We start from the raw sequence: 111,245 nt of genomic DNA on the forward strand, positions 1-111,245 counted from the left end.
AAACGAATTGGCGACGATGGGCGAGGGCACCAAGCGGCTCAAGCATCCCATCCTGGGCGATATCGAGCTGGAATATTCCGGATTTGCAGTGGATGGCAGGCCGGATCTCAACATGGTCGTCTACAATCCCGTTGACGAGGCCGTGGCGAACCGTATCCGCGAACTCGTGCGGGAAAAATCCGCCTGACCTCCATTCGGCCTCTTCCGCAACCTGTCAGGCGGCGCCTTGCAGCATCACGGCTGCAGCAGCATCGCCGCTATCCTCGTCCCCGAGCTGCGAGCCGACGCGTCTCGCATCGCGCTTCGGTGCCTCGCCGAACATCCGTGAATATTCCCGGCTGAACTGCGACGGGCTTTCATACCCGACCTGAAAGGCCGCCGCCTCGACATTCAGCCCCTGCGACGCCAACAGTCGGCGGGCTTCGAGAAGCCGCAGCTGCTTCTGGTACTGCAGCGGCGAAAGCAATGTCAGCGCCTTGAAATGCCGGTGGAAGGCGGACGGGCTGAGCTGGGCAACCGCCGCCAGTTCATCGACCCGGATCGGTTCGGCAAACCGTTCACGCAGCACCCGCACAGCCTCAAGCACCCGCTGCGGCTGGTTGTTGACCAGCGCCATGCGGGCAATATCGGCGCCATGAGGCCCGGTCAGCAGCCAGTAGCAGATCTCCCGCATGATCACCGGATAGAGCGTCGGAATGGCGTTCGGCATGTCGAACAGCCGCACCAGCCGCAAGGCGCAATCGGCGATCGGACCTTGGAAATTGGTGACGAAAACGCCGCGGCACGGTTCGCTCCTTGGCTTCGGCGGATCAGCAAGTTCCGCCGCCACGCTGCGCATGATGGCAAGGTCGAGCTCGAACATGAGAACAAGGCAGGGATGATCCGGGCTTGCCTCGACCACCCGGCCGACAGACGGCGCTTCGACACCGATGACGAGAGCCTCGCCCGCCTTGTACTCGAAGCGATTGCCGCCGAAATTCGCCCATTTCGCGCCCTGCACCACGATGCACATGGATGGCTGGGACATCCGGTGCGCCGGCGGTTTCGGATAGTCCGACCGGAGGATCGCCACGGTGTTGATCGGCGTGAAATAGATGTTTTCGCCCGGCTTGCGATCCGTGTAACGCCGGATTTCCGCGATCAGTTCGTCCATCATCGGCAGCACTCCGAGCCTGTCTTGCTGGCGAGGACATTACATTGGAAAGCAGGAATAGGCAAGAATTGACCGCCTTTCGGCATTCAGCACAAGGGTCTGCGGCCCCTATACTGAGCCGAACTCGATCACAGGAGCCCAGCCATGACAGCCGAACGACAAGATAAATCAACGGGAAAGATCGCGATCATCACCGGCGGCAGCCGCGGCATCGGCAGGAACACCGTCCTCTGCCTGGCCAGGCGCGGTGTTCGCTCGATCTTCACCTACAACTCAAATCAGGCAGAAGCCGACAAGGTCATCGCCCTCGCCGCCGAGGCAGGCGCCGGAGCCATCGCCCTCAAGCTCGACACCGGCAAATCGGCCTCCTTTCCCGCCTTCGTCGACGCCGTGCGATCGGCTCTTGAAAGCATGGGCGCCGACCATTTCGATTATCTGGTCAACAATGCCGGCACATCCTCGACCGCAACCCTCGCCAATGGCACGGAGGAGGAACTCGACGCCCAGTTCAGCGTCCATTTCAAGGGCGTCTTCCTGCTCACACAGGCGCTGCTGCCGCTAATCAACGACGGTGGCCGGATCGTCAATATCTCGTCGGGGCTTGCACGTGTGGCCATGAACGGCCGCGCCATCTATGGCCCGATGAAGGCGGCGGTCGAAACGCTCAGCCGCTACATGGCGCTGGAGCTTGGACCGCGGCGCATTGCCGTCAATGTCGTCGCCCCCGGCGCCATCGCCACCGATTTCTCCGGCGGCGTGGTGCGCGACAACCCGGCCGTCAACAAGATGGTCGCCGACCATACAGCCCTCGGCCGCGCCGGCACACCGGACGATGTCGGCCCGGTCATCGCCGGCCTTCTGTCGGACGAATTCGGCTGGGTCAACGCCCAGCGCATCGAGGTCGCCGGCGGCATGCAGATCTGAGCATTGGTGCAGATTATACCGGCTGCGGAATGCCGGTGAAATCACCGATACCGTCCGGGCAACACCTGCCCGGACGCCTGTCATCTCAACCCGTCACCGTGGCAGGGCATAGGCGATCACATAGTCGCCCGGCCTGGTGCCGACCGAGCCGTGACCGCCGGCAACGATGACGACGAACTGCCGCCCGTCATCGACCGCATAGGTCATCGGCGTCGCCTGCCCGCCGGCCGGAAGCCGCGCCTCCCAAAGCTGCCTGCCATTGGTGAGGTTATAGGCGCGCAGATAGTCATCGACCGCGGCGCCCAGGAAGGCGACGCCGCCCTTGGTGATCATCGGTCCACCAATGCCGGGAACCCCGACCTTGAACGGCAGCGGCAATGGCGTCATGTCATGCACGGTGCCGTTGCGGTGCTTGTAGACGGTCTTCCCGGTTCTGAGATCAACGCCCGCGACATAGCCCCATGGCGGCGCCTGGCAGGGGATTTTCAACGGCCCGAGGAACGGCCCCATATAGACGCCGTAGGGCGCACCGTCATTGCGGTTCAATCCCTGTTCGGACCCCTTCTCGTCCTGCCCCTTCGGCGGCACGTCGGCGCGCGGCACGAGTTGGGAGGTGAAGGCGAGATAGGTCGGCATGCCGAACATCACCATCCGCTCCGGATCGACCGCAACCGAGCCCCAGTTGAACGTGCCGAAATTGCCCGGATAGACGATCGTCCCTTTCAGCGACGGCGGCGTGTACTGGCCCTGGTAATCCATCGTCTTCAGCCAGATGCGGCACACCATCTGGTCGAACATGGTGACACCCCACATGTCGCGGCCCTCGAACGGACGCGGCCTGAAATTCAAGGCCGAGATCGGCTGCGTCGGCGAGGCGTGATCCTCCGGGATCGTGCCGCCCGGCGCCGGCTGTTCGGTGACCGGAATGATCGGCTCACCGGTGCGCCGGTCGAGCACGTAGATATCGCCCTGCTTGGTCGGGCCGACCAGCGCCGGCACCACCTGCCCGTCCGACTTTGTCAGGTCGATGAGGACCGGCTGAGCCGGCACGTCCATGTCCCACAGATCGTGATGCACGGTCTGGCGCACCCAGCGGTCGGCGCCGGTATTGATGTCGAGCGCCACGATCGATGACGAGTATTTCTCGACATTGGCCGACCGGCCCATGCCGAGCTGGTCCGGCACCTGGTTGCCGAGCGGCACATAGATGAGGCCGAGCCCCTCGTCGACCGACATCACCGACCAGCTGTTGGGCGAATTGGTCGTATAGGTCTGCCCTTCCGGCAGCGGCTGGGTCTGGGTCGGGTTGCCCGAATCCCAGTTCCAGATCAGTTGGCCGGAATTGACGTCGAAGGCGCGGATGACGCCCGACTGCTCCTCGGTCGAATAATTGTCGTTCACCGCCCCGCCGATGATGATCTTGTTGCCGACGATCGCCGGCGGAGAGGTGGAGTAATAGTAGCCGGCGGGATTGTATTTCATCCCCTTTTCCAGATGCAGCGTGCCGCCCTCGGCAAAGGACGGGCAGACCTCGCCATTCTTGGCATCGAGCGCGATCAGCCTTGCGTCGGATGTCGGCACATAGACGCGCTCGGCGCAGGGCGTGCCGGCAGCGGCCGCCTGATCCTTGTAATAGGAAACGCCGCGGCAGGTCTGGTGCTGGCGATCCGGGTTCATGCCGGAATTGGCATCGAAGCGCCAGATCTGCTTGCCCGTCGTGGCATCGAGCGCGATCGCCAGATTATGCGGCGTGCACAGATAGAGATCGTTGCCGACCTTCAGCGGCGTCACCTGATAGGTGGTCTCGCCCACATCGTCCGGTCGCTTCACGTCGCCGGTCTGATAGCGCCACACCTCCTTGAGATTGGCGACGTTGTCGACATTGATCTGGTCGAGCGGCGAATAGCGCTGGCCATAGGGCGTGCGGCCATATTGATGCCATTCGCCATCCGGCACGTCGCCGCCAAGTGCCGGTGCGGCGGCAACCTTGTCCACCGGCAGGTCGCCGCTCTGGTCGAGCGGATCGAGGAACATCGAGACGATCGCAATCACAACCGACAGCGCGACGGCGGCTGCAAGCGGCCTCGACGTGGCGCTGTAGCGTTCTCCGGTCGGGCTGACGAAGCCGAGCGGCCGTCTTATCCACGGGGTGAGAAGCCACATGCCGAGAAGAATGATGACGCCGCCGCGTGGGCCGAGCTGCCACCAGTCGAGCCCGACTTCCCAGATGGCCCAGGCGAGCGAGGCGACGACGATGATCGCATAAAGCCCGAGCGCTGCCGGTCTGCGCAGTGCCAGAAGCAAAGCGGTCACGAGGAAGCCGAGGCCGCAGAGAACATAATAGGCGCTGCCGCCGAGCGACAGCAGATATGCCCCGCCGCCGGCAAGCGCCAGTCCCATGATTGCGATGATGGTAGCGGTGATGCGGATAGCCATGCACGACCTCGTCTCGACCAGGAGGATGCGGGGGACGGGTGTGCCCGGCACCTGTTCTGCCGCAGCGCCGGCGCGCCGAAGCGGTTCAACTGCAGGGTGGCATTCGCCCTGCCCAATCTTCAATTAGGCGAGGCGCATGGAAAGGACAGAGGCATTGACCTGGAAAAATCGCGAGCCTCGCGGGTGGCACCCAAAACCATTGCCGGAGCCGGGCTTGAAACCTCGCAATCGCACCTATCTCTCCATCGAGAGCGAGGAGTGTGAGAGCGGCATGCCATACGAGCTTTATTACTGGGACGGCATTCAGGGGCGCGGCGAATTCGTGCGGCTGGCGCTGGAGGAAGCCGGTGCCAAATATATCGACAAGGCCCGCAGTTCGTCAGGCGCCCAGACGATGATGGAATTCCTCAAAGGCAGCCACGGGCACGAGCAGACGCCTTTTGCGCCGCCCTTCCTGAAAGACGGCAATGTCGTCGTCTCCCATGTCGCCAATATCCTTCTCTATCTCGGATCGAGGTTGGCGCTCGTCCCCGATGACGAGCAAGCCCGGTATCTCGCAAACGGCTTGCAGCTGACCGTGACCGACTTCGTCGCCGAGGTGCACGACACCCATCATCCGATCAGCACCGGCGACTATTACGAGGATCAGAAACCGGAGGCGAAAGCCCGAGCCACCGCCTTCATCCGCGATCGCATTCCCAAATTCCTCGGCTATTTCGAACGCATTCTCTCCGGCAACCCGGCCCAGAGCGACTTTGCCATCGGCGACCGCCTGTCCTATGTGGATTTGTCGCTGTTCCAGGTGATGGAAGGCCTCGGCTACGCTTTTCCAAGGGCAATGGCAGCGGCTTCAGGAGATTATCCGAAGCTTCGCAAGCTTGCCCGAACGGTCGCGGAAAGGCCCAACATCGCTGCCTATCTCAAATCCGACCGCAGGCTCCCCTTCAACCAATCCGGCATATTCCGTCATTACCCGGAGCTCGACCTGGCATGAACGGCCAAGCGGCCTCTACTCGGCTTCACGCGCTGAGGCCTGCCTCGCTGTTCAGCCCACCTCTTCGCCAAGCTCCTGCAGGATCTGGTGGCGCGCCCGGTTGAGGCGGCTCTTGACGGTGCCGACGGCGCAATCGCAGATCACCGCCGTCGCCTCGTAGCTTTCGCCCAGAATGGCGACCAGCGTCAACACCTCGCGGTAATGCGGCGGCAGCTTCTGCAGCGCGCGCTGCACCTCTCTTGCCCGCGCCACACTCTCCTGCGACGCCTCGATCGGCATGTCACCGGACACGTTCTCTTCCGCACCCGGCGCCTCGCGGCCGAGAATTCTCGAGCGCGTATAGAACGTGTTGCGCATGATCGTGAACAGCCAGGATTTGAGCTTTGTGCCACGCTCGAACTTGTCGAGATTGGCGAGAGCCTTCATCAGCGTTTCCTGCACGAGATCGTCTGCATCCGCTGGGTTGCGGCAGAATGTGCGGGCAAATGCGCGAAGAGCCGGGATCAGCTTGACTATGTCTTGACGAGCAGGATCACCGTTCAACTGTGAGTCAGACACCGTTGCCTACCTCTCCTCACTCTGATGGGCTGAAATGACGGTGGCAAACGCATGCCTCGCCGATTTGGTTCCGAAAACCGGGAGGCGTTTTTACCAGGCGGAACAAAGCCGCCGACGTGGCCGTTTTATCGGCAGGCACATGAACCATGAGGAGACACGAAAATGGGCATGAACGGCCATTCGGACACGACCCGCAAGCTGCAGACAAAACCGCAGACCAAGGACAGCGCCCGCACCGCGCGCAGCAAGGCAGACCTCGACGAGCAGCTCGATGAGGGGCTTGAGGACACCTTCCCCGCCAGCGACCCGGTCGCCGCAAGCACGACATCGATCCCCGCCGGCACGCCGAAACCGCCGAAGCACTGAGCGGCGCAATGACCATGATGGGCGGACTGGTATCGCGCCGCCCATCCGGTTTTGCCCGTCATTCGCCTGTTTCGGCCATCCGGTTTTGCCGAACCGTCTCCAAAGGTATTCATCTGTGACATTTTCGGGATATCCGAAACGGCAGGTCTTGCTGTAAGGAAATCTAATGTAGGGTTCGTGGCTGGACGCGTTTGCCGGATGTTTTTCCGGCGCTTCTTACGTCAGGGGTCGGGATGGCGAAGGACATTGCTCAGGTCGATGAGCGGGAGGCTAGGATGGGACGCCGCGTCAATGGCAAGGTCTCGGTTCTGCTGACGGAGATCGAAAAGGAAGAAATTCCCGATCGCCTGCTCGAACTGGCCCGCAAGCTCCAGAGCGCCCTTAGCGAAAAGCAGCAGGGCTGATTTAAGGCCAATCCACTTCTTCCAACAGGATGACGGCAGCCGCGTCGGCGCGCCGCTTTTTATTCTCGCCTTTTCCGATGGCGAGGAACTTTCGCCACCCCTCCCGGTTAGACGGCCGCAACCGTTATCAGACAACCATCAGGGAGAAACTCAATGGCGACCACCAAGACGCTCAATGATCTTTTCTATGAAACGCTGAAGGACATCTATTACGCCGAACGGCAGATCGTGAAGGCCTTGCCGAAAATGGCCCGCGGCGCCCAAGACCCGAAGCTCAAGGCCGCCTTCGAAAATCACAAGGAAGAAACCGAGGGCCAGATCGAGCGCCTGAAACAGGTCTTCGAGATCATCGGCAAGCGCGCCCAGGGCAAGACCTGCGATGCGATCGAAGGCATTCTGTCCGAGGGTGAGGAAGTGATGGAGGAGTTCAAGGGCACGCCCGCCCTCGATGCCGGCCTTCTCGCCGCAGCCCAGGCCGTCGAACATTACGAAATCAGCCGTTACGGCACGCTGCGCGCCTGGGCCGAGCAACTCGGTCTCAACAAGGTCGTGCCACTGCTCGACGAAACGCTGCAGCAGGAATCCAAGGCAGATGATCTGTTGACCGACATTGCCGAAACCGCCGTCAACACGGCAGCGAAAAAGGCGGCCTGATCAACACCCTGAAATGCGGAAAGCCCGGATCGCTCCGGGCTTTCATCCTTTGGTCGCATTAGGCTTTTTCAGCTCAGCGAGATCGGCCCAACGCTCGGCGGCAGCACGGCAACGGGCGGCTGGATCGGCAGCATGCTGCCGTTCAACCCCTGTGAGCGGAAGATGCGGGTCTCGTACCCTCCGCGCGTCGCGAGATGCGTACGGGCCGCGTCAAGAGCCAATTCGTAACTGTGATAGTATGACGCGGACTGAATCCCGTCGATGACGTAGACCCATCCGGTCGCATGAGGCATTATATCGCAGTAGTTGTGCATAGTGAGTGTCTCCTTCCCGAAGGACGGAACAAAGCCGACGCGCAAAAGTTCCTGTTGGTCGGGAAGAATCCTGCTGATAATCTGCGATGTCATCACACGACATTGCAGCCTTTTACATTTCCTCGGAACTTTTCTGCAGCGCACGCGTTTGGCGGTTTGGGCGAATGGAGACGATGATGGCAGCTTCTCAGGAAGATTGGATCAAGCATAGAGCCTACCAACTTTGGGAGCAGGAGGGTTATCCCGCCGGCAAGGACATGGAGCATTGGGAAAGGGCGAAGCTCGAATATGCGACGCTGAAGCCCACCGCTTCGGTACCGGCGGCCAAGAAGGCGAGCACCAAGGCCGAAAAGCCTGCTGCAGCCAAGTCAACCAAGACGGCATCCCAAAAGACGGCAACCAAGGCGCCCGCAAAGGCCGCCGCGAAAAAGACGGACAAGCCGGCCGCCAAGGCCGAGCCAAAGACTGAAAAAGTGCCGGCCGTGGCTGCAGCAGTGACGGCGGACCAGACGAAGAAGCGGTCAAAGAAACTGGCTGCCGAATAGACCCGATCATCTGCGGGTCGATTTATTAAAAGCGTTGATAGCGCATATGGCCGGCGATCATCTCGCCGGGCATGTGTCTTTGCGCGACCAGACTTTGCGTAACGAAATCCTGGCGTAACGAAATCTTGGATTGAGACAATGACAAAACCGGCCGGCACCAGCGCATTTCCCCGAAAGCAGCATGATCGCGCGTCCCGGCTGAAACCCTGCAGCAAGGCTCTAGCTGAGCTGGCAACACCTTCCTTTTTGTCACGGCAGCCCTGCAATCATCCGATCTTGCGGGACGTGATCTAATGAGCGCTTATCTTTCCATCGATCCGCACAATAATCGCTATGACGGGCGGAGGAATCGCGTAGGCTTGAGGCCTGTCGTTGCTCGGGGGGAAAGCGTCACGATGAAGATATTGTCCGTTACGTCGGAGATCTATCCGCTGATCAAGACCGGCGGACTGGCGGACGTGACCGGATCTCTTCCCAAGGCGCTGTCGCCGCTCGGCATCGAGACCACCTCGCTCATCCCCGGCTATCCACGGGTGATGAGGCAGCTGCAGCAGACGACGCCGCTGCTCGAATTCGACGATCTTCTCGGCGAGCGTGCCACTCTTCTGCATGCCCAGGTCGAAGGGCTCGATCTCCTCGTCCTCGATGCGCCGGCGCTTTACGACCGCTCCGGCGGCCCCTATGTCGATGGCGACGGCAAGGATCATCCCGACAACTGGAAGCGCTTCGCCGTCCTGTCGCTTGCAGCAGCCGAAATTGCCGGCGGCGCCCTGCCCGGCTGGCTTCCCGACCTCGTCCATACCCATGACTGGCAGTCGGCCATGACCTCCGTCTATATGCGCGAGGCAGGCTGTATGACGCCGGTCGTCATCACCATCCACAACATCGCGTTCCAGGGCCAGTATCCGGCCGGCCTGCTGCGGCATCTCGGCCTGCCGCCGGAGGCCTATTCGATGGACCGGCTGGAATATTTCGGTGACATCAGCTTCCTGAAGGGCGGGCTGCAGACGGCAGACGTGATCACCACCGTCAGCCCCACCTATGCCCGCGAGATCCTCACTCCGCGCTTCGGCATGGGCCTGAACGGCGTTCTCAACGAGCGGGTGGAAGTGCTGCGCGGTATCGTCAACGGCATCGACATGGATGTCTGGGACCCGACGATCGACGATTTCCTACCGCAGACCTTCGACATCGCCAACCTGCGCCGCAAGCGGGAAAACCGCAAGCCGCTGCTCGAACGCTTCGGCCTCGACGAGGACGACGGCGGCCCGATCTTTTCCGCCGTCAGCCGCCTCACCTGGCAGAAGGGCATCGACATGCTGGCCGACACGGCCGACGAGGTGATCCACAATGGCGGCCGCATCATCATCGTCGGACAGGGCGACCACGCGATCGAACAGGCATTGCTGCAGACCGCGGCCCGCTATCCCGGACGCATGGCCGTCCATATCGGCTATGACGAGCCGACCGCCCATCTCGTCCAGGGCGGCTCGGATTCGATCGTTCAGCCCTCACGCTTCGAACCCTGCGGCCTGACCCAGCTTTATGCCCTGCGCTATGGCTGCGTGCCGGTCGTCTCGCGCACTGGCGGCCTGTCGGAAACCATCATCGACGCCAATGATGCGGCCATGTCCGCCCGTGTCGCCACCGGCTTTCAGTTCCACCCCGTCACCACCAACGGCCTCAGGCTTGCGCTCCGCCGCGCGCTGCATGCCTATGAACAGCCGAAGATGTGGGCGCGGCTGCAGAACCAGGGCATGAAGACGAAATTCTCCTGGGAGCGCAGCGCCCAGCAATATGCCGCCGTCTACCGCAGTCTGGCGCATAAGGCATCGAGCCCGCAGACAGGCCTGCGCCGGCTGAAATTCTGGTAAGCGCCCGGCCGGCCACTCGCGTGGGACCCCGGCCTGTCGCTCAGATCTTCACCACCTCGTCACGCCAGAAGACGATCACATATCCGCCCGAAGGCGCAGCCTCCGCCGCCCAGGCCTGAAGCTGCGGCAGATAGGGCTCATGCCGCCAGAGATCGGCAAAATCCGGATCGGCCAGCACGGTGACCTGCTTGCCCTGCCGGTAGATCATCACATGCGACCGGTTGGGCTCCCATTCCTCCCCAAGCCCGGTGTCAGTCATCCAAAGACAGAGAAACTCCCGGCAAACTGAGGGGCGATCCCCATAGATCGAACACCCCTGCCCCGCCACGCAATGCACGCACCACTCATCCGCCGGCTTGTCGAAATGATCGATATCCGGCAGGCGGCAACAGAGCGTGCAGGGCCCGCAAGTGCGGGCTGGAAGGGTGGAAGAGGCGTGATCCATGCCGGACGTCTAGCATGTTTTCAATGAAAGGCATCTCCATCCGCCTTATCACAACGCTGCCAATGGGCGAAACTTGCGAACTATACGGAAATTCCGTATAGATCGCCTCCATGGCGGAAGAGAGGTTCGATCCCGAAAAGGATGCACTCAACCAGGCGAAGCATGGCCTCTCGCTGGGCTTCGGCGACCGCATTTTCGATGATGGCAACCACCTCGTTATTCCCCCCATCCGCGCGATCGATGGGGAGGAGCGTTTCAAGGTCATCGGTCTGGTCGAGCAGAAATTATATATGGCCGTGTTCGTCTGACGCGGCGAACACGCCCGTTTCATTTCCGTCAGAAGGAGCAACGAGGGTGAAGAAAGAGCATATCATGCTGCCGGCTGATCCGACCGATCCGGAGGATTTCGACGTAGACGCCGAAGCCCTGCAGCGGGGCCAGCGCGCACGCCTGATCCGGACTACGAGAACCAAGCTCGGATTGTCGCAATCCGAATTTTCCGCCCGCTTTCAGGTGCCAGTCGGTACGCTTCGCGATTGGGAGCAGGCGCGCGTCACCCCGCCGGATTATGCTCTCGCCTATATCAAGGTCATCGCCCAGCATCCGGATATGGTTGCCAGCGCCATTGCCTGATCGGCGCCACTCATCCGCATTGCAGCGGACTGGGTGACGCCATGCCTCAGGCACAACAACGTCACCGGCCTCACGGCCGCCTGAACAGTGCCAGGCTTCGCCCTTCGAGCTCGAAATCCTTTTCCTTGGTGATGACGAGCCCGCGTTTTGCGGTATCGGATGTCGTCAGTTCCAGCACCCAGCCGCCCTCGCCGAATTGTGGGATGCGGAAGGGCACATTGCCTTCGAAGGGATTGAACAGCATCAGCACGTCATGCCAGATGCCCTCTTCCTCCTTCAGGTCGCCGCGGCCGATATAGACGCCGAGCGTCGTGCCGTCGTCCCACTGGTCAGGCTGCTGGAAGCCGCCGCCGGCATTGAACCACTTGATATCCATCCCGTCGCGCCAGTTCTCGCGGCGCAGAAGCGGCTGCTCGGCGCGAAGCTTGATCACGTGGCGGGTGAATTCGCGCAGCGCCTCGCAGGTTTCGGGCAGGTCGTCCCAATGCACCCACGAGATATCGCTGTCCTGCGCATAGCCATTGTTGTTGCCCATCTGGCTGCGGCCGAACTCGTCGCCGGCAAGCAGCATCGGCGTCCCATGCGAGAAGAACAGCGTGGCGAGGAAATTGCGCTTCTGCCGGTCGCGTACTTCATTGATGCCCTCGTCCTCGGTCGGGCCTTCCGCGCCGTAATTGTAGGACCGGTTGTCGTTATGGCCGTCCTTGTTGTCCTCGCCATTCGCCTCGTTATGCTTGTCGTTATAGGAAACGAGGTCGTTCAGCGTAAACCCGTCATGGGCGGTGATAAAGTTGACGCTCGCCCATGGCCGCCGGCCGCGCTGGTCGTAGAGATCGCCGGAGCCGAGCAGCCGGGCGGCAAAATCGGTCGAGACATTGTCGCTCTTCCAGTATTCGCGCACCGTATCGCGATACTTGTCGTTCCATTCGGCCCAGCCGGGTGGAAAACCACCGACCTGATAGCCGCCGGGACCGATATCCCAGGGCTCGCCGATCAGCTTCAATCTCGACAGGACCGGATCCTGCGTCATCGCATCGAAGAAACCGCCGCGCTGGTCGAACCCTTCCGGCTCGCGGCCCAAAATGGTGCCGAGATCGAAACGGAAGCCATCGATATGCATATGCTCCGCCCAGTAGCGGAGACTATCCATCACCATCTGCAGCACGCGCGGATGCGAGGTGTTGACCGTGTTTCCCGTGCCGGTGTCGTTGATGTAGTAGCGATGATTGTCCGGCAGGGTGCGGTAATAGGAGAAATTGTCGATGCCCTTGAACGACAGGGTCGGCCCGAGCTCGTTGCCTTCCGCCGTGTGGTTATAGACCACATCGAGAATGACCTCGATCCCGGCATCGTGGAAGGCGCGCACCATGTCGCGGAACCCCTGAATGCCGTTCGGCCCGTAATAGCGCGGCGCCGGCGCGAAGAAGCCGAGCGAGTTATAACCCCAGAAATTCTTCAGGCCCTTGTCGAGCAGGTGCTGGTCGTCGGGGAACCAATGCACCGGCAGAAGCTCGACCGAGGTGATGCCGAGGCTCTTGATATAGTCGACGGAGGCCTTGTGGCCCATGCCTTCATAGGTGCCGCGAAGCTCCTTCGGCAGGGCGGAGTTCAGCTGCGTGAAGCCTTTCACATGGGTCTCGTAGATCACCGCCTTCGGCCATGGCACGACGGGCCGGTTCTGGTCCTGCCAGTCGAAGGCATAGGGGTCGATCACCTTGGCCTTCGGCGTGAACGGCGCGCTGTCGCGGCTGTCGACCGTGAGGTCCTTGTCCTTGGCCAGCAGGTCATAGGCGAAATGCGCCTCGTTCCATTCGATATCGCCGACCAGTTCGCGCGCATAGGGGTCGATCAGCAGCTTGGCAGGATTGAAGCGGTGGCCGGCTTCCGGCTCGAACGGACCATGGACGCGAAAACCATAGAGCGCGCCGGGCTTCAGGCCGGGCACATAGCCATGCCAGATCTCGTGCGTATATTCTGGCAGATCGAGCTTGGCGATCTCTATCTTGCCGCTCGGATCATAGAGGCAAAGTTCGACGCGCGTCGCATAGGCGGAAAAGATCGCGAAATTGACGCCCTCGCCATCGAAATTGGCCCCGAGCCGCGTCCAGTCGCCAGCCTCGATCGAAAACTGGTTGGTCTTCATGTCCATGCAGCGCCCCTTTGCCGGAAGATCAAGGTTTAAGGAAAATCTGCCCTACAATGGTGCAGCGCGGCATTTGGTTCCCTTGGCTTTGCTAGAGTATCCGTTTTGATCAAGCCGGTTTTGGTGTCCATATTTGCTGTTTGCGCAGGAGTGCGTTTGCAAGGACGACCAGCTTTCGCATGATAGCGGTGATTGCGACTTTGGGCGGCTTTCCTGCTGTCCTGAGTGCGTCGTATTTGGCCTTAAGATCCGGGTTGAAACGGATAGCGACAAGAGCCGGCATGTAAAGGGCTTGCCTGACGATGGCTCTTCCACCAGCGATGAAGGCGCGTCCGGTCCACCCTCCGGACTGCCTGTCGTTTGGGGCAAGACCCGATAGCTTGCCGGCTGCCTTTTCATCGATTTCGCCCAGCTCGGGCATTTCGATGAGAAGTGTAAAGGCTGTGATCCTCGACAGGCCAGGTATGGAAACAAGGATATCGAAGCGCACCTTGAGGCTTTCGTCCGTTGCGATGTGGTCGGTCATGACCTGCTCGACCTGGACGAGTTGCGCTTCGATCTGCTTCAGCCGGGCGAGGTTCTGCCTTTTGAGGAGCGGCTGAGTGATATTCTTGGCCCGGTTCTTCGCAGCCGTTCTGTCCTTCACCAACGCCAGACGTGCAGCATGCAATTCCTTGAGTTCAGCGAAAGAAACGGCATACGGGGATAAGAGACGCGGGTTCAGTACCATGCCGAATTGGGCCAGCATCGCGGCATCCGCGCGATCCGTCTTGGCCAGCTTCCCAGTTGCCTCGGCAAACCGTCGCGCCTGACGCGGATTGACCTTGGAAAGTGGCAGGCCACGGGTGAGCATGAAGCGTTCGAAAGGCTTGTGGTAGGCACCGGTCGGCTCATAGACCACACGCGCGACAGGCGTGTCGCCGATCCAGCCAAGGATCGCGGCAAATCCCTTGCGGTCGTTGGTGACGCGCATCCTGTCACCATCTGGCAACCGATGGAGATCGATATGGTCTTTCGAGATATCGGCCCCGATGGTAATCTCACTCATCTTTTCCGTCTCCCATGCTTGTCATCCGAGCCCAAAGCTCGGGTATCCGTTCAGGACGATTGGAAAAGATGGAGGCGATCACACTCTAGCTCGGCCCCAAAACGGCCAGGCATTTCTCGATCCATCCTCCATCGCCGGAAGAGGATGGCCCTCCTCTCCGGCGCTTCTTTTTCTCACAAGAAGCGCAGATAGTCATAAGACAAGCCTTTCCTGGTTAAATTGAAGCGCTCTGCCGGAGCAGGTTTTCGACAGGGCAAAGGCGATTGGCGACGGGCATACCCTATGGTACGTCCGAGCCGATCGCCTTTGATCCTGGCGGAAAGATGCCCGGCCCTTCGGGTTGGCTGAAGCGGGCCGCCTGATCGACCGGCCGGCTTGGCCGTAAGCTTTGGCTACGACACGCGCCGGCCGGTCGACCATGCGACTCCGCTTGAGCCAACAGAGCGTTTCAATTTAACCAGGAAAGGCTCTAAGGGAACGACATGGCGGGCAGCGCCGTTCCCCGATCTGCCGCAGCGAGATTTTTCGCCTGCGGCACGAGGAGGGAAAATCGATGACATCCGTGACCATGGAAGAAGTGGAAGGCCGCCTCAGCGCACACCGTGAACTGATGATCGAAATGCTGTCGGCCATGATCGGCGGTGAAGTCACCATCACCGCCTTTCTGAGAAAGCTGCGCGACGACGCCACGTTCAAGAACAGCGAGGAAGATCCGGGCGTCATCCCGGAGCAAGCCTTCGCCATCGAAAACGCCGCCGCACGCGAAATCAGGGCCATCCTGGAGGCAGCGCGCGCAAGGGCGGAGGCAGGCTAGGGATCCGCCATGTTAAAACCTGTGCCCATTTGTGACCGGACTGTCATCTCCATGGCATTTTAGCGGAACTATAATGGCAGCCGACGCGTTCTTGGGTCCAGACGACAATGGAGGCTATCATGGTCAGGGATTGGGTAGAGGTGGCGGGTTTCGCGCTGGTCATTGCCGCCTGCTACATGTTTGTCATTCCCGCCTGATTTGGCCCGCCTGATTTGGCCCGCTCGATCAGCTCTGCCTGATTGAGCCTGCCTGCTCTGGATTTCCCGAGGAGGGGAGTGGCCTCGATCACGAGGCCCGGCTCTCGTGGCCCGGTGTGCCTGCGAGAGCAAAGCTCTGCCTCCCGCTGTGTCGCTTTCGCAGACATATCTTCCCCTCATCACGTTCCATTAGATCATGTAAATAATCGGGAACGTTTCTCTCCCCCTCTTGTTAGCCCACCGTGACAGGTCGCAAGCCGGCCGCCACGTTTCCCCGCTCGGTATGAAGCCGATCGGCAATTCTGTGGGAGATTGCCATGCAACACATTCTCGCAATGCTCAGGAACCGCTTTTTCTCTCGCCGCCGCAAGCCGGTCTTCGAGACGGCATATCCTGAGAACGTGCAGGTCATCATACCGGATGCTGTCGTGCTGCCGCTCCCGAAGGCACCACGCGAGGAAATCAGCGTCCCGGCCTCGATCAACGGTCGCGACCTGTCCACGGGCCGCCTTTGAGACGAACAAGGGCGGCCGTCCATCAAGCCACGAAAAACAATCCATAAAGGAGCCAATCATGGCAAAGATCGATTCTGCCAAAATTCTCATTCTCGCCACCGACGGCTACGAGCGGTCGGAACTGCGTGTTCCGCTGGAGGAGTTGACGCAGCGCGGCGCCGAGGTGAAGATCGCCTCGCTCAAGCCCGGCGAAATCAGGAGTTGGGACGAAAAGGATTGGGGCGATAGCGTGAAGGTCGACATTGAGGCAACGCGGGTCGACCCGCGCGACTTCGACGCACTGGTTCTTCCAGGCGGCCAGATCAACCCGGATGTCTTGCGCAAGGATCAGGCGGCCGTCGATCTCGTCCGCCAGTTCGTCGCCAGCGGCAAGCCTGTCGCGGCCATCTGCCACGGTCCATGGTTGCTGGTCGAGGCCGACGCCCTGCGTGGCCGCCAGGCGACCTCCTATCCGTCGATCCGCACCGACCTTCGCAATGCAGGCGCCAGCTGGAAGGACGAGGCCGTCGTCGTCGACAATGGCATCATTACATCGCGCTCTCCAAAGGATCTTGCTCAGTTCGTCGGCAAGATCGTCGAGGAGGTCGAAGAGGGCCGTCATCAGCGACGGGCGGCTTAACACATCAGGCCGTCGATGAGGCCAGCCCCTCATCCACCTGCCGGCACCTTCTCCCCGTGGTCACGGGGAGAAGGACGCAAGCGGTGAAGCATCCATCTTCAAAAATTCCACCAGCCGTGCCTCATTCAACCGCAACCCGCGCGGCGGCTTCACCAAGGTCGCATCGTTCATCATCGCCTCCAGCGGCGCCACGTTCTCGGAGAGGTCGAGAATGGCCGGATGCACATAGCTCGACCGGCACACTGCCGGCGTGTTCTGCAACACCTCCGACGCCGCCTTGGTCAGTGCCTTGATCTTCGGCCGCTTGCCCTCCTGTTCCACGATCGTCCAGGCCGTGACGAAGGCGGCAAGGCTACCGCCCCAGGTGCGGAACGTCTTGGCCGAGATCGGAAACCCGGCAGCCTTGGCGAGATAGGCATTGAGCCGACCGGAATCGACCGGCCGCGGCGTGCCGTGTTCGTCGGGAAACGAAAAGAGCTGCCGGCCGGGAAGATCGGCGATCTCTTCCAGAATGCGCTGCAGCCGCGGATGTTTGAGCGTGTGCTGCACGCGCTTGCCGCCCTTGGCGGTGAATTTCAACAGCACGCCATCGCCGGAGAGGACCATGTGCCGCTTGAGAAGCGTCGTCGCCCCATAGGTGCGGTTCTCCTTGGCATAGGCGCGGTTGCCGACCCTCAGATAGGTGGCATCCATCAGCGCCACGAGAGCGGCAAGCACGCAATCCGACTGGTCGAGCCCGAGCGACAGATCGTGCTTCACCTTACGGCGGATCTTCGGCAAAGCCGCGCCGAAACGCGCCAGCTGGTCGAATTTCTGCTCGCTGCGAAAGCTCTGCCAATCGGCATGGTAGCGATATTGCTTGCGCCCGCGCGCATCATAGCCCGTCGCCTGCAGATGCCCGCGCGGATCGAGGCAGATCCAGACATTCTCATAGGCCGGCGGCAGGCCGAGTGCGGCAATCCGCATCCTGTCCCTGTCATCGGAGAGAACGAGCCCGTCCGGTAATTTGTAGGAGAACCCCTTCCCTCGCCGCAGGCGCCGGATGCCCGGCTCCGTATCGCTGACATAGGTAAGCCCGATCGCCTCAAGCGAGGCGACATCGATCTCGATCGTTTTGAGAGAAAGGTCCATGCGCGCTAGAACGGCGCCAGCGCGCCTTCGTTCCTGCGGCCGTCGCTCAAATCAGCGCGACGGCTGGCATGAAGCCTCATGACCCGAAGCTGCGCCGTTCCTCTCCGGCCTCGTCGCGCTCCAGATTGGCTCTTGGAGCCACAAGCCGCCAGACCAGCCCCTCAGGCCGGAACTCGACATCCACCTGCCCGCCGAAAGCGGCCATCGCATGGCGCTGGATGATCGTGCTGCCGAACCCCTTGCGGGTCGGTTCCCTCACCAGCGGCCCACTGCTTTCTTCCCACACAAGGCTGATCCCCGCCAGACCGTCCTCGCCCGGCGCGACATCGTTCCAGATGATCCTGACCCGCCCCTGCGGCACCGACAATGCACCGTATTTGACCGAGTTGGTGGCAAGCTCATGAAGCACGAGGCCGAGATTCTGCACCGCCTCGGCCCGCAGCATGAAATCCTCGCCCTGCACCAGCAGCCGGTCGCCGGCCTCGAAGGTCGACAGGTGAAGCTCGATGACCCGCTTCAGCCGCACGCCGGCCCATTGTTCCTTGGCCAGCGCCTCGATCGACTTGCTCAGTCCCTGCAGGCGGGTACTGACCGCCTTCTGGAATTCCGGCATGGTCGTATCCTGGCGGCCGAGCTGGCGCATCATCGCCTGCACCAGCGTCAGGATATTCTTCGTCCGGTGCACCAGTTCGTGCAGGATGAGATGGATGCGGTCTTCCGCCTGGCTGCGGTCGAAGGAGGCATTGGAAAGCGCCACCGATACCTGGTTGGCCTCGGTAATGCGGGTATCCACCGGCGCGACGATCTCGCCCTGCCCCATCCGCTCCGCCATGTTGGCGATCTGCCGGATCGGTGTCCTAAGTTGCCGTGCGATCGTATAGGCAAGCAGCACCGCCAGCGTGAGAAAGATCACGCCGCCGGCCACCAGCTGCTTGAAGGTGGTGATGATGCTTTCCTGTGCCGATGCGATCGGCCCCCAGACGACGGCCTTCCAGGTCCAGCCGGTGATCTGGGCATAGCCATACATCTGCTTGCCCTCGCCATCGACATCCTCGATCGTGCCCTTGAAACCGGTCATCAGCCGCAGCGTATCGGGATCGAAGGCCTTGCCGGCGGCGATCTTCTCGGCACCGGCCGACGCCACCACCTGGCCCTGGCCATCGACCACCGCCGCCGACCAGCCGGCCGGCAGGCCCTCGACGGAAATCAGTTTCTCCATCTCCTCGGCATTCTGCGTCATGATGATCGCCGAGCCGGATCGGGCCATGTCGTCCGGCAGCGGCATGGCGACATTGAACACCCACTTGCCCGCGGTCTTGCCGAAGAAGACCGAGGAAACCTCGGTAATCCCGGATTTCAGCACCGATTGCAGCGACGGGACGTTGCCCATCGTGCTCAGCGCCTCGCCGAAGGGCGAACGGGTATTGACCCGCTGCTGGCCATCCTTGTCGACGACGATGACATAGAGCGAGTTTGAGCGCAGGCTGCGCTGGGTGCGGTCATGAAAGGCTTTCAGATCGCCGCTCTCAAGCTCCGGCGAGGTGATCAGCAGGCGCAGCGTCGTCGCCATGTCCTGCAGCTCGCGGTCGACCGAGCGGGCGATCAGCTGCGCATCCTCAGCCGTATCATTGGCGAGCGCTTCGCGCTGCTGGCTTTCCAGCTGCAGCACGAGGAAACCGACAAAGGCAAGCAGCGGAAGCGCGACGACGACCACCAGCGCCATCAAATAGGCACTGATCGAAGCGGTTGGGAAAAGACGCGAAAACCTCAGCATCCGGTCATCTTAAGCCAACAATGGTACTGCAGGCAGAAGCTGCCCGCCAAAACTGGTCATCAGTCTGTCCCGCCCTCGCTAAATGCATCTTAGCAGGATGGTTCTAGCGGCTTTTGCGGGTAACGCCAAGATTTGTTTGGCACAATCCGAACCACAGCCGTCAGGCAAGCTTGCGGAAACGTGTCCGACATGTGCCATTACGGCACAACTCGCAACCCGTTCAGCTGATCCTGCTGCCTGTTTCCGGATCGAACACCACCGCCTTGTCGAGGTTGAAGACGAAGCGGAAAGGCTGGCCCGGCTCCGCCGCCGTATCGGCCCGCGCACGCCCGGTAAACGTCGTCCCGTCGAGCCTGCCGGTGACGAACGTATCCGAGCCGGTCGGCTCGACAATCGTCACCTCGGCGTCCACATGCGAGAGCGCGCTGGCGCCCGCATCGGCAGAACCCTGGTCGGAAATCGCTTCCGGACGAAGGCCGAGGATGACGTCCTTGCCCTCGGCAAGCGCGGTCGTCACCGAAGGCGGAACCCTGACCGTCACGCCCTGCCCTGCCACGCCCTGCCCTGCCACGCCCTGCCCCGCCGCACCCTGCATTGCCGAACCGAACAGCTGGATGCCGCCGGAGACCACCCGGCCCTTCAGCATGTTCATCGCCGGCGAACCCATGAAGTCGGCAACGAACAGATTGGCCGGACGATTGTAGATTTCCGCCGGCGTGCCGACCTGCTGCACCATGCCTTCCTTCAGCACGACGATCTTGGTCGCGAGCGTCATCGCCTCGATCTGGTCATGCGTCACATAGACGATCGTCGCGTGGGTATTCTGGTGTAGCGCCTTGATCTCTGCCCTCACTTCGACACGCAGTTTTGCGTCGAGATTGGAGAGCGGCTCGTCGAACAGGAAGACGCGCGGCTGGCGCACCAGCGCCCGGCCCATCGCGACACGCTGGCGCTGGCCGCCCGAAAGCTGGCTCGGCCGACGCTTAAGAAGATGCTCGATCTGCAGCGTTTTCGCCACCTGGGCGACGGCCGCGGAACGCTTGTCCTTGTCGATGCCGCGCATCTCCAGCGCAAAGGCGATGTTCTCCTCCACCGTCATGTTCGGATAGAGCGCATAGGACTGGAACACCATGGCGATATCGCGCTTCGACGGATGCAGGTCCGTCACCACCTGCCCGTCGATGACGATATCGCCCGATGACGGCGGCAGAAGGCCGGCGATCGCGTTGAGAAGCGTGGACTTGCCGCAGCCGGACGGCCCGACCAGTACGAGGAACCCGCCCTTTTCCAGCTCGATATCGATGCCCTTGAGGATCTCGACGCTGCCGATTTTCTTGCGGATGTTCTTGATCTGGAGAAAGCTCATTGCGGTTATCCCTTGACTGCGCCGGCCATCAGGCCGCGCACGAAATAGCGTCCGGCGACGACATAGACGAACAAGGTCGGCAGCGCGGCAAAGACGGCCGCCGCCATGTCGACATTGTATTCCTTCACGCCGGTGGAGGATGAAACGAGGTTGTTGAGCGCCACCGTCATCGGCGAGGCTTCGCCGGATGAAAACGAGACGCCGAACAAGAAATCGTTCCAGATATTGGTGAACTGGTAGATGACCGTCACGACGATGATCGGCCCCGAGCTTGGCAGAAGAATGCGCCAGAAGATGCGGAAGAACCCGGCCCCGTCGATCATCGCGGCCTTCACCAATTCATCCGGAAAGGCTTCATAATAGTTGCGGAAGAACAACGTGGTGAAGCCCAGGCCGTAGATCACATGGACCATGACGAGCCCGGTCGTAGAATTCGACAGGCCCATCAGGCCCAAGAGCCGCGCCATCGGGATCAGCACCGCCTGGAACGGGATGAAGCAGGCAAACAGCATCATGCCGAAAACGATCTTGTGGCCCGGAAACCGCCATTTGGTCAGCACATAGCCATTCAGCGCACCCAAGAGCGTCGAGATAATGACGGCAGGCACCACCATCTTGATCGAGTTCCAGAAATAGCCCTTGATGCCGACGCAGGAGACCCCGATGCAGGCCTCGCCCCAGGCCTTGGCCCAGGCGGAAGCGGAGGGGTCGGAGGGCAGCGCCAGCATGTCGCCGCCGCGGATCTCGTCCAGCGATTTGAGCGAGGTCGAGATCATCACATAGAGCGGCAGCAGATAGACCACTGCAAGGATGATCAGCGCGGCATAGATGAATATGCGGGCAAACCGCGCCGAGCCGGCGCTCACGGTTTCGGGAGAAGCGCTCATTGTTTCTTCTCCCGCAGTTCGGAATAGAGATAGGGCACGATGATCGCGGTAATGCCCATCAGCATCATTACGGCACTGGCCGAACCGACATTCATCTGGTTGCGGTTGAACGTGTAGGAATACATGAAGGTCGAGGGCAGCTCGGTCGCATTGCCTGGCCCCCCGCCGGTTAGCGCGATGACGAGGTCGTAGGACTTGATCGCCATATGGGCGAGCACGATGAAGGCCGAGAGGAACACCGGCCGCAGCATCGGGATGATGATGCGCCGGTAGATCGAGACGGTCGAAGCGCCATCGATCTGCGCCGCCTTGATGATCTCGCCGTCTATGCCGCGAAGGCCGGCCAGAAACATCGCCATGATGAAGCCCGATGCCTGCCACACACCGGCAATCACGACGGTGTAGATCGCCATGTCCGGGTTCACCAGCCAATCGAACTTGAAGCTCGTCCAGCCGAGATTGTGCATGGTGTTCTCAAGTCCGAGACCCGGATTGAGGAACCATTTCCACGCCGTCCCCGTCACCACGAAGGACAGCGCCATCGGATAGAGGAAGATCGGCCGAAGCACCCCTTCCGCCCGGATGCGCTGATCCATCAGGATGGCGATGAACAGCCCGATCACCGTACAGATGAGGATGTAGAGCACCCCGAAAATCGCCAGATTCTGCATCGCCACATACCAGTTGGGCTGCGACCAGAGCCGGTAATAGGCATCGAACCCGCCCCATTTGTAGACGGGCAGGATGCGCGACGTGGTGAACGACAGCGTGATCGTCCACAGGATGAAGCCATAGACGAAGACGAGGATGACGGCGAAGGATGGCGCGAGCACGAGTTTCGGCAGGCCGTTGCGGAGGCTATCTGCGAAGGATTTTCGCGGCCGTTCCGGCGAAATCACCGGCATCGGTTCGATTGTCGTCATGAGGGTCTCCAATGGGGAGAGAAACATGGAAGGCATCCGACGGGATGCCCCCTCTGGCCTGCCGGCCATCTCCCCCACAAGGGGGGGAGAAGACCTGCGGCCCGCTCATCGGCCCAATCAGGCCTTGAGAGAGCAGCCGGGTTAAGCCCCTCCCCCTTGTGGGGAGGGGTTTGGGGCGGGGTCTTGTCTGCTACTTCGCCGCAGCCACTGCTTCCGGCAGGCGCTTCAGCGCTGCCTCGGTCGTCAGCTGGCCGTTCAGATGCTGGGTGATGACGTCGAGCATGGCTTCCTTGATCGCCGCCGGCTGGGCATAACCGTGAGCCAGAGAGCCCATCAGCGTGCCCTTGGACGAGGCTTCCGCCAGGTCCTTCATGCCCTTCTTGGCGCAATCATCGAATTCCGTATCCGCAATGTCGGTACGGGCCGGAACCGATCCCTTCACCTTGTTGAAGGCAATCTGGAAGGATGGGTTTTCGACGGCGGATGCCATCTTCAGCTGCGCGTCCTGCGCATCCTTGCCGACGTCGAACATCATGAACTGGTCGGCATTGAATAGCACCGAGCCCTGCGTGCCGGGGAAGCGGATGCAGACGAAATCCTTGCCCGGTTCCTTCTTCGCGCGCAGCCATTCACCCTTGGACCAGTCGCCCATTTCCTGAGCGCCCGCCTTGCCTTCGATCACCAGCGCCGTAGAGAGATTCCACTCGCGGCCCGAAAAATTCGGGTCGAAATAGGTGCGAAGCTTCGACATGTCGTCGAACACCTTTTTCATCGTGTCACTGGAAAGCGCCGTCGGGTCTGCCTCCAGCACCGCCTTCTTGTAGAAATCCGGGCCGCCGACGGAAAGAACCACGGCTTCCCACATCGTGCCGTCCTGCCACGGAACGCCACCATGGGCGAGCGGGATGATGCCGTCCGCCTTGAACTTGTCGAGCAGCGCAAACAGTTCATCCATATTGGTCGGCACCTTGCCGCCGGCCTTGTCGAGTGCTGCCTTGTTGATCCACAGCCAGTTGGTCGAGTGGATGTTTACCGGTGCCGCAACCCAGTGCCCGTCATACTTGGAAAATGCCTGCAGCGCCGGCGGAATGACCTTGTCCCAGCCTTCCTTGGCGGCAAGCTCGTCGAGATTTGCGGCAACGCCCATTTCCGACCAGTCGCGCAGGTCGAAGCCGAGCAACTGCACTGCAGTCGGCGGATCGCCAGCCGTCACGCGGGCGCGCAGTGCCGTCATCGCGGCGGAACCGGCGCCACCGGCGACCGGCATGTCCTTCCACGACACGCCCTCTTTCTGCAGGTTTTCCTTCAGCACGTTGAGTGCGGCAGCCTCGCCGCCCGATGTCCACCAATGCAGGACTTCAACCTGTTCGGCGGCACGCGCCGCACCAGCCGTCATGGCAATCAACGCCACGCCCGCAGCCAGCTTTGTAATGGCTCGAATATTCATCGATGATCTCCTCCAAATCCGGGCTCCTCTCCGGATGGAGAATTTATAACGATATAAACCGACAGGGTGTCAACCCATGCGGGAAGCTTTTCGAATTGCTATCGATCAATTTTTTATATCATTGATTTGATAGGATATTTTTCGTTGTTTCTAGAAAAATGCGGTGATTCCCGAGAAAATTATGGAATTTTCCGTGAAATTTGTAACGATACATATCGAGGTTCCGCCGCGCTTTGCGACGGAAGGGAGGAAATACCATGTCGCTGGATGACCCCGACGACCGGCGCGGGACAAATGCGCCTGCCGCCACCAATGCAGATCGCAGCTCCGCCAATCTTAGCCCCGCAAATCTTAGTCCCCATGTGAAGCCGACTCTGAGGACGATCGCCGAGCTGACGGGCCTCGCGGTCACCACGGTCTCGCGTGCGCTCGGCGACGATCCGTTGATTGCCCGCGACACACGGCAGAGGGTGCAGGCCGCCGCAGCCGAGGTAGGCTACCTGCCCGACCGCGCCGCCCAGCGCCTGAGAACCGGCCGCACCAATGTCATCAGCCTCGTTCTCGATCCGCATGAGGAAATTCTCGGCTACGGCACCTCGATGATCCGCGGCATGACGGCAACGCTGCGCGGCACATCCTATCACCTCGTCATCACGCCGCATTTTTCCGATACGCCGCAGATCGATCCGGTCCGCCATATCGTCCGCAACCGCATGGCCGACGGCATATTGTTCAGCCGCACCGAGCCATCCGACGAGCGGGTGAAATTCCTCATGGAGACGGGCTTCCCCTTCGTCTGCCATGGCCGCACCGAACTCGCCACGCCACACCCTTATGTCGATTACGACAATTACGCCTTCACCTATCAGGCCGCGAAAAAGCTGATCGCCGCAGGCTGTCGGCGGCTGTTTCTCATCTTGCCACCCGAGCGTTTCACCTTCCATCACCACATGCGCCACGGCTTCATGACGGCGGTGCGCGAGGAAGGCGTCGGCTTCGAAATCGCCGATGGCATCACACTGGACAGCAAGGCCGACGCGGTGCGCGACCATGTCGCCACCCGCCTCGCAAAGGCCGCCCCGCCGGACGGGTTCATCTGTGGCGGCGAGGTCTCCGCCATGGCCGTGATGTCGGCCACCCACGACCTCGGGCTTTCGATCGGCAAAGACCTGCGCCTCGTCGCCAAACAGACCTCCGGCCTCTTCGACCAGGTGAGGCCAAGGATCGAAACGATCTACGAGGACCTGTCGGAGGCCGGAAGGTTGATGGCCGAACTATTGCTGAAGCGTATGGCCGGCAAGACGCCGGTGGATGAGTTGCAGGCCGTGTTGGGGGTTTAACCGGGTCCGTCTTTGGGGGCGGCAACACCCCCTCTGGCCTGCCGGCCATCTCCCCCACAAGGGGGGAGAAAATCCACGTTTGCCGACTGCCTCAATCAGAACTCGGTAGCGCGGCCGGGTTAAGCCCTCCCCCTTGTGGGGAGGGTTTGGGAGGGGTGTGGGGACGATATTGTCTCAATCCTCCTCGACGAACACCTCGTCGCGCTTCTTCCTCACACTTGGCAGGAAGACGATGACCAGCACCACCACGGCGATCGCCAGCAGCCCGGCGCTGATCGGCCGCGTGACGAAAGTCGACGGATCGCCGCGTGACAAGATCATCGCTCGCCTGAGGTTTTCTTCCAGCAGCGGTCCGAGCACGAAGCCGAGCAGAAGCGGCGCCGGCTCGCAGCGCAGTTTCAACAGCAGGTAGCCGAGAAGACCGAAGAAGGCGACGGCATAGAGGTCGTAGACGTTGGAATTGACGCTGTAGACCCCGATCGAGCAGAAGGCCATGATGATCGGGAAGAGCAGGTAATAGGGGATGGTCAGAAGCTTCACCCACAGTCCGATCAACGGCAGATTGAGGATGACCAGCATCAGGTTGCCGATCCACATGGACGCAATAATGCCCCAGAACAGCGCCGGCTGTTCGGCCGCCACATTCGGCCCCGGAACGATGCCCTGGATGATCATCGCGCCGACCATCAGCGCCATGACAGGATTGGCCGGAATGCCGAGCGTCAGAAGCGGAATGAACGAGGTCTGGGCACCGGCATTGTTGGCCGATTCCGGACCTGCCACGCCGGCAATCGCACCATGGCCGAATTCCTCGGGCGTTTTCGACACCTTCTTTTCCACCGTGTAGGAGGCAAAAGACGCAAGGATCGCGCCGCCGCCCGGCAGAATGCCGAGCACCGAGCCGATCGCCGTGCCGCGCAGCACTGGTGCGATCATCGCCCGAAAATCCTCGCGGCTCGGCATCAGGCCGGAAACCGTGGCCATCAACACTTCCCGCGTCCTCTCGTTTTCGAGATTGCGCAGGATCTCGGCAATGCCGAACACACCCACCGCAACCGCCACGAAATTCAGCCCGTCGGCATATTCGCGGATGCCGAGCGTGAAGCGCGGCGCGCCGGTATAGATATCGGTGCCGACAAGGCCCAAGAGCAGCCCGAGCGCCACCATCGCCAGCGCCTTGATGACGGACCCATGCGCCAAAGCGATCGACGAGACGAGGCCGACGACCATCAATGAGAAATACTCGGCCGCACCGAACTGCAACGCGATCTCGGTCAGCGGCGGGGCGAAGATCGCCACGAGAAAGGTCGATACCGTGCCGGCAAAGAACGAGCCGATCGCGGCGATCGCGAGCGCTGCCCCGGCCTTGCCCTTGCGCGCCATCTGGTAGCCGTCGATGGCGGTGACGGCGGAAGAGGATTCACCCGGCATGTTGATCAGGATCGCCGTGGTCGAGCCGCCATATTGGGCGCCGTAATAGATCCCGGCGAGCATGATCAGCGACGAGACGGGCTCGAGCTGGAAGGTGATCGGCAGAAGCATGGCGATCGTGGCCGTGGCGCCGATGCCGGGCAGCACGCCGATCAGCGTGCCGAGCAGAACCCCGATCAGGCAGAAGAACAGGTTCTCGATCGAACCCGCCGTCTGGAAGCCGAGCAGAAGATTATTGAACAGATCCATCAGTCACATCCCGAAAATCGATCAGAACCGGACCCAGGGTCCGAAACGCTGGAACGGCAGGCCGAGCCCGTAGGAAAACACCAGCACGGAAAACACGGTGAGCAGCACCGCCAGAACCACGGCGGTCAGAGGCGTCATCTTGTGCGAGGCAAAGGCGGCGATCAGCCCGGTAAAGAACAAGGACGGCACGAAGCCGAGGCCGCGCACGGTGATGCCGAAGAAGATCGGCGCCGCCAGAATGAAGACGATACCGCGCCACGCGATCGGCCCGATCGCCTCTCCCGCCGCGCGAAACGCCTGGACAAGGATGATCGCCCCGAACAGGATCAGTGCCAGCGCCAGGATGAACGGGAAATATCCCGGCCCCATGCGAAATGCCGTACCAAGCTCGAGTTCGATCGACTGGTAGGCAAAGAAGATGCCGGTTGCGACCAAGAGGAGGCCACAGATCAGGTTGGCCTTGTCGATTGATTGGGAATTCATGATGTCTCCTTGGAGCGGAATACTCCCCTCGGCCCGCAATTTCCCCACAAGGAAAGACGTTTTGCGTATGACGAAGACCCCTCCCAACCCTCCCCACAAGGGGGAGGGCTTAACCCGGCGGAACCGCCGTGCACCAATCGGGGCAGGCGTCTGCGGCAAGTCTTCTCCCCCCTTGTGGGGGAGATGGCCAGCAGGCCAGAGGGGGACTTTTCCAAGCAATAACCCTAGCCTTGAGGAAGGGCGTGAAGGGGTGAAATTCTATCAATCCGCATATTGCCCGGCAGCCTCGATGATCGGCTTCCAGCGGGCGATTTCGGTCTCCAGCTTCGCCTTCAGCGCCGCCGGCGTCGCATCGGCTTCCGGCGACGGCGCGGTGCCGAGTTCGGCGAAGCGCGCGACGACATTCTTGTCCTTCAGCGCCAGCTGCAGCGATTTCGACAGCCGTTCGTTGATCTCGGGGGCAGTGCCCTTCGGCGTGTAGATGCCGTGCCAGATACCGACCGTCATGCTCTCAAGCCCCTCCTCCTTCACCGTCGGCAGGTCCTTGAAGATTGCGAGACGCTCCGGCGAGGTGACCGCATAGGCCTTGATCGTACCGCCCTGGATCTGCTTCGTCGTATTGGTCGTCTGGTCGCACATGATATCGACCTGGCCGCCGAGAAGATCGGTCATCGCCGGGCCGGTTCCCTTGTAGGGCACGGTGACAAGCGGCGTCTGGATGGCGCTCATGAACAGCATGCCGCAGAGATGGGAGGCAGCCCCGATGCCGGCATTGGCGACCGTCACCTTGTCGGAATTCGCCTTGGCATAGGCGACAAGCCCCTTGAGATCGGTCGCCGCCATGTCCTTGCGCGCGACGATCGTCATCGGGACGTCGGTGACGAGACCGACATAGTCGAAGGCGTTCAAGGTGTCATAGGCGAGCTTGCGATAAAGCGTGGCGCTGGTTGCCATGCCGATATGATGCAGAAGCACGGTATAGCCATCCGCCTCGGCCGCTGCCACGCGGCCGGCACCAAGCGTGCCGCCGGCGCCGCCGACATTTTCGACGACGATCTGCTGGCCAAGATCCTTCGACATGGATTCGGCGACAAGTCGCGCCACCGTATCGGTCGGCCCGCCTGCGGCAAACGGCACGACCATGGTGATCTGCCGCTCCGGATAACCGGCGGCATTGGCTCCCACAGCAAACAGCGAGATGGCGGCAAGCGCCGTTGCGCCGAATACGGCGTTCATAATTTTCATGATGTCCTCCTCCCGGTCCGATAACGGACGCAATACCCGCCGGCGCATCTCCTCCCGCACCGGCTTGTGAGACATTTGCGGATGCGCGCGAGCCGCTGACAATTGCCGAAAGGCAAGCCCGAACGGGATATTTTGCCCCTCGCGCTGCAGCATGGGTGGATATGGGAACAAGCGGCGAAGGACGTGGGTGGATTTCCACCCATCGGCATTCAGCGGCATGGTATACGGGTGGCACTGGCGGGAGAGTGGGGCATGCGAGCGAAACCTCACCCACCCTCATTCCTGTGCCTGTCACAGGAATGAGGAAAAAGATGCGGCAGCGGCAGGACAACCAAAGCCCCCCTACTCCGCCCCCTCAGCCCCCAGCATCCGCTTGTCCAACCCGTATTTCTGCATCTTCTCGTAAAGTGTCTTGCGGGAAATGCCGAGCGCCTCGTAGACCGGCCGTAAAGCCCCGCCATGGGCGGCGATCTCGCCGGCAATCAGGTTGCGCTCGAACGCTGCGACCTTCTCGGCGAGACGGCCACCAGCCTCCTTGGCCACCGCCAGCTCGCCGGTCCCCTCGCCACCGACAGTGTCGAGCCCAAGCACCAGCCGGTCGGCGGCATTGCGCAATTCGCGCACATTGCCAGGCCAGTCGCGCTGGGCGATCAGCGACACGATATCCGGCGCCACATCCATGTCTTCGCGGCCATAGCGGGCCGCCGCCTCACGTACCAACTGGAGAAACAGCAGCGGAATATCCGCCCGCCGCTGGGAGAGTGACGGCACATGTACGGTCGCGACATTCAGCCGGTAGAGAAGATCGGCCCGGAACCGACCCGCCGCCACTTCCGCCGCAAGGTCGACCTTGCTGGTGGCGATGAAGCGCACGTCGAGGGGCACGGTTTCATTCGAGCCAAGCCGGGTGATCACCCGCTCCTGCAGCACCCGAAGGAATTTCGCCTGCAGGTCGAAAGGCATCGAGCCGATCTCGTCGAGGAGAATGGTCCCGCCCCGCGCATGTTCGAATTTTCCGTAACGCGGCCGGATCGCACCGGGAAAGGCGCCGGCCTCATGGCCGAAAAGCTCGCTCTCGATCAGCGTTTCGGGAAGGGCTGCACAGTTGATGGCGATCAGCGGCCGGTTGGCGCGCGGGCTGATATCGTGAAGCGCCCGCGCCACAACTTCCTTGCCCACCCCCGTATCGCCGATCACCAGCGTATCGGCGTCGGTCGCCCCGATCGCCCTTATGCGGTAGCGCAGGTCGACCATCACCTGGGTGCGGCCCGGCATGCGCGCCTCGACATCGTCCCGCTTTCCGGCAACCGCGCGAAGCAGCCGGTTTTCAAGGATCAGCGAGCGCCGCTCCAAGGCACGGCGGATGACGCCGGCCAGATGCTGCGGCGTGAACGGCTTTTCGAGAAAATCATAGGCGCCCTCGCGCATCGCCTTCACCGCAAGCTGCACATCGCCGTGGCCGGTGACGAGAATGACCGGTATTTCCGCATCGAGTTCGCGGATGCGATGAAGCAATGTCATCCCGTCCAGCCCCGGCATGCGGATATCGCTGACGATCACCCCGTCGAAGCCGAAGCCGGAAAGCTCCAGCACGTTTTCTGCATTCTGGAACGTATCGACCGACAGGTCGAACAGTTCCAGCGCCTGCGCCGTCGAGCGGCGAAGTTCCTCCTCGTCATCGACCAGAAGCACCCGTTGCGGCAGCGTCATTCGGCCGCCTCCATAAGGCTCGCATCGGCAATCGTAAGTTCGATCGCAAACACCGCCCCGCCTTGCGGGTGATCGCTGACGGAAAGACTGCCGCCGAAATCCTTGACGATATTGTAGGAGATCGACAGCCCGAGCCCGAGCCCCTTGCCGACACCCTTGGTGGTGAAGAACGGATCGAAGATGCGCTCGCGGATCGCCGCCGGCACGCCCGGCCCGCGGTCGCGCACGCTCAACACCACTCTCTCGCCGATCACGGCGGCCGCAAGATCGATGCGGCGATCCTCAAGCTCCTCCACCATGTCGGCGGCATTGGTGACGATATTGACCAGCACCTGCTGCAGCCTGACCGCGCCGGCCATGACCCGCGGCAGCGACGGCGCGATATCGATGCAAAGCTCGGCTTGCGCCGTCTTCAACCGCGCCGAGACGATTTCCATCGTGTCGCGGATCACCTCCTCGACGCTGACGGCACCGAGCTTCTCGTTAGGCTTGCGGGCGAAATTGCGCAAATGCCGGCTGATCGAGGCCATCCGGTCGATCAGCCCCGAAATCCGCCGCAGATTGTCCGCCGCCTCCTCCACCCGGCCGCGGTCGATCAACAACCCGGTCGTCTCCGCATAGGTTTTCGCCGCCGCGAGCGGCTGGTTGAGTTCATGTGAAAGTGCTGCCGACATCTGCCCGAGCCCGGCAAGCTTGCCCGCCTGCACCAGATCCGCCTGGGTCTGGCGAAGCCGCCGCTCCGTCAGCCGCCGCTCGGCGACCTCCTGGCGGATGCGGCTGTTGACGCGGGCGAGATCGGCCGTGCGTTCGGCCACCCGCCGCTCCAGCTCGTTCTGCGCCTCAGCCTGCAACTGCATCCGCTCGGCAAGCCGCGCCCGCCTTTGCAGCACGATGGCAAGCCCGAAGCCGAGCAGGCAGAACGCCAGAAACACCGCCGCCATCATCGTCTGCGCCTGCCAGCGCACCGAGGTGGTGTCCATCAGCACATTGACCGTCCAGCCGGCACCGGGCATGGACTGCGAGACATAGAGATATTCCCGTGCCGCACCGCCACCCGCCCCGGCAATCAGCATCGTACGGTGTCCGGCAAAGGCGCCATAGGTGAGCGGCAACTCTCTCAGCTTGGCATCCGCATAGCGCCTTGAGGCCTGTGTACGCGCGATCCGGTCGGGCGTCAGAGGCAAGATCGCCGCATAGCGCCATTCGTCACTGCCGGTCATGAAGATGATGCCTTCCGGATCGGAGACGAAAATCCGGTCGTCGCCGCCGGCCCAGGAGGCTTCGATCAGGTCGAGATCGACCTTGAAGACGATCACGCCGAGGATCTTTCCCGCCATCACGATCGGCGAGCTGAAATAATAGCCGCGCTTGGCCGATGTCGTGCCGACCGCGAAGAAGCGTGAATGCTCCCCGCGCGCCGCCTCCTGGAAATAGGGCCGATAGCTGAAATTCTCGCCGACGAAACTGACGGCCGTATCGTAATTGCTGGCGGCGATCGTCAGCCCGTCCAGCGTCATGATGTAGATGTCGGAGGATTTCAAAAGCGTATTGACCGCCTTGAGATAGCGGTTGGCCTCCAGCCTGAGCGCCTCGTTGCCCGGATCGCGGATCAGCACCTCGATGATCTCGTCATCGGCGGTCAGCGCCGGCAGCGCCTCGTAGCGCTTCAGATGCCCGTCGAGCGCCGAGACGGCGAGCCGAAGCGTCGTCGCCGCCTGCAGCTCCGCTTCTCTCATATAGCTGCGCGCAACGAGATCATGCACCTTGAAGGTGACGATGAGACCCGCAACCACGCACAGCACCACCACTGCCGCGATACGATGCTTCACGCTTAAAGGGCTCCTCCTCCCTCAACCAAAGCTGGCGTATATTACGAAGTGCAAAGCAATTTACCATCCACTTTTCGCGGCATGGCTGCAGCGATGGCATTGTGCGAAGAGATCGGCCGGTTGATATTCCCCGTCAGACACCACGGAGAAACCGCCATGCCAGATGATCAATCCAGGCTGCAGGCTGTAACGCCGGGAGGCGGCCCGGAGGAAACCCCGATGGAGACCGCGGGCCGCCTGCGCGAAAAGTATGGGATCGAGCTCACCGACAAGATCCGCACACCCTTGCCCCGCGAGGCAAACGATGCGCTGTGGGACGACAGGGACGAATCGCGATAAGCCAATCTCGACCGCGCCGTGAAAGCCGCATTCTCCAAGCCGCTTGACTGAAGATAGATTGACTTGCGATGGAATATCGCCTCGATGCACAATCAATGAGGGAAGTCCGCGTCTTTCGCGGCAGAAGGGGGTTCTGATGGTTTCCTTGCTTGCGCTTTTCATGGGTATCGTCGCCGGCCTGAGGGCCATGATGGCGCCGGCGCTGGTCAGCTGGGCGGCGTCGCTCGGCTGGCTCGATCTGTCCCATACCTGGTTGTCCTTCATGGGCTCCGGCTGGGCGGTGCTGATCCTCACCATTCTCGCCATACTCGAACTGGTGACCGACCAGTTGCCCAACACGCCGAGCCGCAAGGTACCGCAGCAATTCGTCACAAGGCTCCTGACCGGAGGGCTTTCCGGTGCAGCGATCTGCATTCCGCATGACCTCTGGCTTGCCGGCCTTGTCTCCGGCGTGCTCGGCGCCGTCGTCGGCACCTATGGCGGGGCCTGGGCGCGGGCGAAACTCGCCGCAAGCTTCGGCAAGGATCCGCCGGCCGCCTTCATCGAGGATGGCGTCGCCTTCGTCGTCGCCTTCATCATCATCCTGTCCCTGCCGGGGGCGGCGGCGATATGAGGACATTCGACGCGATCATCATCGGCGCCGGACAGGCGGGACCATCGCTTGCCGGCCGCTTCAACGATGCCGGCAAGAAGGTCGCGATCATCGAGCGCAAGCATGTTGGTGGCACCTGCGTCAACACCGGCTGCAAGCCGACCAAGACGCTGGTCGCCAGCGCCTATGCCGCCCATCTCGCCCGCCGCGCCGCAGATTACGGCGTCGGCATTAGCGGCGACATTTCGATCGACATGCCGGCCGTCATGCGCCGCTCCCACAAGGTGACGCTCGACAGCCGCCACAGCAATGAGAACTGGCTGGAGGGCATGCAAAATTGCGAGCTGATCCGCGGCCATGCGCGGTTCGAAAGCCGCAACACCATCCGCGTCGGCGACGAACTGATCACCGCCCCGCAGATCTTTTTGAATGTCGGCGCCCGCGCCACCATTCCCGATTTCGCCGGCGTCGGCGACATCCCCTACATGACCAATAGCGATATCGTCATGCTCGACCGGCTGCCGAAACATCTGGTCATCGTCGGCGGCAGCTATATCGGTCTCGAATATGCGCAGATCTACCGCCGCTTCGGCGCAGAGGTGACGGTGGTCGAGAAAGGCCCGCGCATCGTCAGCCGCGAGGATGAGGATATTTCCGCCGCCGTGCGCGACATCCTTGAGGCGGAAGGCATAAATATCCGCACCAATGCCGAATGCATCCGCTTCCGTAAGGAACGCGACGGCATCGCCGTTGGCGTGAACTGCAAGGAAGGCGAGCCGGAAGTCTTGGGCTCCGATGTCCTTCTCGCCGTCGGCCGCCGCCCGAATACCGACGATCTCGGCCTCGACAAGGCCGGTATCGAACTGGATGCCCGTGGCTTCATCAAGGTCGACGACAGGCTGGCCACCAATGTCGAGGGCATTTGGGCGATGGGCGACTGCAACGGCCGCGGCGCCTTCACCCACACAGCCTATAACGACTTCGAGATTGTCGCCGCCAATCTCTTCGATGGCGAGGATCGCCGCCTCTCGCAAAGGCTGCTCGGCTATGCGCTGTTCATCGACCCACCGCTCGGCCGGGTCGGCATGGGCGAGGAAGAGGCGCGCCGCGCCGGCCACGACATCCTCGTCGGCACCCGCCAGATGAAGAATGTCGGCCGCGCGGTGGAAAAGGGTGAGACCAAGGGCTTCATGAAGATCGTCGCCGATGCGAAGACGAGAAAGATTTTGGGCGCAGCCCTGCTCGGCACCGGCGGCGACGAGGCGATCCACGGCGTGCTCGACCTGATGAATGTCGGCGCAAGCTATGACGACCTGCGCTGGGCCGTCCCCGTCCACCCGACCGTCTCCGAACTCTGGCCGACCGTCGTCCTGTCGATGAAGCCTGCATAGGCAGGGAGGAGACGGAAGGCTGGACTGTCGGCTCGCGTTGATCTGTGACGGAATGCCAGTGTCTGTAAGTGCGCCAGAGGCAACTCGGCGGCTTTGCATCAGAAGCGGTCATAGAAAGGCGGCGCTACTCTCTGCCGTCGATAGCTCAAAGGAGTGTAACGTGGCTTCGTCCATCTCGATCTCTGCCCCGAATTCATTGATCTTGATCTCAGGTGGAAATGGCTCCGTTCCCAATCGATTTGAAGAGGGCAAAGCTGTCGCAGCGACGCCTACCATGATTGCGGTAGGCACTCTCAGTGAATTCGATGGACCTACTCGCATCACGCTTGTTCGAGGACGAGCAGCTATCGGGGAACTACGAGAGCTTTTTGATGGGAATCTCCAAGAGTTGAAGGGTAAGTTAGTAGTTCAAACTTGCGAGGGAGCGGTGATACTTTCAGGTCAATTCGATTACCCTCAAGCGAGAATTCAGGTGTTTTCGAACGATCAATCGGAGCCAGATGATATAGTGATCATCTATTCGTGACACAGGCGCTAGCGGGTTTCCGTTAATGTCTGCGTCGGGCCATTTGCCGCCGTCATCTCTGCGCCAATTGCAGTCGTGGTCGTTTAAAGCCTTTGTTATTTGAGTAAGCACCGGGCAGTCGAAAAAATGAGGGATGTGATGACCAGCGACACCGTTGAGTTGCTGAAGGTTTATCGGACGAATGCCGTCCTGCATCGTGAAGCCACTGAAGCGGGCAACTCGCGAAAGGCAAACCGAGCGTACGAGAAGATCATTTCCGCATACAAGCTCCTCGATCAGTCCGAGCAAGGAAAGACAGCCTTGAAGTCACTCCTCGCCGATGCTGATGATGGTGTTTGCGTTTGGGCCGCGACCCACACTCTGAAGCATGCTGATGGCGGCGCTCTCGCACGTCTCGATGCTATTGCCCAAGGAAACGGGTTAATTAGCTTCAACGCACAGATGGTGGCAAAGCTATGGAGGGCGGGAGAGCTCGAACTCCCATAGCATTTGGCCACGTTCAGCAAGGAGCTCGGTTCGCTTCGGGCCGAGAGCCCGGCTTCCGCGTCGCACCAGTAGCGGTCACGCGGGCTGAAGTTGCCAACATTCTCCTTTTAGGACAAAAAACGCATCAAGGTCGGGTGGTGAAGAATGCTAAAATTTCACAATGCAAGACGGCTCGCGGAAACTTGGGTCCAATGCGTCTGCGGGAAAGGTGTCGAACTCGTCCAAAGCTCCACCATTGCAAAGCCATATGGCTGGGTTTTCTTCTATCAGGCTACTGCCTACCTGCAAAATCCAAACGACGTTTCTCAGGCGCTTGGTGGAAACGCCCCTTTTATCATCGACCGGGAGAGCGGCCAGATAACGGTATTAGGTACGACTTTACTAATCGAAGAGTATCTGGAGCGCTTCGAAGCGACATTGCCTCAAGCTCGATTGCACTTTAAGCCTGAACAACCTGCTTGGTTATGACCGTCTGGTGCCGAAGGCACCTATTCAGCTCGGCTGTGAAATTATCCGCAACTCATATTCTTCACAATGTCCGGTTTGGACGGACACCGGTAAAAACTCGACTACTCATCCGTGCGCCAATAGGCCTCGTAAAGCGCGTGATCCGAGAAGACTGTTTCATATTCAGGATATGCCATACCGAGAACCGTTACATTTATCTCGTGGAGGGTTTCATTGAAATCTTCGATAGCGACGCCCGCACACGTGAGCATGCCATAAGCGTATGACCGTGCTGAAAGTTCAGGACCATCCACAATCTTATTATCATCTCCATCGATTACGAAGGCATGGAGACGCGGGACATATTCTGGAGCAGGGACGAACCGTCCTCCAGCTACGCCCATCGGCGGATCAATTGGATCAAGGTCAGAGTGCCCAATCACTTTACCCCTGTACAGGATATCGACCTTCATGGCTTCCTCCAAAGTTGTCAGAAGCGTTTATATCTCGTCTAGAGATCAAATTTGAGCGGATGGCCAGTAAGTCCTGCGAGTTTTCAACGGTATCCGCCAATTACGTTCATCCGTTGCGCGTATTCTGCAACGGTGCAGAAGTCAGAAGAACGGCTTCAGGATTTTCGCGACGGATGGCAATAAGGTGAAGAGAGAGCATGACCGACTTCAAAATCATCGATGTGCCGGGAATGCTGGGCGTACAGGTCATGTCACTTGACAGGACCGGCAACGAAATTCCCGATGATGGCCAGTGGCGTCGTCATGCCGCTGCTGCACAATACGTTCTTGCCGAGTTTCTCGTCGGAAAGAGTTTGGTGAAAAGTGTTTCCTCCATTGACCGTCAACCAAACCTCATCATCATGTGGTCCCAGCTAACTCCCACGGGACAAGCTTTCATCAGAGCAGCATATGATAAATGGCTGCGGTCCGTTGATCGGACAGACACGACGGAAGCCACGATGGTTGAGAAACTGGAACACCGCTGGCGCTCATTCTCGATGGAATGACATGTTCTTGTCGCACAAAGTCGATGTTTCACGACCGTTCTCTGCGACTCGCCAATGTCCAGATTGCACCCAACCTACCCCCCCGCATAAGCAGATCGGCAAGCTTTTCCGCTTATGAACGGGATCTGATAATCCTGTTCGAGGCTGAAATATGTGCGGATTTGCAGGCTATGTGGGAGAAGCATTCGGGCCGGACCGCGCACCCTCTCTGCTGTCTGCCATGGGACACGCGATCGCCCATCGCGGTCCCGATGGCAGCGGCATCTGGACTTCCGCCGGCATCGGTCTCTCCCATGTCCGCCTGTCGATCGTCGGCCTGTCGGATGGCACCCAGCCGATGACGAGCGCCGACGGGCGCTACACGATCGCCTTCAACGGCGAGATCTTCAACTATGTCGAACTGCGCGACGCGCTGAAATCGCGCGGCGCCATCTTCCGCACCGGTTCCGATACCGAAGTCCTGCTGCAGCTCTATGCCCTTGAGGGAGAAGCCTGCCTTGCAAGGCTGAACGGCGATTTCGCCTTCGCCATCTGGGACGCGACAGAGCACCGGCTGGTGCTTGCCCGCGATCGCATGGGCGTGCGCCCGCTCTTCTACACCGAACACCAGGGCACGCTCTATTTCGCCTCCGAGGTCAAGGCGCTGCTGACCGTGCCGGGCATCGAGGCGGAAATCGATCCGATAGCGCTCGACCAGATTTTCACCCTCTGGGCGCCGATCGCGCCGCGCACCGCCTTCCGCAACATCTTCGAGTTGGAACCCGGCCAGATCCTCGTCCGCGAGAATGGTGAAAACCGGCTTTCCGCCTACTGGACCCTCGATTTCCCCGATGCCGGCGAACACGACGAGACGAGCGAGACCGATCGCGCAGAAGAACTGCTGGCCCTGCTCACCGATGCGATACGCTTGAGAATGCGCGCCGACGTGCCGGTTGGTTCCTATCTGTCGGGCGGTCTCGATTCCTCGCTGATATCGGCCCTTGCCGCACCGATGGCACCGAACGGGCTGAACACCTTCTCCCTCACCTTCGAGAGCGCCGAACATGACGAAAGCGGCTTCCAGCGCCAGGTCGCCGCAGCACTCGGCACCCGCCATCATTCGGTCGCCTCCTCGCCGGAAGCCATTGCCGCGGCCTTTCCGCAGATCATCGGCTTCACCGAACGCCCGATCCTCAGAACAGCGCCCGCGCCCCTCCACAGACTCGCCGGCCTTGTCCGTGAAAACGGCATGAAGGTCGTGCTGACCGGCGAAGGCGCCGATGAGGTGTTTGCCGGCTACGACATCTTTCGCGAGGCAAAGCTCCGCCGCTTCTGCGCCCGCCAGCCGGGATCGAAGGTAAGGCCGCATCTCTTCCGCCGGCTCTATCCCTATCTGCCGGGCCTTCAGCAGCAGTCTTCGGATTATCTCGCCGCTTTCTTCGGTGTCGCGGGCATCAATCCGTCCGATCCGCTCTTCTCCCACCGCCCGCGGATCAAGACCACGGCTGCCACCAGGATCTTCTATTCCGACGACCAGAAGCAGACACTCGGCGCCTATGATGCGGCGCAAGAGCTTGCCGCCCGCCTGCCGCAACGTTTTGCCCGCTGGCACCCGCTGCATCAGGCGCAATATCTGGAAACCAGCCATCTGCTGCCGGGCTATATTCTCTCCAGCCAGGGCGACCGCATGGCCATGGCCCATGGCATCGAAGGCCGTTTCCCCTTCCTCGATCACCGGCTGGTGGAATTCGCAGCAAGGCTTTCGCCCGATGCTAAACTCAAGGGATTGAACGAGAAGCACATTCTAAGAAAGGCCGCGAAGGGGCTTTTGCCGGAAAACGTCGTAGAGCGGCAGAAACAGCCCTACCGCGCGCCGGACAGCAGTTCCTTCACCGGACCGGGAATAACCGAACAGGCCTATGTCTCCGACCTGTTGTCGCAGGCATCGCTGGCACAAAGCGGCCTGTTCAATGCCTCCGCCGTCTCGAAACTGCATGGCAAGTGCCGCCGCCAGGACGTCGCCGGCTTCCGCGACAATGCTGCCTTCGTCGGCATCCTCTCCACCCAGATATGGATCGACAGGTTCTCTTCGAACCGGAGTGAAAAATCGGAGATTTCCACCCGATTGCCGGTCAATGCCTCGACATCGCTAAAATTTTAGTATTGTCTTTATGACGATCGGAAGGTGCAGCCCTTAAGGCTTGGAGCAGTCGCACAGGGATCGGGTCTTGAAGGCCGGATCGACAGGGCAGCCGTCGTGACCAAGTCAGGGAGTAGCAGACCATGACCGTATCGATCATCATCAAGACCTTGAATGACGAAAAGCGCATCGGCCGCGCCATCGAATGCGCGCTGGCTGCACTTCCCGAGGGTCAGGGCGAGGTGATCGTCACCGATCTCGGCTCCCGCGACGAGACGATCCGCATCGCCTCCAGCTATCCCGTCCGTGTGGTCCAGATCGCCCGCCCCGCCCGCTTCCGCAGCGGCGCCGGCTCGCAACTCGGCTATCAATATGCCCGCCACGAATTCGTCTGCGTCATCGAAGGCGACATGGATCTCGATCCCGATTTCCTGGTGGAAGGCATCGCCTTCCTTGAACGCCATCGCCACACCGGCGGCGTGACGGGCCGCATCGAGACCGCCACCACATCCGGCGCCGGCTTCACCCCCGATACCCGTATCGGCTCTGTCGAGCGTCTGGCCGGCGGCGGCCTCTATCGCCGCAGGGCGATCGACGCGATCGACTACATGGCCGACCGCAACCTGCATGGTTACGAGGAACTCAACCTCGGCATCCGGTTGCGTTCGAGCGGCTGGAAGCTGCACCGCCTCGATCGCCGCTTTGCCCGCCACCAGGGAGAAGGCGCTCGCTCGCGTGACCTGCTTCTGGAGCAGATGCGCACCAAGGAACCGTTCGGCATGGGCGAACTGCTGCGCGCCGCCAGCGGAAAGCCCTATTTCACCCGCCTTCTGCGCGATCTGCCGGAACTGAAGATGCTCGCCCTCGCCTGGGCCTTCATTCTCATCTCTGCAGCACTCATCGCCTTCCTGCCGAGCCTGGCATTTTCCAGCGCCGTCGTTGCAGCCGGCCTCGCTCTCATCGCGGTTGCCAGCATTCATCACGCCGGCGGCGTGAAGACCGGCATCTACGCCATGCTGATCCGTTTCCTGCAGGCCGTGGCCCTTCCGGTCGGCTATCTCACGCCGCGCCGCAACCCGCGTTCCTGGATCGAAAGCCGGATCGTTGGAGAGCCGGATGCCGAAGTCAGCCGCGATGCCGATGAAAAGATGCAGGCCTATCGTCCGGAGATCGTAAAGTCCGCACGCTGAGCGCAGGGATCGGCGGGCCGAGGGCTTTGCCGTGCCGATGTAAATATCATCGAAACCTTACCTTCATTTAATCTCCGGCCGCTTGCAAAGGTCATGGAAGGGAGTAGGCTCCCTCCATCGTCGGCTATCGGGTAGGGCGCCGGCGACTGAAAGGCCGAGAGTGGGGACTCGCAGCGCTTTCGCCCCCATGACGGAGGCAAGACATGTATCCTGCAGCACTGACCAGTACATTCGAACCGGCCGAACTCGCATTTCTGAAACGCGTCTTCGATGATGTTTGCCTCGAACACGGGCTGACCGACGGCAGCAATGCGGCAAGCGATGTCGCCGCCCAGATGATCCAGCTCTATCAGGGTGGCATCAAGGACGAGGGCAGCCTTCACCGCCATTTCGACGGCCACGATTTCTTCGGCTGACGCCGCACCGCCCTATCGCCTGGCCATCATCTTTTGGCCTGCAGGTCGCGCTCGTCGCGCATCAGGAACACACGCGTAATTGGGTCGAGATTGTCTTCGAGCCACGCGGCCATCGCCATTTCCTCGGCGAGAATGCGTTCGAGCACGGCTTGTGCCTCGCGCTCGCCCAGTTCGTCGGCGGCGGTGATCAGCACCCTATAGGTAGCGATCTCCTGATGCTCGAACCCGTAGGCGGCCGAGACGAACTTGACGACCTCGTCATTGACGAGCAGCCCCGGAATGCCCTGCACCGTCGCTGCAATCCGCCCGGCAATGTCTTTCAAGGTCGAAGGCGTGCCTGAAAGCCGGGTGAGCAGCAGTTGCAGGTCTTCCGCCTGCCGGCGCGTCTCGTCGAGATGCGCGAGCATGCGGGCCTTCAGGTCGGGATAGTTTTCGAGCCGCTTGGTCTGTGCAGCCAGCATGGTGGCGGCCTGTTCCTCCATCGCATGGGCGCTCTTCAGCCAGGCGATGAAATTGTCTTTCGCATGGGTCATCTCGCGGGTCCCTCCTTGATGGAAAAGATAGTACACGGATCCGTGATCGCCATAGGCAACCCCGAAAGCGGGCAGGAGGTTCCAAGGCAATGCGACGCGAAGTCGCGCGACAATACCCTCCAGAGATGCATGCACAGCATATCAGACCATCGTAGAAAGAGCGGAACCTTCACTTGCATAAATGGTTGTCGATGGAATAATGGAGGCGCCGATGAGCCCAGATCCTCGAGAACCGACCGACGAGCCGCCTATGCCGGCACCGGGATGGATCCCGGATCCGCCGATCGATGAACCGGATCCGGACCGGCTGCCTGACGAGGCGCCAGTCCCAAATCCGGATGAGACAAACAGTCCGCCTATCTACATGCCGCCGGGAAACGCGGTATAGAAGGGCGGCGCTAACGAGAACGCTATGACAGTTACCAGTAAGAGTGCGCCGGGCCACGATTTGTCCCGGCCCCAACAGGCAGCCGAGTTCAAACCCTGTTTGTGGAAGCTGCTCGTCGTCACCGCCGGCATCCTTATTGCCGTCTTTGCTGCGATGAAACTTGTCGACGATACTCATTCGGGATCGTTCGAGACCACCGTTTCCGCACCACAGACCCATAAGGCAGGCTGACCTGAAGACGGGATAAGGCTGGAACAAACACCCCGACCGTCGCGTTCCTTTGTTGCAATGCAGAGGTGATGACGGTGGACGTGAGCAAGTTTTCCAGTTCGGGCTCGATTGAGCAGGCTTTCAATCGCGACCGGATCATCCGGCCGGGCAGGAATGTCTGGCGATCGGCGATTGCGGCGCGAGTTGCGTTTCTCATCGACGGCGAAGACTATTTCAGCCGCCTCGACGAGATGCTGCGCCTAGCGGAAAAATCCATCTTCATCGTCGGCTGGGATTTCAATCCCGATATCCGCCTGCGTCCCCGCGAGGAGGGCTCCGAGACGATCGGTGCGCTGCTGCGCCGCCTTGTCGAGGAAAAGCCTGAGCTTCAGGTACGCATCCTCGTCTGGGGCATGGGCCCGGTCTATTCCGGCAAGAGCCTCAGAATGTTCGGCAGGATGGACTGGTCCGATCATGAGCGTATCGACCTGCGCTTCGATTTCCGCCATCCCTTGAGGGCAAGCCATCACCAGAAAATCGTCGCCATCGATGACAGGACGGCCTTTCTCGGCGGCATAGACCTGACCGCCCGCCGCTGGGATGACCGGCAGCACAGGTCCGTCAATCCCGATCGCGTGTCGCCGGACGGCACGCCCTACGGCCCCGTCCATGACATGCAGACGATCGTCACCGGCGAAACGGCCCGGCTGATCGGCGATATTGCCAGGCGGCGCTGGCGCAAGACCCATGGCGAGACGCTCTCGCCCGTGGATGTGCCCGGCCCCGCCCCCTGGCCATCGGACCTCGAACCGGCACTTCGAAATTGCCAAACCGGCATCGCGCTGACCGAGCCATGGAAATGGAAAGGTCGCCGCGGCCACCGCGAGGCGATCCGCCTCACCCACGACGCGCTGAAGGCCGCCGAACACCATCTCTACGTCGAGACCCAGTATCTCGCCTCCTTCGGCGTCGCCCGCACGCTTGCCAGAAGGCTTCGCCGCCAGAACGGCCCGGAAATCGTCGTCATCGTCACCCGCGAATCCCACGGCTTTCTTGAAAAGCTGATGATGGGCCATAACCGCACGCGGCTGATCCGCCGGCTGAAGCGCGCCGACCGCTATGACCGCCTGCGCGTCTATTATTCGGTGACGAAGGACGATGAGGGCAGCGAGCAGGAAATCATCGTCCATTCCAAGCTGATCATCGCCGACGACCGTTTTGTCCGCGTCGGTTCCTCAAACCTCAATAACCGATCCGAGGGACTGGATACCGAAAGCGATCTGGCCATGGAGCCGCAGGACGAGGCCGGCCGCGCCGCAATTATCGATCTGCGGACCGACCTGATTGCCGAACACCTCGCTGCCGATCCGGCTTTGGTGCGGCGCCATTTCGAGGAAACCGGCTCGCTGATCCGCACCATCGAGATGCTGAACGTCAACGACCGGCACCTGAAGCCCTTCGACGTGGATGTCGAAAAGGGCGAGACGGAAAGCCTGCCCGGCACCGCGATCGTCGACCCGAAACAGCCCTTCTGGCCGGTGCCGCAGTTCCAGGCCGGCCTGCGCCGCTTCGTCGCCCGCCTTTGCGCGCGGCGCGTCTTCCGCTGAGCCACACCGTCATCCGGGCGCGCTGACTTTTACGATCTCTCTGCAGCACGCCGCTCCAGTCGGCAGGACGGGCGATGCCGATAGTAGGCCTCGCTCAGAAGAAAGGTCGGCAGCCCGATGGCGAGCGGCACGAAGAAATAGAGAACCCGGAAGGCAACCAGCGCCCCGATGATCTCCTTGCCCGGCAGAATGCCGAGCATGGTCGCCTCCAGCACGCCGAGCCCGCCCGGAACATGGCTGATCAGCGACGCGATATTGGCCGTCACATAGGCGCCTGCGACCTCGAAATAGGAGATCGGTCCGAACACCGCGACGAGCTGGTGGATCGCAGCGGCCACGCAAGCGAAGTTCAGCGTGCCGATACCGACCTGCAGGGCGGCAAGCCCGATACCCGGTGGCTCTATGCGCCATTGGCGCAGTCGCACCGGCAGACGCAGTGCGCAAATCAGCAGATAGCCGGTCGGAACGGCAAGGCAGCCAAGCCCCGCCGCAATCCGCGTCCCGGCATCGATGCCGAACAGATCGGTATCCGGCCCGAGGTCGAGCAGCAACACGATGGCGGCGAGTGCCGCAAGCCCGAGCCCGACGGTAATGCCGCAAAAGCCGATCACTTTCGCAATCTCGCCACCCGAAAGCCCGAAGCGCGAATAGAAGCGATAGCGAACCGCGCCGCTGCTGAGCGCCGCCATGCCGACATTATGGCCGATCGACAGCGCGCAGAAGGAGGCAAGCCCCGCCTGCCGCCATGGAAGCGGCTTGCCCGCGTAACGGACCGCCAGCGTGTCGAACCCGGAAAGGCAGAGATAGGATGCCGCGACGAAGACGAGGGCGGAACCGAGCCTCGCCAACGGAATGGCCTGAACCGCCTCTGCGATCTCTGCCCACGAATAGCGACCGAGGCTGCGATAGACGAAGAAGGCGGCGATAGCGATGGCGGCAAGCACGGCCACATGTACGGCCCTATGTGCGATTTGCGTCCTGCCGTTCATTCCGCCTCCTGTCATTCCGCTACCTGCGATGCCGCTGGCCGCCATTCTGCGGCCCGTCATTCTGCTGCAAAGGGGGAACGAAAGCCGGTCAAAGGTGTTCCCTGCCCTATGCAGTCAGCTTGCCCGCCAGAAATAGAGCCAGAACCAGAGCCGCAATCCGAAATTGGCGCGGCACCCCGCCGCCTCAGGCTCCTGACCTATAACGTCCATAGCTGCATCGGCACCGACCGGCGGCTAGACCCCGCGCGGGTGGCCGACGTCATCGCATCACTTGCGCCGGATATTATCGGCCTGCAGGAACTCGATGTCGGCAGAAGGCGCACCGGCGGCATAGACCAGGCCCATGCGATCGCCGAAATCCTCAAGCTACAGTACCATTTCCATGCCGCGCTCGATGTCGAGGAAGAGCGCTATGGTGACGCCATCCTCACCGCCCTGCCGGCGACACTGGTCAAGGCCGGCCCCCTGCCGTCAGTTGGCGAACAGCGCGGCGCAATCTGGGTCGAGGTGGAACTCGGAGAAAAGCGCCTGCAGGTGATCAACACCCATCTCGGCCTGCGCCGCATCGACAGGATGAAGCAGGCCGACACGCTTCTCGGCCCTGACTGGCTGGGTCATGCGCGCTGCCGAGAAAACCCGGTCGTGCTGCTCGGCGACTTCAACTCGATCCCCGCAAGCCGCCCCTACGGCAAACTCGCTGCCACGCTCACCGACATCCGCCGACACCGGACCGCAAGCCTGCCCGCCACCTTCCCCTCGCGCTTTCCGCTGCTGCGGCTGGATCACATATTCACCACCGGCGCGGTCCAGACGATCAGCGCCGAAGTCGTCTCCACCCCGCTCGCAAGACAGGCATCGGACCACCTGCCGCTGATGGCAACGGTGGAGGTGTGATCACCGCAGGGTTCGAGGAGGCAGTCGGAGTTTCGGGACAAGATGAATGTAAGGGGCAGCAAGGGCGCCACGCATACGACCTAAAACCTCGCACCGTACTTCAGCGAGGCCAGCCCTCATCCGGCCAATCTCTGGCAGTGTGAATGACGCGCAATATGACAATCGTTTCGCGACCGGCCATCGCCCGGGTCTCATAGGCGATGATATAGGGAAGGCGGTCGAGCGACTTCTCATAGGTGCCTGCAACCCGCCCCGGCCGGCCCGTCAGAAATTCACCCAACCGGCGTCCTGCGGCCTCCAACGCGTCCACCACACGTTCGGCTGCGTCCGGATTATCCTCGGCGATGTGGCGCAGGATCTCCAGCATGTCGCGATGGGCATCGGCGGACCAGACGACGGCCCTCATTCCGGCTTGAGCTTCACGCGTCGCGCCTCTTCGACGACAGCCCTCATGTCAGCCATCGCCTGATCATGTGAGACGACGCGTCCGGCATCCGCATCCGCCCGACCGCGCTTTATCCCCTCGATGATCTCAAGCTCGCGACCGACATAGGCCTCCACAGCCTCTGCGGCCAGAAACGATTTGCTGCGCCTTGTATCGGCTGCAATCCTTTCGAGCTTTTCCTTCACCTCGGCGGGAACCCGAATGGTCATGGTCGTGCTGCCGGGCATTCGTTATCCTCTTGTGCTGTCTTGTACACAAGCTAGCACATCATCGTGTCGGACGCGAGACGCAGCCGTCAATGCAACAGTCGGTGCAGGCGCCGTGCTTCCTTCAGCATCTGCGCGACCGCCCTGTCGTCCGTCGCCTCACCAGCCGCCGATGGGATCGCAACGACACGAACGGTGCGGGCGCCGGCGTCCCCCATATGCCGGATGATCCGTTGCAGGATGGCGCCCTCCATGCCGTCGTCCAGTATGACGACATCCTTGCCGGCATGCCTGTGCGTGCCCGCCTCGTCGTCGTCGCCCAAATACATGAAGTGCTGCCGCGCCAGTTCGGCGGTCTGCCGCTGCCGCTCGCTGTTCAGGTAACCGGGCGGCAGATGGAAATTGCGGGCCAAGGCCTCGTCCACGGAAAGCTGCGGGCGGTCGAGATCGATGATCGACCCGACCGGCTGTTCGGGATGGCCCGGCGCGAAGATCCGCCCGACAAGCAGGAGATCGAGTTCGCAGCCGAGCCTTCGCGTCGCCTCGAAGGCGAGAGCGACCTGCGCGGGCGAAAGCGCGACCACCACGACATCGCCGAGCGACAATGCCGCCACCTCTTCCGCCAGCATGAGGCTCGCCTCGTCATGGTTGGTATAATGCGCTGGATCCCATCCCGGCTGCATGACAAATCCTCCTCCCGGCAGAATTGCCTGAAAGGATAAAGCGGCGGGTGGCCGATTAGTTCCGCTACCGGCGCGACAGGACCACGAGATAGCGCGCGGCCGTCGGGCCTGGATTGGCAAAGACGCATTCCGATGGATTGCCGAGCAGCAGGCAATCCCCGGATTTCAGCCGATGTTCGGCACTTCCCTCGAAAAAATCGAGTCGGCCTTCGAGAACCCAGATCTGCTGCTGCTGAAAGGCGAAGGCAGAGGCCGGATAGGGCACGCGCACACCGGCAGGCAGGCTGACCTCGATCAGTTCCGCGGCCGCCCCCGCGGGGGAAACGGCGCGGCGCACATAACCCGTTTCGGGATCGGTCCACACCGCCTGCGTCTCGGCAACGCTCAACCGCTCGGATGCCCCTTCCGCCGCAGCGATCAGCACCGAAAGCGGCAGGCCGAAGGCGCCGGACAGCCGGCCGAGAACCGTCGCGGTCGGGCTTGCCTCGCGGCGCTCGATCTTGCTGATCATCGCCTTGGAAACGCCGGAGCGCTCCGCAAGCTCGGAAAGCGACCATTTCCGCGCCTCCCGCTCATGCCTGAGCGTTGCGGCTATCGCCTCGGCAGGATCATGCTCCATCTCAACCGGCTCCCGTCAATCACCAGCTTGCAATCGTCAAGTCTCTTATAGTAGACAAAGAGACCATATAGGAGACGGATCAATTCCGCAACGAGGGGTGACAGCATGAGCAGCTCAATGGCGCGCGAAATCCGTTTCAACGCATTCGACATGAACTGCGTCGGCCACATCCAGCAAGGCCTGTGGACCCACCCGCGCGACCAGTCGCATCGCTACAGGGAACTCTCCTACTGGATCGATTATGCGCGGCGGCTTGAGGCCGGACTGTTCGACGGCATCTTTCTCGCCGATGTCGTCGGCGTCAACGACGTCTATGGCGGCAATGGCGATGCGGCGCTGAAGGGCGCCGTGCAGGTTCCGGTCAACGACCCGATGCTGCTTGTGCCGGCCATGGCGGCGGTTACGAAACACCTCTCCTTCGGCATCACCGCCAACCTCACCTACGAGCCGCCCTTCCTGTTTGCCCGCCGCATGTCGACGCTCGATCACCTGACCGGCGGGCGGATCGGCTGGAACATCGTCACCGGCTATCTCGACAGTGCGGCAAAGGCGATCGGCCTGTCCGGACAGGCCGCCCATGACGATCGCTACGATCTCGCCGACGAATACATGCAGGTCATCTACGGCCTCATGGAAGGAAGCTGGGCCGACGATGCCGTCGTCTTCGACCGACAAAACGGCATCTATGCCGAGCCGGCAAAGGTCCGCAAACTGCATCACCACGGCAAGCAATACACGATCGATGCCATGCATCTGTGCGAGCCCTCGCCGCAGCGCACCCCTGTTCTCTATCAGGCGGGCTCGTCGGCGCGCGGCCGCGAATTCGCCGCCACCCATGCCGAATGCGTCTTCGTCAATGGCCAGACAATGGAGGGCGTGCGTGCCATCGTCGACGATATCGGTGCCCGTGCCGTCTCGGCCGGCCGCTTCCCGGACGACATCAAGATCTTCATGGGCGCCACCATCATCACCGGCCGCACCGACAGCGAGGCTCGCGACAAGTTCGAGGACTATCGCCGCCATGCGAGTTCCGAAGGCGCACTCGTCCATGCCGCCGCCTCGCTCGGCATCGATTTTTCAAAATATGACCTCGACGAGCCGATAGAGACGGCCAGAAGCGCTGCCATTGTCTCCAATGTCGAGGCGATGACCCGCACGGCCGGGCCGAAATGGACGAAGCGCAAGTTGCTGGAACAGATGATCCTCGGCAGCCGCCAGCCGCCGATGGTAGGCTCGGCGGAAAAGATCGCCGATACGCTGGCAGACTGGGTGGATCAGGTGGGCATCGACGGGTTCAACCTGTCGCGCACCGTGGTTCCGGAATGCTTCGACGACATCATCGACCTCGTCATCCCGATCCTGCAGGACCGCGGCCTCTACAAGACGAGCTATCGGGAGGGAAGCTTGCGTGAGAAACTCTTCGGAGAGCCGATGCTGCCGGCGAGGCATGTGGGGGCTAAGGTACGATGGGTGGAATGACGTTGAGGGCAACAATACCCCCTCTACCCCGCCGGGCCTGAAATGTCGTGCTTATGAAGGCAAGACCCCTCCCAACCCTCCCCACAAGGGGGAGGGCTTAACCCAGCCGATCCGCCCAAGCCCAATCAAGGCAGGGGATTGCGGCACGTTTTCTCCCCCCTTGTGGGGGAGATGGCCGGCAGGCCAGAGAGGGAATTGCCGGGCGAAAAGACCGGGAAGAACAGGATGGCATCACAAACCGCACACAGACAAACCACCCGCTGGACCATGCTGGCGACGATCAGCCTGGCCGTCGTGCTCTCCTTCTCCACATGGTTCTCCGCCACCGCAATCGCGCCTGAGCTCAAATCCGCGTGGGCGCTCTCCGATGCCGAAGCCGGGTGGCTGACGAACGGCGTGCAGCTCGGTTTCGTCATCGGCGCGCTGGCGGCAAGCCTGTTCAACCTTCCCGATCTCATCCGCATGAACCGGCTGATGGCCGCTTCCGCAACGCTTGCCGCCGCAGCCAATGCCGCCCTGCTCCTCGATCCCGGTCCGCTCGGCGCCATCCTGTTGCGCATGGTGACCGGCATGGCGCTCGCCGGCGTCTATCCCCCGGCGCTGAAACTCGTCGCCACATGGTTTGTCAGGGGCCGCGGCATGGCGCTCGCCGCCGTCATCGGCGCGATTACCGCCGGTTCCTCGCTGCCGCATCTCGTGCGCGGCCTGACGTCGGGCGTCGACTGGCATGTCGTCATCATAGCCTCGAGCGCTGCAAGCCTCGTCGCCGCCATCCTCTTCCTCGCCGGCACGCGTGAAGGGCCGGATGCCTTCGGCAAGGCGGTCTTCGACCCGCGTCAGATCCCGACGGTACTCGCCGATCGCAACCTGCTGCTCGTCAATTTCGGCTATTTCGGCCATATGTGGGAACTCTATGCCATGTGGGCCTGGCTGCTCGCCTATCTGACGGCCGCCTATCAGGCTCACGATCTGGCGCTTTCCGCCAGTGCCTCGCTTCTCACTTTCGTGGCCGTGGCCTCCGGTGTGCTCGGTTGCTTCATCGGCGGCTTCTGCTCCGACCGCTATGGCCGAACCGCGACCACCGCCGGCATGATGATCGTCTCGGGAATCTGCGCGCTCCTCATCGGCTTCGCCTTCGACGGCCCGCTCTGGCTGCTTGTCGCGATCGTCATCCTCTGGGGCATCTCGATCATCGGCGATTCGGCGCAGTTTTCCGCCGCAGTGACCGAGCTTGCCGATCGCCGCTATGTCGGCACCGCCTTGTCCCTGCAGATGGGCATCGGCTTTGCCCTGACGATCCTGATCATCTGGCTGATGCCGAAACTGGCCCTGCTGTTCGGCGGCTGGCAATGGACCTTCTCGGTCCTCGCCATCGGCCCGGCAATCGGCGCCGCATCCATGCTGATCCTGCGCGGGCGCCCGGAAGCATTGCGGCTGGCCAACGGCCGGCGCTAGCGCAATTTCAGCAAGGGTGGGCACACCAAGACACCGCTTGCATCCGGCCGGCAATTATTCAATTGTACAATAAGCAGCGAACACCCATCATCACAGTAAAGAGGCAGCCCCCCGCATGACGCCAGCGCGCCGCAGCTATACCCGCGCCAGCGAGGCCGAACGCCGTGAGGACCTGATCCTCGCGACACTCGATTGCATCGCCGAGAGCGGCATCCAGGGCGCGACCGTGCGCCAGATCGCCACCCGCGCCGGCGTCACCGCCGGCCTGATCCGCCATTATTTTACCGGCAAGGATCAGATGCTGGAGGCGGCCTACAAGGCGGTGATGGACGGCATGACCGAGATCGCCATAAAGGCCTCGGAAGAGGCAGGCAGCGCGCGCGCCCGGCTGTCCCGCTTCATCGTCGCAAACGTCACGCCCCCGGTCACCGATCCCCGCACCCTGTCACTCTGGGCGGCCTTCATCAGCCATATCCAGACCGACCAGACTTTCGCCGCGATCCACCGGGAAAACTATCTCGCCTTTCTCGGTGCCTTGGAAAAGCTGCTCACCGCCTTTTTCGACGAACGGGGCACGGCGCTGTCCTCAAAGGACTGTCGCAGCTTCGCGATCTCGCTGAACGCGCTGATCGATGGTCTCTGGCTGGAAGGCACGTTGACCGCCGACCTGTTTGCCGAAAACGAACTCGCCGACAGTGCACTTGCCTCCGTCGAGGCACTGTTGAGACTGAAGCCGGGCGAACTTTCTGCCGCCCGCTGACAAACAACAAGAACAAGACGAACAAGAACAAAAGGACTGCCCCATGCGCTATGCCTCGATTACCGACCGTCTCGCCCATCTCGGCTCCGGCCGCTGGGCCCTGCATCACACCGCCCGCCGCATGAAGGCCGAGGGCGAGGATGTCATCGAGCTGACGATCGGCGAACCGGATGTCGCCCCCGACAAGGCGCTGCTGGATGAGGCATCGCGCGCCATGTATGCCGGCCGCACCCGCTATTCGAACGGCCGCGGCGAAGCGCCCGTGCTGAAGGCGCTGGTGGACAAATATTCAAAGCGCAGACCGGGCGTGACCGAAAAGAACTTTCTCTGCTTTCCCGGCACCCAGACCGCGCTCTACTGCGTCATGACCGGCCTGGTCGAGCCCGGCGACGGCGTGCTGGTCGGCGATCCGCTCTATGCGACCTATGAAGGCGTCATCGCCTCCACCGGCGCCCACATGATCCCCGTGCCGCTCCGGCCGGAAAAGAAGTTCCACCTTCAGGCAGAGGATCTCGCCCGCGCCATCACCCCGGAAGCCCGCGTCCTGCTGTTGAACACGCCGCACAATCCGACCGGCGCCGTGCTGACCAGGGCAGAAATCGCCGCCATCGGCGAAATCTGCCGCAAGCACGATCTCTGGATCATCTGCGACGAAGTCTATGAACAGCTAATCTTTGAAGGCACCGATTTCGCCTCCCCCTTCGATATGCCGGAACTGGCGGAGCGCACGATCGCGGTCTCGTCGATCTCGAAATCCCATGCCGCCCCCGGCTTCCGCTCCGGCTGGGCGGCAGGACCGGAAGAGTTCTGCGACCGGCTGCTTGCCGTCTCGGAGACGATGCTGTTCGGCGTCCAGCCCTTCATCGCCGACATGACCGCCAAGGCGCTATCGGAACATTTCGATACCGCCGACGTGATGCGCCAGAACTATGCGAGCCGTGCCGCAATCGTCGAAAAGGCCTTTGCCGGCAGCAATCTCGTCAAGCCGATGCCGCCCGAAGGCGGGATGTTCATCCTGCTCGACGTGGCGGCAACCGGCCTCAATGGCGAGGAATTCGCCTGGGAACTGCTGAAGCAGGAAAAGGTCGCCGTCATGCCCGGCACCTCCTTCGGCGATCAGGCGGCCAATTTCCTGCGCATTTCGCTGACCGTGCCCGAAGACGTCCTGGAAACCGCGATGCGCCGGGTCGGCGATCTGGCGGGCCGCGTCGTCTTGAAGGCCAAGGACGCACCGCCGCATATCAGGTAACAACTGAAGGGAACAGGATGAAGACCGTTGGCGAGACGCTGATCGATCTGCTGGAAGTGAATGACGTCGACGTGGTCTTCGGCATTCCCGGCGTCCACACGGTTGAACTCTATCGCGGGCTTTCGGGCTCGAAGATCCGCCACATCACCCCCCGCCACGAACAGGGCGCCGGCTTCATGGCCGATGGCTATGCCCGCGTCAGCGGCAAGCCGGGTGTCTGCCTCGTCATCACCGGGCCGGGCCTCACCAACATCATCACCCCGATGGCGCAGGCCTATCAGGACTCGGTGCCGATGCTAGTGATCTCCGGCGTCAATGCCCGCGCCACGCTTGGCCATGGTCGTGGGCGCCTGCACGAACTGCCCGACCAGCGCGGCATGATGGCGACGCTCGCGCTGATGAGCCACACGCTGCACAATCCGGATGATCTTGCCGACGTCATGGAGCGCGCCTTCGCCATCCTCCGCTCCGGCCGGCCGGGACCGGTGCATATCGAGATCCCGACCGACGTGATGGCGCTCCCCGTCGCCCCGCCTCGCCTGCAGATGGCGCGACCCGGACGTCCCCGCGCCGAAGCGCAGATGATCGCCGACGCCGCCTCGCTCTGTCTTGCCGCCAAAAAGCCGGCCATTCTTGTCGGCGGCGGCGCGGTGGCTGCGGCCAAGGACATTCTCGCGCTGGCAGAACGGCTGGATGCACCGCTGGTGACCACCACCAATGCCCGCGGCGCCTTTGCCCATCATCCGCTCTCGGTGCCGGCAAGCCCGAGCCTGAAATCGGTGCGTGAACTGGTCGCGGAAGCCGATCTCGTGCTCGCATTCGGCACCCAGATGGGCCAGACCGATTACGACATGTATGTCGATAACAACTTCCCGGCGCTCAAAAACCTCGTCCGCATCGACATCGATGCCGGCCAGCTTGCCCGCGGGCCGCTGGCGGCCCTCTCGCTTTTGTCCTCGGCGGAAAATGCGGCGGCCGACCTGCTGGCCGCCATCGGCACCGGCAACAGCCGGCAAGGCAATGGCGCCGGGCGAGCCGAAGCAGGCCGTGCTGCGGCTCTTGCCGAACTCACCCCGAAGATGCGCGCCGAGATCGCCGTGCTGGACACGATCCGCGACACGCTTGCCGGCACCATCATCGTCGGCGACAGCACCCAGGCTGTCTATGCAGGCAATCTCTATTACGAAGCCGGCCGGCCGCATGGCTGGTTCAATGCGGCAACCGGCTACGGCGCGCTGGGCTACGGCCCGCCGGCTGCGATCGGCGCGGCGATTGCCGATCCGAAGGCCCCGGTTATCTGCCTCACCGGCGATGGCGGTTTCCAGTTCACCCTCGCCGAAATCGGCGCGGCGAAGGATGCCGGCACGCGGGTGATCTTCCTCGTCTGGAACAATGACGGCTACCAGGAGATCGAAAGCTACATGGTCGAATGCGGCATCGCCCCGGAAGGCGTGAAGCCGACGCCACCCGATTTCCTCAAGATCGCCGAGGCCTTCGGCCTGCCGGCTCGGCGTCTTTCAGATGTCGCCGAATTGCCCGTAGCCTTGGAGGCATTTCGCGATCTCGCGGGTCCTTCACTGATCGAGATCCACCAGACGAAAACGGCTGGTGCAACGGCCTGACCAGCAATGGATTTTGTCACCTTCGTGTGATTGGCAACACCCCCTCCGCACTGATAATCAAAGACTTCCAGCACAGGCACAACATTCCAGCATCGGCCCGAAAGTCGGCCCCGATTTTCGGAAAGCACGATGCGTAGATCTAAAAAATTAGATCGTCCTTTGTGCATCCATTCGGATGCACGGCGATCTGGGGAGAGTGAGCATGAAACGTGATATGTTCCGCAAGGCCAGCTTTTCTCTGATGGCGGGCGCTGCTCTGCTGCTGATGGCGGCGCAGGCTGCCGACGCCGCCGACAAGGTCCGCATGAGCGGCATGGTCGAAAGCGTCGACGGCGACAACTTCAACCTCAAGACCACCGACGGCAAGGAAGTCATGGTGATGATGGCGCCGAGCCTCAGCCTGATGGGCATCAAGAAGGCCGGTGTCTCCGACATCAAGCCCGGCGATTTCATCGGCGTCGGATCGCAGCCAACCGCCAATGGCATCAACGGCGCCGTGCAGGTGGTGATCTTCCCGGCCTCGATGAAGGGCACGGGCGAAGGCGACCGCGCCTGGGGTGTAAGGCCGAACGGCCAGATGACCAATGCCACCGTCAAGGAAGCAAGCCAGGATGCCAACGGCCCACTGCTGACGCTCGCCTATAATGGCGGCGAGCGGAAGGTCAACATTCCGGCCGACACCACCATCCTGGCCATCGCCTCCGCCACCAAGGACGACCTTAAGGCCGGCACTGCCGTGACCGTTCAGGGAACCGATGCCGGCGGCGGCATGATCTCCGCCGACAATGTCCGCGTCGGGCTCGCAGGCGCAATTCCGCCCAAGTGACGCTCAAGCAATGAAACCGGCCGGCGCCTGCCTGCCCCGCAGATCGTCATGCGCGATCATATGGCGCGCGCACGGGCGACGGGCCAGGTTCACGTTTCGGATGGCCTCGTCTCAGGCAATGTCACCTGCATCCGCGACATGTTCGTCGCGTTCGACGTTGCTGCAGACACCTTGCGCCTTGCGGGCCCGGTTGATCTCGATGCTGGCAAGGCTGGGCTCCTTTCGAAATAGGGCCTCGCCCGTGCCGCAGCTGCTGGCGACATTCAGCTGGCGTCCTGTCGGACGGGACGCATCCGTGTATAGGCTATCGCGCGTCATTCTTTCCTCCTCCTTCGGTACCGACAATAGATGAACTACCGGCTCGGTTCCTCCCGAACCATGTCATGCGTCAATCGCCGGCATTTCTCCGCAACCTTCCTGTCGCTTTGAAGACGAGCCCGACAGCGACAAGGGACCTCCCCTTCCCGCTATACCTGCCGCACCGAGAACTAAAGCCCTTCGACGATCCGGATATCCCGCTCGACGCCACCCGCCAAAAGGGCCATCGCCTCTTGATAGGCAGGGCTGTCATGGGCAGCCTGGGCATGCTCGACGCTGTCGAACTCGATCAGCACCGTACGCTGCTCAAGCCCCGCTTCGTAGACGAGCGACGGCAGGCCCCGCGCCAGGATACGCCCGCCTGCGGCAGCGATCGCCGGACCGCTGAGCTTGGCATAGGCGGCCAGCGCATCCGGATTGCTGACCGATCGATATGTGGCAACCCAATAGGCCTTGGCCATTTGCTCTCTCTCCCTCGCGTCCAAGCATAACACCGCAAGTTGTGCGCCTGGTCAATCATAGAAGGACATGGCAGCAGGTGGAACCGCTTGCCTTGCCCGTCATCATGCCATCTGCAACTTTCACCGGTCTTCGCCGAGCCGCTGCAGGAATACCCGCTCATAGCTGCGAAACGGCGGGTTTTCACCATAACGCGCATTCGCCGCCATCGCGTCCGGATCCTTGGCCACTGCATCGCGATAACCGAGATAGGTCTGGTCGTCCGGAAAGCTGAACAGTGCGATGGCAATGTCGCCATCTCCCTCGCGTCCCAATCCCTCGAAGCTCATGCCGGCACCGCGTGGTGCCTCGCGCGGGAGATAGTAGCCATGATGCGTTCCGCCATGCCGTTCGATCAGCCTGACCCAGGTTTCCGCATAGAGCTTGAAATCCGCAAGCCTGTCCGGATCGATCCGGTAGCGAACCTCGCATGTTACAGGGGCGCCAGACATATCCATCTATCCGTTTTGCTTGCCGCTCTCGTCTTCCGGCGGCTCCCAGCCGAACACGCTGCGGCCTCCCCATTCATGCGAATGGCGATATTCGCCGGCGATGATCTCCTTGAAATCCGGACCGGTGACATAGCGTTCCAGCTGTCTTGCCTGATCATCCAGACGATGAAGCGCCTGCAGCTCCTCTTCGCGGCCGAGCCGCGCCTTGCTCACCGCCGATTTCATCACCTTGATCGTCTCGTCATAGACCTTGAGCGGCACCGGAAACGGATGCCGATCCTTGCCGCCATGGGCAAGCGAGAAACGCGCGGGATCGGAAAAACGGCACGGCGCGCCATGCACGACCTCGGCCACCATGGCGAGCGCCGAGACGGTGCGGGCGCCGACACCCGGCGTCATCAGCAGATCCTCGAAATCCTTCGGCCCCCGGTCGGCGGCCGCAGCCAGCGTGCCGTGCAGGCGGCGCATGTTGACGTCTTCCTCGCGCACATCGTGATGCTCCGGCATGATCAGATGCGGCAGCATCGGCTGCGCCGCCGGCTTTCGCATCCGCGAGGGATCGAGCGAGATCACCTCGCGGACGATTTTATCCGGCCCGAGCGAGGCGAGAAGATCGAGCTGGCCGGTTCGCGAGGCGAGCGCCCGGTGATCGGCGAGATTGAAGATCTGCCCCTGGCCGCGACCCTCGATTGCCGCATGCGGTGAATCGAGAAAGCTCTTCAACCCCTCCGAATGCCAGTGATAGCGCCGCGCCTGCCGCCGGGCATCGTTCATACCCTGCTGCACCACCACCCATTTGCCGTCGTCGGTAACGATGAAGCCATGCAGATAGAGATCGAACCCGTCCTGCACCGCCGCACTGTCCACCTTGGCGACGAGCTTGCTGGTCTGGGCAAGGGCCGAACCATTGATGCCGACCCGGTTGCCGACGGCGATCAGCTCCTCCGGCGTCTGCCGCGAGTTCTTGCCGCGCCCGCCGCAGACATGGATGCCGAGTTCGCCCGACATCGGCGTGAGCCCGCGTTTCAAGGCACCGATGACGCTGGTGGTAATGCCCGACGAATGCCAGTCCATTCCCATCACCGCACCGAAGGACTGGAACCAGAACGGATGCGCCAGCCGCGCAAGCAGCTCGTCGCGGCCATAATGGATGACGATTGCTTCGGTGATCACGGCACCGAGCCTTGTCATGCGCTCGCCAAGCCACCGGGGAACCCGGCCGCCATGGAGCGGAAGATCGGCACTGCCTGAACGTTGAGCCATGACCCTGTCTTATAAGGCCATGTCGCCCGTCAGGACAGGGAAAAGTTCTTCAAACGTTCCGTCAACCGGCCGATCGTCTCGACATCCGCATTGGCAAAGGCGAAGCGAAGATAATTCTGCTGCCCCTCGCCGAAATAGACGCCCGGAATGCAGGTAATGCCGGCGCGTTTGGCGAGCTTTTCGGCGACCTCCGCCGAACCGACGCCCGCAAACGGATGGCGCACGAAGGCGAAATAGGCGCCGATCGCATCGAGCTTCCAGTCCGGCAGTTCTGCCATCACCGCCTTCAACGCTTCGGCACGGCGGCCGATTTCCTGCCGGTTTTCCTCCCGCCATGCGGCAAGCACCGGCAATGCGGCGGCAACGGCGCCCTGGGCAGCACGCGGCGCGCAGATCTGCAGATTGTCCATGATCTTGGCGACCTGGCCGATCACGGCCTCGCCTGCCGCGATCGCGCCGAGCCGGTGGCCGGGAATGCAGAAGGATTTCGAAAAACTGTAGAGGCTGATCAGCGTCTCTTCCCAGCCCGCAAGGCTGAACAGGTCATGCGGCCGCTGCCCGGCTTCCGGCAGGAAGTCGCGATAGGTCTCGTCGAGGATCAGCCAGATGCCCTTGTCCTGACAGAGCCTGAAGATCTTCTCGATGAGCGCCGGCGGATAGATCGCACCGGTCGGATTGTTCGGCGAAACGAGCGCCAGCGCCTTGACGTCAGCGGTGATCGCCGCCTCGATCGCCGGAAGCTCGGGCAGGAACCCGTCTTCCGCCTTGCACGGCACGAAAGCGGTCCTGATGCCCATCATCGCGAGCGTCGTTTCGTGGTTGAAATAGAAGGGCTCGGTCATCAGCACCGTATCGCTCGGCCCGGCAACCGTCATCGCCGCGCAGACAAAGGCCTGGTTGCAGCCCGAAGTGATATGCGTGTTGGCGGCGGAAAGCCCTGCTCCGTAAACCTCCGCGATATGGGCGCCATAGGCCTCGCGCAGCGCATTGTCGCCCTCGATCGGACCATAGCCGGTATAGGCCGTCGACGATGCGGTCTCGCCGAGAAGCCGCAGCATCTCGGGATGCGCCGGATAGCCGGGCACGGCCTGCGACAGGTCGATCAGCGGCCCCTGGCTCTTGTCATAGGCACGCCCCCAGGCGGCAACGGAGGGAACGGGAGGAAGGGAAAGCTTGTCGACGAGCGGATTGAAGCGGGAATTGGAGGCGGACATGATGTTCCAGCAAGATTTTGAAAGGCGGGCGATTGATTTGCGTCTCTTCTTCATCAGATTATCCGATGACGCAAGCGGAACCGTATGGGAGACGCGCAGATGGCCGACGACACCCCGACATCTCAGTCAGTTACGAAGCTGACGCTGACCAAGCGCAAATGGGCCGACGAGGGAAAATTCCTCACCGGCCGCCATGCGCGGCCCGAGACCGACAGGCTGCCGCCCGGCCAGCATCTGGTGAAGAACTGGCCGGTCCTCGATCTCGGCCAGCAACCGAGTATCTCAAGTGCAGAATGGCGGCTCGACGTCCACGGGCTGATCGACAGCCCGAAAAGCTTCGACTGGGCGGCATTGAAGGCCCTGCCGCAGACGGATATGCGATCCGACATCCATTGCGTGACGACATGGTCGCGTTACGACAACAACTGGAAGGGCGTCTCGACCCGCGATTTCCTCGATGCCGTCAATCCGAGGGACGAAGCGACGGCGGTGATGCTGACCAGCTATGACGGCTACACCACCAACCTGCTTCTCTCCGATTTCGCCGCGCCCGACGCCATCATCGTCATGGATTGGGAAGGCCAGCCGCTGGCGGAGGAGCATGGCGGCCCGGTGCGCCTCGTCGTGCCCCATCTCTATTTCTGGAAAAGCGCCAAATGGCTGAAGCGCATCGACTTCCTGGCCATGGACCATGCCGGTTTCTGGGAAAAGAACGGCTACCACATGCGTGGCGATCCATGGGCCGAGGAACGGTATTCTGAGGATTAGCCGAACCTGACTAGATTGTGTGCCGGCAACGGACCGCCCGGAAACTGGGCAAGCTTCGCCCCGACAGCAAGCGAACCGAGATCGAGCCCGAAGAAGCCGAGGCGCTCGATCAACTGCCCGACCTCGACCTTAGCATCGGCATCATCGCCCGAATAAAACAGCACGCGCTTGCCGCCCTCCGATGAAGGATCGGCTTCCAGCAGCGCGGCAAACAGGTGGTTGAATGCCTTCACCACCCTGGCACCCGGAACCATGCCGACGAAAACTTCGCTTGATGTGCGACCGCCGAGATCGGCCGGCTTGAACAACGGAGATTCGACCGAGTTGTTGGTGTCGACGACGATGCGGCCACCCCAGTTCGGAAGGCCTGCAAGCGCTGCCGGAAGCTTGGACCATGGCACGGCGACGAACACCATGTCGGCCTGTGCCGCCTCAGCAATGGTCACCGCCGAAATCCAGGGCGAAAGTTCGGTCGTGAGGTCCGTCAGCGTTTCCGGCCCGCGGCTGTTGGCTATTGTGGCGTGAATACCTGCCCGAGCGAGGATGCGGGCGATTGCTGCACCGATTTTGCCGGCGCCGATAATTCCGATTGTCATGAGCTTTACTCCGTTGGTGTTGCGATGAACGGAATATCGCCCCTTTATTGGTCGCCGATTAGCGGGTAATGATGCGCATCATTTTCAAATAAAAATTGAAGATAGCGCGATGGAAAATCTGACCAATCTCGAATCCTTTCTGCGCTCGGCCGAACTCGGCGGATTTTCCGCCGCCGCCCGCAAGCTGGCGCTCACCCCCGCTGCCGTCAGCCGCAACGTGGCCACCCTGGAAAAGAACCTCGGCGTCAGGCTGTTCCAGAGAACGACCCGCAGGCTGGCACTCACCGAGGCCGGAGAACGGCTCTTTGCCCAGGTCGGCGGACATGTGGATGCGCTGCAGGCGGCGATCGCCGATGCGTCATCGGGAAGCGCCGAGCCCTCCGGCATCCTCAAGGTCAGCATGAGCCCGCATTTCGGCAAGGACTATATCCTGCCGCTGCTACCGGCCTTCATGCAGAAATATCCGAAGATCAGGCCGGAATGGACATTCGAGAACCGCCAGGTGGATCTGGTCGCCGAAGGCTATGACGCGGCCATCGGCGGTGGCCTTGACCTGACGCCGGGCCTCATCTCCCGGACACTGGCACCTGCCCATCTCATTGCCGTCGCCTCCCGCGACTATATGAAGGGTCGGGCCATGCCGACGAACCCTCAGCAATTGGGATCGCTTGCCGGCATCCAGATGCGATCCTCCAATACCGGCCGCATCCGCCATTGGACCATGCGCAATATCGCCGGTGAGGAAATGCCCGCCGCTCTGAATGGCTCCTTCATCATGAACGATCCCGCCGCGATTGCCGGCGCGGCAAGCCTCGGCCTCGGAGTCGCGTTGATCGCCGTCCCGGACGCGCTGATCCATTTCAGGCGGGGTGACCTGATCCGCCTTCTGCCGGATTGGTATGCCGATATCGGCACGATCTCGCTCTATTACGCGAACCGCAAGCTGTTGCCGGCCAAGACCCGCGTGTTCATCGATTTCGTTACCGAGCATTTTCGCAAGGAAAGGCTGGCGGAGAAACTGGCAGGAAGTCTTGGCGCATCGAACATGCCCTAAGCCCTTTAGGCGCACCCGGCGAAAGACCGGATGCGCCGGCTCGGTTCACATCAGCTTCTCTAGTGTAATCGGCAGGTCGCGCACTCGTTTGCCGGTGGCGTGGAAGACGGCATTGGCGATGGCCGGAGCCACCCCGACGATGCCGACCTCGCCCACTCCCTTGCCGCCGAGCGCCGACGCCTCGTAATCCGGCACGCCGACGGAGATCACCTCGATATCCGGAATGTCGGCATTGGTGGGCACCAGATAGTCCCCGACATTGTTGTTGATCGTGCGCGCATTGCGCGGATCGACAAGCCCTTCCTCGAGCAGCGCCTGGCCGATGCCCATGATGATGCCGCCGCGCCACTGGCTTTCCACCATTTTCGGGTTATAGAGCCGGCCGCAATCGAAGGCCGACACCATGCGTGAGACGCGTACCGTGCCGAAATCCTCGTCCACTTTCACCTCGACGAAATGCGCGCACCATGAATGCATGGAATAGTCGCCCATGGTCGGCCCCTGGACACGGCCCATGCTGGTCCAGGCATTGCTGCGGTCGGTGGCGCTCTGCGCATCGTCCGGCAGCGTGTTGCGCGTCACTTCCAGCTCATCGCGGCCAAGCGATGAAAGCAGCTCCGCAAGTGTCATCGACGGCCCGCCACCGCTTGCCACCGAGATCCTGCCCTCCTGGATGACGAGCGTATTGGCACCCGTCTCGCGGAACGGCGAATTCGGATCGTTGAGCGCCAGCCCGATCAGTTCCTCGCGCGCCGCGTTCGCCGTCTTGTGCACGGCACCGGTAATCGAGCCCGCCAGCATCGAGCCGCCGGCAATCGCCGAACCCGGCAGGCGGCTGTCGCCAAGCACGACATCGACCTGTTTGATCGAAATGCCGAGCGCCTCGGCCGCCGTCTGCGCAAGGATCGTATAGGTCCCCTGCCCCATGTCGATCGCCCCCGAGACGACTTCCACCCGGCCGCTCTTCAAGACCCGGATCATCGCCGAACTCGGCGCTCTCAGAACCGGAAACGTGCCGCAGCCGATGCCCCAGCCGATCAGGTTCCGGCCCTCACGCATCGACCGCGGCGCATGGCTGCGTCTGGACCAGCCGAAGGCCGCAGCGCCTTCCGTCAGCGCTTCGCGCAGCCGCCGCGTCGACCATGGCTTGCCGGACTGATAGTCGTGATCGGCATAGTTTTTGAGCCTCAGTTCCAGCGGGTCCATGCCGAGCCTGTAGGCCAGCTCCTCCATCGCGCTTTCGATACCGTAGGCGCTCGGGTTCTTGCCCGGTCCGCGAAGCGCGCCCGGCGTCACCGCATTGACCGGTACGACCCTGGTCTGCGAGGAAAAATTCTCGACCTTGTAGAGGATCGGCGTCGCCGCCCCCGTCTGCTCCGGATAGTCCATATAGGTCGAAGTCTCGCTTGCGCCGCGATGGATGATCGCCTGCAGCACGCCGTCTTCCGTCGCCCCGAGCGAAATCGTCTGGCGCGTCGCCGCCCGTCCGCCATAGCTGGTGAAGTTCTGCGGCCGGGTCACGGCAAGCCGGACCGGCCGGCCGAGTTTTCTCGCTGCAGCCACCGCCACCGCACCATAGGAGAGCGCCGCCCCCTTGGAACCGAAGCCGCCGCCGATGAAGGGCGAGACGAGCCGCACATGGTCGAGCGGAATGCCGAACCACTCGGCATAGGTCCGCTGCATGCCATGGGTCCACTGGCTGGGCTCCCACACCGTCAGCCGGTCGCCGTCCCATGCGGCCGTCAGGCCATGCGGCTCCATCGCCACGTGATATTCGCGCGGCGTCTCATAGGTGGCTTCCATCCGAACCGGCGAAGCGGCAAGCGCCTTCTGCGCATCGCCCCATTCGACACTCATGGCCTCGAGAAGCTTGCCCTCGCCCGCTCTCGGATCGTTCATATCGGCAATCGCCGGCGCTTCCTCATAGGTGATCCGGATCAGCTTCGCCGCCTCGTTCGCCTGCTCGCGGCTTTCCGCAATCACCGCGACAATGCTCTGGCCGTTATAGCTGATCACCTTCGGCAGCGGATGATAGGGCTGGTTTTCCGGGCGTTTCCCATACCAGTCCGATGCCGCCATCAGTCCCAGATCGTCTTCCGGCGTGAGGACGGCGACAACGCCCGCTGCGGCAAGCGCTTCTGCCGCATCCACTGACACGACCCGGCCTGCGGCAATCGTGCTCTGCACCAGCACCGCATGGGCGAGGTTTTCGAGCGGGTATTCCAGCGCGTAGGTGGCGTTGCCGGTGATCTTCAGCTCGCCTTCGAAACGCGACAGCCGCCCGCCGACGACGCCATCGGCCGAACTGCCGTGCTTTCTCGGTTCCCCGATGGGGTTCATGATGGTCATGCCAGACCTCCCAGGCTTTTCAGCGCACGGGCGACAACGCGCGGCGCAAGCTCGATCTTGTAGTGATTGCCACCCTGCGCCACGGCACCATCAATGGCATGGCCGACGGCAGCCGCGATCACGTCCTCCGTCAGCGCCTTACCGGTGAGCGCCGCCTCGACTGCGCGCACCCGCCACGGCCTGGTGGCAACGCCGCCGAGCGCCACGCGCACATCCTTCACCGTCCGCCCGTCGGCCTCGAAGTCCAGCCCGACGGCAGCACTCGCCGCCGCGAATTCATAGGACTGGCGGTCGCGGATCTTGAGATAGGTCGAATTCCTCGCCGCCGCAGAGGTCGGGATGGCAAGGCCGGTGATCATCTCCCCCGGCTGGATCACGGTTTCCCTGTCCGGCCGCTCGCCGGGCTCGACGAAGAAATCCTCGACCGGCATGCTGCGCGTGCCCTGGTCGGAACGGAGCTCGACTGCCGCATCGAAAGCGACAAGCGCCACGGCCAGATCGCCGGGATAGGTTGCGATACACTGCTCGCTCGCACCGAGAACCGCATGGTTGCGGGTCACCCCGCCGATGGCCGAACAGCCCGATCCGGGATTGCGCTTGTTGCAGGCGGCAAACGTTGCGGGATCCCGGAAATAGGGACATCGCGTCCGCTGCAGGAGATTGCCGCCGATCGTCGCCATGTTGCGCAACTGCTGGGAGGCGGCAAGCGATAGCGATTGGGCGATCGCCGGGAAGGCAGCGATGACGGCCGGATCGTCGGCAACCGCACTCATTTTCGCAAGCGCCCCGATCGTGGCGCCGCTCTCGTCGACCACGACCCTGTCGAGGTCGGAAAGATGGCTGATGTCGATGACCTGGTCCGGCTCGGCGACACCGCATTTGGCGAGATCGAGAAGCGTCGTCCCGCCGGCAAGCAGCATGGCGCCCGCCTGACGCGATGCCTGCCTTGCCTCATCGGCCGAGGCGGCACGCAGATAGGAAAAATCGCGCATCAGCCCACCTCCACCGTTTCCCGCACTTCGGCTCGCGCCGAGGCACCGCCGGCGAGCCTGCCGGCCGCCTCGCGCACCGCCGCAACGATGCTGTTATAGGCCCCGCACCGACAGAGATTGCCGGACATGTATTCGCGGATCTCCGCATCCGATCCCGCATGTCCTTCGCGGATGCAGGCGACCGCCGACATGATCTGCCCGGGCGTGCAGTAACCGCACTGGAAGGCGTCCTGTTCCAGGAAGGCGGCCTGCACCGCATGCAGTGTACCGTCTTGCGAAACCAGACCCTCGATCGTCGTCACCTGTCGCCCTTCCACCTGGGCGGCGAGCGTCAGACAGGAAAGCACGCGACGGCCATCCACATGGCAGGTACAGGCGCCGCACTGGCCCTGGTCACATCCTTTCTTGGTACCGGTCAGCCCGATCTCCTCGCGCAGCGCATCGAGAAGCGTGACGCGCGGCTCGAGATCGAGCTCATACATCTTGTCGTTGATATCGAGACGGACATGGGTCGTTCGTGTCATGATAACCTCCTGCTACCAATACGAGAAAAAGCGGCCTATACGACTGGACGATCTGTTCTGGAGCGCTAAATATTAAGCGCTGGACGCGAATGCGACGTTTTTCAGCATGACATCCGCCCTACTTCTGGTTTAAAAAGTAGGAGGACGCCTCAATCGGAGGCTCCTCCGTTTAAACTAGCGTCTTGACGCGCGACGTCAAGGGCTGAAATCGAGTGGAGCGTCATCTTGGCCCTGGCCACGCAGGAGAATGCAGACCAGACCTCGCCGAAGCTGAGAGCCGACGCGCGCCGAAATCGCGACAAGCTGATTGAGGTCGCAGCGCAAGCTTTCGCCGAAAATGGCGTCGAGACCTCGCTGGAGGATATCGCCCGCAAGGCGGGTGTCGGCATCGGCACGCTGTATCGCCATTTTCCCACCCGCGAACATCTGGTCGAGGTCGTCTATCGTCGCGAATTGCAGAACCTCGCCGACGCCGCCAACGAACTCGCCGGCTCCCGCGCCCCGGACGAGGCACTGGAACAGTGGATGTTCCACTTCATCGACTACATGGCCACCAAGCGCGGCATGGCAAGCAGCTTGAAGATCATCGCCAGCTCCAATTCCGACATGTTCGCAGAAGGTTTCGGCCGCATCCGCGAAGCCTTCGGCAAATTGCTGACGGCAGCCCGCGAGGAACATCTGATCCGCACCGACATCTGCCAGATGGACCTGATGCATGCCCTGTCGAGCATCTACACCATCCCCGATACGCCCGAATGGCGCGAACGCGCCAACCGCCTTGTCGGCCTGCTGATGGACGGCCTGCGCGTCAAGCGGTGAACACCGCACGCCAGCACTTCATGCGAAAACGGCCCGGTTTCCCGGGCCGTTTTTTATTATTCCGCCGCCACTTCCTTGTAGTCCCGATAATAGGACAGGTAGTTGCCGCGCAGGCGTTCCGGGGCACCCGGATCGGCGAACTTGTGCAGTTCGGCAAGATTGGTCTTGTTGAGGATGACGCCGATCGTCTTGGCAGCGATCTGCGGCTCCGACTGCAGCACGCTCTGCACCGCCTTGGCCGGTGTCGCGCCCCATTCGGTGACGAACACGAAACCGTCCGCATAGGGCTCGAACGCCTTGGCATCGATGACCGGGATCAGCGGCGCAAGGTCGACGACGATGACGTCGAAGGTTTCCTTGATGCTTTCGAGGAACTGGCTCATGCCGGTCGAGGCAAGCAGTTCGCTCGTATGCGTCACCTGCCGACCGCGGGTCGTCATCGGCAGGATGGTCAGGCGCGAGCGGCGATCGACGCGGGCAACGCTCGTCCACGACGTCTTGTTGAGGATGACGTCGACGAGACCGACTTCCGGCTCGCTGGCCAGCATCTTCGAAAGACCGGGATTACGCAGGTCGGCGTCGATGACGAGCGTGCGCGCACCACTGGAAGCGATAAGACCCGCGAGGTTTGCCGCAACCGTCGACTTGCCCTCGCCCGGAAGGCAGGAGACCACGCCGATGACCGAGCACTTCTTGCCCTGCAGGACGATATCGCAGGCAAGCTTGGTATTGCGCAGCGTCTCGGCAAATTGCGACCGCGGTGCCTCGACGGCAACCCGCATCATCCGGCGGAACGAGATCGGATCACCCGGCGGCAGGTTTGCCGCGTCAACAGGCTCAGGCGCCGCATTGGGCTTGTTGGCGGGCTCCTCTCGGGCGGGACCCGCGATGCGCGGCAGATAACCGAGGAAGCGCATGCCGAGCTTCTGCTGCACGTCTTCACCGGTGCGGAAGAAGCGTTCGCGCAGTTCCAGCACGGCCGCGACCGCACAGCCGACCAGAAGGCCGAGCACGATGGAAAGGGCGATCGTCAACGTCTTGCGCGGGCTCGATGGCGAGATCGGCACACCGGCTTCGGAGATCACACGCGCCTTGGCAATCGGCAGCGACTGCAGCTGCGAGGCCTGTTCGAAACGCTGCAGATAGGATTCATAGAGCGTCCGCAGCGCCGATGCCTTCTGCTCCAGCTCCTGCAACTGCACCATGTTGACGTTTGCATCGGCATTATGGCCGGCAACGCGCTGGATATTGTCCTTGAGCGACTGCACGCGCGACTGGGCAACGTCGGAATCGTTCTTGAAACCGCCCGTAAGCTGCTGCAATTCGCGGAACATCTGCTGTGCCACATCCTGCTTTTCGGCCTTCAGGGCTACCGCCTGCGGATGATCTGCGCCGAACTGCTGGATGACGGCCTGCTCGCGGTCGTTGATGTTGATATAGCGCTTGCGCAAGTCCTGCATGACCGTGTTGTCGGTGTCGCGGTTGGACACCACGGCATTCTGCACGGCCGCATCGGGCCCCTTCTCGACGATCGCCTTGTATTGGTTGTAACGCGCTTCGGCCGTTGCGGCATCGGCCTGCGCCACGATCAGCTGGCTGTTGAGGTCGGAAAGCTGCTGGGTGGAGAGAAGCTCGCCGCGCGGGGAAACCAGCCCCTTCTCGCGCTTGTACTGTTCGACGGCAAGCGATGCCTGCTGGGCGCGGGTATTGAGGTCGTTGAGACGTTCCTGCAGCCAGACGCTCGCTCGTTCCGTCGCATCGAAATTGGCGTTGAGCTGTTCCGTCAGGTAGGAATCCGCATAGGTCTTTGTGATCTTTGTCGACAGAAGCGGGTCGGGCGACTTGATCGAAAGCGAAATCACCGAGCTGCGGCCGACACGGTCGACGGTCAGGGCCTGCTGGATTACCGCTGCGGCCTTCTCCCGCTTGCCGGCGGCAATCTGTTCCGCCGTCGGTTCCGGCTTGCTCGAAGATACCAGCGAGGTAACGCCCTTCAGCATGCCCTTCAGATAGTCGACCGGCGACTTCGGCGGGTCGACGATCAGGTCGTTATCTGCAAGCTTGGCCTTGTCGACGACGGCAAGCGCCAGTTCCTTCGACTTCAGGATTTCGACCGCGCTCGACATCTGGTTGTCGAGCATCTGCGCGCTTTGCGGGTCCGTCTGGTCCTCGGCATAGCGGGACAGGTTGTCATCCATCAAGATATTCGTATTTGCCGTATACATCGGCTGGGCGAACAGCAGGTAGACGCCTGCAAGCACGACCATAACTGCTACGCAAACACCGATCACTCCCATTCGGCGCATGGCTGCAGACCACAGCTTGTCGAGATCGATGAACGTATCGTGGTCTTTCGGTTCGTTCTGAAAGATCGTCATCGGTCGGAAATTTGCCTGATCCATGATTTCATCCGCTTCGGGAAAAATGTCGGAGAAAGGCAGAGGTTCCGCCCTTCTCCATGTCATTGAGAGACGTCAGTCTCCATGCGAAGGCGATGCGCTAGGCTGCGCGCACCTTGGTTTCATGCATGTCCAGCAGTTCCTTGATCGTCACTGCCAATTCGCCGCTCATGTCCGAACGCATCATGGCGAAGGCAACATTGGCCTCGATGAAGCCGCGCTTCGAACCGCAGTCGAACGTCCGACCCTGGTAAGGATGCGCATGGAACGGCTGAATCTTCAACAGTTTCTGCATGCTGTCGGTCAGCTGGATCTCGTTGCCGGCACCGCGCTCCTGGCTTTCCAGCAGTTCGAAGATCTGCGGCTGGAGAATATAGCGGCCATTGAGATAATAGTTTGACGGCGCATCCGCCGGCTTCGGCTTTTCCACCATGCCGGTCACCTGGAAGCCGTGGCGGACATCCTGGCCGATGGCGACGACGCCATAGCTCGACGTCTCTTCCGGAAGGCACTGCTCGACCGCAAACACGTTGCCGCCAACTTCCTCGTAGAGGTCCATCAGGCCGGACATGCAGCCGCGCGCACCATAGGACACCATGTCGGGCAGGAGCAGCGCGAAGGGCTCGTCGCCCACCAGTTCACGCGCGCACCAGACCGCATGGCCGAGGCCGAGCGGCACCTGCTGGCGGGTATAGCTGACGGTCCCTGCAAGCGGCAGCATCTTTTCCAGCTGCGTCACCTGCACCGTCTTGCCGGCCCGGGTAAGGCTTGCGATCAGTTCCGGATTGCTGTCGAAATAGTCTTCGATGGCAGTCTTGTTGCGGCTGGTGACGAAAATGATGTTTTCGATGCCTGCCTGCATGGCTTCATCAACGGCATATTGCACGACCGGACGATCGACGATCGTCAGCATTTCCTTGGGCATTGCCTTGGTTGCGGGCAGGAAACGGGTTCCATTGCCTGCAACGGGGATCACTGCTTTGCGAACTGGTCTCTTCAAGTCCATTCCTTCGTCCTTTCCAGGGGGGCGCCCCCGCCCTCTTCCGACAGGATTTCAGTTGACGCCGGTCGCCTTCACGAACCGGCGCATGCGAACGGCGATGGGCATCCTGAAGTGTTTCAGTGCCCCTGGTGCTTGCATCGCCGTTTTGAGGAACCCGCCGACGGACTTGCGCTTGACTTCGTCGACGAGTGTTAGAAATGAGCGGGCCTCGATGATGCTGCGGGTACGTCGCTGCTGCGCCGCCATCTCCGCCGGCCCCAATGTGTAGCGTGATAGAAACCTCCGGTCCCCCTCCAGCATGTCGTCCAAATGCTGCTGCTTCAGCACGCGGGAAATCGACCCCTGCCGCAGATAATAGACATAGCCGACATTCGGATCGACGGCGCAGCGCGCGCCGGCAGCCAGCGCCGAGGCGAACAGGATATAATCCTCGCCGATCTTCAGCATGTCATCGAACTTCAGGTCATGCGCAATCAGGAAGTCGCGCAGGAAGATCGGCTTCATGTAGCCGAAATTGAAGGTCGTCTTGAAGATCAGGTTGGACGTGATGAATTCGGACAGCGTGATCTCGTGCTGCCTCGCAAGCTGCTGCCTGTCGAACATCGTCTTCGCCGCGCCGCCTTCGATCGGCACCACATCGACATTGTCGACCACCACCTGCGCCTCGAGCTCCTTCGCCTTGAGGATCATCGACAGCATGCGTTCGGGCTTCACCGCATCGTCGGAATCGAGCGTCGCGATCCACCGGCCGGTGGCAGCCGCGATGCCCGCATTGCGCGCCTTGCCCGGCCCGCCATTCTGCGCCTGGCGGATCAGCCTCACCCGCGGATCGCTGTAGCTTTCGGCAATCTCGACCGTATCGTCGCTCGAGCAATCATCGATGACGACCACCTCGACCGTCACGCCGACCTGCGACAGAGCGCTGTCGATCGCACGTTTCAGCGTGTCTTCCGCATTGTAGGCGGCGATGATGAAGCTCACATCCGGGCGCGAGGCATCGACGATCATGCGGCCTCCGCTGCGCCATACTGGCGGATTTCACGAACCCCGAGCATGCCCATCACCGCACCGACATGCAGCGCGCCGCGCAGCGCGTAGCGGTTGCGCCGGACCGGCATCAGCGTGAATGCGGCAGCGATCGCCCCGCAATAGGAAGCCTTGACGGCGGCGATCAGCGCCTTCGGCAGGCGGCGCGCACCGGGATTTTTCGCCGCAACGATGCGGCCATGGGTCTGGCCGGAGCGAAAACGCCGCTTGGCAAGCCAGGAGAAGCTCGCCCGGCCTGCCGGCACCGGCTCGACGACAAGCGCCTGTTCGGCAAATTCGATCCGCCCGCCGCTCTCGGTCAGTTGAGAGAAATAATGCGTATCCTCGCCACCGCTCTGCCCGAGAGCCAGCGCGAACCGGCGCTCGGCAATCAGCGGCGAACGCAGGTCGAGCAGCGTGTTGCAGGTATAGCCGGTGATGATCCGGCCATCGACCCAGACCGGCATGGTGGAATGGAAATCGCCATCGCGCATCCAGGTCGTGCTGTCCTCGCCATAGATTGCGCGGACGGGACCGAGCACCGCCTCGGCGCCGGTTTCCCGCGCCTTGCCGTAAAGCGCCGCGAGCCAATCCGGCGTCGCCGTCTCGTCGTCGTCGATGAAGGCGAGGAAATCCGCATCCGCCGATGTCAGGCAGGCATTGCGGGCAATCGAAATGTTCGATTTCGGGCAGTGAACATAGGCGATCGGGAATGGCGAGCGCGCGTTCAGGCTTTCCACCAGATCGCGTGCGCTCGGCACCGCATCATTGTCGGCAACGATGATGCGGACCGCCGTTCCGTCCGGCACCTTGAGCTTGAACAGGGAATCGACCGTGTCCCTGAGAGCCGGGCGGCGGAAGGTGCAGATGCCGATATCGATACGGATGGAAGCGGGATCGTTGGTCATGCGGTCCTCTTTCGTCGTATGCGCAGCAATTCCATCCAGAAGCCCGCCGACCATGCCAGATGCATGATCATTGCCGGGATGGTCGCAAGCAGGGCAATCGAGTTCCGCTGGCCGATCGCCATATAGGCACCATAGGCCACGCAGGCGATCATCCAGACGGCAACCGGCACCGCCGCCCACCAGTACAACAGCGCAAGCACGGCACCCGCAACCACCGGCGCCACGGCGAGCGGAATGGCCTGACGGATCTTCGGGATCGCCCGGTGCTTCATGAGGTTTTTCGCCCGGCCGCGGCCGTAGCCGAGATACTGGCGAAACAGCGCCGAAGCGCTCGACCGCGGATAATAGGTCATGAACGTCTTGCCGGTCATCCAGATGCGGTAGCCGGCATGGCGCAGGCGAAAGTCGAGCTCGGCATCCTCGTTATGGCTGAACGTCTCGTCATAACCGCCGACCCTGCGATAGGCCTCGATCCGCATCAGTGCGTGATGGCCGTGATCGACCCATTCGCCGCCGCCGCCGGCACGATGCTTGGAGCCGCCATTGCCGAGCTTGGAATTCTGGGCGATCGCCGCCGCCTGCTGGAAGGCGCCGAAACCGACCGTCTCCATGCCGACCACGACCGAATCCGCCTGATGGACAAGCGCCTCCTCGATCAGCGACTGGCAGTAATTGTCGGGATAGTCGCCATGCGCGTCGATCCGGATCAGGTAGTCGCGGCCATCGCCGAATTCCTTGATCGCAAGGTTCATCGCGGCACTCTGGATGCGCTTCGGATTGTCGAGCAGCACGAGGCCCTCGATCTCACCGACCATCCGGCGCACGATATCCGGCGTGCCGTCGCGGCTGCCGCCATCGGCAACGACGATCAGCATGTCGGTGACGCCACGCTGGCCATCGAACTTGCGCAGCAACGGCTCGATCGTCTTTGCCTCATTTAGGCAGGGAATGACGAGCAGAACCCGCGGGCTCGCTTGTGTCTGGATTTGTGCCTGAACTTGAAGGTTCGCGATGTCGGAACCTGGAATGCCACTCTCTACCATATTCCACCTCACGACTGCAGGGTTGATGCTGCCTGCATTTCAGCAGGTGAGCGTAAATCGGGTTTTAACGCTGCGAGTTTGGCGACGAGTGCCCGGCAATCGGCCGGTCCGGTGACCCATTGACTGCGCTCGACGGCCGCAATCCGGGAAAACTGTTGGCTGTATCGATCGATAGTCATCTCGTTGAACAACGCTTCGAGAGCATCGGGAGTTGCCTTGTCGATGGTCAGGCCGATATCGCGGCGGGCAAGAAACCGCCCCGTCTCGGTCGATTTCAGCGCAATCGGCACCGCCCCATAGAGCCCGCCCTCATAGAGCCGGTTCGGCAGCAGCCATTCCGAATTCAGGCCTTCCTCGAAAAAGTCGATCGCCCAGTTGAACTGCACCTCGTCATAGATGCGCGACAGATCCTCCGGGTTCCGGTAGGACCCGTGGAAGGCCACATGTGGCGCTTCCGCGACGATGCGGGCGAAATCGTCGAACTCGCCATAGGCCGGGCGTCCGCGCAGCACGATCTCCACCTTGCCATCCATGCGGCGGGCGAACTCGGTCAGGATCGACAAAGACTTGGCGCAGCGGATTGCGCCGAACCAGCCGATCTTCCACGGCTCACCGGCAACCGGCGCACGCGGCATCCGCTCTGCCGGCACGCTGTCGGGTCCAAGCGCCAGAACCTTGTTCTCCATCAGCATGACCGGCAGGTCGAGGCCCGAGCGCGGCTTGAAGAAATTCTCAATGAAAGCGGGAGAACTGGTAATCAGCAATTGCGCCCGGCGGCCGAAATGGCGCTGGAAGCCGCGCATCAGCCGGCCCTTCCATCCCTCGTCGGTGAGCAGGCGATGGATATCCAGGCATTCATAGACAACCGGCAGCTGCCGGTCGAAGACGGCAGCCGCGCGGCCGGCAAGCGCCAGCGTCTCGAGGTTGCGGGCGATGATGACATCCGGCTTGCGCACCCCGGCAAGCCGGCCCTTGATATCGAGGCTGGCCTTGGCAACCGCGCCGATGCGCTGTGTGAACTTTCCGTCGGACGTGGTCCCGAGCACGTTAGCCTGCACGCCCGCTTCGTCCTCAAGCAGGTTTCGCCCGCGGGTAAAGCCGGCAACCGTCACCTCCGCGCCGCCGGCCTTCAGTGTCAGCACGCGCCGCCGGATCGCGGCGTCGGCCAGGTCATGGGCGAGATAGAGAACGTGTATGCTCAAACGGGCCTGCTCCTGTGCTGAAAAATGCAACGCATTATGACAAACGAGAAAATCGCCGGGCCGAACTCGGCTCAGTCGAGATTGCAAGCCACCGAACCGGGGAACTGGCACTTGTCCCCCGGAGCGGTGAATGAAACGCGGTCGATGACCATGGAAGCCTGCCCCTTGTAGGTGAACGGGCCCATCCAGCTCGTCAGCGTGTCGGTGCCCCACAGGCTGAGGAAAATCTTCTGGTCATGGGTCGGGATCTTCGACGGATCGGTCACTTCATGGACCATCTTGCCGTTGACGAAATAGCGCAGCCGGTCCTTTTCCCAGACGAAGGCATAGTCGTTGAAGCCCTGGTCGGCGCCGCCTTTGACCGGCACGAGTGCCTCGTTACCGCCCTTGCCGTTGATATACTGGTTGGTCTGGACCTGATTGGTATTCTTGCCGAGAACTTCGAAGTCGATCTCGTCCCAGGGCTGCTTGTCGCTCGGACCGATATAGCTGAAGAAGGCCGAGTTGAGACCGGAACCGGTCGCCGACTTCATCCGCACTTCATAGGTACCGTAACCGTAGCGCGCCTTGGTCTGCACCTCGCCGCACAGGTATTTCCGGTCCTTCGACTGCCCTTCGGTCAGGTTCAGCGTCAGCGTGCCGTTCGCGGCATTGATCTGCGATTTCGACCAGGTGCAGTTCTGGTGGGCGCCGTTGTTCCAGCCGTCGGCGACATACCAGAACGAACGGTCGAAACTGTCGAAGTTTTCTACGAATGACTTGTTGGCGAGCGTTCCCTGCGCCGATACCGGAGCAATGGCTGCAAGCATGGAAACACCCAGGGAGACGATGGCGGCCGAAACTTTTGTGGAGATGGTCGTCATGTTTTCACCTGCGCTGCTGTGACAGTTTGGGTTCCATCGGATGCGGGGATCCGACGGGACGGCTCGAAACGGACTTGGCGAGCTTGTCCTTGCGCCCGCGGCTGCCGGTCAGGATCTGATAGAGCGGCGAGGCGTACCGCATGATGGCAGCATTGCTGATCACCAGGATGACAAGTGCTGTCACCACCGAGCCGACATAGAAAAGCGGATAGGCGCCTACGGTCCCGACGCGGTTCCACACCATCCACATCAGGACGAGCAGCGGATAATGGGCGCAGAACACCCAGAAGCTCAGGCTTCCGGTTGCCGCAAGCCGCTGGCCAAGGCTGCTTCTGATGGCGATGGACGACAGCATCCAGACACCGAAGGCACCGACGATCGACAGCACGTTGCGGAATAGTTCGACGCTCCACGGAAAAGTTGGGCCGGTATCGTAGATCGCAGCCGAAAGTGCGACGGCCGCGACCAGCGTCGCGATCGACCCCGGCCACGCAAACCGGTCCAGCGCCTTGAGATCCGCCTTGCGCAAGGCAAGGTGCATGCCGAGCGCGAAGCTGAACAGGATCGACCGCTTGATCACGATCACCAGGTTAAGCTCCGGCACCACCGCAAGCAGGAACAGCACCACGAGCACCGGCACCGCCGCGCGGCGCATCAGAAACAGCAGCACCGGCGACAAGACGATGCAGACAAACAGGTCGCGCAGGAAATAGAGCGGTACGTTGATCGGCAGACCTTCCAGCGCCAGCGCATAGGTGGCGAGATCGCGCGAGGTCGAATGCCACAGGTCGGGCAAATAGCCGACGGTAATATCGACGCGCTGCAATGCCAGCGCCACGCCGAACAGCGCAAGGTTCCAAATGAGGAACGGCAGGAACACGGTCATCGCCTTGGAGCGCAGTACCTTGCCGTAGTCGAAAGAGGCATAGCCTTTGCGCAGCAGCAGGTATCCCGAGATCATACTGAGACAAGGGACACCGATCCTGAACAGGCTGTCGCCCAGAAAGACGCGCAGCCAGTCGAACCATCCATTGGCGCCGAGAAACGGACTTGTGTCCGGATCATGCGGCACATGCACGAAGACAATGCCGCAAATCAGCAGAATACGCATCAAATTGATACGGGAGGAAATGTTCTGATCAACAGTCAAACCAGTCACCCCTTTTGAGCAGTGCCTCCCGTCACCGCCGTTTCAATCAGAGCAGACTTGAGCCCGCATGAGTGAACAGCATCACGTGGAGTTTGGAACAAAATGTGGCAGCGCAGCAAAAATGGGAGGTGCGAAATCTAGCATATCCCCAGCCTTTGCGGCCTTCGAGATCTCGCCGCCCGGAAGAAACCCTTGTGGAACATGGGCTAGCGGCGACTGCTTCACCCAGATTTGTTGCGATGCAATATAAGCCTAGGTCAGAAAACCGATCACTTTTTCTCGCAAATCCGTCAGCCGCGCGTGAGGCCGACGTCCGAAACCAGATCAATTGTGGCGAAATCTTGGCAATGATACGGCAAAACTGGCGTCCTTCTTATTTCAGGCATAAACGCGAAAGCCCGGTATTCCTGCACCTCTGAAGCCTCAGCCCGCTTCCGGACGGAGCCCAATTGCTGCAAACATCCCTGACGGGCACCCGCAACGGACTGGAAGTGTTAGACTTTCCTTAACCAGACCGGCGGACGCCTGTTGGCATCCGCCGATAGCTATTACAACCTCCGCCTCAGATGGCGGCAGCGCGGTTCATGGCGGCCCGACGGTCGAGAACCGAGAGCGCCTCGTCAATATTAGGTACGATCGCCGCACGCTCGCCATTGCAGGTTCCCCAGGCCTGGATGAAGGTGCTGGTCTTGCCGTAGCTGTTGTCGAGCACGCAATGGTCGGCATCGAGAAGCAGGCACATGATATGGCCATGCATGCGGTCGGTGATCACCTGCCGCGCAGAGCTCAGCAACTGCACTCCACGCTCGAAACGCTGCTCGGCGCGTTCCCGGTAGGTAAGTTCGGTCATCTTCGCCCGACCGCCGACATTGCCGCGTAGCAGCGCCTTGATGATGGCGGCACGCTTGGTGCGCTTCTGATAGTCCTGCTCGTCTTCCAGCGGCCAGTCGGCCTTGATCACGTTCGGCCGCGCCATCGCGCGCGCGGTATCGTGCGGAGCGCCGACTTCCTGGTCCTCGCGAAGATTGAGCAGCAGATCGTAGCGCGGTGCAGGCCGTGCCACCGGGCCGATGCAGAAGGCCATGTCCGGGCAAAGCCGGATATCGCACTGGAACCACTTGGTCGCCAGCTCGAAGCTCTTCTGGTCACGCACCAGAAGCGTGAAATTGCCGTGCTTCTCGATCGCCCGCGCGGTGCTGTCGACATTCTCCTGGCTCTTGAAGTGGATCGTCTGCGGCATCTGGATGATCGGCCGCCCCTTGTGGCGCGTCAGCATGTCCTCGCGGAATTCGCGATATCCCGGCCAGATATCGCCGAAATTGCCGCCGCCATGCAGCAGGATCTGGCCATCGCCGATAGCCGCCAGCATCCGGTCCTCGCGATAGGTGCGGATTTCGCTGACGAAGGTCGGCTTGGACTGCGCCTTGTCGAAATAGGCAAGCTCGCCGAGCCAGATGGCGCTGTCGCCGATATTGTAGTGGTTGGGAAAATCCAGGAGGGCGTAACGGCCCGACAGATCGATGAGATCGGCAAGGCGGTCACTGATGATTCCCTGGAGCCTCTTGATGGTCGCAGCGCTCGTTTCCTGCATGGTATCTCCTTGACGTAAAACTCTGAAATTCCGGAACGGTTGTTATCTCTGGGCAACAAGCCTGAAGCGTGAAGGCAGCATCGACATGACCATCGCCAGATAGGGCCGGATCATGCTGAAGGCGAACAGGAACATGAAGGCGGCATAGACGATGGCGCCAAGCACGATGCAGATCCCCGTCGCAAGCCAGGCCGGCGTCACCGCCGCCATGATCTCGGGCTTGGCGAGCCACACGCAGATGGCCATGACCAGCGATCCGGCAAACGGCATGGCGATCGCCTTCATCGTTCCGAGCGGATCGATATTGGCAAAGCGCTTCAGCACATATTGCTGGTAAGGCATGGTAAGCCAGGCCCGCAGCGCATAGCCTGCGGCAACCGCAACGATCCCGTAGGGCACAAGCACCCAAGTCAGCGCCACCGTCAGCGCAAGCTGCAGGGCGGCAACCGACAGGATGCTTTCCGCCCGATTGACGGCGGCAAGCGCGGAAGAGGCGAACACGTTCATCACGAACGGCACCGCCATCATCACCAGCACGGTGGCTACATCGCCGGCATTGCCCCACTTGTTGCCGAACAGGAAGGTGATGAGCTGATCGGACAGCGCCCCGAAGCCGAGAAGCAGCGGGAACGTGCCGAGCGCCGCAAGGCTGACGATCCGGTTGTAGGCATTGCGGAACGCCGTCGGATCGTTCTGCAGCTTCGACAGCGTCACCAGCGCCACGCTGCCGATCGGCGACAGCACCGCCTGCGAGATCAACTCGATCAGCCGCCAGGCGATACGATAGCGCCCGACTTCAGTCGAACCATACCAGCGCGAGATGAAGATGTCCTGCACGCGGGCAAGCAGCATCCACAAAAGCTGGCTGACGACGAGGCTGATGCTGAACAGGAAGATCGACTTGAAGATCTGAAAATTGAAGCGGAGCTTCGGGATCCAGCGATAGGAAAGCCAGCCGAGCACGACGATGACGACGGCGTTGACGGCGGTCTGCGCCACCAGTGCCCAGACACCCCAGCCGAGCAGAGCGGCGGCAACGGCCGTCACGCCCGAAAGAAGGCTCGCGGCAATGCTTTGTGCGGCGAGGTTCTTGTGGCCGAAATCGCGGGCCAGCCGGGCATTGTGGATGACGGCGAGCGACGACAGCGGCAGAAGCGGCGCAAGCCATTCGAGGATCGGAGTAACGGCCGGATCCCTGACCAGCGTACCATAGGCGGGTGCGGCAAAGAAGATGATCAGCGCCACCGAGACGCTGAAGGCGAGCGACGCCCAGAATGCGGTATCGGCCAGTTCCTCGTCGAGTTCCAGCTGGCGGGTAACGGCGTCACCCAGCCCCGCATAGGCAAGCACCCTGCCGATCTCGACGAAAAGGCTTGCCAGCGCGAACGTGCCGAAATCGGCCGGCCCCAATATCCGCGCCAGCACCAGAAAGATGATGAAGGTGGCAACCGTGCTCCACCCGACGCGCACGATCGACCAGAGGATCGACGTCGCGGTTTTTTTCTTCAGGTCGCCACTGTCAACAGCGCTAACTTCGGCGGCACTCACATCCATGAATAATCCAATCGATTAGATCGACGACTAAGGTGGAACCATGCGCGACATGCTTAGGACGCGAATGTGAAAACGGCGCAATGGCCCGGCAATTAGCGGCGCCTTGCCTCAGGAAGCCGCGGGCCGCCGCCAATAGGCGATGACGCCGGCAAGATTCTGCTGCACGGTCGCCCGGTAGGTCAGCCCCATGGCGGCATCGAGCTTGCGGCCGCCAAACGCCTCCTTCAGCGCCTGGCGGATATCCCACCGCAACATGCCGCGCATGTTGGAACGGCGGTCGAACATGTATTTGGCGTAAAGCGCACCATTGCCGTAGGAATAGCCGTTGTGCAGCTTTCTGATGTCCTTCAGGTCGCGCCGGCCATGGAAATGCTTGACCTTCAGTTCCGGCCTGTATTCGACGGTGATGCCGGCCGCAAAGGCGCGGTGGATATAATCCGTATCCTCGCCGGAACGGAACTCGGCGCCAGCGCCGAAACGCGGATCGAACAGGCCGATCTTCTCGACCAGTTCCTTCGGGAACGCCATGTTGCAACCGTGGATGAAACCACCCGCGTGCAGGTCATGCGTCAGCACCGCCCGTTCGACATCGGTCTTGATGGTGATCGGCAGGTCGCGCTCGTCGCCGAGATCGACCCGTCCGCCGCGCATGACGATCTGGGCGTCATCGGCAAACAGTCCGGCCAGCACGTTGAAATAATCCGGCGCGACCTCGCAGTCGTCGTCGGTAAACGCAAGAATGCGCCCCGTCGCCGCTGTGATGCCGGCATTGCGGGCATTCGACAGGCCCGGCTTCGTCTCATGCACGATCGTCACCGGCATCGGTGCCGTAGCGCTCCACTGGCGCACGATATCGGACGTTCCGTCCGTGGAATTGTTGTCGACAAACACCAGTTCCAGCGACATGCCCGTGGCATTGAGCGCCGCTCTGGTCAAAGCATCGAAACATCCAGACAGCGCATGTGCCCTGTTTCTAGACGAGATGACGACACTGAAATCAACAGCCTGGGGGAGCATCGCGTTCCCTTCAACGATCAAATCAATTTCCGCCAGATGACACCAGACGGCATCGTTTGGCGGCACGGTTCGTTATTGCACTGCAGCACATTTGATCCGCAGAGAGAAGCTGAAAATGTGTTAATTTCATGTTTCCGCAACCCGGCCAAAAGCCCTATGCCGACCGGCCCGTTAACGCTGCGAACGAAGCGTATCCTTTTGGTTCAAGGGCTTGCAGCAATATCTGCTCTTGCTTTTGCCGCAGTTCTCCTCTTCTTTTCGGCAGTGCAAAAATGGTGGATGGTCGCAACGGTAACGCGATCAGCGACCCGCAGAACATGCCGGGAGGCCACCTTTCCGAGCAACGGAGGCCGAGACGAAATGGCGACTTTCACCATAGTCATTCCCTTCTATCAGAAAGAAAAAGGCATTCTTTCCCGCGCGCTGGAGACGATCTTCGCGCAGACGTTCCAGGACTTCGACATCGTCGTCGTCGACGACGAATCACCTCTGCCCGCCGATGTCGAACTGGCGGATGCGCCCGCGGAGTGGTCGGCGAAAATCCGCGTCGTCAAGCAGAAGAACGGCGGGCCGGGTGCCGCCCGCAATACCGGCCTCGACAACGTGCCGGCCGAAACGCAATTCGTCGCCCTGCTCGATTCCGACGATATGTGGCTGCCCGACCACCTGAGGAACGCCCATAACTTCATGACCCGCTTCGGCGCCGAATGCTACTGGGCCTCGATGCAGGAAAGCGAAGAATTCTATTACCATTACGGCATGGCGAAGCTGGCCGAAAAGGAAGGCGGAGAGGTGCTGGCGCAGGCTCCGCTCGTGCTCGAAATCCCCAACCTCGCCAGCGTCATGCTGAAGGACTGGGCCTTCCTCCACCTGAGCTGCATGGTGATCGCACGACCGCTGTTCACCACCGTGCGATTCGACCCCATCCTGCGGCTCGCCGCCGAGGATGTGCTGTTTTTCGCCGACTGCATTCTCAAGTCCCGCCGCACGATCCTGTGCGACGCGCCGGGCGCGGCCAGAGGCATGGGCGTCAACATCTTCCACGGCATCGACAACCAGTCGCCGCAGTTCTTGAAGCAGCAGTTCAACACGCTGGTGGCACTCGATACGCTGCAGAAGCGTTTCGAAAACCGCCCCGCCGACATCGCCTCGATTGCCGTCTACAAGGATACCACCCGCCGCCAGGCCCTGTGGAGCCAGGCCGGCCGGCTGAAGCGCCGCCAGTCGCCGGATTTCAGCCTCCTGGCACGCTGGGTCATGCGCGATCCGGCCATACTCGGTGCCGCCATGCGGCTTGGCGCCGGCAAGATGCGGGTAGGATGAAAAAGGCAGGATCACGGGCATAGGGGAACGGGGGCGCTCTGCCCGCCCTCCCCTTTCGCCCGATCGGGCTTTACGAACCGCCGACAGGAACCCCCGCCAGCAGATAGCGCGGCGAGGTGGGTAGCGATGCGGCCGAAGCGGCATCGCTGCGGCGAAGCGCATCGTATTTGTCATGGAAAATGCCGAGGGCGACCGCCGGAATGGCACCCGGTCGCGACAGCATATGCCTTATCGCACCGCCCTTGCCCGCTTCCCGCTTCACATCGAGAAAAGCCCTGAGTTCGTATCTGTCGCGGATATGGTCGCGATGCTGAGTGATGACGGCCCGCGCATCCGCCGACAACGACGATTGCGACAGGATGGCATTGTCCGCCTCGAAAAGCCGCCGCAGGTCTTCCGTCCGGTGCCTGCTGCTCAGGGAATCGCCGCGCACGACAGCACCATAGCCGCAATGCTCGATCACCTTGTAGCGCGCCCCGAGCGCCAGCGCCCGCACATAGAAGTCGTAATCCTCGCCAAGCCGCAGCTCTTCGTCATAGACGAGACCATTCCCGACGATGAACTCCCGCCGCATGATCGGTTTGAGAAAGCCCGTCTCGCCCCGCGGCTTGCCGCGACGTGAAATATTGCCCTCGACGAACTGCACGAGCGACATCGTCCGTGCCCTCGACTGAAAACGGGCCGGTGACGAGAGCGCAGCCGGATCGGCAACGAAAGCGATATTGTCGGCGATGAAATCCCAGTCGGTTTCAGCCAGCATCGGCGCAAACCGACCCGGAAAGAAGAAATCGTCCGCATCCAGGATGGCGATCAGCGGCGCAGTGCTTTGTGCAATCGCTGCATTGCGGGCAGCCGACGGCCCGCGATTTCTCTCGAAAGAGATGATCTTGATGCGCCCGCTGCCGTCATCGGAGGCAAGCGCTGCCTTGTCGGTTCCGTCGCTTGATCCGTCGTCGACGACGACGACCTCCGACACCATGTCTTCGCGGAGCGCGCTCTCGACCGCAAGCCCTATTGTATCTGCAGCATTTTTTGCCGCGATGATGACGCAGATCGTTTGAATAGCGGCTTCAGCCATAACCCTCTCCATCGCCTGTCCCGTCACTTACGGATCATGACTATGAAACTTAGGAAAATGGCAGCGATGTGAAAGAGCTAAATTTGAGGGGCCGGACTCGGGCTCACGCAACAGGTGGAGCGACACCAGCCCGGCCAAACAGCTGACGGGAATTTTACCGATCGTGAATATGCAGCCTTGCGGCCGCGTCGGCAGTAATATTATCGCGAGCGGGCTGCACCTCTGGCCTCGACTTTCCGGAAACGGCATCCGCAGAGTGTACCGCGTCCTTTTCCTGCTGCTCGCGCCTGACCAGATAGACGATGCCGATAAAATAACCGACCTGAAGTATTACTGCGCAAAGAATAGTCTCAAGGAAAGCTGTCAGAAATGAACCCGTCATCACATACGCAGCCACCGCAAACACGGTGAGAGTGCATATCATGCTGACGAACACGCGTGGTGCGTACATGGTCATTCCTCCCGGGGGGATTTTCTTATGGATTTATCGACGAGATCGATCCCTTCCCACGGCCTCTACATTACGGCCCAAACGGAAAGGTTTCAAGATTTGTGCGACTACGGAAATTTTGGCCAGTTAATCTTCTGTAAGATTCCTTAGCCGGCCCATTATCGGGGCTTAAAACGGTTCAATACCGGGTTACCACATATATGCACCATATTTTCGCCACATTTACGCCAGATTTGCCGCCATTTGGAACAATGGGACATCGCCGGCCAACGCGTGGCCAGGTTATCCGATCACTTATTGTTACAAAGGTCGTGAAGCGCGATCATGCGCTTTTGCGCCGCACCATTGTATTGCAGTGCAGCAGGCCTAGGCCTTTGGTCCCAAGGCCAAGCTACTTTGGGCTTGGACCTCAAGAAGCGGCTAATGAATTGACCGCCTGAAACGACTCATAATACATTCGCGTCAAGTTTCGATTACGATGAATATTCGAGATCGATTCAATTTTACAATTGCCAGGTAGTATTTGTGTAAGGCTTTATATTTACGTTAATGCGCTGCGGCTACCACCTCACCCCTCTCGCCGGGCACGAACCGGCCCTTTCGATCATAGCCGCCAAAATTTTTATCTGGCATCAAATTCAGAACACAGACTTATTATCACATAACCGCTCAGTGATGCGCCGATAAGGCACCGACTATCGCAAAACCTAAATGGAGTCCTCTCTATGAAGTCAGCGACACGTTCGGCAGATACGCCGCTATCCGAACTGGATCATTCTGCCGTTGGCCTCCCCATCGGTGGTCTTGTGAAACGTACGTTCGATATTACCTCCGCAGGCTTGGCCCTGATTGTTTTCAGCCCCATCTTTTTGATGATCATGGGGCTGGTGAAGTTCACCGATAAAGGCCCTGCCTTTTACGGACACACACGGATCGGCCATAAGGGCCGGGCCTTCAAATGCCTCAAGTTCCGCACCATGGCGGTCAACGGCGAGGAAATTCTCCGCAACCACCTGAGGGACAATCCCGAGGCGGCTGAGGAATGGCGTGCGACGCGCAAGCTCAAGGACGATCCCCGCGTGACGGCGGTCGGCCGTGTGCTGCGCAAGCTCAGCCTTGATGAACTACCGCAACTGCTCAACATCGTCCGCGGTGAAATGAGCGTTGTTGGTCCGCGGCCGGTCGTCGACGACGAGTTGAAAGTCTATGACAGCTCTGCCGTCTATTACCTGCAGACCCGCCCTGGCCTGACTGGCCTGTGGCAGATCAGCGGCCGCAACGACGTCTCCTACGAGACCCGCATCGCGTTCGACACGCAATATGTCCAGAACTGGTCGCTGGTACAGGATGTGTCGATCATTCTGAAGACAATCCCTGCCGTCTGCCTCGCACGCGGCAGCTATTGAGGCCTCTATCGAGCGCGCCACCGGACAATCGCTTGCGGCGCGCAAGAGCCTCCTCCAACTACCCGAAATGAAATAGCAGAACCTAGGAGATCGAATGGATATCCGACCGGTCCTTTCTCGCGGCTTCCCGACGCTGGCAATAGCGGCGGGAACTGTCGTCTTGTCGCTCGCCACATCGGCGATCGCAGAGGATGCAGTAAAGTCAGGCTCCCAGACGAAGACCAGCAAGCCCGTGCAACAGGCCCAGGCTGCGACGACGGCTCAACCGCCTGCCCCCGCGACGACCCCGGCCCCAGCAACGTCCGCAACCGCAGCACCCGCTCCGGTACCGGCGGTAACGGCATCAAGCTCTCCATCGACGACCAAAGGCAAGGACGGCGCCTATCGCCTCGGCGTCATGGACAAGCTCAAGATCCGTGTTGCCGAATGGCAGCCGGCCGACGGCAGCATTCGTGACTGGGACGCGGTCAGCGGCGACTACATGGTCGGCCCGTCGGGGGCTCTCTCCCTCCCCTTCATCGGCGACCTGGAAGCCGCCGGAAAGACCACCAGCGAAGTAGGTGAGGCGATCGGCAAGGAATTGCAGAGCAAGTTCGCCCTGCGCAATCTTCCCTCGGCTTCCGTCGAGATTTCCGAGTTTCGCCCGGTATTCCTCGCCGGCGACGTCGACAAGCCCGGCGAATATGCCTATTCGCCGAATCTGACCGTGTTGAAGGCGATCAGCCTTGCAGGTGGCCTCCGCAAGTCCGATGCGGGCCAGCGCTTCGCCCGCGACTTCATCAATGCGAAGGGCGACGCACAGGTCAACGAGTCCTCGCGCGGACGCCTGCTCGTCAAACGCGCCCGCCTGATGGCCGAGATCGCCAATTCGCCCGAAATTGCGATGCCCGAAGAGATCAAGGCCCTGCCGAACGCCAGGGAATTGATGGCGAGCGAAGCCGCACTGATGAAATCGCGGCGCCAGCGCTACGACCTGCAGCTGAAGGCGCTGGATGATCTGAAGACGCTGCTGAACACTGAAATCCAGTCGCTGGCGCAGAAGTCCACCACGCAGCAGCGCCAGATGCAGCTGTTCAATGACGACCGAGACCGTATGGCAAAGCTGTCGGAACAGGGCCTGGCGACGTCCAGCCGCCGTCTTTCGGCGGAAGAGCGTGCGTCGGACCTCGAATCCAACATGCTGGACACCGATACCGCCTCGCTCCGCGCCAAGCAGGACGTCACCAAGGCCAACCAGGACGAGATCAACCTGCGCAACGACTGGGATGCCCAGTGTGCCCAGGATCTGCAGGACACCGAGGCCCAGTTGGAAAAACTTGACCTGCAACTGTCCACCAACCGCGCCTTGATGTCTGAAGCCCTTGCCCAGTCGGCGGAGGCGCTGAAATTCGATCCATCCGCCAAGGATGCGTCGATCAAGTACATGATCGTCAGGGATACCGGCGACGGGCCGAAACAGATCCCCGTCGACGAGAACGCCATGCTGCGTCCGGGCGACGTGATCAAGGTGTCGTCAGAACTTCTGATGCAGTAACAGGTGCCGAATGAAGATCAGTCGGTCCATGTTGGTCGACCCAGAGCGAAACCAGCTCTACGGGATAGCGGCGGTTTCGCTGTCCTTCATAGTGTTTGCCTATTCCAGCCGTTTCGGCCAGATCTCCATCCTGGCTTTCTACGCGGTGTGGTTCCCGCTTGTGCTCGTCGACTACAAGCGGGTTCTCGGCAATTACTTCAAATACCTCTGGATCCTCGCCTTCCCGCTCTTCTGTTTCGTCTCGGCCTTCTGGTCGCCGGCATTCGGCATTTCGCTGCGCACTGCCATCCAGTTCCTCACCCACCTCATATGCGCGCTGATCGCCATGCGAACGATCAGCGTCATCACCTTCACGCGCGGCGCCATCCTCGGTGCCGTGCTGGTCATGCTCTATTCCATGGCCTTCGGCATATACAGCTATGACTCGATGGACGGCAGTTACAGCTTCGTCGGCGCCTTTTCCTCCAAGAACCAGCTCGGCCTCTATGCCTCTCTCGGCATGGTTTTCGCCGTGCTTTACGCGGTCGTCTTTCGCCGCCGGGATATCTGGCTGGTCGGCGCGGGTGCCGCAGCGCTGCTCTGCGCCTACTGCCTCATGGCATCGCAATCGGCGACCTCGGTCATCACCACGGCGGGCCTGCTCGCTGCCTGCATGGCCTATCTGCCCTTCGGGCTTCTTGCCCCCGGCAACCGAAAGCTGATCTTCGTCGGCATTCTGGTCATTGGTCTTGCCGTCGTGGTTGCCGGGCTGCAGATGGGCGCCGTCGATGCCATCCTTGGCCTGTTTGGTAAGGATTCGACCCTCACCGGCCGCACCTTTCTCTGGCAGAACGGCATTCAGATCGCCGCCAGCAACCCGATCTTTGGGCTCGGCTACCAGGGCTTCTGGGTCGTGGGCAATCCCGAGGCGGAACGCCTATGGGATTATTTCGCCATCGACACCCGCTCGGGCTTCCACTTCCACAACACCTATATCGAGATCGTCGTCGAGACCGGCTTTGTCGGCCTGGGGCTTCTCGTCTTCGTCATGCTGCGCAATGTCTTCGGCCATCTGAACGCCATGCTGAACCGCCGCAAGGATCCGTCCTCGATCGTCCTCTTCGCCGTCAGCCTGCTTCTGCTGATGCGCTCCTTCGTCGAGATCGACGTGATCTTCCCCTACCAGATCGGCTCGTTCCTGATGTTCTATGCCGCCGGCAAGCTGACCGTGCCGTGGCGCGCGCCGGACAGGCGCCCGGTCAGACCGCCACAGCATCCTTTCGCACACGACAGCAGGGTCCGCACGGCGATATCATGAACCCTCGCTGAGGGCACGAAATAGGCGGTTCTCCGCCTGTTCCGTTGACATCACGATTACCCGAAACCCCGATGATGGCCGTGTTCGGCCATCCATGCGACGGCCGCATCGCTCGCCGAAATTCCGGCAGGCACCCTCGCCTTCTCGCTCCACCATCCCCTCTTGCCGAAGACATCCGACAAAAGCAAAAAGGGCGATCCGGAACTCCTGGTTCCGGATCGCCCTTTTTATTGCTTGGCTGAGACCGCATTGCTGCGATCTGCAGAGAGTAGAACGGGCCTCAGGCGGCCCGTGCAGCGTCGAGCGGGATTTCGACATCGATCTCGAGCATCGAGACGGTGCCGTCGCGGTCCATCTTCACCTGAACCTTGTCGCCGTCGAGCTGGACATGCTTGGCGATGACGGCGAGGATTTCCTCGCGCAGGATCGCGGCAAGATCCGAACCGCTTGCCGATCGCTCGTGGGCAAGCAGGACCTGCAGCCGCTCACGCGCTGCAGGCGCCGAGCGCGAGCGTGTGAAAAGACGCAGTATGCTCATGCGGCCTTCCTTCCGAAGATTTTTCCGAAGATGCCGCGCTTTTCGCCCGGCACCGTCACGGGTACGATTTCGCCGGCCAGACGGCGGACGGCTTCAAAATAGGCCTGGGCCGGAGCGCTGCGCTGGTCGGCGAGCGTGACCGGAGAACCGAGGTTCGAGGCCTTCAGGACATCCATGCTTTCCGGAATGATGCCGAGAAGCGGGATGGAGAGGATTTCCAGAACGTCGTCGACCTTCAGCATGTCGCCACGCTCGGCCCGAGTGGAATCGTAGCGAGTCAAGAGCAGATGCTTTTCCATTCGCTCGCCGTTTTCGGCCTTGAGCGTCTTGGAATCGAGCATGCCGATGATCCGGTCGCTGTCGCGCACCGAAGAGACTTCAGGGTTGGTGATGACGACGGCGACGTCGGCATGGCGCATGGCAAGCGTTGCGCCCTTCTCGATGCCGGCCGGGCTGTCGCAGATCACCCAGTCGAAATACTTCTTCAATTCGCCGATGACACGCTCGACGCCCTCTTCCGTCAGCGCATCCTTGTCGCGCGTCTGGGAGGCCGGCAGCAGGAACAGCGTTTCGAGCCGCTTGTCGCGGATCAGCGCCTGCGGCAGCTTGGCATCGCCATTAATGACATTGACGAGGTCATAGACCACGCGGCGCTCGGCACCCATGACGAGGTCGAGGTTGCGAAGCCCGACATCGAAATCCACGACGACGACCTTCTCGTTGCGCTGTGCCAGCGCCGCACCCAGCGCGGCGGTCGATGTTGTCTTGCCAACACCGCCCTTGCCGGACGTGACTACGATGACTTTCCCCATCTTGATCTCCTGGTGTCTGACCTTGTTGCGGTTCAGAAAAGTATGTCTGCCATGATCGTGTCGCCCTCAAGCGACAGCTGTACTGCGTGCCCGCGAAGGCTCTGATCCATGTCCTCGGCCATCTTGTAGATGCCGTCGATGGCAATCAGCTCCGCTTCGAGGCGGCGGCAGAAAATGCGTGCATTGCTGTTGCCGATCGATCCGGCCATCGCCCGGCCGCGCAGCGTGCCGTAGATGTGGATCGAACCGCCGGCGATCACTTCCGCGCCGGAGGCCACCGAACCGACGATGGTGACATCGCCTTCCGGAAAGATGATCGACTGGCCGGAACGCACCGGCTCGTCGATGGTGAGCGACTGCGGGATCGCCCTGATCTGCGGCGCCTCGGACCTCTGCGGCACGGATGCCGCGGGTTCGGCTTCCGCCTCGGCCTCGGACTGCGCCTCGCGCTCCGGCACCTCGACATCTGCGGCAGCCTTGCCACCCTTCATCGCCGGGGGCATGTCGGGAGTAAGCTGCGACGGGCGCGCGCCCTCGATACCCATAATCCGGACCTTGCGCGCGGCAAGATCGTCGATCAGTTGCTTCAGTTCCGCCTTCTTGATCGACAGTTCCGAAACATCGAGCACGACCGGCCGGTCGAGAAAGAAGCCTGCCGAGCGGGAGGCCAGATCATCGAGGCGTTCAAGCCACTGGTCGAGCGGCATGTCCGGCGAAAGAACGACCGCCAGGAACGAACGGCCCTTGATGCGAATGGAGCGAGCGTCTGTTAGCACTTTGGTCATCTACGTTAAAAAATCGTTGCCCAATGTCTACCGCTGACATGGTTAACAAATGGTTAACACGACCTCCCAAGTCTTAAGATGCGGTAAAGAAATTCGACTGGGAACAGGCCGTGTGAGCGATGGCGCAAACCTGGACGCAGAGCCTTGATCGAGGCTTATGCGCGCTGAAGGCAGGCTTTTCCAGGCGCCCCGATCATTGTTTTGCAACAGCAAAATCATGCCCGCGCGACCGATGAAAAAAAGAGGCGAGCCATAATCTGGCCCGCCCCGGTAGAATCGATCTGGCTGAAAGATCCCGCGTCGCGAGAATCAGTCTTCGTGAATATGGCTCTGATGCTTGGTGTCGCGCATCTTCACATAAACGATCAGCGAAATGGCGATCATGATCGTCACATACCAGAAGAACCAGCTCTCATGGCCGATCTGCTTGAACGTCAACGCCACGAACTCTGCCGTACCGCCGAAGATCGTGTTGGCAAGTGCGTAGGGCAGCGCCACCCCGAGCGCGCGGATATGGGCAGGAAACAGCTCTGCCTTCACCACCGCGTTGATGGACGTGTAGCCGGTGACGATCAGCAGGCCGACGAGCGAGAGCAGGAAAGCGGTGAAGGCATTCGTGGTTGCTGCGAGCGAGGTGAAGATCAAGTAGGTGAAGAGCGTGCCGAGAATACCGAAGCCGACCATCAGCGGCTTGCGGCCGATCCGGTCTGACAAGGCACCGGCCACCGGCTGGCAGAGCATGAAGACGAACAATGCCGCAGTGGTGATTTCGGTGGCAGACTCCTTGCTGAAACCGGACGTATTGACCATGAATTTCTGCAGATATGTCGTATAGGCATAGAAGGCGAGCGTACCGCCCGAGGTCAACGCAATGACCAGAAACGCTTCCTTGGGATAACGCCGGAACAATTCCCATCCGCCGGAAGACTTCTTGGCATCGCTGTCGGCATTCTTGAACGACTGGGTCTCGACCAGACCGCGGCGAATGTAGAACACCAGGATCGCCAGGACGCCGCCAATGAAGAACGGAACGCGCCAACCCCAGGACTGCAACTGCTCTGCCGAAAGCACCGCCTGCAGCACCAGCAGAACGGCGAGCGCCACGAGCTGGCCGGAAATCAGCGTCACATATTGGAAGCTGGAGAAGAAACCGCGCCGGCTGCGGCCAGCCATCTCGCTCAGATAGGTGGCACTCGCACCATATTCGCCACCGACGCTGATACCCTGCAGCAGGCGTGAGAAGACCAGGATCGCCGGCGCAAGGATACCGATGGATTGATATCCCGGCGTCACAGCGATCAGGAACGAGCCGAGACACATCAGGGTGACGGAAAGCGTCAGACCCGCCTTGCGGCCTCTTCGGTCGGCATAGATACCCATGAACCAGGCGCCGATCGGGCGCATCAGGAAACCGACGGCAAATACCGCCGCAGCACTTAGAAGCTCTGCCGTCTGGTCCCCGGACGGAAAGAAGACCGGCGCGAAATAGAGCGTGAAGGCAGAATAGACATACCAGTCGTACCATTCCACCAGGTTGCCGGCGGAGCCGCCGATGATCGATTTGAGCCTGACCTTTTCGTCGATGCGTGGCGAAGCCGCATCGTTGCGTGAAATAGTGTCCACTGCGCTGATCCATTGTTGCGGGGCGCGCGCGGCGGGCAAGCATGTCTCGAGCAGGGGAACCAGCGGGCCGCGCGGCGGGTTGGGGTGTCCCAGAACTGGGGTGTCCAGTTGTGTTACGCCCGAATTCCGGCCAACGCCAGCCTAAAACGACATGTCAATGTGACATATCGGCGCAATACCAAGTTTCGCAGCGGCGCTTGCCGCATGCGGAAAATGGCAGTTTCCTGCCACTCTCGCCTGCTTGCGGGCCGGATATTCGGCTCGCAAAATTCGCAACGGCCGACCTGTTGAAACAGGACCGGCCGTCGGCAGAGGCCATCAGGACTTCGGATTGAGCCCTTCCAGATGCAGGAGCAGGCCACTGTGGTCGCGCTCGCCACCACCCTCTGCCACGAAGTCCGAAAATGCGGCTTGTACAGCGCTGGTAAGCGGCAGTGTAAGAGCCATGTCCTTGGCCAGCGCCATCACCGCATTGAGGTCCTTCAACTGGTTTTTCGACGAACCGCCGGGCACGAAATTGCGCTCGACCATCCGCGCTCCGTGAAGCTCCAGAATGCGGCTTTCGGCAAACCCACCGCGGATCGCGTTGCGGAAGGCTTCGCGCGATGCACCGCCGGCTTCGACGAGGATCATCGCCTCGGCCACCGCGCCGATCGTCACGGCGACGATCTGCTGGTTGGCAAGCTTGCAGACCTGCCCTGCCCCGCTCGGCCCCACATGGGTGACACGGCCAAGCACTGCAAATATATCGGCGAGACTTGCAACGACTTCGGCACCGCCGCCGGCCATGATCGCAAGCGTCCCGGCATCGGCACCGACGACGCCACCGGAAACCGGCGCGTCGAGATGGCTGATGCCCATTGCGGCAAGCCTCGCCGCATGTTCACGCGCGATCGGAGGGGCGATCGAACTGGTATCGACCAGCACGGCACCCTTTTTCATCGCTATGGCCACGCCGTTGTCGAACAGAACCGTGCCGACGACATTGCCATCGGTCAGCATGGTGAACACGACATCCGCATCGCGCACCGCCTCCGCCGGCACATCCGCGACAACAGCACCATCGGCCTCGAGCGCCTTTGCCTTTGCCGTGTCACGGTTCCACACCGTGATCGGATAGCCCGCACGCGCAAGCCGCCGCGCCATCGGGCCGCCCATAAGGCCGAGCCCGAGAAAGGCGATCCTCGTCGTTTTTCTTTCACCCTGGCTCATAGCTTGCCCCCGAGCTCATCCTCGATATGGACCTGGATGATCTCGTCGAAATTCTTTTCCGAGGTGAAGCCGAGTTCGGTGGCCCGCTTTGCCTCGAAGCCCGGCGCCCAGCCGGCCACCATGTTCATGATCATCTCGTCCGGCTGGCGGCGGATCAGCTTCACCGCATCCTCGCCGGCAACCCGGCGCAGAGCCTCGATCTGTTCGCCCACCGTGGCACTGACACCCGGCATCGACAGGCTGCGGCGCCAGCCGAGCTTCGTCAGGTCGAGACCTGCGGCATGGATCAGGAAACCGACTGCCGAGCGTGGCGACGTATGCCAGTGGCGCACATCGTCGGACACCGGCAGGATCGCCTCCTGTCCGACCAGCGGCTCGCGCAAAATGCCGGAGAAGAAGCCAGAGGCCGCCTTGTTGGGCTTGCCGGGGCGAATGCAGACGGTGGGAAGCCGGATGCCGATCCCGTCGAAGAAACCACGACGGCTGTAATCGGCCAGCAGAAGCTCGCTCATTGCCTTCTGCGTGCCGTAACTTGTCAGCGGCGTCAGATGGAACTCGTCGGGGATCGGGAAGGGCAGCGGCGCGCCGACGACTGCGACCGACGAGGTGAAGATCATCTTGGGGAAATAGCCATCCTTCTGGTTCTGCAGACGGATGGCATCGAACAGGAAGCGCGTGCCGTCGAGATTGACGCGGTACCCCTTGTCGAAATCGAGCTCGGCTTCGCCCGAGACGATCGCCGCGAGGTGGAAAATCACCTCAGGGCGCGCTGAAATCAGTTTTTCAGCCTCGCCCGGCTGACTGAAATCCGAGGCCAGCGTCACGACCTTGCCGGAAAATCCTGCCGGCTTTTCCGGCTCGATCACATCTGCCAGCGTCAACGCATCGATCGGCTTGCCGTCTAGCTTGCCTTCCGCAACGAGACGCTGGGTGAGCTTGCGACCGACCATGCCGGCAGCACCGATAACAAGAATATGCATGATTCCTCCCATACAACCGTGGATACACCACGAAATTCCTCTTGTAAGGTTGTCTGATAACTCTGTATGCTCCGTTTGAAAATAGCAGAATTCGCCTGCGGCAAAAAAACTGCTGATGCGCGATATCATAAAATGACGAGGGGCTGCCGGAGGAGAGACCGGGCGGCCCGCCTGAGGAGACACTAGATGACCGACACCACGGGCTCGATCGCCGGGCAGCGCCTTGCCCTACGCGCTGTTCTGGGCGAGGACCTTGTTCTGACCAATGCGGAGGATATGCTGCGCTACTGCCGCGACTGGCATGGTGATGTTACCAGCAGCGCGGTGGCCGTCATCCGGCCGCGATCGACCGCAGACGTTCAGGCAGCCATAAAGGCCTGCCGCGAGCTTGGTCTCAAGATCGTACCGCAGGGAGGCAATACCGGCCTGGTCCTCGGCGGCATCCCAGACGAAGAAGACCGTCAGGTCGTGCTGACGCTCGAACGGATGAACAACATCCGCAATATCGACAGCGACGATTTTTCCGCGGTCGTCGAGGCGGGCTGCATCCTTGCCGAGCTGAAGGACGCGATTGCCGAGAAAGGCATGTTCTTCCCGCTCGCGCTCGGCGCGCAGGGCAGCTGCCGTATCGGCGGCAATGTCTCCACCAATGCCGGCGGCATCAATGTGCTGCGCTACGGCATGACCCGCGAACTGGTGCTGGGGCTGGAAGTGGTCCTGCCCGACGGCAGCCTCTTCGATGGGCTGTCGACACTGCGCAAGGACAATCGCGGACTGGATCTCAAGCAGCTTTTCATCGGTGCCGAAGGCACGCTCGGCATCATCACCGCCGTGTCGATCAAGCTTTCCCCCTATCCGGACAATGTCGCAACCGCGCTTCTGGCACTCAATTCGCTGGATGATGCGATCGCCCTCTACCGCCGCGCCCGCCGCGACTGTTGCGACCTGATGTCGGCCTTCGAATTCATGCCGCCGCTCGCCTTCACGCTGGCGCAGGAAGCCATGCCGGATCTCGCAATCCCGCTGTCCGGCGACTATCCCGCTTATGTACTGATGGAGATTTCCGGCTCCGGCCTCGTCGATATCGACGACCTGATGCACCGTTTCCTCGAAGGCGTGATGACCGACGGGCTGGTCGTCGACGGCACGATCGCCACCTCGCAGGCGCAGTCGCGCAATCTCTGGCTCATCCGCGAAGGCATGAACGAGGGCCAGGCCAAGCGCGGCGCCCATATGCGCACCGACATCTCGGTGCCCCTGTCACAGCTTGCCGCTTTCGTCGTCGATGCCGAAGCGGCAGTCAGCGAGGCGCTCCCCGATTGCACCAGCATCTCCTACGGCCATGTCGGCGATGGCAATGTGCATCTCAACGTTCTTCCGCCGGACGGCGCAACGCTCGAGGAACGGCACGAAAAGATCTACAAGGCCAAGAAGGTCGTCAATGTCGTGGTCGACAAATACAAGGGCAGCATCAGTGCCGAACACGGCATCGGCCGCCTGAAGCGCGAGGACTTCGAGGAGCGTCTGTCGAAGACCAAGCGCGACCTGCTGGTCGCCATCAAGAAGGCGATCGACCCGGACCTCATCCTCAACCCCCATTGCCAAATCGACCTCGGCGCGGGTATCCGCTAGCCTTTCCGAAGGAGCATATCCGCCATGGCCGATTTCAAAGAGATCAAGCGAAGCGAGCATCTGCCGACGCGCATTGCCACCGAGATCGGCCGTGAAATCACCGATGGCCGCATCCAGCCGGGCCAGAAACTGCCGACCGAGCATCTTCTGGCCCAGACATTCGGAGTCAGCCGTTCGGTGGTGCGCGAAGCGATCGCCCATCTGCGCAACGAGGGACTGGTGGAAACCCGCCAGGGAGTCGGTGCATTCGCCACCGAGATCGCCACCCGCCAGTCGATTCGCATCGAACCCGGCCATCTCGGCAACCGCAAGACCTTCCGCAACCTCTTCCAGGTCAGGCTTGCACTGGAGACGGAAGCCGCAGGACTTGCCGCGCGGCATTACAAGCCCGAAGATCTCGCCAAGCTCGACGAAATCCTGGCGCAGATGACCGGAGCGGAGAAATGGGGAGAAACGGGCATCATAGCCGACCTCGCCTTCCACAAGGCCGTCGCCGCCGCCACTCATAACGATTATTTCCTCCAGTTCATCGGCTTCATCACCGAGCGCATCCATGTGGCGATCAATGCCGCCCGCGCCACCGCGATCCTGGAGGAGATCGTCGAAATCACCATTGCCGAGCATGTGGCGGTGCGTGATGCGATTGCAACCCGCGACCCTGTCGCGGCAAAGGCAGCAATGCGTTATCATCTCGAAGGTGCGGCAGGACGCCTCGCCCTCAACCTTGAAATGTGACGTTGTGGGCAATTGACGTTTTTGAAAAACTGGTCCGCCGCGCTTCTGGACATGCAATAAAAGTCATACTAAAAAGACGGGAACGTTGTCAGACATCTGACAATATCGACGAGGTGGAGGCCTCGTCCGAAAGAAGGAGGATTTCTTGGCATATCACCATGCCCTCTCATCGGCTGTCATCTTGCCCGAAGATGCCTCAAGCGCGCTTCTGGTCGGTCGCGTCTGGTCGAACGAGGCCGACGGCCCCTGTCCCGTTCTCTACGCAAACGGTCGGCTTCTCGACCTCTCGTCGCTTGCGCCGACACTTTCGGCACTGCTCGAACTCGAAGGCCTCGTCGCGAAACTCGGTGACACGTCCGCCTTTGCCGATCTCGGCAGCCTCGACGAATTCTTGAGCGGCGCCAAGGGTGCGCTTCTCGCCCCCGCCGACCTGCAGGCCATCAAGGCCGCCGGCGTCACCTTCGCCGACAGCATGCTGGAACGGGTGATCGAGGAACAGGCCAAGGGTGACCCTCTGCGCGCCCAGGAAATCCGCGGCCGTCTGGCGCCGGTTCTCGGCGACAATCTCAAGGGTCTCGTGGCAGGCTCCGAAAAGGCCGCCGAAGTGAAGCGCCTGCTGCAGGACATGGGCCTGTGGTCGCAATATCTGGAAGTCGGCATCGGCCCGGATGCGGAAATCTTCACCAAGGCCCAGCCGATGTCCTCCATGGGCTGCGGCGCGGCCGTCGGTATCCACCCGAAATCAGACTGGAACAATCCCGAACCGGAAGTCGTGCTCGCCATCACCTCGAAGGGCGAGATCATCGGCGCAACGCTTGGCAACGACGTTAACCTGCGCGATTTCGAAGGCCGCTCCGCACTGCTCTTGAGCAAGGCCAAGGACAACAACGCCTCCTGCGCCATCGGCCCCTTCATCCGCCTGTTCGACGGAAAATTCACGCTCGACGAGGTCAAGTCGGCCGAAATCAGCCTTGCCGTGAAAGGTGAGGACGGGTTCGAGATGACCGGCGTCAGCCCGATGAAGGCGATCAGCCGCTCGCCGGAAAACCTGGCCTCGCAGCTCTTGAACCGCAGCCATCAATATCCCGATGGCGCGCTTCTTTTCCTCGGCACCATGTTCGCCCCGGTCAAGGACCGTCGCGGCAAGGGCCTAGGCTTTACCCATGAGATCGGCGATGTCGTCGAGATTTCCACCCCGAAGCTCGGGAGGCTTATCAACCGGGTGGAATATAGCGACACATGCCCCGAATGGACGTTCGGAATTACGGCGCTGATGAAGAACCTGGCCCGGCGCGGGCTGATGTAGGAGGCATCAGGGAGGAGCAAATGACCAAAATTATCGATCTGTTTTACAGGGTCCTTGAGATCCTGCTCATCCTGTTGCTCACAGGCATGGCGCTGATGGTGTTCGGCAATGTCGTGCTGCGCTACGGCTTCAATTCAGGCCTGACCGTATCCGACGAGATGTCGCGCTACTTCTTCGTCTGGCTGACCTTCATCGGCGCCGTCGTCGCCTTCCGCGAACATGGCCATCTCGGCGTCGAGACGCTGGTGGCGCTGTTCGGCCGCAGGGGGCGCATCATCTGTATGATCCTGTCCAACCTGACCATCATCCTGTGTTCCGCCATTTTCTTCTGGGGCACATGGATGCAGTTGCCGATCAATTCCAGCATGGTGGCGCCGGTAACCGGACTCTCCATGGCCTGGGTCTATGGCATCGGTTTTTTCACCGGCGCAGGTTGCGTGCTGATTTCGCTCGAACGTCTCTTCCGTCTGGTGACCGGCCGCGTCACCGAAGACGAGATCGCCGCCTTTGCCGGCGAGAACATGACGATCGAACAGATGGCGGAGCGCACCTGATATGACACTATTCGTTTTTGTCGGTTCGCTTCTCGCCGCAATGGCGATCGGCGTACCGGTTGCCTTCTCGCTGATGTTCTGCGGCGTCGTGCTCATGTGGTACATGGACATGTTCAACGCGCAGATCATCGCCCAGAACATGATCGCGGGTGCAGACACTTTCACCCTGCTCGCCATTCCTTTCTTCATCCTTGCCGGTGAACTGATGAATTCCGGCGGCCTGTCGAAGCGCATCATCGATTTCGCCATCGCGCTGGTCGGCCACATCCGTGGCGGTCTCGGTATCGTTGCAATCGTCGCCGCCGTGATCATGGCCTCAATCTCCGGTTCTGCTGCAGCGGATACCGCAGCGCTTGCCGCAATCCTTGTCCCGATGATGGCCAAGGCCGGCTACAACATTCCCCGCTCCGGCGGCCTGATCGCCGCTGGCGGCATCATCGCCCCGGTTATCCCGCCCTCCATGGCCTTCATCGTCTTCGGTGTCGCGGCCAACGTGTCGATCACCCAGCTGTTCATGGCCGGCATCGTGCCAGGCATCCTGATGGGCGTCTCTCTGGTCGGTACCTGGCTCTATTGCGTGCGCAAGGACAATATTCAGGCCCTGCCCAAGGCAACCGCACGGGAACGCCTCAACGCCACCGGTCGCGCCCTCTGGGCGCTCGGCATGCCCGTCATCATCCTTGGCGGCATCAAGGCCGGTGTCGTTACCCCGACGGAAGCCGCAGTGGTTGCCGCCGTCTATGCGCTCTTCGTCGGCATGGTCATCTATCGCGAACTGAAGCCGAGCGAACTGCCGCACGTCATCCTGCGGGCGGCCAAGACCACCTCGGTCATCATGTTCCTGGTCTGCGCCGCACTCGTCTCGGCCTGGCTGATCACAGCCGCCAACATCCCGGCCGAAATCACCGGCTATATCGAGCCGCTGATCGATCGCCCCAAGCTCTTGATGCTGGCGATCATGATCCTCGTGCTGATCGTCGGCACGGCGCTCGACCTGACGCCGACCATCCTGATCCTGACCCCTGTCCTGATGCCGATCATCAAGGAGGCGGGCATCGATCCGGTCTATTTCGGTGTATTGTTCATCATGAACAACTGCATCGGCCTCATCACGCCGCCGGTTGGCGTCGTGCTCAACGTTGTCAGCGGGGTCGGGAGGATCCCGCTGGGCAAGGTCACAGGCGGCGTCATGCCGTTCCTGCTGGCCCAGACCGTGCTGTTGCTGCTGCTTGTCGCGTTCCCCGAGATCGTGACGGTACCGGCACACTGGCTGCGCTGACTAATCGCATTCCACGTCTTTCAGTTTAACGTCCAATGGGAGGACCAACATGAAGAAGCTTCTTTTCGCAACGACCGCCATTGCCATCGCGATCTCCGGTTCCGTACCGGCCTTCGCAGACTTCAAGAGCCGTAACATCCGCGTCTCGAACGGCATCAATGCCGACCACCCGGTCGGCAACGGCATCAAGGCCATGCAGGAATGCCTCGACCAGAAGTCAGGCGGCAAGATGAAGCTGACCGCGTTCTGGGGCGGCGCGCTCGGCGGCGACCTTCAGGCAACCCAGGCGCTGCGTTCGGGCGTCCAGGAAGCCGTCGTCACCTCGTCCTCGCCGCTCGTCGGCATCATCCCGGCACTCGGCGTCTTCGACCTTCCCTTCCTCTTTGCTACGCCGGAAGAGGCCTACAAGGTTCTCGACGGCAAGTTCGGCGACGAGATGAACAAGAAGCTCGATGCCGCCGGCCTCGTCAATCTCGCCTACTGGGAAAACGGTTTCCGCAACCTGTCCAACTCCGAACACCCGGTGACCAAGTGGGAAGACTTTGCGGGGATGAAGGTTCGCGTCATGCAGAACAACATCTTCCTCGACACCTTCCAGAACCTCGGCGCCAACGCCACCCCGATGGCCTTCGGCGAAGTCTATTCGGCGCTGGAAACCAAGGCGATCGACGCCCAGGAAAACCCCTATGTGACGATCGACACCTCGAAATTCTACGAAGTGCAGAAATACGTTACCGAGACCAACCACGCCTACACGCCGTTCCTCTTCCTCTTCTCCAAGGCGATCTTCAACACCTACGCCGCGGACGAACAGCAGGCCCTGCGTGACTGCGCAGTCGTCGGCCGCGATGTCGAGCGCAAGGTAATTGCCGACCTGAACAAGAAGTCGCTGGAGAAGATCGAGGCTGCCGGCCTGAAGGTGAACAAGCTGTCGCCGGAAGAGCAGACCCGCATCCGCGAGAAGTCGATGGTCGTCTATGAAAAGCACAAGGCGGAGATCGGCCCGGATGTCGTCGACGGCATCCTCGCAGAACTGAAGACCATCCGCGGCCAGTGATCCGACACACTCCCCGGGTCCACCAGCCGTGAATGAAGCCCGCGCCTCAGGAAACCCCGGGGCGCGGGCCTTTTGTTATTCCGGGATCGCCGGCAGCACCGTGTCGCGCTTCTTCAACATCTGTTCCCGCACGAAAATGAACAGGCCGGAGGCGACGATCAGTGCGGCGCCGACGATCATGCTGAGCCGTGGCACGTCACCGAAGAACAGCCAGCCGAAGACCACCGCCCAGAGCAGAAGCGTATATTGCAGCGGCGCGACAGTCGCCGCATCGGAAATCTTCAAGGCCCGGTTGACCAGCACATGCGCTGCCATCGCGACAATGCCGAGCAGCCCGAGCAGGCCGAGGTCGAAGCCGGATTGCACCGGGCTCCAGTCGAACGGCGCGAAGCAAAGCCCAGCAATCCCCGCACCGCAGACCTGGAAGAACACCAGTGTCGTATCCGGCGTGCCGCGCAGGAAACGGCCCGAAATCATCATGAAGGCGAAGGCGGCACTGCCGATGATCGAGATCACTGCCGGCGCGGTGAACATCGCCGAGGACGGCTCCAGCGTGATGATGACGCCGACGAATCCGATCGCGATCGCCGTCCAGCGCCGCCAGCCGACCCTGTCTCCAAGCAGAAGTGGCGACAGGGCCGCGACATAGATCGGCGCGGCCAGCCAATAGGTCATCACATCCGCAAGCGGCAGATACATGACGGCATAATAAAAGGAGAACACTTCCGTGGTGGAGCAGACGACCCGTGCAAGCTGCATCCACGGCTTCTCCGCATTGCGGATGGCCGGCAGGCCGGCCATCCAGACGATCGGCACGAGGATGACGAGCGCGGCAAGGCTGCGCAGTAGCACCACCTGCCCCAGCCCGTAGCTCGCCACCAGCCATTTGCCCATAGTGTCATTGAGCGCAAACATCAGCATGCCGAGAAGCATGATGGCCGGTCCGGCGATCGACATGGTCTTGAAACCCGAAACGGATGAAGCCTGCATACCTGCTGCCTTATAGATTGGACGCGGCGGAGAACCGACGGCTGACGGTGAATGCCTTCTCAAGCTCGGGATTGAGCTCCATGCCCAGCCCCGGCCCCGGCGGCACAGTAATCATGCCATTCTTCACCTCCGGCAGGGCGGTGACGAGATCGCGGTACCAGGTATTGTAGAAGGCACGCACGCTTTCCTGCACCAGCGCATTCGGTGCGTTGAGCGACAGATGGGTGGAAGCGCAGAGCACGACCGGACCGGTGCAGTCATGCGGCGCGACCGGCAGATGCCAGGCTTCGGCCATCGAGGCGATCTTGCGTGCCTCCGACAACCCGCCGCACCAGGAAATGTCGAGCATGACGATGCCGGCAGCTCCCGTTTCCAGATAATCGCGAAAGCCCCAGCGGGTGGCGAGCGTTTCCGACGCCGAGATCGGCGCGGGCGAGACTTCGGCATAGCGTTTGAGGCTGGACAGGCTGTCCATCTTGATCGGGTCTTCGTGCCAGAAGGTTCCGTAAGGTGTCAGCGCCTTGGCGATCTGCATTGCCGGCAGAAGCTGCCACATCGAATGGAACTCGACCATGATGTCGATCCTGTCGCCGACCGCCTTGCGGATCTTCTCGAAGGGCTGAAGTGCTGCCTTCAGGTCCGCGGACGAGATATACTGGCCCTTGGTCTTTTCCGCCGCCTGGTCGAACGGCCAGATCTTCATCGCCGTGATGCCCTGTTCCAGCAAGGATTCCGCCAGTTCGTCGGCCCGGTGCAGGAAGCCGTTGAGGTCGTCATAGTCCTTGCCGGTCGAAAGCCCGTAATTGGCCGTCGTCTGCCCGGTCGCCTTCTTGATATATTCCGTGCCGGCGCAGGTATTGTAGGTGCGGATTTCCTTCCTCGAGAAACCGCCGAGAAGCTGTGCGATCGGCTGGCCCGTCACCTTGCCGAATATGTCCCAGAGCGCGATATCGAAGGCGGAATTGCCGCGCACCTCGGCACCGGACGAGCGAAAGCCGACATAACCGACCAGTTCCTGCGCCAGAAGATCGATAGCCAGCGGATCGCGGCCGATCACCCGCGGCGCCACATATTCGTGGATATAGCTCTCCACCGTCTCGGCGCCGAAAAAGGTCTCTCCCAGCCCCGTGATACCCTCGTCGGTGTGAACCAGAACCCAGAGCAGATTGCTCCGCTCGGCGACACGCACCGTTTCAAGCTTGGTGATCTTCATGTTTCCTCCCAGAAATTGCCAAGACCCTGTATTTTTAGGGGAATGCCCGACCAATCGAAAGCTCATTCGATCTGTTTGGGTACGCTAAGTTGCAATTTTCATCATATTGGAGCTGGGTGGAACTACAGCGACACACCTTCCCCGCCCCGCCGTTTTTTGCTTAGCTGCAACCATGCGCAAACCCGCCCTCAGACAACAGCTCGACGTATCCTGGAATTCCGTCTTCGGCGATTTTTCGCGCGACGGTCAGCCGCTCAACATCCAGATCCGCCGGATGATCGTGCATGCGGTGGAAACCGGCACGCTGCCCGCCAACATGCGCCTGCCGCCGAGCCGCAATCTGGCGGCAACGCTGAGGATCGGCCGCAATACCGTGACGTCCGCCTACCAGCAACTGATCGACGAGGGATTTCTCGTCTCGCGCCAGCGGACCGGCATTTTCGTCGCCGATATCGCGCCAAAGCCCGAATCCACAGCCAAAAGCTCCGGCGAGGACAAGGTCTGGCGGGACCGCTTCATCGTCGAGCCGTCTAAGATGCGGCAGCATTCCAAGCCGCGCGACTGGCAGTCCTATCCCTATCCCTTCCTGTTCGGCCAGTATGATCCGGAACTGTTCCCGACCAACAACTGGCGCGAGGCCGTACGCGCCACCTCCAGCGTGCAGGAGATCCAGGGCTGGGCCGGCGACATGATCGACGACGACGATCCCGACCTGATCGAGCAGCTCAGGGTACAGGTCCTGCCCCGGCGCGGCATCTTTGCCGCCCAGGGCGAGGTCATCATCACCGTCGGTTCGCAACAGGCGCTCTCGATGCTGGTCAACCTGCTCGTCGGGCGCGATACGCCGGCCGCTGTCGAAGACCCCGGCTATCCCGACATGCGCAACATGGTGAGCCTTGCGACCAGAGACGTCCGCTTCCTCACCTCCGACGAGCACGGCGTCGTGCCCGATCAGGTATTCGCCGGTGCCAAGGTGGCGTTCATGACGCCCGGCCACCATTGCCCGACCACGATCGTCACCCCGATCGAGCGCCGCCACGCCATTCTGGAAGCCGCCGAAAGAGACGATGTGCTGATCGTCGAGGACGATTACGATGCCGACCTTTCCATCCAGGAAGACGGCAATCTCCCCTCGCTGAAAAGCCTCGATCGTACCGGCCGCGTTCTCTATGTCGGCAGCTTCTCCAAGGTCGTCGCACCGGGCCTGAGGATCGGCTACATCGTCGCGCCGAGACCGGTGATCAGCGAATTGCGCGTGCTGCGCCGGATCATGCTGCGCCATCCGCCAACCAACAACCAACGCACGCTCGCCACCTTCATCGCGCTCGGCCACTATCGCCAGCACCTCAACAAGGCAGGCGCGGCCATGCTGGAACGCTCCGCGCTGATGGAGCGCCTGTTGCCGAAATACCTGCCGACCTGCCGGACGAGCCGAGGCCGCGGGGCAACCAGCCTGTGGGTGGAGGGCCCGCCCTCGATGGATGCCCGGCGGCTGGTCGAGCTCGCACGTCGAAAAGGCGTGCTGGTCGAACCCGGCGATATCTTCTTTTCCGACCCCGCAGCCGGACGGAATTTTTTCCGCCTCGGTTTCAGCTCCATTCCCGCACATCGCATTGAACCGGGCCTTGTTCGCCTTGCCGAGGCCGTTCGCGAATGTGTTTGAAGCCGTTGCGGCGCAAATGCTTGACAATCCACATGACGGATCCAGAATGCGTTTTTCATGGAGCCAGAAGGCTGCAACCGCCGCTTTAGTGAGGAATGATGATAGCCTCGCGGCACCAAATAAAAGGGAACCTCCGAGGAAGATCATGAACGTCGCTTCACGTCCCAACGACATACAGGCCGTCATCGAGGCCGATCGCGCCCATGTCTGGCATCACCTGTCGCAGCACAAGCAGTATGAAAGCGTCGACCCCAAGATCTATGTCGAGGGCAAGGGCACCCGCGTCTGGGATGCCACCGGCAAGGAATATCTCGATGGCGTGTCCGGTGCTGTCTGGACCGTCAATGTCGGCTATGGCCGCACCAGCATAGCGGATGCGGTGCGCGACCAGCTGGTCAAGCTCAACTACTTCGCCGGCGCCGCCGGCAACGTTCCGGCCGCGCTGTTTGCCGAAAAGCTGATCGAGAAGATGCCGGGCATGACCCGCGTCTACTATTCGAACTCCGGCTCCGAGGCCAACGAGAAGGTGTTCAAGATGGTGCGCCAGATCGCGCACCGCAAACATAATAGCGGCAAGTACAAGATCCTCTACCGTGATCGCGACTACCACGGCACGACGCTCGGCACGCTTGCCGCAGCTGGTCAGAAGGAACGCCGCGAACAGTATGGTCCGATGCCTCCGGGCTTCGTCGAAGTGCCGCATTGCCTGGAATATCGCAGCCAGTGGGGCGAGATCGATGATTACGGCATCAAGGCTGCCGATGCGATCGAGGAAGTCATCCTGCGCGAAGGCCCGGAAACCGTTGGCCTCCTCTGCCTCGAACCGGTCACCGCCGGCGGCGGCGTCATCGTGCCCCCGAAGGGCTACTGGCAGCGGGTGCAGGAAATCTGCAGGAAATACGATGTGCTGCTGCATATCGACGAAGTCGTCTGCGGCATGGGCCGCACCGGCAAGTGGTTCGGCTACCAGCATTACGGCATCGAGCCGGACTTCGTCACCATGGCAAAGGGCGTCGCGTCCGGCTATGCGGCAATCTCCTGCACCGTGACGACCGAAAAGGTCTTCGAGATGTTCAAGGACGATCCGTCCGATCCCATGTCCTATTTCCGCGACATCTCCACCTTCGGCGGCTGCGTCGCCGGCCCGGCGGCAGCGCTCGAAAACATGCGCATCATCGAGGAGGAAGGCCTGCTCGAAAACACCCTGAAGATGGGTGCCCGTCTGATGGATAACCTCCGCGAGCTGCAGAGCCGCCATCAGGTGATCGGCGACGTGCGCGGCCTCGGCCTGTTCTGCGGCGCAGAACTCGTCATGGACCGCGAAACGAAAGAGCCGGCACCGGAAAAGATGGTCCAGGCCGTCACCGCCGATTGCGTGGCGCAGGGCGTGATCATCGGCGCCACCAACCGCTCGGTCCCCGGCTTCAACAACACGCTTTGCATGAGCCCGCCGCTGATCATCAATTCAGCCGAGATCGACCAGATCACCGGCGCCATCGACAAGGCGCTGACCAAGGCGTTTGGGTAAGTCTAGAAATACCCCTCCCAACCCTCCCCACAAGGGGGAGGGCTTAACCCGGCGGAACCGCCGTGCACCAATCGGGGCAGGCGTCTGCGGCAAGTCTTCTCCCCCCTTGTGGGGGAGATGGCCGGCAGGCCAGAGGGGGACTTTCTGTCCCCTCAGAGCCCCTACTTCGCTTCCCGATACACCTGGAACGGTGCCCAGGACTGGCTGACCGGCATGATTTCCAGCGTGTTGATGTTGACATGCGCCGGCAGCGAGGCGACCCAATAGATCGTCTCCGCGATATCTTCCGGCTGCAGCGGGTTTGCCCCGCCATAGAGCTTGTTATAGGCAGCCTGGTCGCCGCCGGTGCGCACCAGCGTGAATTCGCTTTCCGCCATGCCCGGCTCGATCGAGGTGACGCGCACGCCCTTGGCCGAAAGATCGCTTCTCAACCCGCGCGAAAACTGCTGCACAAAGGACTTCGTCGCGCCATAGACATTCCCGCCCGGATAGGGCCAGTTGGCGGCAACCGATGCGAGATTGACGATCAGGCCGCGGCTTGCGATCAACTGGTCGAGCATCAGCCGGGTGATGGTGACGAGACCGGTGATGTTGGTGTCGATCATCGTCTTCCACTGGTCGAGATCGCAGTCCTGGGCCGGTCCCGTGCCGAGCGCCAGTCCGGCATTGTTGACCAGTGCATCGATCTTGGAAAACTCGGCCGGAATGGCAGCGAGCGCCGCGCGCGTTGCCGCCTCGTCGCGAATGTCGAACACCAGACCATGGGCTCGGGTCGGGCCGCCGAGTTCCTCGACCAGCGCATCGAGCCGGTCCTTGCGCCGTCCGGTGACGACGACCTTCCAGCCTTCCTTGGCAAATCGGCGGGCAATCGCCTGGCCGAAGCCTGCCGTTGCGCCGGTTATGAGCGCCGTGCGTGAACTCATCACTATCTCCTTGTCTGAAATCACATGCGAAAGAATACTTGAGTCAGCTCCAGCCATAACGCCCGGCACGATGATGACAAGCCCGATGCATCGAGAAAAGATAAGCCGCCAACCTGGAACCGGCAGACATTGATTGATCCACGACAACCGCAACAGATCCAGATTTCACGGACAGCAGAACCAGAGTTCGTGATCGTGAATTTCATCCGATACCGTACTCCGGCCTGGCGAAAATCCAGCACTTTCAGTGCATGAATTCCCACCCGCGGATAACCAATCGGAATTCCACCACGCGGATCTTGAGAAAAACTGACTAGCGGATACGCAAACTACGCCTCATTTTTCCGCATCCGAAGCAAGATCGGCAGTGTCCTATGCGTCTTTCGCCGTCTCCTGTGCTACTATGACGGAGAGGCCAGTTGTCAGTTGTCAACGGACATGGTTAGCTTCCGGTCAACATGAGCGGCAGAAAGCCGCCAGGGGAACTGCATGACGACATCCGACTTCCGCCCGATCTCGGGCGTCGATCTTCCGCGCTTTGCCGGCATCGCAACCTTCATGCGACTGCCGCATATCACGCTGGATGACGCACGTCTGGGCGCGGTGGATATCGGCCTGATCGGCGTCCCGTGGGATGGCGGCACGACCAATAGGCCCGGCCCGCGCCACGCGCCGCGTCAGTTGCGCGACCTTTCGACCATGGTGCGCCACCAGAACGGCGCCACCAGAATTCGCCCCTTCGACCTCGCCAATTGCGCCGATCTTGGCGATGTCGGCCCGAACCCGGCCGATATCGAGGATTCCATGAACCGTATCACCGCCTTCTACGACGCGGTAAAGGCGGCCAGCATCCTGCCACTGACGGCCGGTGGCGATCATCTGTCGTCCCTGCCGATCCTGCGTTCGCTCGGCCGCGACAAGCCGCTGGGCATGATCCATTTCGACAGCCATACCGATCTCTTCCATTCCTATTTCGGCGGTTTCAAATACACCCACGGCACCCCCTTCCGCCGCGCCGTCGAGGAAGGTCTGCTCGATCCGAAACGCGTCTGCATGATCGGCATCCGCGGCCCCGCCTATGATTTCGAGGATCGCGACTTTGCCGATGCAGTCGGCATTCGCGTCATCCCGATCGAGGAGTTCCACGCCCGCGGCGTCGAGGACGTGATGGCCGAAGCCCGCGCTATCGCCGGCACCGGCGACACCTATGTCAGCTACGACATCGACTTCATCGACCCGGCTTTCGCGCCGGGCACGGGCACGCCGGAAATCGGCGGACCGAACAGTTTCCAGGCGCTTCAGGTGGTGCGCGAACTGCGCAGCCTCAACATCGTCGGTGCCGATTTGGTGGAAGTCTCTCCGCCCTTCGACACGAGCGGCGCAACGGCCTTTCTCGGTGTCACAGTCATGTTCGAGTTGCTCTGCGTGCTGGCCGAGGTCAGAAGCCTGCGCGGCAAGACCTCCGGCTCGCAGCAACAAGCGACATTGCCTGCAATGGCCAAGTAAGGGGGCAAGTAAAGGGAGGACCACGACGCAGGACTGATCGTAATTGCATGCTTCTGACATCGAACTGCAGACTGCCGGCAGCGACCATATCGCCGCCGATTACGACCCAAAGTCCGGGAAACCGGCGGCAACATGAATAATGGTCATCAAAACCGGGAGCATTCCGATGAGCATTCTGAAATCACCGCTTACACGTCGTACAATCCTCAAGTCGTCTGCGATCGGCGCCGGCATCATCGCCTCGCCGGCCGTCATCTCCTCCAATGCGCTCGCCTCCTCCGGCGAAGTCAACTTCACCGGTTGGGCGGGTTATCCCGGCATGGCCGAAAAGGTCTTCCCCGCCTTCACAAAGGCGACCGGCATCAAGGTCAACTTCACCGAACAGCCCGACCAGGACACGATGTTTGCCCAGGCGAAGATCTCGCTTGCAACCGGCGCCTCCGACATCATCGAGCCGACGCTTGACCGCGTCACCGCCTGGAACGCCAACGGCCTGATCCAGGGCTGGGACCTCGGCAAGCTCTCGATCGACAACTACGCCGATGGCCTGGCCAACGGTTCCGCCGCGGAAGCCGCCACGATCGACGGCAAGCGCATGTTCGTGCCCTCCGTCTGGGGCACCGAGGCGCTCGTCTATTCCAAGAAGGAATTCCCGACCGAATACGGCAAGGCAAGCCTCGGCGACCTGTTCAACCCGGATGTCAATGTGACGGTGCGCGGCCACTCGGCTCTCGCTGCCATGGGGCGCTGGATGGATGCTCAAGGCAAGCTGCCGAAGCCGTGGATCGACGGCTACAAGGACGAGAAGACCATGGTCGAACTGTGGGATATCGCCCTTGCCGAGGCCATCAAGGTCAAGGCCAACATCGTCCAGTTCTGGAGCGGTGAGAACGACGCCCAGGCGGCATTCCGCACCAATGGCGCAGCGCTCGGCCTCTGCTGGGATTCGACCGGCTTCAACATGGCCAAGGAAGGCTATGGTTATGTCTCTCCGAAGGAAGGAGCATTTGCCTGGAACCAGGGCCTGGTTCTGATGAAGAGCGCCAAGAATGTCGAACAGGCGCACGAATTCGCCAAATGGGTCTCCACCGCGGAAGGCTCGGCTCTCTGGGCGACCGCCTTCTCCGCCAACCCGGTCGGCAAGGGCGGCATAGACAAGATGGATCCCTCCGTATCCACCTATTACAAGTCGAGCTTCCCGGGAGATTCCATCTCCAAACTCTACTGGTGGCCGGCACAGTCCGCCTGGTTCCTCGCCAAGCGCGGCGAATATGCCGACAAGTACAAGGCAGCGTAACGCGTTTGCTCGTCACTGACCTATCCGCCGGGATCATCAGCATCCCGGCGGATAGGTCCCTGCAGTACCCGGATCGGTATAGAGGAAAAGCGGTCGATATGAGTGCCAGTGTAGAGCTACAGGACGTTTGCGCGGATTTCGGGGGATTCCGCGCGGTGGACCACGTATCGGTAGATATTCAGGCCGGAGAGTTCTTCTCCTTCCTCGGCCCGTCCGGGTGCGGCAAGACGACGATCCTCAGAATGGTGTCCGGCTTCATCTCGCCGACCAGCGGCACGGTCCGCATCGGCGGCAAGGACATGCGCGACCAGCGGCCGAACCAGCGGCCGACGGCGCTGATCTTCCAGAACCTCGCACTCTTCCCGCTGATGTCGATCTGGGAAAACATCGCCTTCGGCCTCGAGGTTCGTGGCGTCGACAAGAAGACCCGCCGCAAAAAGGCAGAGGAGCTCCTGGCCCTTGTCGACCTGCCCAATGCCGCCGACAAGTCGGTGAGCCAGCTGTCCGGTGGCCAGAAGCAGCGCGTCGCGATTGCCCGCGCGCTCGCCGTCGAACCCTCCGTCATGCTGCTCGACGAGCCGCTTTCGGCGCTCGATCTGAAACTGCGCCAGCATATGCGCACCGAGCTTCGCGCCATCCAGAAGCGCACCCAGGTGACCTTCATCTACATCACCCACGATCAAGGCGAGGCGCTCGCCATGTCGGATCGTGTCGCGGTCATGTCCCACGGGCGCCTGCAGCAGGCAGCCCCGCCGCGCGATATCTACGACAATCCGTCAAACGGCTTCGTCGCCTCCTTCGTCGGCGAGAACAACATCTTTGCAGGCCGCCTTGCCGAACGGAACGGCATGCACGGAACCTTCGTCAGCGACGACGGCACCTTCCACGGCAGGCTCGGCCCCGGTGACCTGCAGGCGCCGAAACTCTATGTCCGGCCCGAACATGTACGCCTTGCCAACGCCGAAGGCGGCGAGAACTGCATGCCGGTGCAAGTCACCGACATCGCCTTCGAGGGCAATTTCATTTCCATCCAGACGCAGGACCATCTCGGCCGGATGGTCGTGTCGGAAGCCCGCAACGACGGCACGACACCGCTGCCCGAACGTGGCGAAAAGCTCTTCGCCAGCTTCGATCGCGACCGCGCCATGATCCTTCCCGACGAAGCGCCGGCCTTTGCGGAAAAAGCTGCATGAAGGACCTTCTCAACCGCTACGGCCTACCGCTGACGACGCTGATCTGCCTGCTCGTGGCTTTCTGGCTGCTGGTCCTGGTCATCCTGCCGAACCTCTACCTGTTCGAGAATTCGTTCCGCCCCTATCTGCCGGTTCAGGAGATGGGCGGCCCGAAGGACGTCTATACGCTGAAGAATTACCTGACCTTCGTCGAGAGCCCGATCCACATCACCGTGTTTTTCTCGACCATTCTGTATTCCTGCGTCGTCACGGTCATCTGTTTCGCGATCACCTATCCGCTCGCCTATTATCTGGCAAAGAACGTTTCCGTCCGCAGCCTGCCGACGCTGTTTTTGATCCTGACGATCCCGCTCTGGGTCAGCGAGATCATGCGCTCCTTCGCCTGGTTCATCATCCTGTCGCTACGCGGTCCGCTGAATTTCTTCCTCGTCAACCTGGACATTATCGACAAGCCGATCCGCTGGATGACCGGGTTCCGCTCGGTCATCATCGGCCTCGTCTATACCTACGTCCTGTTCATGCTCTTCCCGATCTACAACGCCATCCAGTCGCTCGACACCAATCAGTTGGAAGCCGCCGAAGATCTCGGCGCTCCCTGGTGGCGCATTCACTGGCGCATCGTACTGCCCCATTCAAAACCCGGCATCGCGTCGGGATCGGTGATGGTCTTCATGCTTTCGGCCGGCTCGATCCTGGTGCCGACTTTGCTCGCCTCGACCAATTCGCGCTGGTTCACCGAAATCATCCAGCAATGGATGTTCGAATCGCTCGACTGGAATACCGGCTCCGCCTACGCCTTCCTGCTGCTGATTCTCTGCACCGTCTTCGTCACGCTGGTGATGAAGATCTTCAGGGTCAAGCTGTCCGACATCGCAAAGTAGAGGAGAGACGATCATGACCCGCAAGTCGGACTGGCTATTTCGCCTCTACCTCATCCTCTTCCTCGCCTACATGCTGCTGCCGCTGATCATCATGGGTGGTGCGGCCTTCAACGACAGTCGCTTCCCCTCGGTTTATCCATGGCAGGGCTTCACCTGGAACTGGTTCATCGAACTGTGGAACGATACGCGCCTGCTGAACTCGTTCCGCAACACGCTCATGGTGGCCGTGGCGGTGGTCGTGATCTCGGTGCCGATCGGCACGGCATCCGCCATTCTCGTCAACAGCGTTGCCGGCGCGGTGCGCAGCACGCTTTACGGTCTCATGGTCGCCCCGATCCTCATTCCCGGCGCCGTCATCGGCATTTCCACCCTGCTGTTCTGGAATACGATGTCGGTCGCACCCGGCCTGCACCTCTCGGTTCTGGGCCAGGTCTCCTATATCTCCGCCTTCGTCATGCTCTTGGTACTGGCACGGCTGCAGAGCTTCGACCGCTCGCTGGAGGAAGCAGCCCTCGATCTCGGCGCCAGCCATGCCCAGGTGGTGAGAAGGGTCCTGCTGCCGCATCTCTATCCGGCGCTGGGCGCCGGTGCAGCGATCGCCTTCTTCCAGTCGATCGAGAATTTCAACGTCACGCTCTTCACCCGCGGTCCCTATGACACGCTGACCGTCTATGTGTTCTCAAGGGTCCGAAGCGGCATCACGCCGACCATCAACGCACTGGCCGTGCTGATGATCCTCTTCACCATCGCCGCAATCGTGATCGTCGAAGTGGCTCGATTGCGGGAAGAGCGGCGCCTGTCTGCGAAATGATCGCGGTCAACAGCCGGCACTCGTCATGCTTGTCTGGTTGAGAAGACCGCTGATCGCGGCAATCAGTTGCGCCGGCACGAAAGGCTTCTGGA

Annotated in this window: 110 protein-coding genes (2 of these 110 only partly in view); 53 read left to right on the forward strand and 57 right to left on the reverse strand. The window is 61.5% G+C overall.

All coding sequences use genetic code 11. From position 1 onward, the window contains the following. Positions 1–187: the 3' end of a helix-turn-helix transcriptional regulator gene (locus NCHU2750_RS15200; protein WP_119941275.1), read on the forward strand. The gene continues 638 nt to the left of window position 1, outside the view; only the last 187 of its 825 coding nucleotides appear in the window; its start codon lies off the left edge, out of view; it ends in the stop codon at positions 185–187. Between the two features lie 27 nt (positions 188–214). Here NCHU2750_RS15200 and NCHU2750_RS15205 read toward each other — a convergent pair whose 3' ends face one another. Continuing rightward, the gene (locus tag NCHU2750_RS15205; protein WP_119941276.1) at positions 215–1,156 is read right to left on the reverse strand and encodes an AraC family transcriptional regulator; all 942 of its coding nucleotides are present in this window, start codon (positions 1,154–1,156) and stop codon (positions 215–217) included. Between the two features lie 141 nt (positions 1,157–1,297). Between NCHU2750_RS15205 and NCHU2750_RS15210 the strand changes: the two genes are divergently transcribed. Beyond that, positions 1,298–2,077, forward strand: coding sequence for an SDR family NAD(P)-dependent oxidoreductase (locus NCHU2750_RS15210; RefSeq protein ID WP_119941277.1), 780 nt, complete (start codon positions 1,298–1,300; stop codon positions 2,075–2,077). Between the two features lie 93 nt (positions 2,078–2,170). On the opposite strand, the gene NCHU2750_RS15215 is transcribed toward NCHU2750_RS15210, so the two are convergent. Continuing rightward, a complete protein-coding gene (locus tag NCHU2750_RS15215) occupies positions 2,171–4,513 on the reverse strand; it encodes a glucose/quinate/shikimate family membrane-bound PQQ-dependent dehydrogenase (RefSeq protein ID WP_119941278.1) in 2,343 nt (780 codons plus the stop codon). A 271-nt stretch (positions 4,514–4,784) separates the two neighbouring features. Between NCHU2750_RS15215 and NCHU2750_RS15220 the strand changes: the two genes are divergently transcribed. After that, a complete protein-coding gene (locus NCHU2750_RS15220; RefSeq protein WP_119943390.1) occupies positions 4,785–5,507 on the forward strand; it encodes a glutathione S-transferase in 723 nt (240 codons plus the stop codon). Between the two features lie 51 nt (positions 5,508–5,558). Here the strand turns inward: NCHU2750_RS15220 and NCHU2750_RS15225 are convergent, their stop codons facing one another. Beyond that, a complete protein-coding gene (locus tag NCHU2750_RS15225) occupies positions 5,559–6,065 on the reverse strand; it encodes a sigma-70 family RNA polymerase sigma factor (protein ID WP_245480254.1) in 507 nt (168 codons plus the stop codon). 162 nt (positions 6,066–6,227) lie between these two features. On the opposite strand from NCHU2750_RS15225, the gene NCHU2750_RS15230 reads away from it, so the two are divergent. The 3 genes from NCHU2750_RS15230 (at position 6,228) to NCHU2750_RS15235 (ending at position 7,489) form a co-directional block, all read left to right on the forward strand. Beyond that, positions 6,228–6,431 (forward strand): hypothetical protein, encoded by a 204-nt coding sequence (locus tag NCHU2750_RS15230; protein ID WP_119941280.1) that lies wholly within the window; start codon positions 6,228–6,230, stop codon positions 6,429–6,431. 233 nt (positions 6,432–6,664) lie between these two features. Next, complete coding sequence (locus NCHU2750_RS30575; RefSeq protein ID WP_162939428.1) at positions 6,665–6,835, forward strand: hypothetical protein; 171 nt, start codon at positions 6,665–6,667, stop codon at positions 6,833–6,835. Positions 6,836–6,988: 153 nt separating this feature from the next. After that, positions 6,989–7,489 carry a YciE/YciF ferroxidase family protein gene (locus tag NCHU2750_RS15235; protein ID WP_119941281.1) on the forward strand — a complete coding sequence of 167 codons (501 nt, stop codon included), beginning with the start codon at positions 6,989–6,991 and terminating at the stop codon, positions 7,487–7,489. A 68-nt stretch (positions 7,490–7,557) separates the two neighbouring features. On the opposite strand, the gene NCHU2750_RS15240 is transcribed toward NCHU2750_RS15235, so the two are convergent. Continuing rightward, positions 7,558–7,803: a hypothetical protein gene (locus tag NCHU2750_RS15240; RefSeq protein ID WP_119941282.1), complete on the reverse strand. Its 246-nt coding sequence runs from the start codon at positions 7,801–7,803 to the stop codon at positions 7,558–7,560. 173 nt (positions 7,804–7,976) lie between these two features. Here NCHU2750_RS15240 and NCHU2750_RS15245 point away from each other — a divergent pair, with 173 nt between their 5' ends. Continuing rightward, positions 7,977–8,348, forward strand: a complete 372-nt coding sequence (locus NCHU2750_RS15245; protein WP_162939644.1) for a DUF2934 domain-containing protein — start codon at positions 7,977–7,979, stop codon at positions 8,346–8,348. Between the two features lie 395 nt (positions 8,349–8,743). Continuing rightward, positions 8,744–10,222 (forward strand): glycogen synthase GlgA, encoded by a 1,479-nt coding sequence (glgA, locus tag NCHU2750_RS15250; protein WP_119941284.1) that lies wholly within the window; start codon positions 8,744–8,746, stop codon positions 10,220–10,222. Between the two features lie 40 nt (positions 10,223–10,262). Here glgA and NCHU2750_RS30950 read toward each other — a convergent pair whose 3' ends face one another. Next, the gene (locus NCHU2750_RS30950; RefSeq protein WP_245480255.1) at positions 10,263–10,481 is read right to left on the reverse strand and encodes a hypothetical protein; all 219 of its coding nucleotides are present in this window, start codon (positions 10,479–10,481) and stop codon (positions 10,263–10,265) included. Positions 10,482–10,777: 296 nt separating this feature from the next. On the opposite strand from NCHU2750_RS30950, the gene NCHU2750_RS15260 reads away from it, so the two are divergent. Both NCHU2750_RS15260 and NCHU2750_RS15265 read left to right on the forward strand, forming a co-directional pair. After that, on the forward strand, positions 10,778–10,975 hold the full coding sequence (locus NCHU2750_RS15260; RefSeq protein ID WP_245480256.1) for a BrnT family toxin: 198 nt from the start codon (positions 10,778–10,780) through the stop codon (positions 10,973–10,975). Between the two features lie 46 nt (positions 10,976–11,021). Then, positions 11,022–11,300, forward strand: a complete 279-nt coding sequence (locus tag NCHU2750_RS15265) for a helix-turn-helix domain-containing protein (protein WP_119941286.1) — start codon at positions 11,022–11,024, stop codon at positions 11,298–11,300. A gap of 70 nt (positions 11,301–11,370) precedes the next feature. Here NCHU2750_RS15265 and glgX read toward each other — a convergent pair whose 3' ends face one another. Both glgX and NCHU2750_RS15275 read right to left on the reverse strand, forming a co-directional pair. Beyond that, a complete protein-coding gene (gene glgX / locus NCHU2750_RS15270) occupies positions 11,371–13,449 on the reverse strand; it encodes a glycogen debranching protein GlgX (protein ID WP_205583857.1) in 2,079 nt (692 codons plus the stop codon). A 103-nt stretch (positions 13,450–13,552) separates the two neighbouring features. Next, positions 13,553–14,491, reverse strand: coding sequence for an IS110 family transposase (locus NCHU2750_RS15275; RefSeq protein ID WP_119939839.1), 939 nt, complete (start codon positions 14,489–14,491; stop codon positions 13,553–13,555). A 553-nt stretch (positions 14,492–15,044) separates the two neighbouring features. On the opposite strand from NCHU2750_RS15275, the gene NCHU2750_RS15285 reads away from it, so the two are divergent. From NCHU2750_RS15285 to NCHU2750_RS15300, 3 genes are all read left to right on the forward strand, one after another. Continuing rightward, positions 15,045–15,305, forward strand: a complete 261-nt coding sequence (locus NCHU2750_RS15285) for a hypothetical protein (RefSeq protein WP_119941287.1) — start codon at positions 15,045–15,047, stop codon at positions 15,303–15,305. A 514-nt stretch (positions 15,306–15,819) separates the two neighbouring features. Further along, a complete protein-coding gene (locus NCHU2750_RS15295) occupies positions 15,820–16,017 on the forward strand; it encodes a hypothetical protein (protein WP_119941289.1) in 198 nt (65 codons plus the stop codon). A 58-nt stretch (positions 16,018–16,075) separates the two neighbouring features. After that, a complete protein-coding gene (locus tag NCHU2750_RS15300) occupies positions 16,076–16,636 on the forward strand; it encodes a type 1 glutamine amidotransferase domain-containing protein (protein WP_119941290.1) in 561 nt (186 codons plus the stop codon). A gap of 60 nt (positions 16,637–16,696) precedes the next feature. On the opposite strand, the gene NCHU2750_RS15305 is transcribed toward NCHU2750_RS15300, so the two are convergent. The 6 genes from NCHU2750_RS15305 to NCHU2750_RS15330 all read right to left on the reverse strand — a co-directional run bounded on the left by NCHU2750_RS15305 (position 16,697) and on the right by NCHU2750_RS15330 (position 24,164). Next, positions 16,697–17,740: a DNA topoisomerase IB gene (locus NCHU2750_RS15305; RefSeq protein ID WP_162939718.1), complete on the reverse strand. Its 1,044-nt coding sequence runs from the start codon at positions 17,738–17,740 to the stop codon at positions 16,697–16,699. Positions 17,741–17,843: 103 nt separating this feature from the next. Next, the gene (locus tag NCHU2750_RS15310) at positions 17,844–19,541 is read right to left on the reverse strand and encodes a sensor histidine kinase (protein WP_119941292.1); all 1,698 of its coding nucleotides are present in this window, start codon (positions 19,539–19,541) and stop codon (positions 17,844–17,846) included. A 220-nt stretch (positions 19,542–19,761) separates the two neighbouring features. After that, positions 19,762–20,907 carry an ABC transporter ATP-binding protein gene (locus NCHU2750_RS15315; protein ID WP_119941293.1) on the reverse strand — a complete coding sequence of 382 codons (1,146 nt, stop codon included), beginning with the start codon at positions 20,905–20,907 and terminating at the stop codon, positions 19,762–19,764. 5 nt (positions 20,908–20,912) lie between these two features. Continuing rightward, entirely contained in the window at positions 20,913–21,794 is an 882-nt protein-coding gene (locus NCHU2750_RS15320) for a carbohydrate ABC transporter permease (RefSeq protein WP_119941294.1), read from the reverse strand. Next, entirely contained in the window at positions 21,791–22,717 is a 927-nt protein-coding gene (locus tag NCHU2750_RS15325) for a carbohydrate ABC transporter permease (protein ID WP_205583858.1), read from the reverse strand. Before NCHU2750_RS15325 ends, NCHU2750_RS15320 begins: the two co-directional genes overlap by 4 nt. Before the next feature lie 190 nt (positions 22,718–22,907). Next, a complete protein-coding gene (locus NCHU2750_RS15330) occupies positions 22,908–24,164 on the reverse strand; it encodes an ABC transporter substrate-binding protein (RefSeq protein WP_119941295.1) in 1,257 nt (418 codons plus the stop codon). Positions 24,165–24,421: 257 nt separating this feature from the next. Here NCHU2750_RS15330 and NCHU2750_RS15335 point away from each other — a divergent pair, with 257 nt between their 5' ends. Next, entirely contained in the window at positions 24,422–25,504 is a 1,083-nt protein-coding gene (locus tag NCHU2750_RS15335; protein ID WP_119941296.1) for a LacI family transcriptional regulator, read from the forward strand. A gap of 174 nt (positions 25,505–25,678) precedes the next feature. Here NCHU2750_RS15335 and NCHU2750_RS15340 read toward each other — a convergent pair whose 3' ends face one another. The 5 genes from NCHU2750_RS15340 to NCHU2750_RS15360 form a co-directional block, all read right to left on the reverse strand. Beyond that, positions 25,679–27,184, reverse strand: a complete 1,506-nt coding sequence (locus tag NCHU2750_RS15340; protein WP_119941297.1) for a tripartite tricarboxylate transporter permease — start codon at positions 27,182–27,184, stop codon at positions 25,679–25,681. A 21-nt stretch (positions 27,185–27,205) separates the two neighbouring features. Continuing rightward, a complete protein-coding gene (locus NCHU2750_RS15345; protein WP_119941298.1) occupies positions 27,206–27,667 on the reverse strand; it encodes a tripartite tricarboxylate transporter TctB family protein in 462 nt (153 codons plus the stop codon). Positions 27,668–27,928: 261 nt separating this feature from the next. Continuing rightward, positions 27,929–28,912 (reverse strand): tripartite tricarboxylate transporter substrate-binding protein, encoded by a 984-nt coding sequence (locus tag NCHU2750_RS15350; protein WP_119941299.1) that lies wholly within the window; start codon positions 28,910–28,912, stop codon positions 27,929–27,931. Positions 28,913–29,254: 342 nt separating this feature from the next. Further along, positions 29,255–30,622 (reverse strand): sigma-54-dependent transcriptional regulator, encoded by a 1,368-nt coding sequence (locus NCHU2750_RS15355; protein WP_119941300.1) that lies wholly within the window; start codon positions 30,620–30,622, stop codon positions 29,255–29,257. Continuing rightward, positions 30,619–32,451 (reverse strand): sensor histidine kinase, encoded by a 1,833-nt coding sequence (locus tag NCHU2750_RS15360; protein WP_349509018.1) that lies wholly within the window; start codon positions 32,449–32,451, stop codon positions 30,619–30,621. The genes NCHU2750_RS15355 and NCHU2750_RS15360 overlap by 4 nt, the downstream gene beginning before the upstream one ends. A 156-nt stretch (positions 32,452–32,607) precedes the next feature. On the opposite strand from NCHU2750_RS15360, the gene NCHU2750_RS15365 reads away from it, so the two are divergent. The 6 genes from NCHU2750_RS15365 (at position 32,608) to NCHU2750_RS15390 (ending at position 36,253) form a co-directional block, all read left to right on the forward strand. Beyond that, positions 32,608–32,790 (forward strand): NUDIX hydrolase, encoded by a 183-nt coding sequence (locus NCHU2750_RS15365; protein ID WP_119941301.1) that lies wholly within the window; start codon positions 32,608–32,610, stop codon positions 32,788–32,790. 136 nt (positions 32,791–32,926) lie between these two features. Continuing rightward, the gene (locus tag NCHU2750_RS15370; RefSeq protein ID WP_119941302.1) at positions 32,927–33,403 is read left to right on the forward strand and encodes a DUF4126 family protein; all 477 of its coding nucleotides are present in this window, start codon (positions 32,927–32,929) and stop codon (positions 33,401–33,403) included. Continuing rightward, positions 33,400–34,773, forward strand: coding sequence for an FAD-containing oxidoreductase (locus NCHU2750_RS15375; protein WP_119941303.1), 1,374 nt, complete (start codon positions 33,400–33,402; stop codon positions 34,771–34,773). Before NCHU2750_RS15370 ends, NCHU2750_RS15375 begins: the two co-directional genes overlap by 4 nt. 160 nt (positions 34,774–34,933) lie before the next feature. Further along, positions 34,934–35,299: a hypothetical protein gene (locus NCHU2750_RS15380; RefSeq protein ID WP_162939645.1), complete on the forward strand. Its 366-nt coding sequence runs from the start codon at positions 34,934–34,936 to the stop codon at positions 35,297–35,299. A 138-nt stretch (positions 35,300–35,437) separates the two neighbouring features. Then, complete coding sequence (locus NCHU2750_RS15385) at positions 35,438–35,785, forward strand: hypothetical protein (RefSeq protein ID WP_162939646.1); 348 nt, start codon at positions 35,438–35,440, stop codon at positions 35,783–35,785. Positions 35,786–35,929: 144 nt separating this feature from the next. Continuing rightward, complete coding sequence (locus tag NCHU2750_RS15390; protein WP_119941306.1) at positions 35,930–36,253, forward strand: YrhB domain-containing protein; 324 nt, start codon at positions 35,930–35,932, stop codon at positions 36,251–36,253. Between the two features lie 101 nt (positions 36,254–36,354). On the opposite strand, the gene NCHU2750_RS15395 is transcribed toward NCHU2750_RS15390, so the two are convergent. Beyond that, complete coding sequence (locus NCHU2750_RS15395) at positions 36,355–36,705, reverse strand: hypothetical protein (RefSeq protein ID WP_119941307.1); 351 nt, start codon at positions 36,703–36,705, stop codon at positions 36,355–36,357. A 197-nt stretch (positions 36,706–36,902) separates the two neighbouring features. Here NCHU2750_RS15395 and NCHU2750_RS15400 point away from each other — a divergent pair, with 197 nt between their 5' ends. The 4 genes from NCHU2750_RS15400 (at position 36,903) to NCHU2750_RS15415 (ending at position 40,978) form a co-directional block, all read left to right on the forward strand. Continuing rightward, complete coding sequence (locus tag NCHU2750_RS15400) at positions 36,903–37,253, forward strand: hypothetical protein (protein ID WP_119941308.1); 351 nt, start codon at positions 36,903–36,905, stop codon at positions 37,251–37,253. A 151-nt stretch (positions 37,254–37,404) separates the two neighbouring features. Next, on the forward strand, positions 37,405–39,393 hold the full coding sequence (gene asnB, locus NCHU2750_RS15405) for an asparagine synthase (glutamine-hydrolyzing) (RefSeq protein WP_119941309.1): 1,989 nt from the start codon (positions 37,405–37,407) through the stop codon (positions 39,391–39,393). A gap of 122 nt (positions 39,394–39,515) precedes the next feature. Then, positions 39,516–40,562 (forward strand): glycosyltransferase family 2 protein, encoded by a 1,047-nt coding sequence (locus NCHU2750_RS15410; RefSeq protein ID WP_119941310.1) that lies wholly within the window; start codon positions 39,516–39,518, stop codon positions 40,560–40,562. A gap of 203 nt (positions 40,563–40,765) precedes the next feature. Beyond that, the gene (locus tag NCHU2750_RS15415) at positions 40,766–40,978 is read left to right on the forward strand and encodes a hypothetical protein (RefSeq protein WP_119941311.1); all 213 of its coding nucleotides are present in this window, start codon (positions 40,766–40,768) and stop codon (positions 40,976–40,978) included. 26 nt (positions 40,979–41,004) lie between these two features. On the opposite strand, the gene NCHU2750_RS15420 is transcribed toward NCHU2750_RS15415, so the two are convergent. Continuing rightward, complete coding sequence (locus NCHU2750_RS15420) at positions 41,005–41,511, reverse strand: ferritin-like domain-containing protein (protein WP_119941312.1); 507 nt, start codon at positions 41,509–41,511, stop codon at positions 41,005–41,007. A 412-nt stretch (positions 41,512–41,923) separates the two neighbouring features. Here NCHU2750_RS15420 and NCHU2750_RS30580 point away from each other — a divergent pair, with 412 nt between their 5' ends. Both NCHU2750_RS30580 and NCHU2750_RS15430 read left to right on the forward strand, forming a co-directional pair. Continuing rightward, positions 41,924–42,130: a hypothetical protein gene (locus NCHU2750_RS30580; protein WP_162939647.1), complete on the forward strand. Its 207-nt coding sequence runs from the start codon at positions 41,924–41,926 to the stop codon at positions 42,128–42,130. Between the two features lie 74 nt (positions 42,131–42,204). After that, positions 42,205–43,716, forward strand: a complete 1,512-nt coding sequence (locus NCHU2750_RS15430) for a phospholipase D-like domain-containing protein (RefSeq protein ID WP_245480257.1) — start codon at positions 42,205–42,207, stop codon at positions 43,714–43,716. A 29-nt stretch (positions 43,717–43,745) separates the two neighbouring features. Here NCHU2750_RS15430 and NCHU2750_RS15435 read toward each other — a convergent pair whose 3' ends face one another. Continuing rightward, positions 43,746–44,705 (reverse strand): lysylphosphatidylglycerol synthase domain-containing protein, encoded by a 960-nt coding sequence (locus NCHU2750_RS15435; RefSeq protein WP_119941315.1) that lies wholly within the window; start codon positions 44,703–44,705, stop codon positions 43,746–43,748. A gap of 108 nt (positions 44,706–44,813) precedes the next feature. Here NCHU2750_RS15435 and NCHU2750_RS15440 point away from each other — a divergent pair, with 108 nt between their 5' ends. Then, positions 44,814–45,599, forward strand: a complete 786-nt coding sequence (locus tag NCHU2750_RS15440; protein WP_119941316.1) for an endonuclease/exonuclease/phosphatase family protein — start codon at positions 44,814–44,816, stop codon at positions 45,597–45,599. Positions 45,600–45,699: 100 nt separating this feature from the next. Here the strand turns inward: NCHU2750_RS15440 and NCHU2750_RS15445 are convergent, their stop codons facing one another. The 4 genes from NCHU2750_RS15445 to NCHU2750_RS15460 all read right to left on the reverse strand — a co-directional run bounded on the left by NCHU2750_RS15445 (position 45,700) and on the right by NCHU2750_RS15460 (position 47,552). Further along, a complete protein-coding gene (locus NCHU2750_RS15445) occupies positions 45,700–46,005 on the reverse strand; it encodes a type II toxin-antitoxin system RelE/ParE family toxin (protein ID WP_119941317.1) in 306 nt (101 codons plus the stop codon). After that, complete coding sequence (locus tag NCHU2750_RS15450; RefSeq protein WP_119941318.1) at positions 46,002–46,271, reverse strand: CopG family ribbon-helix-helix protein; 270 nt, start codon at positions 46,269–46,271, stop codon at positions 46,002–46,004. Before NCHU2750_RS15450 ends, NCHU2750_RS15445 begins: the two co-directional genes overlap by 4 nt. 68 nt (positions 46,272–46,339) lie before the next feature. Then, a complete protein-coding gene (locus tag NCHU2750_RS15455) occupies positions 46,340–46,933 on the reverse strand; it encodes a hypothetical protein (RefSeq protein WP_119941319.1) in 594 nt (197 codons plus the stop codon). 64 nt (positions 46,934–46,997) lie between these two features. Continuing rightward, entirely contained in the window at positions 46,998–47,552 is a 555-nt protein-coding gene (locus NCHU2750_RS15460; RefSeq protein WP_119941320.1) for a helix-turn-helix domain-containing protein, read from the reverse strand. Positions 47,553–47,669: 117 nt separating this feature from the next. On the opposite strand from NCHU2750_RS15460, the gene NCHU2750_RS15465 reads away from it, so the two are divergent. The 6 genes from NCHU2750_RS15465 (at position 47,670) to NCHU2750_RS15490 (ending at position 54,943) form a co-directional block, all read left to right on the forward strand. Then, complete coding sequence (locus NCHU2750_RS15465; protein ID WP_119941321.1) at positions 47,670–49,031, forward strand: LLM class flavin-dependent oxidoreductase; 1,362 nt, start codon at positions 47,670–47,672, stop codon at positions 49,029–49,031. A 225-nt stretch (positions 49,032–49,256) separates the two neighbouring features. Next, positions 49,257–50,486 (forward strand): MFS transporter, encoded by a 1,230-nt coding sequence (locus NCHU2750_RS15470; RefSeq protein WP_119941322.1) that lies wholly within the window; start codon positions 49,257–49,259, stop codon positions 50,484–50,486. A gap of 115 nt (positions 50,487–50,601) precedes the next feature. Beyond that, entirely contained in the window at positions 50,602–51,246 is a 645-nt protein-coding gene (locus NCHU2750_RS15475) for a TetR family transcriptional regulator C-terminal domain-containing protein (protein WP_119941323.1), read from the forward strand. A gap of 43 nt (positions 51,247–51,289) precedes the next feature. Further along, the gene (locus NCHU2750_RS15480) at positions 51,290–52,495 is read left to right on the forward strand and encodes a pyridoxal phosphate-dependent aminotransferase (protein WP_119941324.1); all 1,206 of its coding nucleotides are present in this window, start codon (positions 51,290–51,292) and stop codon (positions 52,493–52,495) included. A gap of 17 nt (positions 52,496–52,512) precedes the next feature. Next, positions 52,513–54,117 (forward strand): 5-guanidino-2-oxopentanoate decarboxylase, encoded by a 1,605-nt coding sequence (locus NCHU2750_RS15485; protein ID WP_119941325.1) that lies wholly within the window; start codon positions 52,513–52,515, stop codon positions 54,115–54,117. A 202-nt stretch (positions 54,118–54,319) separates the two neighbouring features. After that, complete coding sequence (locus NCHU2750_RS15490) at positions 54,320–54,943, forward strand: hypothetical protein (protein ID WP_245480258.1); 624 nt, start codon at positions 54,320–54,322, stop codon at positions 54,941–54,943. 111 nt (positions 54,944–55,054) lie between these two features. Here the strand turns inward: NCHU2750_RS15490 and NCHU2750_RS30585 are convergent, their stop codons facing one another. From NCHU2750_RS30585 to NCHU2750_RS15515, 5 genes are all read right to left on the reverse strand, one after another. Next, a complete protein-coding gene (locus tag NCHU2750_RS30585) occupies positions 55,055–55,261 on the reverse strand; it encodes a hypothetical protein (RefSeq protein ID WP_162939648.1) in 207 nt (68 codons plus the stop codon). A 170-nt stretch (positions 55,262–55,431) separates the two neighbouring features. Beyond that, positions 55,432–55,722 carry a DUF1330 domain-containing protein gene (locus NCHU2750_RS15500; protein ID WP_119941327.1) on the reverse strand — a complete coding sequence of 97 codons (291 nt, stop codon included), beginning with the start codon at positions 55,720–55,722 and terminating at the stop codon, positions 55,432–55,434. A 120-nt stretch (positions 55,723–55,842) separates the two neighbouring features. After that, entirely contained in the window at positions 55,843–56,211 is a 369-nt protein-coding gene (locus tag NCHU2750_RS15505) for an NIPSNAP family protein (RefSeq protein ID WP_119943400.1), read from the reverse strand. Positions 56,212–56,217: 6 nt separating this feature from the next. Further along, positions 56,218–57,474 carry a DUF763 domain-containing protein gene (locus tag NCHU2750_RS15510; RefSeq protein ID WP_119941328.1) on the reverse strand — a complete coding sequence of 419 codons (1,257 nt, stop codon included), beginning with the start codon at positions 57,472–57,474 and terminating at the stop codon, positions 56,218–56,220. Positions 57,475–57,503: 29 nt separating this feature from the next. Continuing rightward, positions 57,504–58,688, reverse strand: coding sequence for an aminotransferase (locus NCHU2750_RS15515; protein WP_119943402.1), 1,185 nt, complete (start codon positions 58,686–58,688; stop codon positions 57,504–57,506). A gap of 99 nt (positions 58,689–58,787) precedes the next feature. Here NCHU2750_RS15515 and NCHU2750_RS15520 point away from each other — a divergent pair, with 99 nt between their 5' ends. After that, complete coding sequence (locus NCHU2750_RS15520) at positions 58,788–59,456, forward strand: sulfite oxidase-like oxidoreductase (RefSeq protein ID WP_119941329.1); 669 nt, start codon at positions 58,788–58,790, stop codon at positions 59,454–59,456. Here the strand turns inward: NCHU2750_RS15520 and NCHU2750_RS15525 are convergent. Then, positions 59,453–60,052: an NADPH-dependent F420 reductase gene (locus NCHU2750_RS15525; RefSeq protein WP_119941330.1), complete on the reverse strand. Its 600-nt coding sequence runs from the start codon at positions 60,050–60,052 to the stop codon at positions 59,453–59,455. The two genes, NCHU2750_RS15520 and NCHU2750_RS15525, sit on opposite strands and share 4 nt — an antisense overlap. 109 nt (positions 60,053–60,161) lie before the next feature. Here NCHU2750_RS15525 and NCHU2750_RS15530 point away from each other — a divergent pair, with 109 nt between their 5' ends. Continuing rightward, complete coding sequence (locus tag NCHU2750_RS15530; protein ID WP_119941331.1) at positions 60,162–61,106, forward strand: LysR family transcriptional regulator; 945 nt, start codon at positions 60,162–60,164, stop codon at positions 61,104–61,106. 45 nt (positions 61,107–61,151) lie between these two features. Here the strand turns inward: NCHU2750_RS15530 and NCHU2750_RS15535 are convergent, their stop codons facing one another. The 3 genes from NCHU2750_RS15535 to NCHU2750_RS15545 are packed head-to-tail and all read right to left on the reverse strand — an operon-like array spanning position 61,152 to position 64,971. After that, positions 61,152–63,455 carry a xanthine dehydrogenase family protein molybdopterin-binding subunit gene (locus tag NCHU2750_RS15535; protein WP_119941332.1) on the reverse strand — a complete coding sequence of 768 codons (2,304 nt, stop codon included), beginning with the start codon at positions 63,453–63,455 and terminating at the stop codon, positions 61,152–61,154. Then, the gene (locus NCHU2750_RS15540) at positions 63,452–64,447 is read right to left on the reverse strand and encodes an FAD binding domain-containing protein (protein ID WP_119941333.1); all 996 of its coding nucleotides are present in this window, start codon (positions 64,445–64,447) and stop codon (positions 63,452–63,454) included. The genes NCHU2750_RS15535 and NCHU2750_RS15540 overlap by 4 nt, the downstream gene beginning before the upstream one ends. Beyond that, the gene (locus NCHU2750_RS15545; RefSeq protein ID WP_119941334.1) at positions 64,447–64,971 is read right to left on the reverse strand and encodes a (2Fe-2S)-binding protein; all 525 of its coding nucleotides are present in this window, start codon (positions 64,969–64,971) and stop codon (positions 64,447–64,449) included. Before NCHU2750_RS15545 ends, NCHU2750_RS15540 begins: the two co-directional genes overlap by 1 nt. Positions 64,972–65,193: 222 nt before the next feature. On the opposite strand from NCHU2750_RS15545, the gene NCHU2750_RS15550 reads away from it, so the two are divergent. Then, the gene (locus NCHU2750_RS15550) at positions 65,194–65,790 is read left to right on the forward strand and encodes a TetR/AcrR family transcriptional regulator (RefSeq protein ID WP_502703854.1); all 597 of its coding nucleotides are present in this window, start codon (positions 65,194–65,196) and stop codon (positions 65,788–65,790) included. A 56-nt stretch (positions 65,791–65,846) separates the two neighbouring features. On the opposite strand, the gene NCHU2750_RS15555 is transcribed toward NCHU2750_RS15550, so the two are convergent. The 11 genes from NCHU2750_RS15555 to NCHU2750_RS15605 form a co-directional block, all read right to left on the reverse strand. Continuing rightward, positions 65,847–68,192 carry a polysaccharide biosynthesis tyrosine autokinase gene (locus tag NCHU2750_RS15555; RefSeq protein ID WP_119943404.1) on the reverse strand — a complete coding sequence of 782 codons (2,346 nt, stop codon included), beginning with the start codon at positions 68,190–68,192 and terminating at the stop codon, positions 65,847–65,849. Positions 68,193–68,289: 97 nt separating this feature from the next. Beyond that, positions 68,290–69,195, reverse strand: coding sequence for a UTP--glucose-1-phosphate uridylyltransferase (locus NCHU2750_RS15560; protein ID WP_119941336.1), 906 nt, complete (start codon positions 69,193–69,195; stop codon positions 68,290–68,292). Between the two features lie 48 nt (positions 69,196–69,243). Next, positions 69,244–70,200 carry a glycosyltransferase family 2 protein gene (locus tag NCHU2750_RS15565; RefSeq protein ID WP_119941337.1) on the reverse strand — a complete coding sequence of 319 codons (957 nt, stop codon included), beginning with the start codon at positions 70,198–70,200 and terminating at the stop codon, positions 69,244–69,246. Next, entirely contained in the window at positions 70,197–71,126 is a 930-nt protein-coding gene (locus NCHU2750_RS15570) for a glycosyltransferase family 2 protein (RefSeq protein WP_119941338.1), read from the reverse strand. The genes NCHU2750_RS15565 and NCHU2750_RS15570 overlap by 4 nt, the downstream gene beginning before the upstream one ends. Then, a complete protein-coding gene (locus NCHU2750_RS15575; RefSeq protein ID WP_119941339.1) occupies positions 71,123–72,169 on the reverse strand; it encodes a glycosyltransferase family 2 protein in 1,047 nt (348 codons plus the stop codon). The genes NCHU2750_RS15570 and NCHU2750_RS15575 overlap by 4 nt, the downstream gene beginning before the upstream one ends. 8 nt (positions 72,170–72,177) lie before the next feature. After that, positions 72,178–73,371 carry a glycosyltransferase gene (locus NCHU2750_RS15580; protein ID WP_119941340.1) on the reverse strand — a complete coding sequence of 398 codons (1,194 nt, stop codon included), beginning with the start codon at positions 73,369–73,371 and terminating at the stop codon, positions 72,178–72,180. A 71-nt stretch (positions 73,372–73,442) separates the two neighbouring features. Beyond that, positions 73,443–74,234 (reverse strand): endo-1,3-1,4-beta-glycanase ExoK, encoded by a 792-nt coding sequence (exoK, locus tag NCHU2750_RS15585; protein WP_119941341.1) that lies wholly within the window; start codon positions 74,232–74,234, stop codon positions 73,443–73,445. A 4-nt stretch (positions 74,235–74,238) separates the two neighbouring features. Further along, positions 74,239–75,384 (reverse strand): acyltransferase family protein, encoded by a 1,146-nt coding sequence (locus NCHU2750_RS15590; RefSeq protein WP_502703796.1) that lies wholly within the window; start codon positions 75,382–75,384, stop codon positions 74,239–74,241. A gap of 562 nt (positions 75,385–75,946) precedes the next feature. Next, positions 75,947–76,975, reverse strand: a complete 1,029-nt coding sequence (locus NCHU2750_RS15595) for a polysaccharide pyruvyl transferase family protein (protein ID WP_119941343.1) — start codon at positions 76,973–76,975, stop codon at positions 75,947–75,949. Between the two features lie 42 nt (positions 76,976–77,017). Then, positions 77,018–78,529 (reverse strand): lipopolysaccharide biosynthesis protein, encoded by a 1,512-nt coding sequence (locus NCHU2750_RS15600; protein WP_119941344.1) that lies wholly within the window; start codon positions 78,527–78,529, stop codon positions 77,018–77,020. A 108-nt stretch (positions 78,530–78,637) separates the two neighbouring features. Continuing rightward, entirely contained in the window at positions 78,638–79,546 is a 909-nt protein-coding gene (locus tag NCHU2750_RS15605) for a glycosyltransferase family 2 protein (RefSeq protein ID WP_119943406.1), read from the reverse strand. Between the two features lie 360 nt (positions 79,547–79,906). Here NCHU2750_RS15605 and NCHU2750_RS15610 point away from each other — a divergent pair, with 360 nt between their 5' ends. Next, positions 79,907–80,869: a glycosyltransferase family 2 protein gene (locus tag NCHU2750_RS15610; protein ID WP_119941345.1), complete on the forward strand. Its 963-nt coding sequence runs from the start codon at positions 79,907–79,909 to the stop codon at positions 80,867–80,869. 70 nt (positions 80,870–80,939) lie between these two features. On the opposite strand, the gene NCHU2750_RS15615 is transcribed toward NCHU2750_RS15610, so the two are convergent. Both NCHU2750_RS15615 and NCHU2750_RS15620 read right to left on the reverse strand, forming a co-directional pair. After that, positions 80,940–81,947: a glycosyltransferase family 2 protein gene (locus NCHU2750_RS15615; protein ID WP_119941346.1), complete on the reverse strand. Its 1,008-nt coding sequence runs from the start codon at positions 81,945–81,947 to the stop codon at positions 80,940–80,942. A gap of 154 nt (positions 81,948–82,101) precedes the next feature. Further along, the gene (locus NCHU2750_RS15620) at positions 82,102–82,398 is read right to left on the reverse strand and encodes an exopolysaccharide production repressor protein (protein WP_119941347.1); all 297 of its coding nucleotides are present in this window, start codon (positions 82,396–82,398) and stop codon (positions 82,102–82,104) included. Between the two features lie 725 nt (positions 82,399–83,123). Between NCHU2750_RS15620 and NCHU2750_RS15625 the strand changes: the two genes are divergently transcribed. The 3 genes from NCHU2750_RS15625 to NCHU2750_RS15635 all read left to right on the forward strand — a co-directional run bounded on the left by NCHU2750_RS15625 (position 83,124) and on the right by NCHU2750_RS15635 (position 86,635). Beyond that, entirely contained in the window at positions 83,124–83,804 is a 681-nt protein-coding gene (locus tag NCHU2750_RS15625; RefSeq protein ID WP_119941348.1) for a sugar transferase, read from the forward strand. Between the two features lie 94 nt (positions 83,805–83,898). Continuing rightward, a complete protein-coding gene (locus tag NCHU2750_RS15630; RefSeq protein ID WP_119941349.1) occupies positions 83,899–85,338 on the forward strand; it encodes a polysaccharide biosynthesis/export family protein in 1,440 nt (479 codons plus the stop codon). Positions 85,339–85,348: 10 nt separating this feature from the next. After that, entirely contained in the window at positions 85,349–86,635 is a 1,287-nt protein-coding gene (locus tag NCHU2750_RS15635; RefSeq protein WP_119941350.1) for an O-antigen ligase family protein, read from the forward strand. A gap of 280 nt (positions 86,636–86,915) precedes the next feature. On the opposite strand, the gene minE is transcribed toward NCHU2750_RS15635, so the two are convergent. The 6 genes from minE to denD all read right to left on the reverse strand — a co-directional run bounded on the left by minE (position 86,916) and on the right by denD (position 92,585). After that, complete coding sequence (gene minE / locus NCHU2750_RS15640; RefSeq protein ID WP_119941351.1) at positions 86,916–87,173, reverse strand: cell division topological specificity factor MinE; 258 nt, start codon at positions 87,171–87,173, stop codon at positions 86,916–86,918. Then, a complete protein-coding gene (minD, locus tag NCHU2750_RS15645) occupies positions 87,170–87,985 on the reverse strand; it encodes a septum site-determining protein MinD (RefSeq protein ID WP_119941352.1) in 816 nt (271 codons plus the stop codon). The genes minE and minD overlap by 4 nt, the downstream gene beginning before the upstream one ends. Before the next feature lie 32 nt (positions 87,986–88,017). Next, the gene (gene minC, locus NCHU2750_RS15650) at positions 88,018–88,770 is read right to left on the reverse strand and encodes a septum site-determining protein MinC (RefSeq protein ID WP_119941353.1); all 753 of its coding nucleotides are present in this window, start codon (positions 88,768–88,770) and stop codon (positions 88,018–88,020) included. Positions 88,771–89,079: 309 nt separating this feature from the next. Beyond that, the gene (locus NCHU2750_RS15655) at positions 89,080–90,384 is read right to left on the reverse strand and encodes an MFS transporter (protein ID WP_119943408.1); all 1,305 of its coding nucleotides are present in this window, start codon (positions 90,382–90,384) and stop codon (positions 89,080–89,082) included. Between the two features lie 327 nt (positions 90,385–90,711). After that, the gene (locus NCHU2750_RS15660; RefSeq protein ID WP_119941354.1) at positions 90,712–91,605 is read right to left on the reverse strand and encodes an NAD(P)-dependent oxidoreductase; all 894 of its coding nucleotides are present in this window, start codon (positions 91,603–91,605) and stop codon (positions 90,712–90,714) included. Continuing rightward, positions 91,602–92,585, reverse strand: coding sequence for a D-erythronate dehydrogenase (gene denD / locus NCHU2750_RS15665; protein ID WP_119941355.1), 984 nt, complete (start codon positions 92,583–92,585; stop codon positions 91,602–91,604). Before denD ends, NCHU2750_RS15660 begins: the two co-directional genes overlap by 4 nt. Before the next feature lie 186 nt (positions 92,586–92,771). On the opposite strand from denD, the gene NCHU2750_RS15670 reads away from it, so the two are divergent. From NCHU2750_RS15670 to NCHU2750_RS15695, 6 genes are all read left to right on the forward strand, one after another. Continuing rightward, complete coding sequence (locus NCHU2750_RS15670; RefSeq protein WP_119941356.1) at positions 92,772–94,217, forward strand: FAD-binding oxidoreductase; 1,446 nt, start codon at positions 92,772–92,774, stop codon at positions 94,215–94,217. A 24-nt stretch (positions 94,218–94,241) separates the two neighbouring features. After that, complete coding sequence (locus NCHU2750_RS15675; RefSeq protein ID WP_119941357.1) at positions 94,242–94,952, forward strand: FadR/GntR family transcriptional regulator; 711 nt, start codon at positions 94,242–94,244, stop codon at positions 94,950–94,952. Positions 94,953–95,097: 145 nt separating this feature from the next. Next, positions 95,098–96,258: a fumarylacetoacetate hydrolase family protein gene (locus tag NCHU2750_RS15680; protein ID WP_119941358.1), complete on the forward strand. Its 1,161-nt coding sequence runs from the start codon at positions 95,098–95,100 to the stop codon at positions 96,256–96,258. A 20-nt stretch (positions 96,259–96,278) separates the two neighbouring features. Continuing rightward, entirely contained in the window at positions 96,279–96,812 is a 534-nt protein-coding gene (locus tag NCHU2750_RS15685) for a TRAP transporter small permease (RefSeq protein WP_119941359.1), read from the forward strand. A 1-nt stretch (position 96,813) separates the two neighbouring features. Continuing rightward, positions 96,814–98,091 (forward strand): TRAP transporter large permease subunit, encoded by a 1,278-nt coding sequence (locus NCHU2750_RS15690; protein WP_119941360.1) that lies wholly within the window; start codon positions 96,814–96,816, stop codon positions 98,089–98,091. Positions 98,092–98,140: 49 nt separating this feature from the next. Beyond that, positions 98,141–99,148 carry a TRAP transporter substrate-binding protein gene (locus NCHU2750_RS15695; RefSeq protein WP_119941361.1) on the forward strand — a complete coding sequence of 336 codons (1,008 nt, stop codon included), beginning with the start codon at positions 98,141–98,143 and terminating at the stop codon, positions 99,146–99,148. A gap of 75 nt (positions 99,149–99,223) precedes the next feature. On the opposite strand, the gene NCHU2750_RS15700 is transcribed toward NCHU2750_RS15695, so the two are convergent. Both NCHU2750_RS15700 and NCHU2750_RS15705 read right to left on the reverse strand, forming a co-directional pair. After that, positions 99,224–100,138, reverse strand: coding sequence for a DMT family transporter (locus tag NCHU2750_RS15700; protein ID WP_245480261.1), 915 nt, complete (start codon positions 100,136–100,138; stop codon positions 99,224–99,226). Positions 100,139–100,148: 10 nt separating this feature from the next. Beyond that, positions 100,149–101,351, reverse strand: a complete 1,203-nt coding sequence (locus tag NCHU2750_RS15705; RefSeq protein WP_119941362.1) for a mandelate racemase/muconate lactonizing enzyme family protein — start codon at positions 101,349–101,351, stop codon at positions 100,149–100,151. A gap of 172 nt (positions 101,352–101,523) precedes the next feature. Here NCHU2750_RS15705 and pdxR point away from each other — a divergent pair, with 172 nt between their 5' ends. Both pdxR and NCHU2750_RS15715 read left to right on the forward strand, forming a co-directional pair. Further along, positions 101,524–103,014 (forward strand): MocR-like pyridoxine biosynthesis transcription factor PdxR, encoded by a 1,491-nt coding sequence (pdxR, locus tag NCHU2750_RS15710; protein WP_119941363.1) that lies wholly within the window; start codon positions 101,524–101,526, stop codon positions 103,012–103,014. Positions 103,015–103,159: 145 nt separating this feature from the next. Further along, positions 103,160–104,542 (forward strand): aminotransferase family protein, encoded by a 1,383-nt coding sequence (locus tag NCHU2750_RS15715; RefSeq protein WP_119941364.1) that lies wholly within the window; start codon positions 103,160–103,162, stop codon positions 104,540–104,542. Between the two features lie 161 nt (positions 104,543–104,703). Here the strand turns inward: NCHU2750_RS15715 and NCHU2750_RS15720 are convergent, their stop codons facing one another. Then, complete coding sequence (locus NCHU2750_RS15720; RefSeq protein ID WP_119941365.1) at positions 104,704–105,465, reverse strand: SDR family NAD(P)-dependent oxidoreductase; 762 nt, start codon at positions 105,463–105,465, stop codon at positions 104,704–104,706. Between the two features lie 489 nt (positions 105,466–105,954). Here NCHU2750_RS15720 and NCHU2750_RS15725 point away from each other — a divergent pair, with 489 nt between their 5' ends. The 5 genes from NCHU2750_RS15725 to NCHU2750_RS15745 all read left to right on the forward strand — a co-directional run bounded on the left by NCHU2750_RS15725 (position 105,955) and on the right by NCHU2750_RS15745 (position 111,153). Continuing rightward, entirely contained in the window at positions 105,955–106,971 is a 1,017-nt protein-coding gene (locus NCHU2750_RS15725) for an agmatinase (RefSeq protein ID WP_119941366.1), read from the forward strand. Between the two features lie 166 nt (positions 106,972–107,137). Continuing rightward, a complete protein-coding gene (locus NCHU2750_RS15730; protein ID WP_162939649.1) occupies positions 107,138–108,268 on the forward strand; it encodes an extracellular solute-binding protein in 1,131 nt (376 codons plus the stop codon). Between the two features lie 98 nt (positions 108,269–108,366). Further along, the gene (locus tag NCHU2750_RS15735) at positions 108,367–109,461 is read left to right on the forward strand and encodes an ABC transporter ATP-binding protein (RefSeq protein ID WP_119941368.1); all 1,095 of its coding nucleotides are present in this window, start codon (positions 108,367–108,369) and stop codon (positions 109,459–109,461) included. Then, complete coding sequence (locus NCHU2750_RS15740; protein WP_119941369.1) at positions 109,458–110,342, forward strand: ABC transporter permease; 885 nt, start codon at positions 109,458–109,460, stop codon at positions 110,340–110,342. The genes NCHU2750_RS15735 and NCHU2750_RS15740 overlap by 4 nt, the downstream gene beginning before the upstream one ends. A 13-nt stretch (positions 110,343–110,355) precedes the next feature. Further along, the gene (locus NCHU2750_RS15745; protein ID WP_119941370.1) at positions 110,356–111,153 is read left to right on the forward strand and encodes an ABC transporter permease; all 798 of its coding nucleotides are present in this window, start codon (positions 110,356–110,358) and stop codon (positions 111,151–111,153) included. A 6-nt stretch (positions 111,154–111,159) separates the two neighbouring features. Here NCHU2750_RS15745 and NCHU2750_RS15750 read toward each other — a convergent pair whose 3' ends face one another. Continuing rightward, positions 111,160–111,245, reverse strand: partial view of a response regulator gene (locus NCHU2750_RS15750; protein ID WP_162939650.1) — the 3' portion only. Its footprint extends 316 nt past the window's final position; 86 of the gene's 402 nt are visible here — the last part of the coding sequence; its start codon lies off the right edge, out of view — the gene reads right to left on this strand; it ends in the stop codon at positions 111,160–111,162.

This window comes from Neorhizobium sp. NCHU2750 (assembly GCF_003597675.1).
In the GTDB taxonomy this organism is placed as follows: domain Bacteria; phylum Pseudomonadota; class Alphaproteobacteria; order Rhizobiales; family Rhizobiaceae; genus Neorhizobium.

What these genes read in the sequence shown, in the direction of transcription:
- NCHU2750_RS15205 (WP_119941276.1), bottom strand. Translation starts at nt 1,156, where the DNA reads ATGATGGACGAACTGATCGCGGAAATCCGGCGTTACACGGATCGCAAG.
- NCHU2750_RS15210 (WP_119941277.1), top strand. Translation starts at nt 1,298, where the DNA reads ATGACAGCCGAACGACAAGATAAATCAACGGGAAAGATCGCGATCATC.
- NCHU2750_RS15215 (WP_119941278.1), bottom strand. Translation starts at nt 4,513, where the DNA reads ATGGCTATCCGCATCACCGCTACCATCATCGCAATCATGGGACTGGCG.
- NCHU2750_RS15220 (WP_119943390.1), top strand. Translation starts at nt 4,785, where the DNA reads ATGCCATACGAGCTTTATTACTGGGACGGCATTCAGGGGCGCGGCGAA.
- NCHU2750_RS15230 (WP_119941280.1), top strand. Translation starts at nt 6,228, where the DNA reads ATGGGCATGAACGGCCATTCGGACACGACCCGCAAGCTGCAGACAAAA.
- NCHU2750_RS30575 (WP_162939428.1), top strand. Translation starts at nt 6,665, where the DNA reads ATGGCGAAGGACATTGCTCAGGTCGATGAGCGGGAGGCTAGGATGGGA.
- NCHU2750_RS15235 (WP_119941281.1), top strand. Translation starts at nt 6,989, where the DNA reads ATGGCGACCACCAAGACGCTCAATGATCTTTTCTATGAAACGCTGAAG.
- NCHU2750_RS15240 (WP_119941282.1), bottom strand. Translation starts at nt 7,803, where the DNA reads ATGCACAACTACTGCGATATAATGCCTCATGCGACCGGATGGGTCTAC.
- NCHU2750_RS15245 (WP_162939644.1), top strand. Translation starts at nt 7,977, where the DNA reads ATGATGGCAGCTTCTCAGGAAGATTGGATCAAGCATAGAGCCTACCAA.
- glgA (WP_119941284.1), top strand. Translation starts at nt 8,744, where the DNA reads ATGAAGATATTGTCCGTTACGTCGGAGATCTATCCGCTGATCAAGACC.
- NCHU2750_RS30950 (WP_245480255.1), bottom strand. Translation starts at nt 10,481, where the DNA reads ATGACTGACACCGGGCTTGGGGAGGAATGGGAGCCCAACCGGTCGCAT.
- NCHU2750_RS15260 (WP_245480256.1), top strand. Translation starts at nt 10,778, where the DNA reads ATGGCGGAAGAGAGGTTCGATCCCGAAAAGGATGCACTCAACCAGGCG.
- glgX (WP_205583857.1), bottom strand. Translation starts at nt 13,449, where the DNA reads ATGGACATGAAGACCAACCAGTTTTCGATCGAGGCTGGCGACTGGACG.
- NCHU2750_RS15275 (WP_119939839.1), bottom strand. Translation starts at nt 14,491, where the DNA reads ATGAGTGAGATTACCATCGGGGCCGATATCTCGAAAGACCATATCGAT.
- NCHU2750_RS15285 (WP_119941287.1), top strand. Translation starts at nt 15,045, where the DNA reads ATGACATCCGTGACCATGGAAGAAGTGGAAGGCCGCCTCAGCGCACAC.
- NCHU2750_RS15295 (WP_119941289.1), top strand. Translation starts at nt 15,820, where the DNA reads ATGCAACACATTCTCGCAATGCTCAGGAACCGCTTTTTCTCTCGCCGC.
- NCHU2750_RS15300 (WP_119941290.1), top strand. Translation starts at nt 16,076, where the DNA reads ATGGCAAAGATCGATTCTGCCAAAATTCTCATTCTCGCCACCGACGGC.
- NCHU2750_RS15310 (WP_119941292.1), bottom strand. Translation starts at nt 19,541, where the DNA reads ATGCTGAGGTTTTCGCGTCTTTTCCCAACCGCTTCGATCAGTGCCTAT.
- NCHU2750_RS15315 (WP_119941293.1), bottom strand. Translation starts at nt 20,907, where the DNA reads ATGAGCTTTCTCCAGATCAAGAACATCCGCAAGAAAATCGGCAGCGTC.
- NCHU2750_RS15320 (WP_119941294.1), bottom strand. Translation starts at nt 21,794, where the DNA reads ATGAGCGCTTCTCCCGAAACCGTGAGCGCCGGCTCGGCGCGGTTTGCC.
- NCHU2750_RS15325 (WP_205583858.1), bottom strand. Translation starts at nt 22,717, where the DNA reads ATGACGACAATCGAACCGATGCCGGTGATTTCGCCGGAACGGCCGCGA.
- NCHU2750_RS15330 (WP_119941295.1), bottom strand. Translation starts at nt 24,164, where the DNA reads ATGAATATTCGAGCCATTACAAAGCTGGCTGCGGGCGTGGCGTTGATT.
- NCHU2750_RS15335 (WP_119941296.1), top strand. Translation starts at nt 24,422, where the DNA reads ATGTCGCTGGATGACCCCGACGACCGGCGCGGGACAAATGCGCCTGCC.
- NCHU2750_RS15340 (WP_119941297.1), bottom strand. Translation starts at nt 27,184, where the DNA reads ATGGATCTGTTCAATAATCTTCTGCTCGGCTTCCAGACGGCGGGTTCG.
- NCHU2750_RS15345 (WP_119941298.1), bottom strand. Translation starts at nt 27,667, where the DNA reads ATGAATTCCCAATCAATCGACAAGGCCAACCTGATCTGTGGCCTCCTC.
- NCHU2750_RS15350 (WP_119941299.1), bottom strand. Translation starts at nt 28,912, where the DNA reads ATGAAAATTATGAACGCCGTATTCGGCGCAACGGCGCTTGCCGCCATC.
- NCHU2750_RS15355 (WP_119941300.1), bottom strand. Translation starts at nt 30,622, where the DNA reads ATGACGCTGCCGCAACGGGTGCTTCTGGTCGATGACGAGGAGGAACTT.
- NCHU2750_RS15365 (WP_119941301.1), top strand. Translation starts at nt 32,608, where the DNA reads ATGCCAGATGATCAATCCAGGCTGCAGGCTGTAACGCCGGGAGGCGGC.
- NCHU2750_RS15370 (WP_119941302.1), top strand. Translation starts at nt 32,927, where the DNA reads ATGGTTTCCTTGCTTGCGCTTTTCATGGGTATCGTCGCCGGCCTGAGG.
- NCHU2750_RS15375 (WP_119941303.1), top strand. Translation starts at nt 33,400, where the DNA reads ATGAGGACATTCGACGCGATCATCATCGGCGCCGGACAGGCGGGACCA.
- NCHU2750_RS15385 (WP_162939646.1), top strand. Translation starts at nt 35,438, where the DNA reads ATGACCAGCGACACCGTTGAGTTGCTGAAGGTTTATCGGACGAATGCC.
- NCHU2750_RS15390 (WP_119941306.1), top strand. Translation starts at nt 35,930, where the DNA reads ATGCTAAAATTTCACAATGCAAGACGGCTCGCGGAAACTTGGGTCCAA.
- NCHU2750_RS15395 (WP_119941307.1), bottom strand. Translation starts at nt 36,705, where the DNA reads ATGAAGGTCGATATCCTGTACAGGGGTAAAGTGATTGGGCACTCTGAC.
- NCHU2750_RS15400 (WP_119941308.1), top strand. Translation starts at nt 36,903, where the DNA reads ATGACCGACTTCAAAATCATCGATGTGCCGGGAATGCTGGGCGTACAG.
- asnB (WP_119941309.1), top strand. Translation starts at nt 37,405, where the DNA reads ATGTGCGGATTTGCAGGCTATGTGGGAGAAGCATTCGGGCCGGACCGC.
- NCHU2750_RS15410 (WP_119941310.1), top strand. Translation starts at nt 39,516, where the DNA reads ATGACCGTATCGATCATCATCAAGACCTTGAATGACGAAAAGCGCATC.
- NCHU2750_RS15415 (WP_119941311.1), top strand. Translation starts at nt 40,766, where the DNA reads ATGTATCCTGCAGCACTGACCAGTACATTCGAACCGGCCGAACTCGCA.
- NCHU2750_RS15420 (WP_119941312.1), bottom strand. Translation starts at nt 41,511, where the DNA reads ATGACCCATGCGAAAGACAATTTCATCGCCTGGCTGAAGAGCGCCCAT.
- NCHU2750_RS30580 (WP_162939647.1), top strand. Translation starts at nt 41,924, where the DNA reads ATGACAGTTACCAGTAAGAGTGCGCCGGGCCACGATTTGTCCCGGCCC.
- NCHU2750_RS15435 (WP_119941315.1), bottom strand. Translation starts at nt 44,705, where the DNA reads ATGAACGGCAGGACGCAAATCGCACATAGGGCCGTACATGTGGCCGTG.
- NCHU2750_RS15440 (WP_119941316.1), top strand. Translation starts at nt 44,814, where the DNA reads ATGCAGTCAGCTTGCCCGCCAGAAATAGAGCCAGAACCAGAGCCGCAA.
- NCHU2750_RS15445 (WP_119941317.1), bottom strand. Translation starts at nt 46,005, where the DNA reads ATGAGGGCCGTCGTCTGGTCCGCCGATGCCCATCGCGACATGCTGGAG.
- NCHU2750_RS15450 (WP_119941318.1), bottom strand. Translation starts at nt 46,271, where the DNA reads ATGCCCGGCAGCACGACCATGACCATTCGGGTTCCCGCCGAGGTGAAG.
- NCHU2750_RS15455 (WP_119941319.1), bottom strand. Translation starts at nt 46,933, where the DNA reads ATGCAGCCGGGATGGGATCCAGCGCATTATACCAACCATGACGAGGCG.
- NCHU2750_RS15460 (WP_119941320.1), bottom strand. Translation starts at nt 47,552, where the DNA reads ATGGAGCATGATCCTGCCGAGGCGATAGCCGCAACGCTCAGGCATGAG.
- NCHU2750_RS15465 (WP_119941321.1), top strand. Translation starts at nt 47,670, where the DNA reads ATGGCGCGCGAAATCCGTTTCAACGCATTCGACATGAACTGCGTCGGC.
- NCHU2750_RS15470 (WP_119941322.1), top strand. Translation starts at nt 49,257, where the DNA reads ATGGCATCACAAACCGCACACAGACAAACCACCCGCTGGACCATGCTG.
- NCHU2750_RS15475 (WP_119941323.1), top strand. Translation starts at nt 50,602, where the DNA reads ATGACGCCAGCGCGCCGCAGCTATACCCGCGCCAGCGAGGCCGAACGC.
- NCHU2750_RS15480 (WP_119941324.1), top strand. Translation starts at nt 51,290, where the DNA reads ATGCGCTATGCCTCGATTACCGACCGTCTCGCCCATCTCGGCTCCGGC.
- NCHU2750_RS15485 (WP_119941325.1), top strand. Translation starts at nt 52,513, where the DNA reads ATGAAGACCGTTGGCGAGACGCTGATCGATCTGCTGGAAGTGAATGAC.
- NCHU2750_RS15490 (WP_245480258.1), top strand. Translation starts at nt 54,320, where the DNA reads ATGAAACGTGATATGTTCCGCAAGGCCAGCTTTTCTCTGATGGCGGGC.
- NCHU2750_RS30585 (WP_162939648.1), bottom strand. Translation starts at nt 55,261, where the DNA reads ATGACGCGCGATAGCCTATACACGGATGCGTCCCGTCCGACAGGACGC.
- NCHU2750_RS15500 (WP_119941327.1), bottom strand. Translation starts at nt 55,722, where the DNA reads ATGGCCAAGGCCTATTGGGTTGCCACATATCGATCGGTCAGCAATCCG.
- NCHU2750_RS15505 (WP_119943400.1), bottom strand. Translation starts at nt 56,211, where the DNA reads ATGTCTGGCGCCCCTGTAACATGCGAGGTTCGCTACCGGATCGATCCG.
- NCHU2750_RS15510 (WP_119941328.1), bottom strand. Translation starts at nt 57,474, where the DNA reads ATGGCTCAACGTTCAGGCAGTGCCGATCTTCCGCTCCATGGCGGCCGG.
- NCHU2750_RS15515 (WP_119943402.1), bottom strand. Translation starts at nt 58,688, where the DNA reads ATGTCCGCCTCCAATTCCCGCTTCAATCCGCTCGTCGACAAGCTTTCC.
- NCHU2750_RS15520 (WP_119941329.1), top strand. Translation starts at nt 58,788, where the DNA reads ATGGCCGACGACACCCCGACATCTCAGTCAGTTACGAAGCTGACGCTG.
- NCHU2750_RS15525 (WP_119941330.1), bottom strand. Translation starts at nt 60,052, where the DNA reads ATGACAATCGGAATTATCGGCGCCGGCAAAATCGGTGCAGCAATCGCC.
- NCHU2750_RS15530 (WP_119941331.1), top strand. Translation starts at nt 60,162, where the DNA reads ATGGAAAATCTGACCAATCTCGAATCCTTTCTGCGCTCGGCCGAACTC.
- NCHU2750_RS15535 (WP_119941332.1), bottom strand. Translation starts at nt 63,455, where the DNA reads ATGACCATCATGAACCCCATCGGGGAACCGAGAAAGCACGGCAGTTCG.
- NCHU2750_RS15540 (WP_119941333.1), bottom strand. Translation starts at nt 64,447, where the DNA reads ATGCGCGATTTTTCCTATCTGCGTGCCGCCTCGGCCGATGAGGCAAGG.
- NCHU2750_RS15545 (WP_119941334.1), bottom strand. Translation starts at nt 64,971, where the DNA reads ATGACACGAACGACCCATGTCCGTCTCGATATCAACGACAAGATGTAT.
- NCHU2750_RS15555 (WP_119943404.1), bottom strand. Translation starts at nt 68,192, where the DNA reads ATGGATCAGGCAAATTTCCGACCGATGACGATCTTTCAGAACGAACCG.
- NCHU2750_RS15560 (WP_119941336.1), bottom strand. Translation starts at nt 69,195, where the DNA reads ATGGACTTGAAGAGACCAGTTCGCAAAGCAGTGATCCCCGTTGCAGGC.
- NCHU2750_RS15565 (WP_119941337.1), bottom strand. Translation starts at nt 70,200, where the DNA reads ATGATCGTCGATGCCTCGCGCCCGGATGTGAGCTTCATCATCGCCGCC.
- NCHU2750_RS15570 (WP_119941338.1), bottom strand. Translation starts at nt 71,126, where the DNA reads ATGACCAACGATCCCGCTTCCATCCGTATCGATATCGGCATCTGCACC.
- NCHU2750_RS15575 (WP_119941339.1), bottom strand. Translation starts at nt 72,169, where the DNA reads ATGGTAGAGAGTGGCATTCCAGGTTCCGACATCGCGAACCTTCAAGTT.
- exoK (WP_119941341.1), bottom strand. Translation starts at nt 74,234, where the DNA reads ATGACGACCATCTCCACAAAAGTTTCGGCCGCCATCGTCTCCCTGGGT.
- NCHU2750_RS15595 (WP_119941343.1), bottom strand. Translation starts at nt 76,975, where the DNA reads ATGCAGGAAACGAGCGCTGCGACCATCAAGAGGCTCCAGGGAATCATC.
- NCHU2750_RS15600 (WP_119941344.1), bottom strand. Translation starts at nt 78,529, where the DNA reads ATGGATGTGAGTGCCGCCGAAGTTAGCGCTGTTGACAGTGGCGACCTG.
- NCHU2750_RS15605 (WP_119943406.1), bottom strand. Translation starts at nt 79,546, where the DNA reads ATGCTCCCCCAGGCTGTTGATTTCAGTGTCGTCATCTCGTCTAGAAAC.
- NCHU2750_RS15610 (WP_119941345.1), top strand. Translation starts at nt 79,907, where the DNA reads ATGGCGACTTTCACCATAGTCATTCCCTTCTATCAGAAAGAAAAAGGC.
- NCHU2750_RS15615 (WP_119941346.1), bottom strand. Translation starts at nt 81,947, where the DNA reads ATGGCTGAAGCCGCTATTCAAACGATCTGCGTCATCATCGCGGCAAAA.
- NCHU2750_RS15620 (WP_119941347.1), bottom strand. Translation starts at nt 82,398, where the DNA reads ATGTACGCACCACGCGTGTTCGTCAGCATGATATGCACTCTCACCGTG.
- NCHU2750_RS15625 (WP_119941348.1), top strand. Translation starts at nt 83,124, where the DNA reads ATGAAGTCAGCGACACGTTCGGCAGATACGCCGCTATCCGAACTGGAT.
- NCHU2750_RS15630 (WP_119941349.1), top strand. Translation starts at nt 83,899, where the DNA reads ATGGATATCCGACCGGTCCTTTCTCGCGGCTTCCCGACGCTGGCAATA.
- NCHU2750_RS15635 (WP_119941350.1), top strand. Translation starts at nt 85,349, where the DNA reads ATGAAGATCAGTCGGTCCATGTTGGTCGACCCAGAGCGAAACCAGCTC.
- minE (WP_119941351.1), bottom strand. Translation starts at nt 87,173, where the DNA reads ATGAGCATACTGCGTCTTTTCACACGCTCGCGCTCGGCGCCTGCAGCG.
- minD (WP_119941352.1), bottom strand. Translation starts at nt 87,985, where the DNA reads ATGGGGAAAGTCATCGTAGTCACGTCCGGCAAGGGCGGTGTTGGCAAG.
- minC (WP_119941353.1), bottom strand. Translation starts at nt 88,770, where the DNA reads ATGACCAAAGTGCTAACAGACGCTCGCTCCATTCGCATCAAGGGCCGT.
- NCHU2750_RS15660 (WP_119941354.1), bottom strand. Translation starts at nt 91,605, where the DNA reads ATGAGCCAGGGTGAAAGAAAAACGACGAGGATCGCCTTTCTCGGGCTC.
- denD (WP_119941355.1), bottom strand. Translation starts at nt 92,585, where the DNA reads ATGCATATTCTTGTTATCGGTGCTGCCGGCATGGTCGGTCGCAAGCTC.
- NCHU2750_RS15670 (WP_119941356.1), top strand. Translation starts at nt 92,772, where the DNA reads ATGACCGACACCACGGGCTCGATCGCCGGGCAGCGCCTTGCCCTACGC.
- NCHU2750_RS15675 (WP_119941357.1), top strand. Translation starts at nt 94,242, where the DNA reads ATGGCCGATTTCAAAGAGATCAAGCGAAGCGAGCATCTGCCGACGCGC.
- NCHU2750_RS15685 (WP_119941359.1), top strand. Translation starts at nt 96,279, where the DNA reads ATGACCAAAATTATCGATCTGTTTTACAGGGTCCTTGAGATCCTGCTC.
- NCHU2750_RS15690 (WP_119941360.1), top strand. Translation starts at nt 96,814, where the DNA reads ATGACACTATTCGTTTTTGTCGGTTCGCTTCTCGCCGCAATGGCGATC.
- NCHU2750_RS15695 (WP_119941361.1), top strand. Translation starts at nt 98,141, where the DNA reads ATGAAGAAGCTTCTTTTCGCAACGACCGCCATTGCCATCGCGATCTCC.
- NCHU2750_RS15700 (WP_245480261.1), bottom strand. Translation starts at nt 100,138, where the DNA reads ATGCAGGCTTCATCCGTTTCGGGTTTCAAGACCATGTCGATCGCCGGA.
- NCHU2750_RS15705 (WP_119941362.1), bottom strand. Translation starts at nt 101,351, where the DNA reads ATGAAGATCACCAAGCTTGAAACGGTGCGTGTCGCCGAGCGGAGCAAT.
- pdxR (WP_119941363.1), top strand. Translation starts at nt 101,524, where the DNA reads ATGCGCAAACCCGCCCTCAGACAACAGCTCGACGTATCCTGGAATTCC.
- NCHU2750_RS15715 (WP_119941364.1), top strand. Translation starts at nt 103,160, where the DNA reads ATGAACGTCGCTTCACGTCCCAACGACATACAGGCCGTCATCGAGGCC.
- NCHU2750_RS15720 (WP_119941365.1), bottom strand. Translation starts at nt 105,465, where the DNA reads ATGAGTTCACGCACGGCGCTCATAACCGGCGCAACGGCAGGCTTCGGC.
- NCHU2750_RS15725 (WP_119941366.1), top strand. Translation starts at nt 105,955, where the DNA reads ATGACGACATCCGACTTCCGCCCGATCTCGGGCGTCGATCTTCCGCGC.
- NCHU2750_RS15730 (WP_162939649.1), top strand. Translation starts at nt 107,138, where the DNA reads ATGAGCATTCTGAAATCACCGCTTACACGTCGTACAATCCTCAAGTCG.
- NCHU2750_RS15735 (WP_119941368.1), top strand. Translation starts at nt 108,367, where the DNA reads ATGAGTGCCAGTGTAGAGCTACAGGACGTTTGCGCGGATTTCGGGGGA.
- NCHU2750_RS15740 (WP_119941369.1), top strand. Translation starts at nt 109,458, where the DNA reads ATGAAGGACCTTCTCAACCGCTACGGCCTACCGCTGACGACGCTGATC.
- NCHU2750_RS15745 (WP_119941370.1), top strand. Translation starts at nt 110,356, where the DNA reads ATGACCCGCAAGTCGGACTGGCTATTTCGCCTCTACCTCATCCTCTTC.